The organism is Hyunsoonleella sp. J2K-J805, from assembly GCF_057167125.1.
In genome coordinates this window covers 3,632,689-3,748,031 of sequence record NZ_CM169901.1, presented here as the reverse complement: position 1 = coordinate 3,748,031, position 115,343 = coordinate 3,632,689, and the positions used below count along the sequence as shown (strand labels likewise).

Annotated in this window: 56 protein-coding genes (2 of these 56 only partly in view); 3 read left to right on the top strand and 53 right to left on the bottom strand. The window is 35.1% G+C overall.

Annotation, left to right across the window (positions count from 1 at the left end; all coding sequences use genetic code 11):
- From AC1B0Z_RS16225 to AC1B0Z_RS16155, 15 genes are all read right to left on the bottom strand, one after another.
- A protein-coding gene (locus tag AC1B0Z_RS16225) for a BNR-4 repeat-containing protein (protein WP_483793282.1) crosses the window boundary here: on the bottom strand, positions 1 to 1,034 show its 5' portion. Its footprint begins 388 nt before the window's first position; 1,034 of the gene's 1,422 nt are visible here — the first part of the coding sequence; its start codon is at positions 1,032 to 1,034; the stop codon falls past the left edge of the window.
- Entirely contained in the window at positions 1,027 to 4,524 is a 3,498-nt protein-coding gene (locus AC1B0Z_RS16220) for a glycosyl hydrolase (RefSeq protein WP_483793281.1), read from the bottom strand. The genes AC1B0Z_RS16225 and AC1B0Z_RS16220 overlap by 8 nt, the downstream gene beginning before the upstream one ends.
- Positions 4,525 to 4,527: 3 nt before the next feature.
- Positions 4,528 to 7,932 carry a glycosyl hydrolase gene (locus AC1B0Z_RS16215; RefSeq protein WP_483793279.1) on the bottom strand — a complete coding sequence of 1,135 codons (3,405 nt, stop codon included), beginning with the start codon at positions 7,930 to 7,932 and terminating at the stop codon, positions 4,528 to 4,530.
- A gap of 99 nt (positions 7,933 to 8,031) precedes the next feature.
- The gene (locus AC1B0Z_RS16210) at positions 8,032 to 11,064 is read right to left on the bottom strand and encodes a DUF4982 domain-containing protein (RefSeq protein ID WP_483793278.1); all 3,033 of its coding nucleotides are present in this window, start codon (positions 11,062 to 11,064) and stop codon (positions 8,032 to 8,034) included.
- Positions 11,065 to 11,174: 110 nt separating this feature from the next.
- Positions 11,175 to 15,215 carry a hybrid sensor histidine kinase/response regulator transcription factor gene (locus AC1B0Z_RS16205; protein WP_483793276.1) on the bottom strand — a complete coding sequence of 1,347 codons (4,041 nt, stop codon included), beginning with the start codon at positions 15,213 to 15,215 and terminating at the stop codon, positions 11,175 to 11,177.
- Positions 15,216 to 15,426: 211 nt separating this feature from the next.
- Positions 15,427 to 16,467 carry a GntR family transcriptional regulator gene (locus AC1B0Z_RS16200; RefSeq protein WP_483793275.1) on the bottom strand — a complete coding sequence of 347 codons (1,041 nt, stop codon included), beginning with the start codon at positions 16,465 to 16,467 and terminating at the stop codon, positions 15,427 to 15,429.
- Positions 16,468 to 16,602: 135 nt separating this feature from the next.
- The gene (locus tag AC1B0Z_RS16195; RefSeq protein ID WP_483793273.1) at positions 16,603 to 18,039 is read right to left on the bottom strand and encodes a sulfatase; all 1,437 of its coding nucleotides are present in this window, start codon (positions 18,037 to 18,039) and stop codon (positions 16,603 to 16,605) included.
- Between the two features lie 14 nt (positions 18,040 to 18,053).
- The gene (locus AC1B0Z_RS16190; RefSeq protein ID WP_483793271.1) at positions 18,054 to 20,804 is read right to left on the bottom strand and encodes a family 78 glycoside hydrolase catalytic domain; all 2,751 of its coding nucleotides are present in this window, start codon (positions 20,802 to 20,804) and stop codon (positions 18,054 to 18,056) included.
- Positions 20,797 to 23,607: an alpha-L-rhamnosidase gene (locus AC1B0Z_RS16185; protein ID WP_483793270.1), complete on the bottom strand. Its 2,811-nt coding sequence runs from the start codon at positions 23,605 to 23,607 to the stop codon at positions 20,797 to 20,799. The genes AC1B0Z_RS16190 and AC1B0Z_RS16185 overlap by 8 nt, the downstream gene beginning before the upstream one ends.
- Before the next feature lie 211 nt (positions 23,608 to 23,818).
- Positions 23,819 to 26,278, bottom strand: a complete 2,460-nt coding sequence (locus tag AC1B0Z_RS16180) for a T9SS type A sorting domain-containing protein (protein ID WP_483793268.1) — start codon at positions 26,276 to 26,278, stop codon at positions 23,819 to 23,821.
- 103 nt (positions 26,279 to 26,381) lie between these two features.
- Positions 26,382 to 26,696, bottom strand: a complete 315-nt coding sequence (gene rhaM, locus AC1B0Z_RS16175) for an L-rhamnose mutarotase (protein ID WP_483793267.1) — start codon at positions 26,694 to 26,696, stop codon at positions 26,382 to 26,384.
- 126 nt (positions 26,697 to 26,822) lie between these two features.
- A complete protein-coding gene (locus AC1B0Z_RS16170) occupies positions 26,823 to 27,698 on the bottom strand; it encodes a T9SS type A sorting domain-containing protein (protein WP_483793266.1) in 876 nt (291 codons plus the stop codon).
- Positions 27,699 to 27,886: 188 nt separating this feature from the next.
- Positions 27,887 to 30,061: a beta-xylosidase gene (locus tag AC1B0Z_RS16165; protein WP_483793264.1), complete on the bottom strand. Its 2,175-nt coding sequence runs from the start codon at positions 30,059 to 30,061 to the stop codon at positions 27,887 to 27,889.
- Positions 30,062 to 30,204: 143 nt separating this feature from the next.
- Complete coding sequence (locus tag AC1B0Z_RS16160; protein ID WP_483793263.1) at positions 30,205 to 31,788, bottom strand: RagB/SusD family nutrient uptake outer membrane protein; 1,584 nt, start codon at positions 31,786 to 31,788, stop codon at positions 30,205 to 30,207.
- A gap of 10 nt (positions 31,789 to 31,798) precedes the next feature.
- Positions 31,799 to 34,840: a SusC/RagA family TonB-linked outer membrane protein gene (locus AC1B0Z_RS16155; protein ID WP_483793261.1), complete on the bottom strand. Its 3,042-nt coding sequence runs from the start codon at positions 34,838 to 34,840 to the stop codon at positions 31,799 to 31,801.
- A gap of 222 nt (positions 34,841 to 35,062) precedes the next feature.
- Between AC1B0Z_RS16155 and AC1B0Z_RS16150 the strand changes: the two genes are divergently transcribed.
- Positions 35,063 to 35,938, top strand: a complete 876-nt coding sequence (locus AC1B0Z_RS16150; RefSeq protein ID WP_483793260.1) for a hypothetical protein — start codon at positions 35,063 to 35,065, stop codon at positions 35,936 to 35,938.
- 54 nt (positions 35,939 to 35,992) lie between these two features.
- Entirely contained in the window at positions 35,993 to 37,084 is a 1,092-nt protein-coding gene (locus AC1B0Z_RS16145; RefSeq protein ID WP_483793258.1) for a hypothetical protein, read from the top strand.
- 411 nt (positions 37,085 to 37,495) lie between these two features.
- Here AC1B0Z_RS16145 and AC1B0Z_RS16140 read toward each other — a convergent pair whose 3' ends face one another.
- The 17 genes from AC1B0Z_RS16140 to AC1B0Z_RS16060 form a co-directional block, all read right to left on the bottom strand.
- Complete coding sequence (locus tag AC1B0Z_RS16140; protein WP_483793257.1) at positions 37,496 to 38,923, bottom strand: cellulase family glycosylhydrolase; 1,428 nt, start codon at positions 38,921 to 38,923, stop codon at positions 37,496 to 37,498.
- Between the two features lie 12 nt (positions 38,924 to 38,935).
- Complete coding sequence (locus tag AC1B0Z_RS16135) at positions 38,936 to 40,633, bottom strand: GH39 family glycosyl hydrolase (protein WP_483793255.1); 1,698 nt, start codon at positions 40,631 to 40,633, stop codon at positions 38,936 to 38,938.
- A 91-nt stretch (positions 40,634 to 40,724) separates the two neighbouring features.
- Positions 40,725 to 41,504 carry a 3-keto-disaccharide hydrolase gene (locus AC1B0Z_RS16130; protein ID WP_483793253.1) on the bottom strand — a complete coding sequence of 260 codons (780 nt, stop codon included), beginning with the start codon at positions 41,502 to 41,504 and terminating at the stop codon, positions 40,725 to 40,727.
- Between the two features lie 10 nt (positions 41,505 to 41,514).
- On the bottom strand, positions 41,515 to 43,110 hold the full coding sequence (locus AC1B0Z_RS16125) for a sulfatase (RefSeq protein WP_483793252.1): 1,596 nt from the start codon (positions 43,108 to 43,110) through the stop codon (positions 41,515 to 41,517).
- A gap of 14 nt (positions 43,111 to 43,124) precedes the next feature.
- Positions 43,125 to 45,980 (bottom strand): alpha-L-rhamnosidase, encoded by a 2,856-nt coding sequence (locus AC1B0Z_RS16120; protein WP_483793251.1) that lies wholly within the window; start codon positions 45,978 to 45,980, stop codon positions 43,125 to 43,127.
- 98 nt (positions 45,981 to 46,078) lie between these two features.
- Positions 46,079 to 48,913 carry a glycosyl hydrolase gene (locus AC1B0Z_RS16115; protein ID WP_483793250.1) on the bottom strand — a complete coding sequence of 945 codons (2,835 nt, stop codon included), beginning with the start codon at positions 48,911 to 48,913 and terminating at the stop codon, positions 46,079 to 46,081.
- Between the two features lie 87 nt (positions 48,914 to 49,000).
- A complete protein-coding gene (rhaT, locus tag AC1B0Z_RS16110) occupies positions 49,001 to 50,053 on the bottom strand; it encodes an L-rhamnose/proton symporter RhaT (protein WP_483793249.1) in 1,053 nt (350 codons plus the stop codon).
- Between the two features lie 21 nt (positions 50,054 to 50,074).
- Entirely contained in the window at positions 50,075 to 51,463 is a 1,389-nt protein-coding gene (locus AC1B0Z_RS16105) for a sulfatase (protein ID WP_483793247.1), read from the bottom strand.
- Between the two features lie 108 nt (positions 51,464 to 51,571).
- Complete coding sequence (locus tag AC1B0Z_RS16100) at positions 51,572 to 55,084, bottom strand: glycosyl hydrolase (RefSeq protein WP_483793246.1); 3,513 nt, start codon at positions 55,082 to 55,084, stop codon at positions 51,572 to 51,574.
- Between the two features lie 18 nt (positions 55,085 to 55,102).
- Positions 55,103 to 56,530, bottom strand: coding sequence for an arylsulfatase (locus AC1B0Z_RS16095; protein ID WP_483793245.1), 1,428 nt, complete (start codon positions 56,528 to 56,530; stop codon positions 55,103 to 55,105).
- A gap of 99 nt (positions 56,531 to 56,629) precedes the next feature.
- Entirely contained in the window at positions 56,630 to 58,042 is a 1,413-nt protein-coding gene (locus tag AC1B0Z_RS16090; protein WP_483793243.1) for a hypothetical protein, read from the bottom strand.
- 272 nt (positions 58,043 to 58,314) lie between these two features.
- Positions 58,315 to 59,511, bottom strand: coding sequence for an enolase C-terminal domain-like protein (locus AC1B0Z_RS16085; RefSeq protein WP_483793242.1), 1,197 nt, complete (start codon positions 59,509 to 59,511; stop codon positions 58,315 to 58,317).
- 34 nt (positions 59,512 to 59,545) lie between these two features.
- A complete protein-coding gene (locus AC1B0Z_RS16080; protein ID WP_483793240.1) occupies positions 59,546 to 61,033 on the bottom strand; it encodes a sulfatase family protein in 1,488 nt (495 codons plus the stop codon).
- A 22-nt stretch (positions 61,034 to 61,055) separates the two neighbouring features.
- Complete coding sequence (locus AC1B0Z_RS16075; protein WP_483793238.1) at positions 61,056 to 64,325, bottom strand: glycosyl hydrolase; 3,270 nt, start codon at positions 64,323 to 64,325, stop codon at positions 61,056 to 61,058.
- Positions 64,315 to 67,575, bottom strand: coding sequence for a family 78 glycoside hydrolase catalytic domain (locus AC1B0Z_RS16070; protein WP_483793236.1), 3,261 nt, complete (start codon positions 67,573 to 67,575; stop codon positions 64,315 to 64,317). The genes AC1B0Z_RS16075 and AC1B0Z_RS16070 overlap by 11 nt, the downstream gene beginning before the upstream one ends.
- 19 nt (positions 67,576 to 67,594) lie before the next feature.
- The gene (locus AC1B0Z_RS16065; protein WP_483793235.1) at positions 67,595 to 70,114 is read right to left on the bottom strand and encodes a family 78 glycoside hydrolase catalytic domain; all 2,520 of its coding nucleotides are present in this window, start codon (positions 70,112 to 70,114) and stop codon (positions 67,595 to 67,597) included.
- Positions 70,115 to 70,143: 29 nt separating this feature from the next.
- A complete protein-coding gene (locus tag AC1B0Z_RS16060; RefSeq protein ID WP_483793234.1) occupies positions 70,144 to 73,401 on the bottom strand; it encodes a family 78 glycoside hydrolase catalytic domain in 3,258 nt (1,085 codons plus the stop codon).
- 175 nt (positions 73,402 to 73,576) lie between these two features.
- On the opposite strand from AC1B0Z_RS16060, the gene AC1B0Z_RS16055 reads away from it, so the two are divergent.
- Positions 73,577 to 74,455: an AraC family transcriptional regulator gene (locus AC1B0Z_RS16055; RefSeq protein ID WP_483793232.1), complete on the top strand. Its 879-nt coding sequence runs from the start codon at positions 73,577 to 73,579 to the stop codon at positions 74,453 to 74,455.
- Positions 74,456 to 74,513: 58 nt separating this feature from the next.
- On the opposite strand, the gene AC1B0Z_RS16050 is transcribed toward AC1B0Z_RS16055, so the two are convergent.
- The 21 genes from AC1B0Z_RS16050 to AC1B0Z_RS15950 all read right to left on the bottom strand — a co-directional run.
- Positions 74,514 to 75,383, bottom strand: coding sequence for an alpha/beta hydrolase (locus AC1B0Z_RS16050; protein ID WP_483793230.1), 870 nt, complete (start codon positions 75,381 to 75,383; stop codon positions 74,514 to 74,516).
- A gap of 269 nt (positions 75,384 to 75,652) precedes the next feature.
- On the bottom strand, positions 75,653 to 77,575 hold the full coding sequence (locus AC1B0Z_RS16045) for an ulvan lysase-like protein (RefSeq protein WP_483793228.1): 1,923 nt from the start codon (positions 77,573 to 77,575) through the stop codon (positions 75,653 to 75,655).
- Between the two features lie 144 nt (positions 77,576 to 77,719).
- Complete coding sequence (locus AC1B0Z_RS16040) at positions 77,720 to 79,729, bottom strand: T9SS type A sorting domain-containing protein (protein WP_483793227.1); 2,010 nt, start codon at positions 79,727 to 79,729, stop codon at positions 77,720 to 77,722.
- A 169-nt stretch (positions 79,730 to 79,898) separates the two neighbouring features.
- Positions 79,899 to 83,372 carry a glycosyl hydrolase gene (locus AC1B0Z_RS16035; protein ID WP_483793226.1) on the bottom strand — a complete coding sequence of 1,158 codons (3,474 nt, stop codon included), beginning with the start codon at positions 83,370 to 83,372 and terminating at the stop codon, positions 79,899 to 79,901.
- Between the two features lie 68 nt (positions 83,373 to 83,440).
- Entirely contained in the window at positions 83,441 to 85,750 is a 2,310-nt protein-coding gene (locus AC1B0Z_RS16030) for a glycoside hydrolase family 78 protein (RefSeq protein ID WP_483793224.1), read from the bottom strand.
- 59 nt (positions 85,751 to 85,809) lie between these two features.
- Positions 85,810 to 88,407, bottom strand: a complete 2,598-nt coding sequence (locus AC1B0Z_RS16025) for a glycoside hydrolase family 2 TIM barrel-domain containing protein (RefSeq protein ID WP_483793223.1) — start codon at positions 88,405 to 88,407, stop codon at positions 85,810 to 85,812.
- Positions 88,408 to 88,435: 28 nt separating this feature from the next.
- Positions 88,436 to 90,184 (bottom strand): sulfatase family protein, encoded by a 1,749-nt coding sequence (locus AC1B0Z_RS16020; RefSeq protein WP_483793222.1) that lies wholly within the window; start codon positions 90,182 to 90,184, stop codon positions 88,436 to 88,438.
- 157 nt (positions 90,185 to 90,341) lie between these two features.
- Entirely contained in the window at positions 90,342 to 91,469 is a 1,128-nt protein-coding gene (locus tag AC1B0Z_RS16015; RefSeq protein ID WP_483793221.1) for a glycoside hydrolase family 88/105 protein, read from the bottom strand.
- 6 nt (positions 91,470 to 91,475) lie between these two features.
- On the bottom strand, positions 91,476 to 93,740 hold the full coding sequence (locus tag AC1B0Z_RS16010) for a glycoside hydrolase family 3 N-terminal domain-containing protein (protein ID WP_483793219.1): 2,265 nt from the start codon (positions 93,738 to 93,740) through the stop codon (positions 91,476 to 91,478).
- Positions 93,741 to 93,760: 20 nt separating this feature from the next.
- Positions 93,761 to 95,104 carry a family 43 glycosylhydrolase gene (locus AC1B0Z_RS16005; protein ID WP_483793218.1) on the bottom strand — a complete coding sequence of 448 codons (1,344 nt, stop codon included), beginning with the start codon at positions 95,102 to 95,104 and terminating at the stop codon, positions 93,761 to 93,763.
- A gap of 170 nt (positions 95,105 to 95,274) precedes the next feature.
- Positions 95,275 to 97,371 carry a BNR-4 repeat-containing protein gene (locus AC1B0Z_RS16000; RefSeq protein WP_483793217.1) on the bottom strand — a complete coding sequence of 699 codons (2,097 nt, stop codon included), beginning with the start codon at positions 97,369 to 97,371 and terminating at the stop codon, positions 95,275 to 95,277.
- Positions 97,372 to 97,474: 103 nt separating this feature from the next.
- Positions 97,475 to 101,008, bottom strand: coding sequence for a sulfatase-like hydrolase/transferase (locus tag AC1B0Z_RS15995; RefSeq protein ID WP_483793216.1), 3,534 nt, complete (start codon positions 101,006 to 101,008; stop codon positions 97,475 to 97,477).
- A gap of 130 nt (positions 101,009 to 101,138) precedes the next feature.
- Positions 101,139 to 102,512 (bottom strand): sialate O-acetylesterase, encoded by a 1,374-nt coding sequence (locus AC1B0Z_RS15990; RefSeq protein ID WP_483793214.1) that lies wholly within the window; start codon positions 102,510 to 102,512, stop codon positions 101,139 to 101,141.
- A gap of 50 nt (positions 102,513 to 102,562) precedes the next feature.
- Entirely contained in the window at positions 102,563 to 103,756 is a 1,194-nt protein-coding gene (locus AC1B0Z_RS15985; RefSeq protein ID WP_483793213.1) for a Gfo/Idh/MocA family protein, read from the bottom strand.
- Positions 103,757 to 103,759: 3 nt separating this feature from the next.
- Positions 103,760 to 105,103 carry a Gfo/Idh/MocA family protein gene (locus AC1B0Z_RS15980; RefSeq protein WP_483793212.1) on the bottom strand — a complete coding sequence of 448 codons (1,344 nt, stop codon included), beginning with the start codon at positions 105,101 to 105,103 and terminating at the stop codon, positions 103,760 to 103,762.
- 1 nt (position 105,104) lies between these two features.
- Entirely contained in the window at positions 105,105 to 106,487 is a 1,383-nt protein-coding gene (locus AC1B0Z_RS15975) for a 3-keto-disaccharide hydrolase (RefSeq protein ID WP_483793210.1), read from the bottom strand.
- A gap of 374 nt (positions 106,488 to 106,861) precedes the next feature.
- A complete protein-coding gene (locus AC1B0Z_RS15970) occupies positions 106,862 to 108,031 on the bottom strand; it encodes a DUF5627 domain-containing protein (protein WP_483793209.1) in 1,170 nt (389 codons plus the stop codon).
- A 38-nt stretch (positions 108,032 to 108,069) separates the two neighbouring features.
- Positions 108,070 to 109,818: a RagB/SusD family nutrient uptake outer membrane protein gene (locus AC1B0Z_RS15965; RefSeq protein ID WP_483793207.1), complete on the bottom strand. Its 1,749-nt coding sequence runs from the start codon at positions 109,816 to 109,818 to the stop codon at positions 108,070 to 108,072.
- A gap of 27 nt (positions 109,819 to 109,845) precedes the next feature.
- Positions 109,846 to 112,923 carry a SusC/RagA family TonB-linked outer membrane protein gene (locus AC1B0Z_RS15960; protein WP_483793205.1) on the bottom strand — a complete coding sequence of 1,026 codons (3,078 nt, stop codon included), beginning with the start codon at positions 112,921 to 112,923 and terminating at the stop codon, positions 109,846 to 109,848.
- Between the two features lie 38 nt (positions 112,924 to 112,961).
- On the bottom strand, positions 112,962 to 114,863 hold the full coding sequence (locus AC1B0Z_RS15955; RefSeq protein ID WP_483793204.1) for a RagB/SusD family nutrient uptake outer membrane protein: 1,902 nt from the start codon (positions 114,861 to 114,863) through the stop codon (positions 112,962 to 112,964).
- A gap of 11 nt (positions 114,864 to 114,874) precedes the next feature.
- A protein-coding gene (locus tag AC1B0Z_RS15950) for a SusC/RagA family TonB-linked outer membrane protein (RefSeq protein ID WP_483793203.1) crosses the window boundary here: on the bottom strand, positions 114,875 to 115,343 show its final stretch. Its footprint extends 2,687 nt past the window's final position; 469 of the gene's 3,156 nt are visible here — the last part of the coding sequence; its start codon lies off the right edge, out of view — the gene reads right to left on this strand; its stop codon occupies positions 114,875 to 114,877.

The window sequence follows — 115,343 nt, the reverse complement described above, 5'->3', positions numbered from 1 at the left end:
TTAGGACCACTTCTTTTAGCACCTATGTCTGGACCAACCATTACACCTACTTGAGGATTCCCATTGGAATCTATATCCGCTATAGCTTGAAATGTCCAATCATTGGGTATTTGCTTAACCAAAGTTTTTTCGTCTGCCATTTCTTTGGTTAAAGGCATTGCTAAAGGTTCGTTTTTAGTATTTTTCCAGACACCTGTTTTTGTATCAAAAAGCATATAATATAGGTTGTGCCGTTCTGGAATATGCCCACGTGCATCTTGCGCATTTTTATTGTCTCTACAAATATGGTAATCAAATGCTACAATAATATCGTCCCCATTACCTTTGCTAACCCATGGATACCATGAATCTTCTGCTTCAATATCTGTTCTTCTTTTATGCTTTAAAAAGGAAACTGGCTCATCAAATGTTTTGCCATTATCAGTTGATTTTTGATACACCCAATTACTCCTATGTGCGCCATGGCGATAAAACAAATAGATATCACCATTATCCATTTTTATAAACTGACTGTAGGTTCCAAATAATGAAATATTATCAAGTGTTTCCCATTCAGAAATATCTAAAGGCTTTTTAGAAACCGCATGTAAATTTTTTCCATAATGATGATTTCCTAATGGGTTTTTACCATCATCGGGTGTTCCTCCATGCCCTCCAAAAGCTATATGAATATAGTCAGCATCATCAATAAGAATAGCTGGTTTCCCATGATTGTCTATTTTCTTTTTACGGTTTGGGTCTTTTCCCATTTCACTAACGCCCACTTTAAATGGGCCTTTCCACTCTTTGGTAGTATGATTGTATGAAGCCACATAAGGATCTTCCAAAGTGCCCTGGTAGGCAAGGTAAGTAATCCCTTTGTGATACACCCCTGATGGATGTTGCACAATAGCCACTGCATTTCCGAAACCATTGTCAGCAAAATAATCTACCATTTCGCTACCGGCGTCGATTGTCTTTTGTTCTTTGGCTTTATTGGCACAACCCAACAAACAAAAACAAATCATAAAATTTATAACTAAACATTTATTCATTATTACTTTCTAGTTTTACAGTATCAAAAAATATAATTTTTACAGGTCCTAGTAGACCAGACTTTAGCAAATCATCATTCTTGCTATAATGATTCCAACTGGCAAATGTTGTTCTTTTTGATGGCCGTTCAGTATTATTTAGTAACCAATCTGGAAGTGGTTTTGCGCGTTTACCTTGTCTTGGATAATCTAATTTTAGTTTTTCGTCACCAATCAACCGATTAGTCCATAAATTGGTCACCTTAACTTCTAAGGTATTCTTCCCTTCTTTCACAAACTCATCAATGTTTACTCTGAAAGGAGCCTTCCATAAAGTTACAACATTTTTACCGTTCACACTTACTTCTGCAATTACAGATACACTTCCTAAATCTAAGGTTAACCTTTTATTAGGTTGTATCATCTCTTCGGATAACACAAACTCTTTTTTATAAGATGCTGTTCCTGAAAAATGTTGAATCGCTTCGTCTTGCACATCGGTCCACGAAATCAAATTAGGAAATGTTTCTTCTTTTAAGTTTTCTGGTGTTAAAGAAAAAGTAACCTCCCAATTACTTGATAAGTCTATTGGTTGTGGAACAGATGTCACCTCTGCCGTTTTTGTTGCTCCTGATGCCATTCTGTAATTTATCTTTCCTGTATAAGGTGTTTTCCATTTTATGGCATCATTTTTAAATTCTAATTTTGGTTTTGCTACGTCTTTAGATAATTTTAAAAACTGTCCTTTTGGAATAAACATGGTGCGTTCTTGTCCATCAGTTTTGTAAGTGACTTTTAGAACGATTTTATCGCCTCTAGGAATTTTATTATCAATGAATCGATTTGACACCAAAATATCATAAGTTCCCGAGCTTACTATGTTTTGTATTTTATCAGTAACATCAAAAGTTTTATAATGTTGAGGAATACCAGTAGTTTCTCCTTTAAATTTTCCAAATACTGCCTTTAAAACTTTTAGCGATTTATTTCCTGCATCAATATGAATATGCTCCCGTTCTTCGGCATAAATCTGCTTTTTGGTATCACCTATTTGGTATTCCATTCGAAATTCTTTTTTATAGCCCATTGCAGGGTCGCAATCACAAAAAGCTCTGCTCATTTTAAAATCTAAAGTGCCATTTTTAATAGCCTTATTTACTTTATCTGTAATATCAATTAAGCCCTCTTGTAAAAACGTACCGTATTCTGCTTTTACAATTTCTAGATTTGAAAGAGGCTCTACTTGAGAAGGTTCTAATTCTGTTGAAACTTCTACTATATGATTCTGATTCACAGGCTTTTTGAAGATTACAAAAACTGATTCCTCCATTCCTAAAGATAACGGAACTGTTGTTGTTCCATCTTCGTTTTCTTTATAAACTACCACATCTTTTATAGTTCCCTTTTCTGAGTTCCATAGTTCTGGTTGCTTTCCTACAACTCTAAAACGAGCGGTAATTTCTCTGGCTTCTTTTCTAGCATTCGCTATAAAATAAATATCGGCATCTGCTGTTTTTCTGTGAATAAAACTCAAATCAGAATTATCACTACTTTCAATTTTAAAATCTGGTGTTGTATCGCTTAGGGCTTCTTCAATATTCATGTCTTTTACCAAATCACTTCCCCATAATTCATCAATATAAGTTGTAACGGCATCATCACAGTTTGGATAATTGGTTAAACTTGGCGATTGCATCGGTTTTTTTCCAATTACTTTTACGCCACCATCAACCAGTTCTTTTACTTTTTGAAGTGTTTCTGGTTTTATAAAGTTTGATTCTGGTAAGACTAAAAGCTTATATTTATTACCTACAGAAGAATAAATCGTTCCGTTTTTAACGGTTAGGTCCTTTACTTTATTCGCTCCAATCAAATCGTAATCAAAACCCATGGCTTTAATTTCAGGTTTAATGAAGCCTGTATTTGGCGATGATTCTCCTGTAAACACTAAAACATCGGCCACATTTTTACCTTGTTGTAATAAATATTGTGAGCGCGCTATGTAATCCATATACCCCTTACTTTGTTTCCACCAAGTGTTTAATCGGTTAAAATCAAAACCGTGATAACTTAAGGCCAAACCAGGTGCGATATCCCAAGGTTGATGCACATAGGTATGAAAAATGAATCGCGTAATGCCTTCTGCCCAAGCACGGTCTCCAATTGATTTTATATCTGCTGGGTGTTTGTCCCAACCACCAATGCCGGTAAAAGACTCTGCGCCAACAATAGCACTGCCATTTAAATGCGCTATAGATGACACAAATTTAGGCGAATCGAAAAACGGATAACCGCCACTCCAAAATTCACACATAACAATATCGCCTTGAGCACCAACTTGCATATTATCAAAAGGTCCCCAATAGGGTTCTACAGAAAATTTCAACTTGTTTTTATGACATAATTCTCCAAAATGCCCATAATAATTCTCTGCGATTAAGTCGCCAATAGTTCTTCTAAAATCCCAAAGAAATCGTTCTGAAACTTCTCCACTTTCCACATAATAGCCTGCTAAAGTTGGTAAATACGCTGTTAAATCATAACCTCTTAAACTTTCAAACTGCATATCGAAACCAGTGGTCCAATTGGTAGTTTCTACTTCGTAACTATCAATTAAACAATTGTTAACGGTTGTACCTACTAAATCTCCCAATTTATCAATAATGGGTTGTACACCAGCTTCCCAATAGGCATCTAGGGCTTTTTTACTCATTTTATCCACCTCTAAACCTTTGGCTTCTGGTGGTGCTGGCCTATTGGTTGTTCCAATTGGTGTATGCCCTAATCGTAAAATAACCCAATCGCCTTGAGGTACTTCCCAATTTAAAATCCCATCATCAGATAATTTTGAAGTTAGATTGATAATGGCTTCTTTTTGGATAATAGCTTCTTTTGAAATTGCTTTAGTATCAGGTAATAAATGATTTCGAATGCGTTCGGAAAGTATTTTATAATCTAAACCATCAATTTTTATAGATTGCTTAGGTTTTGGAAAAGCTAAAATGGCAATATCTTTATAATACTCAAATTTAGTTTTGGGTTTTGGTAATGTTTGATTTATTGTGTTTCCGCCTTCAACCTTAAGCTCACTAAACACCACCGTCTGCATCGCATGTTCTTCAGTAACCCAAGGCCCTCCAGAAGACGACCAACCTGCGCTGTTATGAAATGCCATTTCTAAGCCCAAACGTTGTGCTTCTTCCGCAGAAAATTTAAACAAGTCCAGCCATTCTTCACTTAAATACTTTACAGCGCCTTGAGGAAAACCTAAGTGTACGTTGAATAGTTGTGCTTCTTGAATACCCACTGCTTTCATCGCTTCTAAGTCTTTGGTAATTCCAGATTTAGAAACATTACCGCTTATCCAGTGCCACCAAGTTCTGGCTTTGGCTTGGTTTGGTGGATTCTTAAACCCTTCTTCTAAAGTTACGGTTTGTTTCTCTTTTTCTAAAGATTGATTACTACACCCAAAACATAAAAAGAGCATCACTAAAATGGCTAATTTTTTCATTGCTTATTTTCTTTTTATGATTTTTGATGTGGTAATAGTCACTGGTCCTAACAAACCTGATGGTAATAATTTATCGGTTGCTTTTTGAAAACCATAAACGCTAAATGTTTTGCGTGGTCCTTCTGGTAATGGTTTGTTATTTCTATACCACTCTGGCATTTTTTTAAACTTGCCTCTAAATTCGGAATCTCCAAAACCTGGACTTCCTCTTCTAACGTCATAACCCGTTTGATTTGGTAATTTTTCATCACCAATTAAACGATTTGTCCATTGGTTCGTCACTTGTATTTCTAATGAATTCTTGCCCTCTTCTAAAACGTATGTCACATTTAACGTATGAGGCGCTATCCAACTGACGCCAACATCTTTTCCGTTTACAAGTACTTTAGCAATCACATTTACTTTTCCTAAATTGAGTTGAAATTGCCTGTCGGATTGCAACATTCCTTTTTCAATAGTAAAGGTGGTTTTGTAAATCGCTGTACCAGAATAATGTTTGATTTGTTCTGTGTCGTGTGTTGTCCAATCAAACAATTTATCGGTTTGTATGGTGGCTTTATAAAAGTCTTGTTCCCTAAAATTGATATCCCAATTGCCTTTAATTTCTAAAGGATTAGGAATATCGTTTACTTCAATATTCCAATTTTCAGAATCATTTACTAAAGCTGTGTAGGTTCCATTTTTAAAAACCTCAGCTTGTAAATTATTATCGTCATCTAAACTAAATGCAGGTTTGGATACATTGTTAAATGGATTAAGCGTAATTCTTGGTTGTGCTGTTTCTGCCTCTTTAAAAACCACAAAAACAGATTCTTGAGGATGCATTTCAATGGAAATATCGGTTCTTCCATTTTTTGTAGTGTACTCCAACAACTTGATAATTTCTCCAGTTTCGGCATTCCATAATTCGGGTACTTTTCCTTCCACTAGAAAACTAAAATTTAGCGTTTCTGTTTCGGTTAGATTATGGTTATACACAAAATAAATATCTTCCTTTTCAGTGCGTCTGTGGTAGAAATTAAAATCGGGTTGGCCTTCTACAATCAAATCTTTCTGAATGTTATTTTCTTCAAAAATTTGCTCCCATTCGCCTGAACTATAGGTTCTTTTAATCGACCAAACTTCATTTACCAATGCATCAAACTCCTTTTGCATTGCTTCAGTTACAACAAAACCTCCCAATTTTTGAGGCTTTTTACCAACAATTAAAGCACCTTGTTGTGATAATTTATGAATACCTCTCAACGTTTCTAGATTAATCATATCGTTTCGTTGCAAAGACAAGGCATTGTACATAATACCATTAGGTAATTTCAGTTTCCCATCTTCAACTTTCAAACGATTGATAATCACATCAGCATTTACACAATCGTATTTGTACGATGCGGGTAATTTGGGTCGCATTTGTTTCGCATGTATCACATGACTCGGTGCTCTATCCCCAACAAAAACCAATACATCTAATACAGGATTCCCTTGACGTAACATGTATGAACCTCTAGCTAAATAATTGAGCCATTCTGGTCCTGCATTGTCCCACCAAGTTTGTGTACGGTCTATATGTGAGCCTACAAAACTCATACTCATACCTGGTTTTACATGGGTGTTGGATTGGTGTGCGAAACGATGAAACATGTATTCGTTAATCCCGTTTGTCCACTCATAATCGCCTTTTTGTTTGGCTAAAGCTGGATGGAAACTCCAATTTAATTTGGTACTCGTAAACGCTTCAGCAGAAATAACATTTTTGCCATAAATATGTGCTGAAGATACTGGTGCTCGTTTGTGATTATTAGGTTTCCCCAACCAAAATTCTCCCATGGGAATATCAGCACGTCGCCCCGCATCTAAACTGTTAAAAGGCCCCACAAATCCGTAAGGTTCCACATAAGATATTAAACCATCTTGATGACATAATTCTGTAAAATAATCGAAATAATTGGTTACCATTAAATCGCTTACCAACTGTTTCATATCCCAAAAAACGGATTCAATAGTAGCTTCATTTTCTATGTGTTTGCCTGCAAACAATGGTAAAAACGGAACAAAATCGTATTTAAAACGCTTTTCAAATAGTTGCTCCATATCGTCAGTCCAATTTTGTGGACCAACTTCGTAGCTATCAATTTCTACATACTGTAAAGCATTCGGTGCATCAATTTTGGCTTGCTTTACAAGTTTCCCAACAAAGGCATCATAATGTATTTTTAATGCTTTTTTACTGAATTTATCGACTTCAAGCCCTGTGCCTTCATCAGACGCTGGTTCGTTTGTCGCCCCTGAAGCCGTAAACCCAAAACGCATAATCGTCCAATTTCCTTTGGGTAGTGTTGCTCTCAGCACACCATCTGCATCCATTTGGTCACTTAACACAATGATGTCTTCTTTTTTAATATAAGCATTTGCATCTGCTTTTGTAATAGGGCGTCTATTTTTTCTGTATGACGTGTATTCCATTACATTTCCTAACACTGGACTTGCTAAAAGTTGCATCTCATAAATACCCGCATCCATTTCGGTTTTTATTCTAAAATAACGCGCTGTAATAGGTTTAAAACTTTCATAGAAATAACATTCGTCTTTCCCTATACGCTCTTCCTTAGGCTTGTGCGCTACTGTAAAATTAATACCATCATTTGATTTTAATAAGGTAAACCTTCCTTTTCGTTTATTGATAAAAACATTCATGGAACGTATAGTGTGTGGTTTCCTATAATCGTATTGCACCCATTGGTCCGCCTTTAAATCTGCATAAGTATTGGTTTGTTTATCTGTGGCTAAAGCTAAAGTAAACCCTTTATCTGAAGATGTGATTATGGGGTTTACACTGTCGTCAATCAGTTCCGTTTCTAAAGTGGGATACGCCACAACAGCAATATCCTTGTAAAAATTATGTCTTGCTGGTGGTTGTGGTAATTTTAAGTTAACCTGCTTACCTCCTTCTGCAATCACTTGACTATTAACAACAACTTTCATGGCATTTTCTGGGGTAACCCAAGGCCCGCCACTAGAGGTCCAACCATCACAATTATGAACCCCAAAACTCAAACCTAGCTTTTCACATTCTTTGGCCGCATGTGTTAAAATATCTCGATGTTCTTGAGAGTTGTATTTTACATCGCCTTCTGGTAAACCCATAGACACGTTAAACACTAAAACCCCACCAATACCAGCATCTTTTATGGCTTTTAAATCTTTAGTAAATCCTTCTTTTGATGCATTACCACTATTGATATGATACCATGTTCTGGGTTTGGTGTTTTGTGGTGGATTTTTAAAGCCTTTTTCAAGACTGACTTTGTTTTCTGAATTGCTGTTAACGTTCTGATTTTGGCAAGAAGTCAAAATTGAAATCAAACAGAATAATAACACCATCTGTTTTATGCTAAAATTGAAATTAACTTTCATTTATTTACTATTTCTATTACAACTAAACCTAAATAACAAAATATTTAGTACCAATAAAACTGCAATTACATATACAAACGTCATATCTATTACTTAAAATTAATCTATAAACAATTCATCAATATAAGGTCCACTTTCTCCTGTGGTTTCTAACTTTATATTATTTGCTCCAGCTTTTAACGTAATTATAGTTGGAACAAACTTCCATTCCTTTTCCCAACCACCCGTAGCCTTAAACTCTAGAGTTCTAATGTACTCGTCATTTACATACAATTTCATAGGGTGTAGTTTACCTGTGTTGTTATGCATGTATCTAAAACGTATACTATAATCCCCTTGTTCGCCATCGTTTTCTTGATACCAAGTAATTGCGCCCTCACCGCCTTTAAAATCTACAAAACCAGTGCCTTTAAAACGGCGTGCTTCTCGACTTGGTTTTGCGCTACCCTCAAGAACACCTTCCTCTGCTGAAATATTTACGCCACGACCAATCCACATATCAGCAGAATGCTCATCGCCCCAAAATAAGCCTTCGGTCTTGCCAAAAGTTTCTTCCATTTTTAAAACTACCTTACCGTTTTGTTTTACTATGGCTTTCACAGTTGTTCCGTCTGAAACTTCAAATGAAGACTTGTAAGGCAATCCGCTTACTTCTGGATTATCACCATTCGTGGTGTAAAAAATTTCTAAATCTGATTTCTTTAAATTGCCTAAAATTGAAATAACTTCAGCGTCAATTGTAATTTGGTTGGATAGAAATAATGCTTTATCACCTAGAATAGATGCCGTTATAATCGACGCTTCCTTAGCATTAGGCTGTGCTCTTAAAAACAATCTTGTTTTCCCAAAAAACAAAGCTCTAAAATCTGCCTTGGTTCTACTTGTAGGGTCTATTGGATTTCCGTTTTCCATAGACACTTTATTTACATCACCTTGAATATTATAGTAGATTTTATTTTCTCCGTAGGGGTATAAATTGTCGTTTTCATCTAAACTTTCTGATGTAATGATATAACTGGCTTCAAAACTATCTTCTGCATCAAGCCTTTCAATACTTGTTTTTAATTTTGATGGCTGCTTACTTGTACTAAAACTAGTGCGTTTTACTTCTTTTCCATCTATATATGCAACGGCTTCTAACTTACCTTCTTGATAAGGCACCATCCATTCGCATTGCATTTCGTTCCAAATAGTTTCTGGTTTATCTTTACCTAGAGATTTCCCGTTTAAAAACAATTCAACTTCATCGGCATTAGAATAGACCCAAACTGGTACTACCGTTCCTTTTTCCATTCTTGAATGCGTCCAATGTGGTAGCATGTGAATCATTGGCTCTTTTGTCCACTGACTTTTATAGAAATAGAACAAATCTTTTTTAAACCCTGCTACGTCTAGTGCGCCTCCCATAAATAAGTTAAAAGGTAGTCCGCCATGAACCAAACCGGCTTCACCATAATAATCGAAACCTGTCCAACGGAAATGTCCACTATGCCATGGCGTATCGCGCATGACTTCCCAATATTTTCTTGCAGAAACACGAACCGTTGCATTATCATAAGACGAATTGAAACGTTGTTTTCTGTTTCTCCAATTTTTTGGGTTAATGCCTTCGTAGAAGAAAATTTCTTTTTCGGTTAAATTAGGTAACTCATAAGTACCTGGTAATTCATTATCGCGCCACCAAGTTTGGGTTCGGTAATAACCTCTAGTCTGCCATGTGTGTGGCGCTTCGGTAGAAATAAAGGGCTTAGTTAATGTTTTACCCTCTATAAACGATTTAGTTTCAGAACCCCCATTCACCCCTTCGATATCCATATCTTCAGGATTTCCTGCACCTGAAGTAAACAATCGGGTTGGATCTAAACTTTTTCCAAATTTCACCATTTCTGGCGCCAAATCGCTATGAGTCTCATTCCCTAAACTCCAAACAAAAATACTTGCGTGATTTCTATCTCTTGTTATCCATTCTTCTACATCACGTTGCCACCACTCGTCAAAAGCTTGTTTGCCATAATCTTCGGGTGCTTTTTTATGCCAACCATCAAAAATTTCATCCATAACCAATAATCCAATTTCGTCACAGATATCATAAAACATAGGTGGTGTTGGATTATGTGAAGGACGAATGGCGTTAATACCCATATCCTTTAAACTCTGTAGTTTCCACCGTAACATAGGCTTAGTCCATGCGCCACCCACAGGACCTCCCTCCCAATGCTCGCAGGTACCTTTTAGCTTTACATTTTCTCCGTTTAGCCAAAAGCCTGTTTCAGTTTTCCATTCAACAGTTTTAAAACCGAAATTGGTTTCTACCTCATCTATTATTTTTTTACCATCTAAAATTTGAGTCACTGCTTTATATAAAACAGGAGTTTCTGGACTCCATAATTGTGGGTTTTTAACTTCTAATTGATAACTTGGATTTAAAACCGACAGTTTTTCACATTTACGCGTTAGTTCTTTTCCTTCTGGCGAAAATAATTTCACCTCATATTTTAGATTTTTGAAGTTACCATTAATTTCAGCATCAATATTTACAGTAGCATTTTGTTTTTCAATAATTGGTGTAGTTATAAAAATAGAATTTGGCTTAAAGTGTACCGGATTTACCTCGTTTAAGCTTACCGCCGCATAAATTCCACAAGGATGATACCAACGTGCTGAAGGCTCTAAGCTATTATCTACCCTAACGGCAACAGTATTCTCACCTTCCTTTAAGTGTTTTGAAATATCGTATCTAAAACTAATATAACCATACGGACGTTTGCCTAAATAATTACCATTTACCCAAACCTCACTATTCATATACACCCCATCAAAATTGATATAGGTAACTTTTGAAAGACTTCCTTTTGAAACCTGAAAACACTTTCTATACCAACCTATACCACCATCATGATAACCACCACCTTGACCTTGGTCGCCTCCTTTGCGCACCCCTTTTTCAAATGACCAATCGTGGGGAACATTTAGTATTTTCCATGAGCTGTCATCAATCTTTGTTTTAGAAAAATCAGTTTCATCAACATCTAAAATAAAACGCCAGTTGTTGTTAAAGTTAGTTGCAGTTCTTTGAGCATAACAAACGCCTATAGACAAGGAGAATACTATGAGTAACAGGGTATTTTTCATTAGTTTATTTCGAAATAATGTTTAGCTAAACAAACTTAACTTATACAAGGGGTAAAATAATCCTGTTCTATCCTGTTCTATTAATTATAAAATAAAGATTAGGCGAAAATTTAGGCTTCTTCATTTCTAAACTTTTTTGAAAATTCAGAAGGTGTTATTCCATATTTTTTTTGAAAACATTGACTAAAATATTTCGGTCTCTTAAAGCCAACTTGATAAGCTATTTCAGAAATATTTAATTTATTCAATTCTAGTAATTTTGAAGCATGATTAAGTCGTATTTCTTGAATAAAATCATTGGGCGTTGCATTTGCCCAAGCTTTAATTTTCGTAAAAAGCATGGAACGACTTACTCCTAATTCTTCAGAAAACTCGGCGATATTAAAATCTTGATTGGATATATTATTTTTTACAATTTTAAGAGCCTTCTCTAGCAATTGTTCGTCTAAAGATGTTAATGAAATATCTAATGCTTCAAAATTATCGTTTGAGGTAAACTTATCTTTTAAACGTTCCTTAAATTCTAATAAATTCTTAATTTTCAGATTAAACTCTTTAAGATTGAAAGGTTTACTTATATAATCGTCTGCGCCACTTTCCAAACCTTCAAATTTATATATAAGTGAAGAGCGAGATGTTAAGAGAATAACCGGAATATGACTTGTAGCAAGTGTTGTTTTTATTTTAGAACAAAGCTCTGTACCTACCATTTCTGGCATTATAACATCACTTACTATTAAATCTGGAAGATGCTTTATGGCTTTTTCTAGAGCTTCTTTTCCATTTCCTGCTTGTATAACATTATAATTTGGCTTTAGTATCTCTTTAATAAATGACCTTAAAACGGTATTATCTTCAACAACAAGAATCGTATATTTTTTTTGCTCTAGAATTAGATCTTCAGGGTTGTTATAAATATCAACACTAGGTATACTTATTTGAGTGGCATATTGAGATACGTCATCGCTCATCTTAAAATCTTTTAACAACTCACTTTCAGACAAGTGGTCGCTTCCTAATTTAAGTTTTACAGTAAAAACAGCCCCCTTTTCAGGTAAATTACGTACTGATATATTCCCATGATGTAGTTTGACTATATTATTAGCTATGGACAAACCTATGCCCGTACCTTGTCTAAACTCATCTTTTGTATTATGATTAGGTATCTCAAAAAAACGGTCGAAAATTTTATCTAAATATTGCTCAGGGATTCCTGGTCCAGAATCCTTAATTTCTATGATTACTTCATTGGTTTCTTTATAAACACAAACTTGAATTGAACCACCTTTTTCTGTATACTTAAATGCATTTGAAATTAAATTATAAAACACACGCTCCAATTTGTATCTATCATAAAACACATTGATTGTATCATTTGTGTTTATAAACTCGTACTTATATTTACCTGCTTTAGCGTGTTCAGAAAAAGACAAAAATATTTCTTGCAAAAACTTAACAATATTGCCCTCTGCAGCAGATAATTCTAGTTGATTGCTTTCTAATTTTCTAAAATCCATTAACCTATTAATAAGTCTTAATAGCCTATTTGTGCTACTTTCTATAACTTTAAGTTTCTTATAAGTTTTATTAGATCCAGAGTAATTTTCTATGATACTTTGAAGTGGTCCTAAAATTAAAGTTAACGGTGTTCTAAACTCGTGAGAGATATTAGTAAAAAACTGTAGTTTAGATGCGTTCAACTCTTCAATTCTTTTGCTTTCTATATACTCTAACTCTAACTTATTTTTTAATCTTGCCTTAGATTGTAACATCCAAGTAATACCATAAAAGAGCCCAAAAAGTAAAAGAAAATAAATAGCATAAGCCCACCAGGTTTTCCAAGGCGCTGGATGAATTGTTATATTAAGCTCAGTTATTTTATTATTCCAAACACCATCATAACCAGCAGCTTTGACTTGAAACGTATAAGTACCTGCATTTTGTAAGGTATAAAATGCTTCGGTTTGCTTTGTATACAACCAATTATTATCTAACCCTTTGAGCCTATATGCGTATTGATTATTCTTGGTATTGATATAATTAGGTAAAGCATAGTTTATAGAAAAACTAGCATTATTATGGGGTAAAACAATTTCCTTAGAATAACTTATATTTTTTAATATGCTTTCATTTTTATTTAAAGCATCTGTTTCATTGTTTTTTATTTTAAGGTAAGATAAAATTACCCTTGGCATGTTTTTTAATGTAACAATATTATCTGGCTCAAAAGTTATTACACCTTGCTTTGCTCCAAAATAAAATTTATTGTTTTCTTTAAGAGCGGCATTTACTCTAAAATCGTTATCCTGAGCTATGGTTTGTTGATTATAAATTATGCTCTCTTGTTTTAATGGATCATACTTAACAATACCCTTATCTGTACTTAGCCAAAGTAACCCCTTCTTGTTCTCTAAAATTGCATTGACTGTGAAAATTCTATTTTTAGCAGAAACAATTACACTTTCGTATTTCTTATCTTTTGTGAATTTATAAAGCCCTCTTGTTCTGGAACCTACCCAGACTACTCCTTTTTTATCTTTATGTATTGAAACAATATCTAACCTACTGGAGTCTACTATGGTTGGATAATTTGATATTTTAAAATTTCCTTTCTGTTTTGCCTCTAAAAAACTTAAATGATCTGAACCAACAACAATTAAGTTTTTTTTGTCTTTATAAATAACTTTAACGTAACTACTTTTTAACTGACGTGAATTGAAAACCCGCATTTTTTTCTGTTTGATTTCGTATTTAATCAAACCTCTGCCTATGGTTGCTATCCATACATTATTACCAAATCCTTTTTTAATATCTAAAACAGATACATCTTTTAAAAAATTTCTCAGCTTAGGGGAAAGATAGTTTTTAAGCTCTTTTTTTGATTGCAAATCATAAATCTTAATACCATTTTTCATTGCTCCAATCCAGAGTAAATTTCCATCTCTGTATAAAGTCTTAATAGGATAAACTGTTGTTTTTATTTGATTTTGAACATCAAAAACTTTTGTTACTATACCACTACTATCTATTTTATTTAAATCTCCTCCCTCTGTACCGTAGTAAATATTTTTTTCATTATCTGAAGCTATACAATTGGCAATGTTATTGAAGGTCCTGGAATTTTTAAATCTTTTAAAGTTCTGATTAAATTTGTGCCAAGTCATAACACCAATATCTTGGGTACCTATCCAAATTGAACCATTATTATCTTTATATATTTTTTTGAAATGGTTTTTTACACTTCCAATATCTTCGTAAACACTACTATTAACAGTAATTATTTCTTTTGAAGGTGTTACGATAAAAAGGCCAGTAGTTGTAGCTAACCAAAGATTTTTTTCCTCATCTTTATATAAATCTTTAATTTCTATATTTTTAAAAAAATTCAATTCTTCTGGACAACTGAATTTCTTTGTTTTTTTTTCGAATAATAAAAACCCGTGATACTTTGTTGCTAGTGCTAAGATACCTGGTTCTACCTCTAATATTTTGTATATAAAAAACCGCTTTTTCAAATTGTTTAAGCGGTATTCTTGATATTTAAATTTCCCTTCTTTACTCCTATCTACTTGTATAATTCCATTAAAAGTAGCCAACCAAACGGTGTTTTTCTTATCTACATATATATCTAAAAACAGTGTGCGTTTTTTTCTGTTTTTTAGAAACCTTATAAAACTGTCTTGTTTCTTTATATAAATAGAAATACCATCTTCTGTTCCAAACCATATATTTCCATTTTTCATTTCGAAACTGGTAAAAATCCTATCTCCACTTAATGAATTTTTATCAGATGTTTTGAAATATCTTTTAAATTTATCTTTTTGTGGTTCATATTTATTTAAACCGTTATAAGTTCCTATCCATAAATTCCCTTCCTTATCTTCTAGAATATTACGAACATCGTTGCTGCTTATTGTTGATTTATCTTCTGGAGTGTTTCTGTAGACAACAAACTCTTCTCCATTAAATTTATTTAGACCATTATTTGTAGCTAACCAGATTTGCCCCAGTTTATCCTGCTTTATATAATTTACAGTACTGCTTGATAAACCATCAGATAAATTAAAATTTTTGAAATTAAAATCACTAACCTGAGATTGTAAAAAACCAATCTGAAATAAAAAAAAACAATAAAATATACTGCGTTTCATTTGTAGCTTATATAACCTAAAGTACAATTTAAAAAATGTTTTAGAGTTCTCGGTAATTTATTCCCAAAATGAATAGACGAAGCATTATATTCTGAAAATACTCCCTTCATATTTTCCTTTTTATTATGGTTAAGATTTTATTCCTGTAGTAAAAGGGTTAAATAAGAAAGGGAAGCCAAGAGCTTCCCTTAAGTAATAAAATAACCATGTTTTAAACAGAGCCTCTATCCATAAAATAAAAAGGTGTTTTTACTTTTTCCTTTTTGTTTTCAGTAATCATTTTAGCTGCCTGAACTCCCATAGCTTTAAAATCGCTTGAGATAACAGTTACTCCAAGTATTTGTTTTAAAGGCGCATCATTATACGAAATAACCCCTATATCTGTTCCTAATTTAAAATTACTTGTTTTAACTTTATTCATTACACGAACTAAATCATTGTCTTCAATAGTAATATATAACGCTTTAGGCTCTAATTTAAATTCGTCAAAAACCTCTTCTAATATTTCAAATTCAAAATTATATTTTGCACAAAACTTTGTAAAACCATTTAAAATTTTTCTAGGATATGGGTAGAAAGCTGTTTTAGGATAAACAAGGGTTAATTTTTCGTATTTATTTATTTTTTCATAACCACTTTCTAAAGCTTCGAATATATCATTTTCAAAATCCTGATATACTTCTATAAAATCACCTTCAATTTGATGATTGTTATTATCCAATAAAATCAAACTCTCTTTAGGAATCATATTGATTACACTACTTACTTTATCTGTAAAGCTAGTATGCGATAAGCTTTCGGTTCTAAAATGAGGCATGATTATATAATAATCATAAGTCGATTTGTATTTCGACATCAATTCTAAAAACAAAGACTCATCACAATGATAACTATGAAGTTCAACATGACAATTATCACCCATTTCTTTTAAAAAAGAGTTATAAACCATCATTTTATATGGACTAAGTTTATTGACAAAAAACAAAATATTTAACTTTGATATCAAACTGGTTTGGGCGATAAAAGTTCCCTTACCATGCACAGAAACGATAACCTTGCGTTTCTTTAAAACCTTGTAAGCTCTTTCAACTGTATCACGAGAAAGGTAACACTCTTGACTTAACTTATTTATTGATGGAATTTGGTCTCCTTTTTTTGCATTTCCGTTTGAAATATTAAAGATTATCGAATCTATAATCTGCATATATTTGGGCACCATAGAATTCGCATCTAACTTTATCAAATCTATCATAGCTTAAATTGGTTTTTTTACTTACGTAAAATTATGAATCCACTTTAAACTAAAAGTCTGAATTAGGGTAATCAAAAATTTTCTTTGCAGCGTTTTCAATTATTTTAGACATAACTACTGCAAACAGATAGACACCTAGCGCTTCCTTGGCTGGTCATTTTGGAGAAAAGGTGCTGCATCCCTTGGAAATTGTTTTTCCAAAAGTGCTTTCATTTTCTTTTCTACTTTAGAATATTTTTTATTACCAGAAAGGTTAACAAAAGACAGTAAACTGTTTTTATGTTCGTATAATTCCGCTCCTAAAATTTCATGTGAATTAGAATCCCGCCATTCGGTATAGCGCCAATTGCCATCTGTAGCAGTGCAACCCATGATTTTTTTACCTCTTGCAAAAACACTTGTAGCGACCTCATCCCATTGAGTATTTGGGTCATCTAATACTGGAACTAAACTTTTTCCATCTGACTTTGGCGTCTCAAAACCACAAATATCTGTTAGTGTTGAGAAGATATCTACATTTTCCACCAATGCATTTGATACTTTGCCCTCATTTTTATTTTTATAATTTCCTTCTCTACTTATAATTAATGGAACCCTAGTGTCTATTTCCTTATTTGAATGCTTGCACCATGCACCGTATTCACCAATTTTATAACCATGATCGCTCATAAAAATAATCATGGTGTTTTTGCGTAAATCTAAATCTTCTAGAGTCTGCATTACTTTACCTACTTGGGCATCCATATAACTTACACAAGCGTGATATCCATGAATTAAGGTTCTTGTAAGATCATCGTTTAAAGGGTCTTCCTTTGGGATTCCATGATAGTTCTTAAGCTCTCCCCATTTACTTAAAGCCAACCTGTACATGTCTTGTGGTTTTTCCTTTGATGGAATTTCAAACTTGCTTTTATCATGCAAATCCCAATACTTTTTCGGGGCATTAAAAGGCAAATGCGGTTTCATTAAACCTACAAACATTAAAAATTTGTCGTCCTTATATTGATGCAACATTCTAATAGCATCGTTTGCAACAATGCCATCTTTATAGCCATCATCTGCTACGTCCGCATCTTCATAAGCAGGACCTTTGGCACGTTTTCCAGCCATAACCTCAAGACTCTCCGGTTTTAAGTATATATTAGAAGGTCTTTTTACAAGTTCTGTCCAACTTTCTTTATCATCCACAAAATGATGATATACTTTACCCGTGCTAATTGTTTTGTATCCATTTTGCTTAAACAATTGCGGAAGCGTTACGACATCTTTATGTACTTTACGTAAAGGTGTAAAAATACTATAGATACCCAAGGTTTCTGGCCTTAAGCCCGTTAGCGTACTCATTCTAGAAGGTGCACAAATGGCTTGTTGGGTATAAGCTTTATTAAACATTATACCTTCTGAAGCTAACTTATCAATATTTGGAGTAATTGCGGTTTCACTACCGTAGCATCCTAATTCTGCTCTTAAATCGTCTATATAAAAGACTAAAATATTAGGGGATTCTTCTTGGGAAAACAACGGACTAAAAGTCGTAATGCTTAAAGATAATAATAAAATAAAAGTCTTCATTGCCAATTTACTTTTTATAATGTTGATGTGAATGTATATGTACCTGGTTGCACTAAAAATTCTGAATTTTCTTTTGCTTCATTACGTTTTTCAACAAACTCATTATCATTAAAACTTTCTATAGTTCCAGGCACTATAACTTTTGCTGTTGTGTTTGGTGGAATGGTAACATCAAGCGTAAATTTACCTGCTTTAATCTCCCAAGAAGACACTGCTTTACCATAAGGCGTGTTTAATTCAGCTGAGGCTGATGTTAATGGATCTCTTGCTTTTGGGGCAATTCTGATAACTTTATAACCTGCCTCTAATGGTGCAATGGCTCCTATTCTTTCATACATCCACTCGCCTATAGCTCCATAAGCATAATGATTTAAACTGTTCATTCTCATTTTATTAAAACCTTCGGTTTTACTGTAACTATTCCAACGTTCCCATATGGTTGTTGCACCTTGGTTAATTGAATAAAACCAAGATGGATAGGTTTCATTAAATAATAATTGATACATTAAATCAATTTTGCCTGTTTCGTCTAGAACTTCTGATAGCAATGGTGTTCCTAAAAATCCTGTTCTTAAATGATTATCTGCTTCAGCAATCTTTTTTAGTAGTTGTTTTTCAGCTCCTTTTTGTTTTTGTTCAGGCAACAAATCAAAAGCCAAGGCTAATAAATATGTAGTTTGAGTTTCTGTAGCATTTTTAATAGTTCCATCTTCATTAAAGAAATGATTACTAAAGGTTTTTGCTACTTTTTTGTATAAACTGTTATAGGTGTTATATGCTTCTTCTTTCCCTAAAGTTTTTGCGGTTTTAGCGGTTAACATTGCGGAATGTGCAAAAAATGCAGTACCAATAACATTCAGTTTCGTATCTCCTCTATTATCACCGTTTTCTGGGTAAGGTTGCAACCAATCTGCAAAAAAGCCCATTTTAGAGATACCGTTTTTAGTATTGTTTTCATGATACGCCACCCAAGCCTTCATCATTTCAAAATTTTCCTCTAAAATTCTTATATCACCAGTTCTTAAATAAATTTTCCAAGGAATTATGGTACATACGTCTCCCCAACCAGCACTTACTTTATTATTAAACAAAACATCTGGCACTACCCAAGGAACCCCGCCATTTTCATATTGTGATTCACGCACACTTTGCATCCAGCTTGCCCAAAATTTGTACACATCAGCATTAAACATAGATGTTGGCCCAAAAACTTGTGCATCTCCAGTCCACCCCATACGTTCATCACGTTGTGGGCAATCTGTTGGAATATCAAAAAAGTTTCCTCGTAAGCCCCAAACAATATTACTTTGTAATTGATTTAATTTTTCGTGAGACGATGTAAATGTTCCGTTTTCTTCAAAATCTGAATATTGTACCAATCCTGTTACCCAATCTTTTGAAGGTTTTTTAGAATCATCAAACCCACTTAATTCAACATATTGAAAGCCGTGAAATGTAAATTTTGGCATATACTCAATAACGCCATCTTTACTGGCTGTATAATAATTTGTAGATAATGCGCCTCTGTAATTTTTTGTGTAGAACGTACCATCTGGAGCTAATTTTTCTGCAAATCTAACCTTTAAGGTTTCCCCTTTTTTCATAGGAACTTTTATCAATGGAACACCAACCATGTTCTGTTGAAAATCAAAAATTGCAGTCTTATCCTTTTCTATTACTTCTTTCACAGGTAACTCAATTTTAACTTTTACGGTGGTATGTCTTTTTGGTTCTAAACGTATAGAATCAGTAATAGGAAAAGTATTTACAGCCAACCAATTTTCATTATTAAAATCATTTGTATTCCAATTTGGCATTTCTAAATTAGCATCATAAGATTCACCATCATAAATTTCTGAAAGCCTTATCGGCCCGTTTGTAGTGCCTTTCCAAGATTCATCAGAAAGAATCATTTTTTTTGAACCATCCTTCATGGTTAACTCCAACTGACATATCATTTTAGGAGTTTCTGTATCAGTCCAATATGATTTTTCCCAACCCAATCGTCCTGAATGCCAACCAGCAGCAAGCTCAACACCAATGGTATTTTGCCCTGATTTTAATAAATCACTAACATCATAAGTAATGGTTTCTATTCTTTTTTTATAAGGTGTATATCCTGGAGGCATCACATCATCACTAACATCTTTTCCATTTATGGCAACATCAAAAACGCCTTTTGAAGTAATGTACAATCTCGCCGATTCTACTTCAGTAGATAATTCAAATCCTTTTCTTAGATATTGTGGCCTGTGAATTATATTATCTTCACTACCTAAAACGTTTTCTTTTTTAGTATCTAAACCAATCCATTTTGCTTTCCAATCGCTGTTATTCAGTAATCCCAATTCAAAATGGTTTACAGTACTCCATTGAGAAGCACTTTTATCCTGATTCCAATATTTTACCTGCCAATATACTTTTTGGCGAGACTGTAGAGGTTTACCCTCATATTTTACCCAAACAGATTGGTCAGTCATTTGCTTACCAGAATCCCATAAATCGGCATTATTGGGTAACAAATCTTCACTGGATGCCACTACGATATGGTATGCTGACTGATGTTTAATATGCTCAGCAACTGGTAATTTCCATGAAAATGTTGGTGTTGCATCGTAAAACCCAAGCGGATTTTTAAAACCTTCTGATACTGTTAAATCGTTTGCTTTTTCAATAGTACTTTTTTGCTCACATGAGATTAAAACTGAAAAAGCTATAAAAAAGCATACGATTAAGGTTATGTGATGTTTCAATAGTTTAATCATTTGAGTTTAGTTTAGTTTGTATGTTATATGTGCCTGCTAGAACCTCTAGTATTAATTTATCTTCTAACGCTTCTATACCTAGATTCACTATCTCATTTAGTGACTCACCATTTAACGTCACATCATCTTTTGATGCATTTATAATATGAATTTCTGCCGTTGTATTTGGCGGAATAACAACATCCAAATTGAACATAGTATTTTCTATTTTCCAAGATGATGAGGCATCTCCATAAGGTGTATTTACCTTAGCAGAAGCCGAAGTTAAGTACTTAGTATTTGGTACGGGAGCAATTTTTATTTTTTTATAACCTGGCGCTAAAGGTGCAATACCTGCAATACGCTCGTACACCCATTGCCCAATAGCACCATAAGCGTAATGGTTTAGGCTGTTCATCGGTTGTTTATTATAACCTTCTTCTATACTATAACTATTCCAACGTTCCCACATGGTTGTGGCACCTTGATTGATGGAATAAAACCAAGATGGATAGGTTTCCTTAAACAGAATTTCATACATCAAATCAATCTCTCCCATATCATCCAAAACTTTTGGTAAAATAGGAGTTCCTAAAAATCCCGTTCCTAAATGATTGTCTGCTTTTTTAATTTCGTCTAGCAAATAGCTCTTCGCATTTTTCGCTTTTTCAGGAGAAAGTAAATCAAAATAAATGGCTAATAGATAAATAGTTTGAGTTTGAGTTTCTCCCTTATACCTCCCATTTTCATCAAAAAACTCATTTTCAAAAGCATTAGCTATATTGTTATATAAGTTTTTATATGTGCTTTCGTCTTCCACATTTCCAAGTACTCCAGCAATTTTAGAAACCAAATGTGCCGAATGCGAAAAAAATGCTGTATTTATAAATACTTTAGGTGTATCGCCTCTATTCCCTATTTTTCCTGGCTTAGTAGGATAAGGTTGTAACCAATCTGCAAAGGAATGCATTATTGGGATATAATCTTTCTCTTTTACTTTAGATTGATAGTAGCCTACCCATTTTTTTGCAGAATCATAACTTTCTTTAAGTACGTTTATATCACCTGTAGCGTTGTATATATCCCATGGAATAATAACACTTGCATCTCCCCAACCAGAACTAGCACTTTTGTTTTGAAGCACATCAGGTACTACAAAAGGCACAGCTCCATTTTTGTGTTCAGATTGATTTTCTCTTAAACTTTGTAACCAAGCTGTCCAAAAGGCATGCGTATCATAATTAAACAATGCTGTTGGTGCAATTACTTGTGCATCACCAGTCCATCCCAAACGCTCATCACGTTGCGGACAATCTGTGGGAACATCAAAGAAATTATCGCGCAAACCCCAAGTAATGTTAGTTTGTAATTGATTGAGTTTGCCATGAGATGAGATAAAGGTTCCTTTCTGCTCAAAATTGGAATGTTGTGCTAAACCTTGCACCCAATTCGTCTCTGGCTTTACATTTTGATCAAATCCACTTAATTCTAAAAACTGGAAGCCATGAAAGGTAAATTTTGGCGTATATTCAATAACACCATCTTTAGATGCGATAAAATAATCTGTGGAATGTGCTGAACGGTAATTTTTCGTGTAGAACGTATTATCCTTTAATAACATTTCTGAAAACCTAATCATTAAAGTATCACCTTTTCTCATAGGGACTTTTACTTTTGGCACGCCTACTATGTTTTGTTTTAAATTGAAAACAGCACGATTCTCTTCAGCTAGAACTATTTCCACATCATCAATTAAAGTCTGTGTTTTTACTGTACTATGTCTTTTAGGTTTTAGTTTTACTTTGTTACCGATAGCCTTAACTTCAACGGATTGCCATGAACTGTCATTAAAGTCAGGATTCGCCCAATTGGGCATTTCTAAATTAGCATCATAGGTTTCGCCATCATAAACACCTGCTAATCTTATGGGACCGTTGGTAGTACCTTTCCAAGTTTCATCAGAAATTATAGTTTGCTTTTTACCATCTTCCATAATTATTTCTAACTGGCACAACACTTTGGGCGATGCAAAATTTTCATAAAGTGCTTTCCCTCTACTTATCCTTCCAGAATGCCAACCAGATGCCAATTCTACCGCTAATACATTTTCTTTTGAATTTAAAAAATTGGTAACATCATAAGTTAAAGTTTCAATACGATGGTTGTAGGGCGTCCAACCTGGAGGCATTACATCATCACTTACATCTTCACCATTTATGTGTACATCAAAAACGCCTTTTGCCGTAATGTATAATCTCGCTGATGACACCTCAGAATGAAGTTTAAATCTTTTTCTTAAGTATTGTGGCCTATGCATTAAAAACTTACGAACACCTTTAATGCTATCTTTTGCGGTGTCTAAACCCACCCATTTTGCTTTCCAATCTGAGTTGTTTAGCAATCCTAATTCTAAGGAATTGATTTCACTCCATTCTGATTGGACACCATCTTGATTCCAAAATCTAACCTGCCAATACACTTTTTGACGGGATTGCAAATCGGTTCCTTCATAGTTTACAAAAGTAGATTGTGAACTTTTTTGCTTTTGAGAATCCCACAAATCAGGATTGTTGGGCAATAAATCTTTTGAAGAAGCTACAACTATTTGGTAAGCCGATTGCGACTTAACATCTGTTGCTACTGGTAATTGCCATGAAAAAGTTGGATTTGCATTGTAAAAACCAATTGGATTTTTGAAACCTTCTGAAATTTTTAAAGATTGTGGTTTTTTTATTTCTTCCTCATCACAGGACACACAAACAAAAAATGCCAAAATACAGCAATAAGACAAAGTTAACCTTACTGTTTTTTTTGATAGTTTCATTTTAAATACGCTAGACAATAGTACTGTTCAATTTTTAAATTGAGACAAAAAAATTAATTAACAAATTCCATTTTTTTTCATAAAAAACTATCCTGTACTGTCTCGAAATTTAAATATTTAAACGAGACGTATTTATCATCTGAATTTTAAAAGAAAAAAGCTAGGGATTTTAAACTCTCTAGCCTTTTTAAAATAAAACATTTTTTATTCTTTATCTCACCATAAGTTTTGCGCGGAAAACCCTTTGATTGTCATCAATCACTTTTATGAGGTATAATCCTGATTTAAATCGGCCTTTATTCTCAATATCAATTCTATTGGAGTTTATTGCATTTTGATACACTGTTTTTCCAAGCATATCGTTTATAACAATACTAGCCTTGTTCACACCATTGAGCAGAACCGTAAACTCATTCTCAGCCGGATTTGGAAAAATCTTTGCTGAAAAAGCGTTAGCTTTTACTTCTGGAGTACTTAGCGTGGTAGATTCCACAATCCATTTAGACCTATCGTCTGTATTTCCAACATGCTCTATCGTTCCGTTAGCATTGTGATATATATAATTTGATAGGTTTCTTCTTTGAAATTGGTAAGTTCCGTCAGTATTGTTGTGTATCACAATAAATTGCTTATCTACATCCTCTCTTGGTGACCCAAAACCGGTATTTATAATATCATTTGGTGGATTTCCCGCACCTCTTAAAATACCTCTATCTGTTCTTTTGCTTTCGATATTATAAAAATTACCCGCCTTAACAAATTCCCATTCCTTATCACCGAAAACTACATTAGTACCATTATCACTTTCAATAACATCTGATCCTACAGAATGCAAGTATTTCCCGGTCACAAAATTTTTGATTCGATAAATATCGCCAGTTAAATCTGTAGGGTCAAATACTCTGATAGTTACAGTAACTTCGTTAGAGGATACTGTTTCGTTGCTGGCATTATACGCTACTGCCTGTAGTGTATAATCTGCTTCGGTAGTTGGTGTCCAATCTATGGAATAAGGCTCAGTAATATCTTCACCGAAATATGAACCATTAACCCAAAACTCTACTTTGGAAATACTGCCATTTTCATCAACAGCATCTGCAGAAATCTGTACAGTTTCTCCAGTGTTATAAATACTGCCATTAGTAGGTGATGTTAAAGACACCCTGAACGGATCTAAAACAATGCCTAAATCTATCACTTGAAGGTATAGCGGTTGTGCGTTTCCAGAGCTATCTTCCATTAAGTAGTAATAAGCTTTACCATTTTCTACATGGACCACTCCATGATCGAAAGTTCTACCACTGTTAGCTTCGTAAACTTTTTCAAAGTTATTGGTGCCGCCCTCCGCTTTTTCTACAAATACACGTCCATTTTTTAATCCGATCAGAAAAACATCATTACCAGAGGTATACAACGCTGAACCTCCTGTAAAATCCTCGGAAGTTATAAAGTCTGTAGCCCCTGATGGCTTATAAGTATGCAAAAATTTTGTGATATTGTTCTCATTATCTTTTACTCTACTTATAATATGAATATCTTCATTTGCTGTTACCGTCCAATCGAAATTACCAACTATGTGAACCTTGTCTTTTTGAGTGGTCGCCACATAATCTCCAGGCTCCATTACTTTTATAAAATCTGCATCAAGTAAAGGCAGAGAAAATTCTTCTCCTTTATGATTTTTCCATTGAGTAGCTCCACTTTGATCATCCGAATAGGCGTAATAAATACCATTTTGATATTGATATTTATCAGCATTGTTAGAGGACCTACGTTGAAAACCTATACGTATTTTTCCATTTACGTATTTAATATCTCCATACAATCCCCAATTGTAAGTGATACCTATTTGACTTTTTGCATTTAATCTATTAAAATCGGTAAAGTTATTCCAGGTTCCTGTATTTGCATCATACTTGCTAAACTTATACATGCCATTATTATTTCCTCCTTCTCTCATAAAAAACAGAAGATCTCCTTGGTCATTTAGAAAAAAGCTAGGATAGGTTAAAGCTACAAATTCTGATTGCGCTACGTTACCTGGTGTACGTAAGTGCTTGTAATCGCCAGTTACTCCATTATCTGTGACGAATTTATCTAATGTAAATTCACTATCTGCTACCGTGGCAGCATTTGGTATCGAATAAGAATATCTAAAATAATCGTTAGCCAAACTACCATCTGATGGTCTAGAAGCACTATAGGCATGCATATCGTACAACAAATGAATAGTTCCATCTAAAGGGCTGATGCCCACTGCAATTGTATTGTGAGACTCACCAATCCAATATCGATTTTGGTAGCCCGTGTGCCTATGCGGAAATTCTATGGTGGCAATAGTACCTGTAACTGTATTGTAACGCGATAGCATCATATGACGATCTGACTTTCCTCCCCGATACCAAGTCATAAAAACATAATCACCATAGGTTTTTACGGCATCACCATGTGCCGATATGTTTCTTCCAAAGAAAAAATCATAGGGCGCATTATCACCTGTATTTGAAGCAGCACTTGATACCTTACTACCGTCAAAATGCAAACCGAAGTCAGTAATCTTTACTTCTTGTTCTAAAACAACTTGCGCTTTTATAATACCAGAAGATATAAGGATTACCGCTATTACTACATAGCTAAATAAGCTCCTTTTTTGAGCAATTTTTTTTTTCATAATCTTTTTCTTCTTTTTAAACAATCCCTTGTAAAATTATGATTTTAATTTGACTAAAGAATCCTGCACTATACTGTACCATATTAGTAAACACTGAAATAATTTACTCCATATAAAACACTTCTTCTAAGGGAATCGAAACCGGCGAATTATCAGAATTGGTTTCCATAATGTCTGCCATAAAATCCCACCATTTTTTTACAATTAGATTGTTGGCTAAATCTTGAGAGCCGCCTTCTCCAGATACTTTTTGGAATGCAAAAAGTGTACTAGTTTCTTCATCCAGGAAAATGGAATATTCGCTAACGCCATTATCTTTTAATAATTGCTTAAGTTCTGGCCACAATTCATTATGGCGCTTTTTGTAGGCTTCTTTATGGCCTTTGTTAAGTTTCATTTTAAATGCTAATCTCTGCATAGTACAAAACGTTTTTATTTACAGCTTAAACTTTTTAAGCTAGGTTAGAGTTTTTTGTAAAAAAAAACATTCTATCCTTTATCAAGATAGAATGTTTTAAAAAAATTATTTTGAGTAAAGCCTATATTACTGCTTCACAATTTTCTTAGTGTATGATCCATTTTCACCTTCCATTTTAACAAGATACATACCGCTTGATAATGCACTTGCATCTAGGGTAAGTGATGCTTCACCATTAACCTCTCTAGTTAACACTTCCTTACCAATAAGCGAAAATACAGAAACAGAATTAACTTCAGCTGTTAATCCCTTAATGCTGATTTCATTATTTACAGGATTTGAAACAAATATAGAGCTTGTATCAAACTCTTCGTTGCTTAATACAGATACAAGAACCATACGCATCGCGCTAATTGTACCCCCATTTTGGAACAGTACTTGATCACCTGCTGCAGTTGGAGCATCTCTATATCTCATACCTCCTTGTCCTGGAGGTTTACAAAACAAAGCATTATTTCCAGGTCCTCCCCAACCACTCTCTCTTCTTCTTTGAAACTGGTCAAAACCGTATGCTTCAGGATCAGGAGCTACAACAGCTGTATCATCTTGCGGATCACCAGGTCTAACATTAATTCTAACTTCATCATCTGCTGGTGTTCCCCCATTATAAGTTGATTGGTCTACAATCATTGTAAAGGGTCCAGAACCAAGAGGAGTAAGGTCTGCTGTAATTTGAATGAAACCATTACCAGATGGATTTACATGATCCTGTATAGTCCAAAGTTGAGTTGCATCACCGGGTGATGTTGTTATTTCTTCAGCCCATTCTAACTGGCCTGTAGTGCCATTAATAGTCATATAAAGCTCTGGAGTTAGACCGCATGTTGAAATCTTATAAACACCGTCTACCGTGTATATTTCTGGACATGCTTGACCCTGTACTTGAAGCGCAAACATGGCCATTAATAAAAATGCACTAATTTTTAAAGTAATTTTTTTCATAAATATTTAGTTTTAATTAATAATTTCTTAAATGTACTAAAAAAAGAGATTTCATAGTATCATGCACTATCCTGTAAATTAGGTATTTTTTATAATTTTAACAAAAAAAACATTGTTTTCTTAATAAACCATCCGAAATTTTATTTAATACAGGTTATATTTTCACTCAAACTAGACTATACAAAAAGCTAATTTACGGTGAGAATTGCCTTTTTCAAATCTTTTTCTAATGATGAGGCTCCAACTGAAATTGTAAATGTTCCTGGCTCTACCACTTTTTTCATTTCTTGATTCAGGACATTTAATTCATCAAAGCCTAAATTAAAGGTTGCAGTTTTTGTTTCGCCTGGTTTTAGGGTAATACGTTCAAAGCCTTTCAATAGTTTCAAATATCTCCCCACAGATGCAAAATCGTCACGAACATACAGTTGCACAACTTCATCGCCCTTTCTGTCCCCAGTATTCGTTATGTCTACCGAAACAGTTGTGGAGCCATCTACTGGAATCGATTCATTTTCAAGCTTTGGGATACTATATTCAAAAGTTGTATAACTTAAACCATATCCAAATGGAAATAATGGCGATTTATCTGCATCTTTAAATAAGCCTTTGCCCGAACCTATAAAATCTGGACGCTCTAAATAGGTTACAGGAACCTGCCCTACAGATCTTGGAAAAGATACTGTAAGCTTACCTCCTGGATTAACATCACCAAAAATAGCATCTGCAATAGCATCTCCAGAACGCATACCTAAATACCACGTTTCTAGAATTGATGGAATATTTTCTGCAACATAGTTGATTGATAGTGGTCTACCATTAATTAAAACAGCAACAACAGGTTTACCTGTTTCATAGATTGCTTTTACCAACTCTTGCTGTACACCATATAAATTCAAATCGGCTCTATCTACACCTTCACCACCAGTTTTTCTAGAACCTCCAATAACCAATACAACAGCATCAGACTTTTTTGCTGCTGCAATTGCTGCTGGAAAACCTGCTTTAGAATTACTTAATAAATCACAACCTTTTGCATAATTAATTTTTACTTTATCGCCTACTTTAGCTTTTATTCCATCTAAAGCAGAAACATAAAACGGTGGTAAACCAGAATAGCCTCCTAATAAAGAATACGTTCCTTTTGCAGGTCTTTCTTCATGAGCATTAGGTCCAATAACCGCTAACGATTTTATGTTAGACATATCTAAAGGCAATACATTATTATCGTTCTTTAATAAAATAATGGCTTTTTTTGCCATTTCATATGCAAAATCTTGGTGTTCTTTACTACCAGCATATACCGTTTCTGTATCAATCTCTTTTGGTTCTGTATCAAATAATCCCAATTTATATTTTGCAGTTAAAATTCGAGCTGTTGCTTTATCGATATACTTCTCCAATTCAGGATTTTTCGTTATTGTATCCTTTAAAACATTGGAATTATATGCTGCTAACTTCTCATTCTTTCCAATGACTAAGTCCATATCAACGCCAGCTTTTAATCCTAAAATAGCTGACTTGGTTCTGGTTTCAGCAATAAAATGCATGGTGCCTAACCTAGCAATATCATTATTATCAGAAACAATAAAACCATCAAAACCTAGCTCATCTCGTAAAATATCCTTTAGTAACCAAGTATTCATGTGGTTTGGAACTCCATTATAATCTTGATGCCCTGGCATAACAGCACCTACCTTTGCTTCTTTTATAGCTGCCTCAAAAGGTGGTAAGTAAACCTCTCTTAATCTACGTTCTGACATATCACTAAATCCACCATTGATACCTCTTCTATTTTCTGGATATCCTATAAAATGTTTTGCAGTTGCTATTACGTGATTCTCATCAAATCTTTCATCACCCATACCTTGTAAACCCTGAATAAATGCAACACCCATTCTTGATACTAAATAAGGATCTTCACCATAAGACTCTTCTACTCTACCATATCTTGGATCTCCAGAAATAACATCTAAATTAGGCGAATAACAATGTGTAACACCTAAAGCACGTGCCTCTAATGCTGTTTGAGAAGCCATTTTTTTAACTAACTCGGGCTGCCAAGTTGAAGCTGCGGCAATAGCTTGCGGATAAACCGTTGTATTCCCATAATAATCAAGTACAAGCCATAATCCATGTAATGCTTCTCCATATTTCATATAAGGAATACCCAATCTGTCATTTGCTGGAGCATCCTGAGTCATTTCTGCTATTTTTTCGTCTAAGGTCATTTGACCTAATAGCGCTCCTACTTTTTCATTTATTTCTTGATCTTTTTCGCTTACTGCTGAATTTGATGTATTAGACTGACAACAAACGAACAATAAGCAAACTGTAATTAATAAGATGACGTAGTTTTTCATTTAATTTTATTTAATAAACTTTCGAGTACTAAACTAAAAGTTTTTTTTGCTTTACCTATCCTGAACTGTCTTGTATGAAAAAAGGCCAGAGAAGAATTTCCCTAGCCTTTTCAAAACTAAACAATTAAAAAACTTACTGCTAATTAATTTCTATATCCATTATTAGTTGGATCAGACTCTAACAAGGCTGGGTTATTCTCTAACTCCTGTAAAGGAATAGGCAATTTTACATGCCATGGTCTGATATTATCAGCTGGAGTCCAAAAACGATATTCTAAGTTTTGCACTACATCCAATAAAATACCCCATCGTATCAAATCGTATCGTCTGTGCATTTCTGCCGCCAATTCCCATTTACGCTCATCATAAATAGCTTGTCTAAACCCTTGTTGATCCAAACCTAAAATAGCTTCAGCTTCTGCTTGTGTTGCAAAGGCACGCTCTCTAATTTTTCTAATATATTCGAAAGCTGTATTGGGGTTTCCGCCAGGGCGCTCATTCTCACATTCTGCAGCCATTAAATGCACATCAGCTAAACGAAATACCATTCTGTTATCAGAGTGATTAAATCTTGGAGATCTATCTAATTCTAAATTCCAGAATTTTGCCATGTATGGGAAATTTAAGTCAAACCCTAAGTAGTTATCCACTATATTTAACTCTCTTCTTAAATCATTCATTGGGAACTTCTCAGCAAAATCCTTAGAAGCCACCTGTAATCCAGTACCATTAAACGCTTCACCTCTAGCAGCTAATGCATCTCCTAATGCAGCTCTTTCATCTGAATTTGCTGGCTCATCTCTTAGACGTGGATTAAACATACTTGGGCGCCAGTTATTGTTACCAGCAAATGATCTACCAGGGAATGCGGGGTCAAATTGACTGTTAATATCTCTAGCAAAATCTAAAGACCAAATAATTTCATCATTGTATTCATTAAATTGATCGAATACCTCATTATAAGTATCTAATAATCTGTGAGGAGATTGATTGATAATTTCCAAACATTTATCTAAACCTTGCTGCCATTGTTGCTGCTTCATATAAATTTTAGCCATAACTATGGCTGCGGCCCATTTTGAAGCTCTACCACTTTGGTCTCCGGTATATGCATCTTGTAAATTATCTTGGGCAAACTGTAAATCCTCTAGAACACCTTCTATGATAGTAGCTTCTGGAGTTCTACCTAAAGAACCGATTTCTTCCAAAGTTAAAACCTCTGTATAATATGGTGCATCTCCCCAAAGGTTAGTAATATGCCAATAGCACAAGCCTCTGATAAACCTAGTATCTGCCAGAATATCAGTTCTTACTTCTTGGGTACCTATGGCCTCATTATCTGTTACTCTATCTATAATAACATTAGTATTGAGTATAATTCGATAAAGGTCTTTCCAAGTATCTGAAACACTCATTTTTTGAACCGACACATCTGCCAATGCCTCATTCAATGTGTAGTTCCCTATTGGCTGAACAAAATTTGCAACACGATTAGGTTCTATAATATCAGCACCATTATCGTAAAAATGATCTAGCCCTACTTGACCGTATAAAGAGTTGTTCTTTAAAATGGCATACATCCCTTGCACCGCTTGTCTTGCATCATTTTCTGAAGCAAAAAATGTTTCAGGAGAAATAAGTGCTTTTGGATCTTCTTCTAAAAAGCTTTCGCAACTAAAACATGCGAAAACCATAAAGACGTATAAAATTATATTTCTTGTTTTCATATTATTTTTTTTAAAAAGTTACATTTAAACCAAGTGTTATAACTCTTGGGTTAGGATATTGCGCACTAATATAGCCTTGTAAAAGGTTATTACGACCAAAATTACTTGCCTCTGGATCTATTAACCTTGTATTAGAGAATAATAATAGATTGGTCCCAGATAGATAAACTGTAGCATTTTTAATACCATCTAATCCCATCTTGTCTGGTTGGAAATTATAAGCCAATCGTACCGTTTTTAATCGGATATGAGATCCATCTTCAACATACTCAGAGTTAGGTAGTGTATTCGTTACATTATCTGCTCCTGCTCTAGGTATATTAGATGTTGGGTTATCAACCGTCCAACGGTTACGTAAATCTCCAAATTTAACAGTCTCTCCACGGTTGAAATAATTGTTTCTCATTGACAGGTTGTATACTTCATTACCTTGAGTTCCTTGGAAGTAGAATGAAAAGTCCCAGTTCTTGTAAGAAAAATTGTTTTCTATACCAAAGATTAAATCTGGAAACGGGCTACCTAATACCACTGCATCTTCTGTTGATGCGATACCGTCTCCATTTATATCTTCAAAATGAGATCCACCAACTATTTGAGGGTCTGTTCTACCAGAAGCATCGATTTCTTCTTGGCTTTTCCAAGTACCTAAATATCTAACTCCAACAAAAGTAGGAACAGATTCTCCTACAATTAAACGGGTATTGCCTGAACCTAAAATAGGATCTGCAACAATATCAATAAAATCAACACCACCAAGATCAAGAATTTCATTTTTGTTGGCTGATAATGTTACGGTAGAATTCCAATTAAAATTACTAGTACTCACATTTGTAGAGTTTATAAGTAATTCCCATCCTGAATTTTTTAAGGCTCCTATATTTTGTAATTGGCTATTAAAACCAGTTTGCCTTGGAATAGTTCTTTCCAAAAGTAAATCTTCGGTTTCCTTATAGTAATAGTTAAATTCTGTAAATACTCTACCTCCAAATAATGACGCTTCAAGAGCGATATCAAAAGAACTTGTAGTTTCCCACTGTAAATTAGGGTTTGCAGGTCTACCAATAGTTACACCAGGTACTTCTACGCCATTAAGTGTTGTATTCGCTGGATCAAATAATGGCAAAGTACTATATGGGTCGATGGCTTGATTACCCGATTTACCCCAACTTGCTCTTAATTTTAAGTCTTGGAATATATCTTGATCTTGCATAAAATCTTCCTCCGTTATTTTCCAAGCAGCAGCTATTGAAGGGAAAAACGCATATTTGTTACCTTCTGCAAAACGAGAACTACCATCTGTTCTTCCTACTAAAGTTAAAAGGTATTTATCTTTATAAGAATAATTTAAACGTCCGAAAAAAGATGCGAATTGAACTCCTTCAAAGTCACTATCTACCACAGCACGAGTAGGGTTAGAGTTTCCTAAATCATTAAACCCTGTAGCATCGCTAGTAATACCAAAAGCATCAGCTTGTGCTATCTCTGTAGATATTTTTTGAAAAGAAGCACCTGCAAGGGCAGTAATACTATGATCTTCACCAAAATCTGTTTGGTATTGTATCGTATTTTCATTGTTCCACCCATTAGTATTTACAGTACGGACGCTGGCAGTTCCTTGTCCCGTATCTCCTACCGCAAGTAAGCCAGGTAATTGACTTGAACTAAATCTATTTTGCTTCGTATTATTAAATTCAGGACTAAACGTTGAACGGATAGTCCAATTTGGAGCTGGACTATACTCCAAATACACGGTTGCTAATAAGTTATTAGTAAAGGTTTCATTTGTATTTAAATCTATAGCGGCCAAAGGATTATTGAACGGCGAACCAACTACATCATCAAAACCGTTATATGAACCGTCATCATTAAAAACAGGTTGTGTACGAAGGATGCCAAAAGCTGCCTGACTAAAACTAGCCAGCGGATTATCTTGTTCTAGTCTAGAATAATTCAATCTAAATCCTGCTTTTACTTTGTCGCTCAATTTAAGATCTAAATTTGTTCTGAAAATATATTTTTCAATTCCAGAACTTTTTACAATACCTTCTTGATTAAAATAATTCATCGAGGTATAGTAGTTAACATTATCAGTAGCTCCAGAAATGGAAACATCTGCATTATAGATTGGAGCAGTTCCTAATACTAAGTCTACCCAATCATTGTCTGGATATGTAGAAGGGTCATCCGGAAAAGGAATAGCTACACCCCTAAAATTTGCGTGCTCATTCGTAAACTCTATTTGCTCTCTTTGGTTTAATCTGTCCGGTAGTTCAGGTAACATTTGTGAACTCGTGTAAAGATTTACACTTATTTGAGGTTTTCCTGTACCAGCACCCTTACCACTTTTAGTGGTAACCAATACTACTCCATTCGCGCCCCTAGCACCATAAATAGCGATAGAAGATGCATCTTTTAAAATCTCAATGGATTGGATATCATTACTATTAATGTTGTTTAAATTAAAGTTAGTACCTACAATAATACCGTCTATAACCCAAAGCGGTTCGTTACTTCCTGTAATGGAGTTACCACCCCGTACTCTAATAACAGTACCCGCACCTGGTGCACCATTTACCTGAGTTACTTGTACACCAGAGGCTCTACCCTGTAAGGCTTGATCTACTCTGGCAACTGGAAGGGCTGTAATATCTTCTGAGCTTACGGAAGATACAGAACCTGTTAAATCTGATTTTCGTTGTGTACCATAACCAATAACAACTACCTCATCAAGAGCGTTGTCTTGTTCTAAGGTTACATTAATTGTTGATTGATTTCCCACAACTACTTCTTTTGTAGAATAGCCTACATAAGAAAAAATAAGCGTGTTTTCTGCGCTTGCATTGATGGTGTAATTTCCATCAAAATCTGTACTTGTCCCTGTTGTAGTTCCTTTTACCACAACTGTGGCTCCCGGGAGAGGCTGTCCGTCTGCAGTAACTGTTCCTGTAACAGTTTGAGCAAAAGACATTGCTACACATGAAAACAAGAAAATGGTTAACAACCTAAATTTCTTAAAATTAGGTGGCGCATTTAGTTTAGTTTTTAGTTTCATAAATCTTAAGTTAATTTGTTTTTAGATTTCTAAAATATTTCTTAAAATTTTATGAAGTATCCTGTAGTAACCGTGATGGACTGTCCTGTATGATTTCAATTACTACAAAAATCTGTGCTTTTTTGAGCAAACAGGATACAACAGGTTACTAAATAACAGTATCTAGTCTATTTTTAGCTGTAAATTATAATCATATTCAATTTTCAAAAAACTTCACTCATCATGTGTCTTAGAATATCCATTATTGCATTCACCTTGCTAGCCATACTACCAAACTTTGCCCAAAACATAAACCCTCCTAACGGCCGTATAGCCATAGTGGCTGATGGCAACTCTCCAGATCCTGATGATTTAGGAGGAACCGCTATTTCCATTGCACTTTTAAGAGCATCTGGCTTAGAGGAGAGATTAGTACATTATTCCCATAGCTGTGATTTAGTAAGAGACGATCGCATTTCCAAAAAAGCTGAAAAGGAACGTCACCACCTAATGCAAATAGCTTGTGATATGACAGCAAGACGCTGGGGTGGTTTTGACAATTTGACATTTTACGATGCCATGTGGCAAAAAGAAGCAACCATTAACGATTTATGCTGGGCGATAAATGCATCAACTGCCAATGACCCGTTATGGATTATTGAAGCTGGGGAACCTGATATTATAGGGATGGCTTTACAAAAAACACCAAAGGATAAGCACAAATTTGTGAAAATAGTCACCCATCATCCTGCTAATGATAATGCAGGAGATTTTTACACATGGCAACAGATTTTAGATTTTGGCATTGAAGAAGTACGTATTCCTGATCAGAACATTAATTTGAAATTGAACCACGCAAAATGGGATTGGGCCAAAAATCATACCGACCCTCGCATAAGATTAATTTGGACTATTGGAAATATTGCTGAAATAGACAATGTTGTTAATTTTCAAAAAGGAAAATGGGACTGTTCTGATGCTGGCATGGTGTTATATTGGATTACTGGTGCCAATGTAAATGATGGTTTAAAAGCTGGTCCTGTAGATGTTGTAAAAACAATTTTAACGGATTATGTTTTTAACAATCCTGAACCAAAAAAAGAAAAAAAGAAAAAATAATTGTGCCTTTTTCTGAAATGTAAATATCCCTGTTTTTTAAATAAATTTAAATCCGTGAAGTACCAAAATCTATTATTTCTAGTCTCGACACTCTTTCTAACTAATCTCTTAAATGCTCAACTAAAAGAATTTTATGAAAAAGGACATATCACAACAAAAAATGGTGACATAAAACAAGGTTATATAAGAAACGATGATTTTAAACATAAAATAACTGAAGTTTGTTTTAAGTTATCTCTAACTGATGAAAAGTGTCGTTCTTACGATACATCAGAAATAATTTCTTTTGAAACTGAAAATGGTGAAATTTATGATCTAATTGAAACTAAACTTAACAATAATAAAATACCAACAACTCTATTTGCAAAAAAAATTTTAAATGGAAAAACGTCCCTATATAAAAGTTTGCATGAAAAATCAGTTTTTTACATCATATCAAAAAACGATAAAAACTATGTATTACAAAACGATAAATTTATATCTGGACAGACTAAAGTAAGTAGATATAATTATGTTGGCATATTAAATTTAGTAACCGACAATCTTCCTATAAGAACAAACACTTCGATAGAATTTAAGGAACAAATCTTTATTGAAATTATAAGTAAATACAACATTTCACAGGGGAACGATTTTGATATTATTAAAACAAAAGAAAAACCTGTACGTTTTTTAATTTTAAATGCTGGATTTGGATTTGGAGATAGTAGCGAATCTGAATACTTTGCACAATTTACAAATAGAATATATTTTCCAAAATTTAGCAAAAACACATCTCTAAACATTGGTTTAAATTACTATAACTATAAATTTATTATTCCCAGAGCGGTAAGCCTCGGTTCAGATTTTGAAGCTACACAATCCCTTATTTCTGTTCCATTTCAGCTTCAGCACAATTTTGCAAACAAAAACATTAGACCTTATGTATTTATGGGAATGAATGTTTCTTATGTATCTATAAATGATGACGAAGGTAATTCTCTTTTGGAAGACAGGGGATTCCAAAGCGAATTTGGTCTAAGCTTTTTATTTGGTGCAGGAATTGAAATCGACTTATATAAAGGACTAATGCTAAGAAGCGAATACAGGCATGAAACGTTTACACATTTAGTTCTTTTTGGAATAGGGTACAATTTTTCCATATAACAAATATTAAGAACGCCTTAGTAAGATAACAACCTTTTTACCACACCTTTATCTAAAATAGCGTGAGTTCGATATAAGGTTTCCTTATTAATATACTGAAAAAGAACAAGTTGTCATTTCGACAGAGCGAGGAACGAGCGACGAGAAATCTCAAAAGCGATGAGATTCCTCCTCATACTTCGTTCGGAATGACAGAATAAATCTTATTTTACAGATATTTAGCTGTTTAAATTGCAGTTTACGTCGAACTCACGTTAAAATATAAGCTTTTGGCATATCTAGAAATATCCACCAAAATTCTATTTCCCTTAGATATATTTCTTCTTACTATAGAATGGATTTACAAAAAGAAAGGTATTTGAAACGGATATTAAAGGTTTTGATAATCATTATAGTTTTGACGAAAAGAGCTTAGTCATTATTAAAATTTCGAATGCCCGGAACTATCCGTAAACTTATATCTTCTTGTGATTCTGGCCATTTTAGTATAAATAGCTTTTGTGTTTTATCATCCCATATATAGTTTGATATATCAAACTGATCTGTTGCTTTATAGACTTCAAGGCCTACATTTTTTATTGGGTTGTAATACAGAACTGTTTCGTTTCCTATTAAAACAGAAAATCCATCTGGGTAATGCCTATTGGCTCCAACAAATATTTTTGAAGCGCCCGCAATATTATTAGCTTTAAAATTTACATCTAAAGTTCTAGTAGCATGATTGAAAAAAAAGGATTTGATATCACCTGCTACAGTTTGCGGAAATGGCCTTGAGATGACGTCCGTAATATATTTACGCTCTACTGTTCCTGCATCGGTACTATCACTAAAAATTGCCCAAGTAGAAGGGCCTCCAGGTAAAAAGTTCTGCATACTTCTATTCCCTAAAAACCATGCTTTTATTGAGCCTACACCCATTCTATCAAAAACCTCGGCAGTTTTTATGTAAAGCTCCCTGTATTCCAATTGCCCTAACCTACCGCTTATTAAGGTATCCGTTTTAGCAAATGTTGGAAACCCCCATTCGCCTATTAGAATTGGTGCATTTAGTAAATCAGATTCCTTATCAAAGCGATCCATAACGGGTTTTATGAAATCGATTTTACTTTGATAAATATGTGGTGCAAACACAACATTTTTACGGTTTATAGGCGCAGTAATTTCCGCATACTGATTGTTGTCAATCCCCTCTCCTTTATTCATAAATATAGATTGAATCAAAATCTTCTTTTCGGCATTTATCTTCTGACTTTCATCAATAATTTTTTGATATAGCGGAATTAAATACTTTTTTGTTAACTGATTATAAGTGATATCCATGGTAAGCTTTCGTGGTTCGTTTACCACATCATATCCTACAACCGCTTTATTATTGGTGTATCGTTCCCAGATGACTTTCCATGCATCGATATACGTTTTGTATTCATTTTTTTTGTTAAGCCAAAAATCTTCCCATATAAACGCATCAACGCCGTACACGGTCATTTTAAAAACCGTTTTGATGTCGTGGCTTTTTCCTAAAGTGACAAGTGTATCCAACTTTTTTAAATAATTAGGCTCTAGTTTTCCTCCCGGAAATTCGCTTAGCTTCCCAAGTTCTAAACGGATGACTTGAAAATTGGCACCCATTCTAACCATACGGGCATAATCGTCACTATCAAAAAACACTTCTCCCTTATGATCGTTTGTGTTAACAACAAATCCACGTGGAATAACATGTCTGCCTAAATCATCTCTAAGCCCGTGCTTTATTTGACTAAAAAGCGTTAGTGTACATAAGCTAAAAAACAAAAAAAGGAAACCTTTTTCTATTTGAAATAACGTTTTTTGAGTTGTCATGAGTTCGTTTTTTTATTCTGGAATAAGTTCTATCAATTTAACACCATGCGGTTCTAAATCAACTTTGAGTATTAAGCTTCCTTCCCTTTTACCAACAAGTGAATCTGTCATAGTTTGAGGTAGTCTTGCTAAATCAGTGTATTTAGATAAATTAGCGTTGAGCACATCTTTCCAACCATCTTCAAATCTATCAGAAGGTCTGTTTCCATAAATTCGCCCATTACTTTTTTCGCCAACACCGGCATTTCTCACATCTTTATAAAGCTCGTGCATCATAACACCATGATCTTTATCCACCGTCCATTCATTCATTTTCCAAGTTGTTCCACTGGCAATCACACCGCCTTCCAATTTGGGATATATGGTACGTGTCGCCGTACTCGTTCTTGATGGATTGTGGTTGTAAACCAACAAATAAACGATGTCGCCTTTTACTACTGGTATAACCCCAGCGTAACCGTTTAAATTATCTACGGCATCCAGCCTATTACCATCCTCCATTTTTTGCAACATACGCATCACATTTTTTCTGCCTTGTGGCAAATCACTACTTTCTATTTCCATACCCCAGTCATAAACTTCACTAATTCTGTATTCATTAACCATATCTGCTACGGTTGCATACCAACTGGCGCCTAATTCTGTAGCGTCTGCTAAACTTAAACCTCTAATACGATTTTCGTCTCTTAGCATTCCAAATTCTTGGATATCCAATGGAATGTTTGAAAATTCAGAAATACTATTTAATTTATCGCGATAAAGCTGGATTTTCCCGGGCAACGCCACGGTGTTTTGATCTATTTTTTCATAATATGAAATACTAAAAAAATCCATTTTGGTTCCCGTCGCTCCAGTTGCATAATTAGTACCATTGGCACAATGATCAATTAACTCTGTTGTATATGTAGCAACACTAGCTTCGGTTAGCATATTACCAGGGCCAACAATTGCATCTGGAATCACTTTTAATACTTCATCAACAGTAATATCATAATGCTTAAAATACTCCTCCATGGTTCCATTCCAGTGGTTAGGCGTATAATTGGGTTCTGTGCTCACCCTGAATCTCCAAGTTTTTACTTCATTCATGCCAAATTCATTAACCAATGTGGTTAAAAAAGCATTTACATATTGTCTCCAGTGGTCGTAATTATCTGGAGGACCTGTATTACCGTAAGTATTTACCACTTTGTTTTCAACCATTTCCCAAGGCACTTTACTAAGTACAATTCTTGGCTTAAAACCAGTACTCATAAAGTCGCGCATATTGGTAAGTAAATCGCTAAAATCTGTGATAATATTACCCGAGGCATCCACACCCTGATAAAACATATTTCGGTTATCAGTTCTGCCCCCCATTGTCCTCACTAGATTATAGCTTTTCACATAATCTTTTATTGGAATTATTGAATTTCTAAAACCAGAGGCGCTAAAACGCGTTTGATTCACCATCGGGCGAGTAGACCAAAAATTATGAAACGGTGCTACAACTGCTCCAGTATTTATAGTTACCAATTGATTTGGATCAACATTACTTTCGTCAATACCACCTGGTTCTTGCGGGTTCTCTGGCTCTTCAGGTTCTTCAGGTTTTGGAATTTCTATCATTTCCTTTAGGATATCTGCATCTTTAGAACATGAATAAAAGATAGTAAATGATACTATAGGTATTATTAGGAAGAAGAATCTTAGAGCTTTTATTTTTTTCATTTTTTTTATTTTCATCCGTAATGTTATCAAAAATAATAACTTACTAACAGAAAACAGACCTGTAGTGTCATGATTAAAATAAATCTAATTTCTATAAATGTTTAAGAACAAGGTTTTTGTACTCAATTTTCATTGGTGGACCAACATGCACTTGTACCCCGATATAACCTTTTGATAAGCTATTTATCGTATCTACATCTGTAACTTCGCTCATCAATACGCCATTTACATAATGTTGCATTGTATTGCCGTTTACTTTTAAATGAACCTGATTCCAATCGTTAGATTTAATATGCAATTTTAATTGAGACCTAGTGGTCAAGGTATCCACAACATTTCTTGTTTGCCAGCAATTACGTTTTACATTTTTACGCAAATTATTTTTTGGAATGCTATCCGGCATTAGTGGGATATTTACTCTTTCTCCCATATATGCTAGTGTAGTACGCTTTTTTTCTTCGTAGTTCTGCCCTGTATATCTATTTTTACCATCAATATCATACTGATAACCTCTTAGAGCAAAAGGCATATCTTTAATAATTTCACTTCTGTAGTTTATACCACTATTTCCAGATTCTGAAATTCTATATTCAAGTTTTAATTCGAAGTTTTCTGGTTGTTCTTTTTTGTAAATTATGAATGAATTTCGTTTTAGAAGGGTTTCTGGTGTTACCTCTCCTGTTAAAATACCATTTTCAATACGCCAATATTTCGGGTCGCCTTCCCAACCTTCAAGGTTTTGCCCATTAAATATTGAAATAAAATCACTTTCATTTTTATCAGCAATCGCTTTTTCATTCTGTTTGCATGAAGTTGTTGCTACAGCCAGTAAAAGCAATAATTTGCAAAACTTCTTTGGAATGTAATTCATAATAAAAAAATTAATCTACTGTGATTTTACTTCCCCACCAAGTCGCGTTAGGTTGAAAGTCTTTTGATAAAACATCTTGTCTTTGTTTTTCTAGATTTGATAGCTTTTTACTCCTGTAATTTGCTAAAAGTTTTTTTCTCTCAGATGCATTAAACTCATCATCTCGTATAGGGTATTTTGCCCCAACACCGTTTAACCAAGTTATTAAATTATTACTTAACCTTTGAGCAATTTTCGGATATTTTGACCTAATATTTTGATAATCTTTTTCTTCTGAAGGTAATTTAAAAAGTTCTTCTCTCCCATCTTCCCAATAATGAATTAGTTTCCAACCCTCCTTTTGAATTATAGATGCAGGTTCGCCTCCTTGGTTGCCATAGTGTGGGTAATGCCAATATAAAGCTCTATCGTTTTCAATGGCTTTTCCTTCTAGTAAAGGTTTGAGACTGATTCCATCTTGATGCTGTTTTTTATTTGGCGGAATATTTGCCAAATCCAGAAGGGTTGGATAAAAATCTGTATTAATTACAGGAAAATCTGTTTTTATACCTTTTTGCTTTAACCATGGCACTTTAATAAAATAAGGTTCTCTAATACCGCCTTCCCATTGGTAGCCTTTGCCACCTCTTAATGGCAAATTACTCGTAGCATAATGGTCTCCCGATGCTACCCCTCCATTATCTGAGGTAAATACAACAATGGTATTATCGTCAAGACCGTTGTCTTTTAATGCTTTTAAAACTATGCCCACGGCATCATCCATGGTTTCAACTAGCCCACCATAGATAGGATTGTCTTGTACCGTGCGAATGGGCAGTACAAGTTCCATTTGGTATCCTGTTTTTGCAACACCTAAACTATCTGCTTTGTTTCTGTACTTTTTCCATTTGATTTCTGTAGTTTGAATGGGTGCATGCACCGCATAAAAGGACAAAAATGCAAAAAATGTAGTGTCTTTATGTTTTGAAATGAAATCTGCCGTTTCGTTTGCTAAACGCAAGGTTAAATTTTCTCCTTTTTTCTTGTTGAGTAATTTTGGATTATTCCAAGGTGAAAAGAAACCGCCTCTGGGCGACCCTGCATCTATCCCAGCGATATTTATATCGAAACCATGGTTTTCGGGATATGAACCCTTACCGCCTAAATGCCATTTTCCAGCAAAAAAGGTTTTGTATCCATTGTTTTTAAAAGCTTCCGCAATGGTTATGTCTTCTTCAGGTAATTGCATCACATAATCTGCAGGCAGCAGTTTATCATGGCGGTTTCTGGTACGCCAATCTTCGCCTGCTTTTGCGCCTATCCAATCGGTAATACCATGACGAGCCGTAAACTTGCCTGTCATAATACTGGCTCGTGATGGACTACATACTCTACTAGCTGCGTAACCGTTGGTAAACATTACGCCTTCGGTTGCTAATTTATCAACATTTGGGGTTTCATAAAATATACTTCCTGTAACCCCTAAATCGTGATAGCCTAAATCGTCTACTAAAATGAATAAGATATTTGGCTTTTCCGATTGTAAAACTACTTTAGAGTTATCGTTCTTACAGTTAAGCCCAATGATAACAACTAAGGAGAACAATAATGATTTTACAAATTTCATTCTCTAAAATTAAACTAACTTTTTAAATATTCTATTTGATAATTGCCTGAACCTAAAATCACAACCCCCTCCGTTATTTCAACAGTATTATTCTGTTCAAATTCTGAAATAGTTTTGCCATTTATTTTTAAGCTTTCAAACTCCGATGGGGTGAGTACAATTTTAGAGTTTGTATTAAACGGCACATTAAGTTTGATTTTTAAACTACCGTCTTTTGCCTCCCAAGCATTATTTATAGCGCCATAAGGTGTTGGCACAGAAACCTCAGTGCTTGTAATTTGACTTGGAAACTCTGGATTTACAGTAAACTCCTTAAACCCTGGTGCATCAGTAGATGACTGAACACCCCCCAAACTCTCATAAAAATAAGTTGCAAAACCTGTATGCATAGGGTGGTTTAATGAATTGGTTGGCCCTTCCATTTCCTCCCAAACAAATTGGCGTTCTGGCCATGTAGTGAATCCTGAATTCATTACATAAGTTTGACTTGGAAAATCTGGTGTTGTTAAAATTTGATGTGCTAAATCTGCTTTTCCGTATTTAGATAATACGGTATAGATGTATCTATTACCATGAATTCCAGTTGAATGATGCCCGCCTTTAACTTCGACAATATCATGTGCTAACCCATTCACAATACTTTCAATATCATTTTCTGGTGCTAAACCAAATTGTAAAGCTTGTACCGTAGCCGTCTGACTTTGATACCATTTGTGTTTTGTATTAGGTATTTCAACTAAAAATTCTTTGTTGAATGCGTCTTTCAATTCGCGTTGTTCTTGTTTCATTTTTACAACATAAGCCACATCATTATTCATTTCAGCAAAGGTTTCCATAATGCCCAAAACGTCATAAAAATAGGCGTTTGCCGAAATAATAGGATCACATTCCATAGCTGAAGGATTTTTACGTCTGTCCCATCGTGGTGGGCACCAATCGCCCATGCCATCTTGCATAATGCCGTTTTCACCTTTAAAATTGAGATAGAAATTGGTCAAATTTATCATATCTTCGTAATACTCTTTTACTATAGTATCATCTCCATAAAATTTGTAATTATACCAAGGTAAATACATGGTGGCTACACCCCAATCTATTTTTGCGTATGTAGATGTACGTTTTCCTGGAGCAATCATAGTTGGTACTTGAAATTTTATATCTGGGGTATTATGCCCTTTTGTTGGTCGCATTTGCGTACGGATGTCTTCCATATATTTTTTGTAGAAATCGTACATGTCGTAATTGTAAAGCGCATATTCACAAAATGCATGTGCATCGCCTAACCAGCCACATTTTTCGCGGTGCGGACAATCCTCTGGAATACCATGTACATTATCCACAATAGTCCATTTACTAATACTGTGCATTTTGTTTAGTAATTCGTCAGATGATGTAAAACTTCCTGTTTCTTGAATATCTGTAGCTACCAAAACCGCTTTAATCATATCAGCATCTGGCTTTGTAGAAATGCCTTCGATTTTTGCATATCGAAACCCATGATAACTAAATTTAGGTTCCCAAGATTCCACACCATCACCTTTACAAATGTATTTATAAATTTGCGCCATTCCATTTGCGCCACCTCCTGTTGAGCCTGGAAAAATATCTTTTCCGTTAGTTAATAATGCCTCTGTAGTTGTAATTTCAATTAATTGCCCTTCCTTTTCTTTTACGTTCAACTTTACCCAACCAGCAATGTTTTGTCCAAAATCAACAATCCAGTTACCATCTGGTGCTTTAAACACCTTGTGTGGTTCAAACTCTTTTAATTTTTTTATTGGTGGAATTTGACTCGCACTTATTTTTTTAACTTGTGGTGACGCCTCTTTTGCATTACCCCATTTAACATCATCATAGTCAACAGTATTCCAATTTCCTAATTCAAATCTTGCATCATAGGTATCACCGCCATAGATATTATTGAATACGATAGGGCCCGTAGATTCTTTCCAAGTGCCATCTGTATAAAAGTCTTCTTCAGATCCGTCATTATATTTAAGCTTTACCAAAAGCTTAACGGTTGGTGGCCCATAAGCCAAATCTTTATCCGACTCAGGGTCTCGCTTCCATGAAATGTTCTGCCCATAAAAACCGTTTCCTAAATTAATTCCGAAGGCATTTTTTCCTGACTTAATTTCATTGGTAACATCATAATTTACGTAATAGGCCTGTTTGTCATAGTTAGATGGCGCAGGATCTAAAACATGATCGCCCACTTTTTCACCATTTAGATACAGTTCATAATAACCTAAGCCACAGATATAGGCCTGAGCGTTTTCAATTTTTTTTCCAATCTCTACTTCTTTTCTAAAATAACTAGCAGGAAAGCCATCAACAGGTTCTGGCGTTTTCATTTTGCCTGTTTTATAATCTCTAAAACGGTATGGCGATGTTCTCGTGTCTTTATTTAAGGTAATCCATTTTGAATTCCCCCAATTATCACTGGTCATCAACCCCATTTCAAATGTTTGAACATCAGACCATTCAGAACCCGTCCCTTCTTCATCCCAAATCTTAACTTTCCAAAAATAAGTTTTTAAAGCTTCTAGTGCTTCACCTTGATACTTTACAAATGTAGATGTATCACTATTTACTTTATCTGAATTCCATAAATCCGCATCATCTTCATTCAATTTTTCTGGTGATGAAGCTACCAAAATATGATAAGCCGATTGTGATTTATTAAAGCCTTCAGCATCAGCAATCCATGAAAAAAGAGGTTGATCACTTTCAATAGTTGACGGGTTTTCTTTTGAATTTACAGTTAATTTTTCAAAAGACACTACAGTACTAGGTGTTGACACTTGATTACAGGATAAGCAGAAAATAGCTAAAACTAGTAACGGAAATAGTGCTTGTTTTTTTATCATCGAGATAGTCTTTTATTTTGAATTTTTGACAAAATTAAGTGTTGAAAGTATAGGAAATAACTGGAGATATTATCCTGCACCATCATGGATAGAGGTATTTAATACTTAAATAATTTTATTGGTCCTTGCAACCCTGTTGAAACCAAATCTTTATAGTGTCTTGTCCACACGTTTGTTAAAGGATTGTCAATAGATTTGCAATAGTTAGCCAACACCGTTGTGTAATGAATTTCTATTTCATTATCACCTTTATTTAAAAAATCAGCGACTGGATAAATGGCTTTCCCATACCAATTTGTTCCAATGTTTTCTCCATTAACATAAACTGTTATAACACCACCATTTGTTTCTCCTAAATCTATATGAGAATAACCCGCATCATTTAAAATGGTTGCTTTATAAATTATTTCTCCACCGAAAGTATTTTGTGAGGTATCGATTGATTTACTAAAATCAACCAATTCTGTCATATTCCAACTATATGTCTTGTTATCTATTCTTTTACCTACCACTCTCCAATTGGCGTCGATAACTTTAAAGTCCTTAATTAATTTATGATTTTCTTTTATCACTTCGGAAGGCTCTTCATCTTCAAAAACAATTAGCAAAGATTCTAATGGGTTTAAAGTGATACTTAAATCATTTGAACTAGATGCGTAATAATAAGGCTTTCTCTCGCCTGTTTCAGGATTCCATTGATAAGGATACTTTCCATCAACAGGGAACTTCGCTTCAAAACTGGCGGTTTCAAACTTATGCACATTAGTAAAGAAGTATATCTCTTTATCTTCTGTATATTGATGAATTTGATATACTTTTTTTGTTGGGTTATCGATAACTACATCTGGAGTAACTTCAGATTTTTTAAGTAAACTCTCTGTCCAAGAAAATAGTTGTGCTAATGATTTTGGTTGTTTTATTTTAATGATTGAATTTGGTTTTTCTACCAAAATCTTATCCATAATTTCTTTTACTTGACTATCGGTTTTGTTAGTATCTTTAAAGTGTAAGGATTGTTTAGGAAGTTCATCTACCACTGCAATTTTACCACCAGAGGTAATAAATTTTTGAATTGCAAGAGCTGTTTCTGGGTGAATAGATTGCAAACTAGCCAAAACCAACAATTTATAACTCATATTCCCAAAAGAAATTTCATCATTTTCTATTGTTGCTTCTGTTAAAACTTTTTGGTTAATATATTCGCAAGAATACCCTAATTGACTAATAGGCTCCCACAATTTATATAAGTACCTAGGCTCTAAATGAAAAGGTTCTCTTGCCAAACCTTTGTCTCCCCATAAATCGGCAGTAGGCCCAATAATAGCTATAGACTTATCTGCTTGCGAGTTTTGAAATACCGCCGATAATCTTGCGTTATAATCCACCCAAAGATTTAAGTATTTCCACCAGGTGTTTTGTTCGCTAAAATAAGCTCCATAACGTATCCATCCTGGAAATGGTTCTTCTTTTGGAGAGTAATTATAACCGTGCAAAATAGAATGATTAATACCTGTGATGAAATTCATATCATCATGTTGTTTTATTTCTTCTAGAGTTGTTTTAAAAACACCTCTAGTATTGGTCATAACTTCAGAACTTATAATCTTTTTACCTGTCAAATGTCCTCCAGCTGCAGCATACATATTCCAAGTCATATACCCATGACTTTGATTCCATTGCCAGATAGAATCTTTCATCTCTGCAGAATAAACCCAGTTGTTACTTTCTGGTATATCTGGTATCATATACCCATCCAGAATGCCCATTAAAAAAGGCGTTCCATAAGCTTGATATCTGCATAATACGCCGTTTTCTTCACAAAAATCCTTGTAGGTTTTTGTGAAATTCGTCAAAAATACTTCAACCAATAATTTATTATAATCATAACGAACGCGTTTTAATTGATCTTTAAATGCTTCTGCAAACCCTTCTGAATAATCGTCATTAAAATAATTACCTTTAGCTGAATAGAAAATAAAAGGCGTCCATTTGTCTAATTTATAACCATAGGTTTCAAAAAAAACAGCATCAAAATCATCAGTCCAATTAGCCCCAGACACTTCTATACTGTCACAAAATATGGCTCTTATCAATTGACTAAGAGGAATACCCGAACGTTCTGAAATTTTCTTCAAACGTGATAAATACGCTAGTGTTATTTCCTTTTTATAATGATCCATAACCGGACCTGCTCCTCCGGGAGCTCCAAGAGTTACATCTCTAAAATTTTGTTGAATGAGCTGATAACTTAAATAAAAATCGCCCTGTTGTTTTATGGTGTAATTAAGTTTTCCATCTGTATTAAGATGCTCATTAAAATCGATAATTTGTTCTATATCAGAACACTGTTTTGGTACCAACAAAAGGCTCGCCAATTTATATTGGGTTCTTTTACTTAAATGCCTCTGCGATCTTGTTTTATTAAATTTAGATTTGAAATGTTTTATCAATAAGGCTTCATTAACGGAAATTGTTTCTCCACTTTTAAAAGCTATTTTGTCTGTTACTATGCGCTGGCAGGTTTCTTCGTTTGTTAAAAACTCTCCACCAAAGGGCCAGCCAGTGCCTGCAATTATATCGGTTATCATGCCCAAATCTTTCGCTTTTTTTGCTGCATAAACTACCATATCTATCCATTCATCGCTCATCCAAACTAAAGACTTATCCTTTTTATTGAATGCAGCAGGCATTGCAATTGGGTTAATTTCTACACCACCAAAACCAACACTTTTTAAAGATTCTAGCTGTCTATCAAGTTCTTCTGGCTTTACTTTATTACCGTTCCACCACCAACGGACGAAAGGACGTGCTTCTGCAGGTGGGTTTTGGAATTTAGCATACAAGTTCTCATTATCAATAGTTCCTGTATTCTTTTTACATGAAAATATAAGTAATAGAAAAAGAATTATAACTGATAAAAAAGAAGTCTTCATTTTAATTTAACTATTTATAAATAATATCTCAAATTAAGATTTTTAAAATGCAGCGGTGTCCTGTCATTTCATGAAAAGCTATTTAATCTAAAGAGAGTTTCCAACTCCTACCAAAACTACTGAAAGAATAATTACAATGATTCCTGATGTTATTGTGAACTTTGTTTTTTGAGCAACGCCTTCCCATTCTTTTCTATAAATCCCCCAAAGATTAGCCGTTAAAATAATGGTTGACATATGTAAAATCCAAGAACTGGCACCATTACCCAATTTACTTTCACCCATACCATAAAAGAAAAACTGTAAAAACCAGATGGTTCCTGCCAATGCGGAAAACAGTAAGTTCTTAGAAATAGGTGTTTCCTTATTTGTAAAATCTTTATAGGCTTTATTTTTTAAACTCAAATAGGTAGTCCACACAAAATTAGTAGCCAAACCTCCCCATAGAATTACCACAAAGGTCACATTATTTGCAAACAAATGATCATAACCTGCGGCCACGGCAGCATCAGCTAATGGCTTTCCTGCTTCAATACCAAAACTAAAAAAGGAACTTAAAATACCTGAAAGTACAGCAACAATTAACCCTTTTACGAGATTGAATTCTGCAACACTTTTCTTTTTTTCTTCTTCTGAAAGTTCGCCCTCTTTTAACATTCCTGCTTTTCCACAAATTGCTATCCCAATCAAACACACTAAAACCCCAAACAAAACAACTTGCCCTCCAGTTGAGCTTATCATGTCTGTAAAAGAAACTTTCCCTTCTTCAGGATTAAAATTATAATAAATAGAAGGTACAACAGCGCCAAATGCCGCACAAAATCCTAGTACAACTGAATTCCCTAAAGACATCCCTAAATAGCGTACTCCAAGGCCATAAGACAAACCACCAACTCCCCAAAGTAGCCCCATTAAAAAGGTAAAACCTAAAATTGTGCTTGAACTTGATGTAATAATTTCCACAAATCCCGGAACAGTCAAATACGCTGCTATAGGCGGTACAATTAGCCAAGACATAACTCCTCCCACCATCCAATAGGTTTCCCATGCCCAACCTTTAACTTTATTGTAGGGCATGTAAAAACTTCCTGCCGCTACACCTCCTAAAGAATGAAATAAAACTCCTAAAATTGCTTGCATAGTTTTTGAATATAAAATTTATTATAATTTACTTATGTATTCTGGATTTTTAGTTGTTGGAATTGGCGCATTGGTATCTCCCCACCAAGCCTTTAAAAGCGTTAATAATTCATCTGCTTTTTTAGGATTTGTTTCTGCTAGATTATTTCTTTCTCCAATATCTTCGGATAAATTATATAACTCTACGCCTTTATCTTCAAAGTAATAATGTAATTTCCAATCTCCTTTTCTTACTACAGAACCCGGACGCGTTCTAAACAAGGGATCACGATTTTCGTTATCGTTTACATTATAGGCCTGTAAATAAATAGGGAAATGCCAAAATAAAGGACGTTCAAAAACTTCTACTTCTTTTTCTAAAACAGGTGATAAATTATTACCATCCAATTGAAGCGAGCTAGCATCAATACCTGCATATTGCAATACCGTTGGAAAAACATCTAAATTCGTTATCGGAATGTCACTCTTCGTATTCGGTTGAATCTTACTATTTAAAACAAAGAAAAAAGGCTCTCTAATACCGCCTTCGTAATAGCTTCCTTTTCCTGCTCTAAGTGGTTTTTGTTTTGTTATGCCATATAAACCACCATTGTCTGAAGTAAACACAATTAATGTATTCTCAAAAAGATTTCTTTCTTTTAATTTATTGATAAGTAACCCTATATTTCTATCCAAATTATCTACCATTGATGCGTACTCAGCATTACCTTGACCTTTCCAAGGTGATTTTTTTTCGTATTTAGGTACAATACTATCTACTGCCATTATAGGAACATGCACTGCATAAGGCGAATAGTTTAAATAAAATGGTTTTTGAACAGTATCCACAAACTTTAAGGCATTTTCCATCACCAAATCAGTCAAATATTGGCTATTGCCTTTTTCTATTTTTACATTTTTATACGGTGGATAATAACTTCTAGGTAACCCATTGTGTCCTCCAGCAATATTTACATCAAATCCATATTCTAGTGGATTATCACTTAAATGCCACTTTCCTGCATGACAGGTTATATAGCCATTTTCACTCAAAACCTCTGGTAAAATATGATGTTCTGGTGATAAAGTATGCGTGTTTTTAATAGGGATTATTTTTCTATCTTCAGATTTACCTCTAGTTGATGGACTCACGGTATAAACCCCATGACGTGGTGCCCATTGCCCTGTCATTAAGTTAGCTCTACTAGGCGCACAATTGGAAGCAGATGCATAGCCATTTGTAAATACCATTCCTAAACTAGATAGGTAATCTATATTAGGAGTTTCATAGTATTCGCTTCCCATAAAACCAACATCTTTCCATCCCATATCATCAACGTTTATGATAACGATATTGGGAGGTACAACATCTTTTCCCGTGTTACACGCAACACAAAGTAGCAGTAATATAAGCAAAGGAAATAGTCGCATTATTTTTTAGTTTTTAGTTTTTAGTTTTTAGTTTTTAGTTTTTACAAATTTGTTAAAGATTATTAAAAATAGTTTCAAAATCAAATTCAATTTATTTTATTTAAAATACTACAATACTTTCTTTATAGAAACCACAATTTTTACTGGTCCCAATAAACCCGATGGCAACAATTTTGAATCTTTATGCCAATGTTTAAAAGCTGCAAGTGTTTCACGCTCGGTTGGACGCTTAGTATTGTTTAAAAGCCACTCTGGCCATTCTTTTATGTGTGGTCCTCTACGCTTGTAATCCAAAGGTAATTGCTCATCTCCAATTAATCTATTTGGCCAAAGATTTGTAATTTTTACCTCAAGTGTATTGGTGCCTTTTACAAAAGCGTCATCAATATTTATCCTGTAAGGGGTTTTCCATAATATTCCTAGATTTTTTCCATTGAGAATCACTTCAGCAATTACCTTTACATTCCCTAAATCCAATTGTAACGAATTACTGTTTTTAAGCAGTTTTGAAGACATGTTGAATTCTTTTTTATAGCTTGCTGTACCTGAAAAATAACGAATTTCTTTTTCATTAGCATCTGACCAAGAAATCAACTTATGAAATGTTTTGCGTAAAGAATCTTTATTTTTAACAGGAAAACTTACTTGCCAATCATTTGAGAGATCAATTGGCTCAGGTATCGATTTTACTTTTAATGTTTTCGTTTTTCCTTTTGACGAACGATACGTTATTTCACCAGTATAAGGGGTAACCCAAGCAACCTCGTTGATGTCGTAAATTAATTTAGACTTAGGTCTTTCCTGTGTTAGTTTTAGAGTATCTCCTTCAGAAACAATAATGCTTTTCTTTTCGTTATTAATCGTATAGCTAACGCGTAAAGAGTTCTTAGTATCATTTTTTTCTTTTAAAAAACGATCGTTTACAGAAATTTCATAAGTGCCAGATTCTACGATTGATTTTACTTTTTCTGTAACATCGTAAATAGGTTTGTTAGGAGGAATGCTATTTATTCCTCTTGCAAATTTTCCGAAGATAGCTTTTACAACTACTAATTTTCCTTTGTTGTTAGCTTCTATATGCAGCCACTCTTTTTCCATGGTATTTTTTTCGTGTAGCGTTTCCCCAACTTTATATTGAACACGTAACTCTTTTTTATAACCAGGTGCTGGGTCTCCAGAACAAAGACTACGAGTTGCATGTATCGATAATTTATTATCAACAACACTTTTTGCCACTTTTTCTGTAACATCAACCAAGCCATCAGGTAAAAATGTTCCGTATTCAGCTTTTATGATTTTTAGAGTAGAAGGAGAAATTGATTTAGGTTTTTGAGTAGTGATGGCAGCACTTACAATGTGATCTTCTGAAGTTATAGGTTCTTTAAACACAATAAATACAGAGCCTTGAGGTTCAAAAGGAATTGATACTGTTGTGGTACCATCACCATTGTTTTTCCATACTGAAGCATTAGTAATTTCTCCCGTTTCTGCATTCCAAAGTTCTGGTTGTTTTCCTGTAACTCGAAAACGACAGTCTAATTCTCGACTTTCTTTCTTAGAATTTACTACAAAATAGATGTCGCTATTTTTAGTTTTTCGGTGAATAAAATCGATAGCGGCATTGGTATCGTTTTCAATTGAAAAATCTGGAAGCAATACCCAGTTTTTTAAAACATCTAAAACCGAGTTGTCTTTAACAATACCCGAATTCCATAAATTATCAGCTAACTCAACTACCTTTTCATCGCAAGTAGGATACTTTTCAAGACTTGAAGATTTTTTTGGTTTTGAGCCAATGATTTGTGCGCCCAAGTTAGCTAATTCTTTAATTTTAGTTAGTGTTTTTGGTGTCATCCATTCAATTGAAGGCAATACCAAAATTTTGTATTTTTCTCCTACAGAAGTTTGAATAAGACCGTCTTTTACTGTTAATGTATGTATTTTATTTGACCCAATCACATCATAATCATAGCCTAGTGCTTTTATTTCTGGCATTAAAAGCGCATCATTTGGAGATGATTCTCCTGTAAAAACCAAGACATCGGCTACCGAGGTGCCTTGTTGTAGTAAAAACTGACCTCTACTAATATAATTTACAAAAGGTTTGCTCTGATTCCACCATGTATTTAAACGGTTAAAATCTGTTCCAAAAACCTGTAAAGTCAATCCAGGTCCAACATTCCAAGGTTGGTGTACATAACAGTGAAAAACAAAACGATTGATACCTTGCGCCCATGCTAAATCGCCCATGGCTTTTAGTGTACCTGGGTGTTGGTTCCAGCCTCCCATACCAGTAAAAGATTCTGCTTCGGCAATGGGGCTTCCATTTAATTTGGCAATGGAAGCGACAAATTTAGGCGAGTCAAAAAAGGCCAAACTACCACTCCAAAATTCAGACATTACCACATCGGCAGTTGCTCCTACCTGCATGCTATCAAACGGCCCCCAATAGGGTTCTGTAGAAAATTGCATGCCGCTTTTACGACAAAGCGTACCGAAATGCCCATAGTAATTCCTAGCAATTAAATCTCCAACGGTACGTCTAAAATCCCAAAGAAACCGTTCTGTTTCTTCGCCACTTTCTACATAATACCCTGCTAAGGCAGGCAAATAGGCTTTACAGTTGTAAGCACGAAGGTTTTCGAATGCTTCAGCAAAGTTAGGGGTCCAATTTGTGGTGCCTACTTCGTAGCTATCTATATGACATCTTGTTACGGCTGTACCAATTAGTGTATCCAATTTTTTAATAATGGGTTGGATACCGCCTTCCCAAAAAACATCAACAGCCTTTTTGCTCATTTTATCACATTCTAAACCGCGTCCGCCTTCACTCGGAAAACGATTTTTTTCGCCCGTAGGCGTGTGTCCAATTCGTAAAATAACCCATTCGCCTTTAGGTGCTTTCCATTTTAAAACCCCATCTTTCGAAAGTTTTGTTGTCAAATCGATAATTTCTGATTTTTTAACTACGGCTAAATCAGAAATATTTTTGTTGTCTGGTGTTAAGTGGTTTCTAACTTTATGCGAAAGTATTTTTGTGTCTAATTCGGCAATGCGTTGGTCGTTTTTAGGTTTAGGAAAAGCAAGAATGGCGATATCTTTATAATAATTTAAGTGGGTTTTAGGTTGAGGCAGTTTAGCATTAAATGTGTTGTTACCAGTATACACTGTTTCAGAAAAAACCAGTTCTTGCATGGCGTATTCTGGGGTGATTGATGGCCCGCCCGTTGACGACCAACCAGCACCATTATGAAAACTCAACTCGAGTCCTAGTCGTTTGGTCTCTGAGGCTGCAAAATGGAATAAATCTAGCCATTCAGTACTTAAATAATCAGCAAAACCTTTCGGGTTTCCTAAATTCACATTAAAAATCAGAGCACCCTGAATACCTACGTTTTTCATAGCTTCTAGGTCGGCTGTTATACCTTCTTTTGTAACGTTTCCGTTTATCCAAAACCACATAGTACGTGGTTTCGCAGATGCTGGTGGATTTTTAAAGTTTTGTTGAAGAAATAGGCTTTCTGCGTTAGTAGAGCTTGAATTTTCCATACATGATGTAAAAAACATCATCACCGCAAAGCAAATACTTATCGCTAGTAAAATAACATATTTAGTTCTCATAAAAAACTTTAAATGTAATTATTTCTGTCTCTTCTTCACCAAAGGAAACTCTGGATGCTTTGTTCTAGAATTGTTGATAAGATTTAGTAACTCATTGGCCTTTTCAGGGTATTGTTCTGCAATATTTTTTTGCTCACTTATGTCCTGATTTAAATCGTAAAGTTCCACTGGTTTTTTATCGAACTTTACCGCTTTCCAATTGTCTTTTCTAACTGCTTGAATTGGCCCTTGTCTTTCATTAAACTCCCAATACAAATAGTTGTGTTTTTGTTGCTGATTTTCATTTCCTAAAAGTGTTGGTGCATAAGAAATACCATCAATTTTATCAGAAGGTTTTATACCTGCTAAATCACATGCTGTAGGTAAAAAATCCCAAAACGCAGAAATGTGATTAGATATTGAACCTGCTTTAATTGTATTTGGCCAATAAGCTACAAATGGGGTGTGAATACCACCTTCATATAAATCGCGTTTGTGCCCTTGAAAATCGCCATTACTATTAAAAAACTCATTTTTTAAATCGTCATATTCGTGTCCGTTATCACTAGTAAAAACGATTAAGGTATTATCAGCTACACCTAACTTTTCTAGTTGTTGTACTAGATTTCCAATATCTCTATCCATAGTAGACACCATTGCTGCATAGGTAATATGTCCATCTTCATCATGACGATAATGCCCTGGTATCATTTTACGCTTAGGCCATCCTAAATTTTTGTACTGCTTTTTTTCTTCTTCAAGTATAGTTAATTCAAAATGTGGAATGGTATAGGATAAATACAAAAAGAAAGGCTCTTTATGGTTTTTATCAATAAATTCAGTTGACTTTTTGGTTATTAAATAATGAATGTGTTGTCCTTCTTTGGTTTGAGGATTATTACCTTCCAAGGTAATTCTCTTCTCATTTTCAAAGATACTTTTGGGGTAATAATGATGTGCAGGAGAGTGTTGATTAAATCCGAAGAAATAATCAAACCCTTGCTTATTAGGTACACCATCTGTTAAGTTTTCTGCAAGTCCCCATTTCCCTATAATTCCTGTAGTATAACCTGCTCGTTTTAATTCTTCCGCAACAGTAACATCCTCAGCATTAATATCTACAGGTGTACCACTTGCAGTCCATCTAGGATTTCCTCTTACAGTACTATGCCCAGTATGTTTACCTGTCATTAACACAGCTCGCGAAGGTCCACAAACCGAAGAACCTGTATAATGATTGGTAAAAATCATCCCATTTTTAGCTAATTTATCAATATTTGGGGTTTTAATTTTATCTTGCCCATTAAAGCCTACATCGCCATAACCTAAATCGTCTGCTAGAATAAAAATGATATTTGGTTTTTTAGCAACTTCTGACGTTTTATTTGTCTTTTTTACTGTACAGCTTGACATCAATAACAGCAAGATCATTAAAGGAATTAGATAAATTATTTTAACTATTTTCATTCTAGATTTCTATTTTTCGGATAAGACCCATTACCAATAAAAGCCTAAAGTTAATTCTTTTTAGTCCTGATAGAATCCTGTTGAAGCATGCACTATATTTTAACAAACGCGAACTACTCTCAAGTTTAACACTTTCCCTAACTTATCAATTTTGTTTGCAATATGCCCTACGCCAATGGCACAATGATGAGATGGACCTTGTTTAGACCACTCATTCATAAAAGCTCTTGCTCCTATTGAAAACCGGTAACGACTATTTGTATTTCCTATTTGTAATATTGGCCCTTCCACTGATTCTCCTTCAGCAACCAATAAAAACACATCATCTTTACCTTCAACAACAGACAACAAAGTTACTGGGCCGTGTTTTACCGTCATTTGAATGGACAATCCTTTTCCTGGTTTTCCATGATACACAGGTAATGGCACTAATTGTACATTACCTTCTGCAATGGCAAAATGTGCTGGCCCATCGTGACCTAACATGACAATATTGTCATTAAAATCCATCGCATAAAACTCAGAAAATGAACCACCAACACCAAAAGCATCCATAATTTTCATGGCTTGGGCATTTTTCACTTCATATTCGCCTGCGACTGGCACATTTTTTCCTGTTAATAAGGTGTTTCCTGCTATAACAGAAGTTACAATATTTTCATATTCGTTTCCTGACTCCCCTTCATAATAATAGGCTAAAGAACCTAAATCGTGATTTTCAACCAATTTATCTAAAGCTATTGATGTTTTTGCTGCACGTACCAATTCTTCTTCTTCACAAGCATCAATCACTTCAAAGGTACTTTGGAATTCAGCTATTTTTTCATCAACCTCTTCATTTGTAACTGCATCTCTGTACTTTTTTACTTCACACATTTCTACAATTTCTATATGTGTTCCAAAAGCTGAAGATTGTTTTGTTAAATCGGAATATACGTCTAACATACCTGCGTAATAATGTCCTAAAACACCGAGTCTATTATTTTGCATTATCGAAGCGACTTTTGTAGCATCTATCCAATCCTGAATGTCATCCCAAACTACTTGCTCTCCTAAATAACCTGTTACAAATTCGTAATCTATGCCTGCACGATTAAACACATTCGCAAATTCTGGCACTGAACAGGCTTGACAATGCGCCAACCACTCCCCCGTCATTTTACCACGATCTCCCAATGCATTAAAACTTTCATAATCTATAGCTGCAACAGGCTGTATATTTAAAATAACTATTGGGCATTTTACTTTTTGTACTACAGGTAATACTGTAGATGATAAGGCATACGTAGATATGTATAAAAATAAGATATCTACATCTTCAGTTTTTAAAACTTGTGCTTTTTCTCTTGCAACTACTGGAGAATCTACTAAGCCAACATTAACAACTTCTGCTCCAAAACCTTCCATTTTGGTAGCTATTTGCTGTTGATACCCTTCTAAACGTTCTAATAAACCATCAAATTGTGGCCAGTAGGTATCTAATCCGATACCAAATAATCCTACTTTTATCATTGTCGTGTTCTTTTATTTTTTAGCGCCTAACATAGAAATAATCCATAAATTGCATTTTTTGATACATCTCACCATGCTCTTTTATCTGACTCCTCTCATGACGTATTCCGTAAATAAATTAGAATGCTTAAGACTAAAACTCTTGCATTGCGCTTAATTAAATGTAAAATACGTAATAAATGCACCAAGACACAATTGACGTTTTGATATATTTATTCCACAAAATGACATCGATTATTACAATGTGTTCTTCTAAATTGTCTTATTTAGATTTAGATTTCAATACACAATTCACTTACTTTTTTTAGATGATCTGTATCTAACTCTACACCAAAACCTGGTTCTGATTTATAAGAGTAATAACCATTCGCTTCTTTTTGGGTTGCAACACTTTGTAGACATTCTAAATATAGTTTAGAATCTTCTTTTTTCTCAATGGCTTCCACCCAAGTAGCATCGACACCTATTGCTATTTGTTGCCATGCAGAACAAGCTGGCCCTACCAAACTATCATCGCCTATCATCACTTTTGCTCCAATTTCTTTTACCTTTTTTGCTAGTTGAGCCATGTGCGTTAAACTTCCCATTGTTGATGGGTGCAAGTTGTAAATATGTCCCATACCTGGTTTCATTGTTTTGATTCCTTTCCAAGCTGGACGCATGGGAGCATCTGGAATTAAGGTTAAATCGCCAACCATCTTTTGTAATTCTATCCACTGTTTCGTTTTTAAATGCGCTGGATCTTCAATGGCATTTAATCCATTTTCCTTAAAACGGTCTAAAATAGATTTCAACTCATCTAATGATTCCCATTTTTTGTAACCCTTATTAACATCTGAAATCACGACTGCTTCATCGCCTAAAACATCTCTAATCGTATTGAGCAATTTCATATCCACCGTTTCATCTCCATACATTTTAAATTTCATGTGATGCCCTAGGTTCTGTTCAATGCTTTTTTCTGCCTCTTCTCTTACTTTTTTCTCGTCTTTGTCTAGTATACAATATAAACCTGGAACCGCATTTCGTCCGGTCAAACCTAATAACTCTATTGCTGATTTATTTTGAAGTCTTCCTGATAGATCTAAAAGTCCCATATCTAAAGATTCCAACATTTTCAAAGAACGTTTTGAACCTAAAACCTGTTCTGACGCTAATAATTTTTGAGCTTCGCCAATGGTTAGTCCTTTAAACTGCTTTAAATATGCAACCCAATCCGTCGGTTTATAATCTGGATTATTTTTTGAGGCTGGTGTTTCTGTCCACCCATAAAAATCTCCTGAAGAAATCTTGATAAATAAATGCTGACGGTTATGCCATGTGCCCCAAGAAAAATATCGAGGTATATTGATATCGTATCGAAATATCTCGATTTTTGTAATCTTTTCGTTTAAATATTCAGCCCCTTTTTTATCTGTACAAGCTGAAAATAAGGGATATGCAGCACCTACTAAACCGATTGCTGACATGCTTTTTATAAAGTCGCGTCTGTTTGTTTTCATTTTACCAAGGATCATTCATAGAAGTTAATAACTCCGTTAATTCGTTTTCCATTTGAGCATCTAAAGTTGGATTTTCTCCCCAAATGTTTTTCATCTGATAAGGGTCTTTAGCATCATTATAGAGATAATGAAACTTATCCCCACTTTCGTGTTTAACTACCGCGTATGTATAATCTTTTGTTCTAAAACCACGAGCATCACCTTTAGAGGCAAAGCTTTTTCCTCCAAAATACAATTGTTTTTCTGGACGATTTACGGGTTTATCAAAAAATAAATCTGCGTAATTTTTACCTTCAACTGCGTCAGGTATTTTATCTTCCATACCCATTAATCCTAACAGCGTTGGCATATAATCAGGCACACTTAACAAAATATCATCAGCTTTAGGTTTTACACTTTTTGGATAATGCACGATTAAAGGAATTTTAAAAGCTTCTTTAAACCATACATTTTTATGCATTAGGCCTTGACTTCCTAGCATTTCGCCATGGTCTGCAGAAAAAACGATGATGGTATTGTCGTATAATCCTGCTTCTTTTAATTTTGAAATAACACGCCCAATTTGGTCATCAACTCCATTTACAGACGCGAAATAATCGGCAGCTTGGTCCAATCGTTTTTCTACGCCGTGGTCTCCTCTCTTTAATTCATAATTGTCATTAAATTGAACATTTGGTCGGTTTAGCACCTCTTTATAACTCATACCTTCATAACGTTTTTGATAACGTTCTGGAACCTGTTTAAATGGCGTGTGTGGAGGGTTGATGGACCAAAACAAGACAAAAGGGTTTTCTTCTTTTCTTTGATTTTTAGAATTATCTAAATAATCAATAATGATATCGGCTTCATGTTCCGCTGACCATTTTTTGATGTATGTTTTTTCATCTTCTTTGGCATTGGTTGTCCAGTAGTAAGGTGCATTATGTCTATTATGCGTTCCGTAAGCATACCAAAACGAAAAACCATGTCTTCTATCTGGTGGACACCAGGTATCCCAAACTCTTTTTACATCTGGCGGTGTGGGTTCTGGACCATCTAAATGCCATTTCCCTACATATCCTGCGCTGTATCCATTTTCTACTAAAACATCAGAAAAACAGATTTCGTCCTTTTTTAAATAATTTCCTAAAGCTGTTCTTTGTGAGTTGCAATTTTCAACCACTCCAGTAGATAATGAATAACGCCCCGTCATTAACATTGCGCGATAAGGACTGCACAAAGGATTGTTGGCTACGGCTTCACTGAAAAACACACCTTCTTTTGCTAATTGGTCTAGATTTGGCGTATGTACAGGATCTTCTTTTAAAAAACCCAGTGAGGCTTGACGGTATTGGTCTGCAAAAATGAATAGTAAATTGGGTTTCGTTTTTACTGCTTCTTTATCTTGTTTTTGTTGATTTTTGCACGAATATATACTAGATAGAATTAATCCAAGAATTATCAAATGTCTAGAAATCGTCTTTTTTGTATATTGATTTAACATGTTCATTTTTAATGTAAAATTTGACTAACTAATAGTTTATAGATTCAATATTTACTGGACCTAATAATCCAGAGGGTTGTAATTTTGAATTTTGTTTGATATCATCAATAACTAACCAAGTATATTTTTCATTTTCTGGTCGTTTTTTGTCTTTTATCAATTGATTTCTCCAAAGATTAACCACCTCAATTTCTAATTGATTTTCTCCTTTTTTTAGTGCTTCTGAAATGTTTAAACGATAAGGCGCTATCCAAACACCGCCAACATATTTGCCGTTTAATTTTACTTTAGCCATTACTGAAACTTTTCCAAGATTCAAATAGATATCCTGATCTTTTGGAAGTTCGTCAATATTGAAATTAGTTTTGTAAAGGGCTGTTCCTGAATAGAATTGTATTTGCTCATCATCAGAGTTTCTCCAGTCTATTAATTCATTAAATGTTACAGGTTCTTTAGGGCTGATTTCTTTATTTGAAAAATCGACTTCGAATGGTGTGGTAATGGTTTTTAACTTTTTATATTCAGGAAAATTTGCAGTATATGCAGGCTTAACTCCTGTATTATCATCATCTTTCGCAAACACAACAAACCAACTTTGTGCAGCAGTCAATTTTAAGGGTACTTTTATACCTGTTTCTGTAATTTCATATTCAGGTAAAACTCTCATTTCTCCAGTTACAGCATCCCACAACTGTGGTTTCATCTTTTTATCTACACGAAAAACTGGGGACAAATCAATAGTTTCATCACTCTGATTGGTTATAAAATAAATATCCATATCTGGTATAGTTCTATGTATCCAAAGTATTGGTGCATCCTCTGAAACATCAACATCTTTAGTTAAATTTAAATCAGCAAATACTTCCGATAATTCATAACCATCTATCACTTTTCCTTTACCGTATTGAACTGCCATTTTACCTTCTTTATAATTCCCAGCCCATAACTTATTTGCGATGTTTTTAACGACTTCATCACTAGTTGGAAAATTTTGTAGACTTGGAGATTTTTCTGGTTTTGGTCCTAAAATAATCCCTCCTTGTTGCACTAATTCTTCAATTTTCTTTAATAATTCTGGACGCATGGTTGTAAATGAAGGTAAAACCATTACTTTATAAGACATACCATCTGGCAATACAAATCTGCCATCTTTAACGGACACACGATCCATAATCACTTCAGCGTTGATATAATCGTAGGAATAGCCTTTAGGAATTTCTGGCACTCTTCCCCCTGTCATTATTGGAGCATCTTCCCCAATAAAATAACACACATCAGCTACATATTTACCTTGTTGTAAAAGGTGTTGACAACGACGCAAATAATCGAAATACGTATCTGCCTGACTAAACCACGTATTATGTCTGTTAAATTCGGTACCAAACCAAGCATTCATTCCTGGTTTGCGGCTATCATCTGGTTGTTGAATGTACAAATGCAACACAAAATGATTAATACCTTCAGTTAATGCCCAATCACCACGTTTTTTTAACATAGCTGGATGTCTTAAATAGGCTCTTCTAGAAGATGTAAATGCTTCTGCAGAAGTAATGGGTTTTCCATAGGTATGTGATGTTGAAGAAGAGGCTTTACACTCAATATTCCCTAATGTGCCTTCGTTCCAAAACTCACCAGCAATTAAATCTGATTGCCCACCATACATCATAAATTCTCCCGGAAAGCCCCAGTGCCCGTAGTTTTCTAACCAGGTTTCTAAATTATGTTTGTTACTTGCTTTTCTTAATCCACCTACATACTCATAAGCTACGTCATCTGCAATAGATCTTCTCAAATCCCAAAGAAAACGTTCTGACTTTTCTACACTTCCTACAATTCTACCTGAAAGTACTGGTAAAAATGGTACTGGGTCGTATCCGTATTTTTCTTTAAACTTTATTTCATAACCATCTGTCCAGTTTTGAGAACCTTGTTCGTAACTATCGGCAATGACATACTTAAAAGCTGATTTACTTTCTTCTGGAATTCGTTTTAACAGTTCACCAACAAAATTATCAAAATGGTATTGTGCCAATTCACTATTCATTTTATCAATTTCATAACCTACACCTTGTGGAGCAGCTGGCGCATTTTTTGTACCTGTTGGGGTCATTCCCATTCTCATAATCGTCCATTTTCCTGCTGGTGCATTCCAATTTAACACTCCATTTTCATCCAACTTATTACTAACATCTATTACCTCATCAGGGTTTATAAATAAACTTTTGTCTTTATATGGTTCCTGCATTTTAAAAATGTAAGTATCCCAGTTTGGTTTGGGTGTAGAGTGCATTTTACCTAATTGTTTCTCTATATATTTATCTAAAACAGGTGCTTCTGATATATTAATTTCTGCAAAGCCATATTCCTTTTTTCTAGAATTAAAATTGGTGCATTTTAATATGAATTGTTGTGCTTTGGTATCAGGCAAAATGGTAGCAAAATCTCCTGTTTCTATTGACGCTACGTTTGGCGTAATACGAAAACGATCAAAATCAAATTCTTTTATTACTTTTTCTTGACCATCTATGATAGCAAATAATGTCATTTTACATTTAAAGGCTCTACTTGGAATTATGGTAATTGAACGTGCAGTTATTGGCTCAGAAAGTTGAAAATTTATCTCTAAAGCTTCTCCTTTTTTGGACTCAAAACTAGTGTCGTCCTCCTTATTTCCATCTGTTAAAATAGCTGTGTTTACATCGCTCCAATTGGCACTTACTTTTGTTGGAATAAATTGCGTACTTTTTTCTTCGACATCCGAAGATTTAAATGCAAAAGTATGCGTGTCTTGAAATTCTTTTTTAGGTTGTGGTAATTTAACAGTAAGCTGTTTTCCTCCTAGAACTTTTGTTTCACTATACGTTAAGTAACGCATTGCTTTTGTAGCATCTACCCAAGGCCCTCCACTTTGGCTCCAACCTGGACAATTAAATACTCCAATATCTACACCAATTCGTTTTCCTTCTTCTACAGCGTGCACCATATGACTCCACCAATCTTCGCTTAACATAGGTACTTTACCATCTTTATGTGCTGGATTTATATTTCCTATTAATGCGCCACCAATACCGGCTTTTTTCATAGCAATCAAATCCTTAGTAATTCCTTCTTTGGAAATATCATCATTAATCCAATACCAATAGCACCAAAGGTTATTCTCTTGTGTTGGATTCATAAAACCTGACTGGATTGCTCCATAGGATTTGAAAGCATCTTGACTAGAAGGATCAGAATTACAACCTAAAAAGAAGAATATAATGCCTATAAAAACTAAATTAATTTGACACTTATTTTTCATTATTAAAGATTTTAAGTTCCTTGATAGATGGTGCTTGTTTTGCTCCTTCAATAAATAGCCTACATTTTGTAGATTGAATCGCATCAAAACGGTGTGTTTTATCAGCACCACAACTCGTCCCCTTTATAATATCTTTCCAACCTCCATTTTCAAAATATTCTATAGTATATTTTGAAATATTTTGTCCGTATTCATCAATAAGCACTTTGTTAAATGTTTGTGGCTTTACCCATTCTACCTCTAAATATTGATTCGTTACATCATTGGCAAGCCATCGCGTTTCTTCATTGTCATCATTGGCTTTGAAGGCTTCAAATCCGGGTAATTTTTCGGTTTCAATAAACATCGAAGAAGCATTCACCCTACCAATGGTTGCTAAGTTGTTTGATGAAATTATTGGGTCTGGAAATTGAGTTTTTGGTAAAGTATTCACTTTAAAATCGTAAATTCCAGAGGCTACATTGTATATGATGTAATTACCAATAGCTTTGTTTTTTTCTGAACCGACATATTCGATGCCTTCAGATGTTTCAGCTAGTTGTTCACCTTCATAAATATCATTTTTATCATTCGCTGGTAAAAACACTTTAGCAGAGGTATTTGCTGGAATTTCAATATGAAACGAAGCACCGTTATCCTGTTTTTCCCAATTCACAATCACATTACCGTACATAGATTTGTATTCGGTATTTGCGAATTTTAAATCGCCAACAATTGCAGGTTTAATGAGCATATTTTGCATACCTGGTTGTTCTGGATTTGAACGAATACCACCAAATCCTTTTATAAAATAGCCTCCAATACCAGTGTAGCAGGTATGAATTTGACTATTACCAACGGCAGACCAACGCTCTGGCCATGTGGTATGCCCCTGCTCTAAAAAGTAACCATAGCTTGGGTGATGTTTGTCTTTTAACAACTCATAAATCAAATCCATACGTTCTCCCGATTCAATAAAATAACGCGTGTAAAGCGCCTGCCCTGAACTTCCTGTATCGTAGTACGGAAAATCATATAATACATTATTTTCCAGTTGGGAGGTCACTTTTTCAGTCTCTTCTTTGGGAGTTACACCAGTTAATAATGCAAACGCTTGATTCACCTGAATACCATCTAAATATTTTCCAGTATCTGTGTTATATGACAACCCATGTGTTGCTTTTTGTTGTACTTCTAATCGCTTTGCATATTCCTTTTCATCTTCCGTTTTACCCAAAGCTTTAGCTATTCCCTTGGCACATTGCATCATATAGGCATATAAACAATTATTAAAGTGGGCTGCTCCAGGAGAATTACTACTTGTCCAAAAATTACCACGTGGCGTGCACCAATCGCCTAACCCAGGCATTTCGCGTTTACCACGCTCACCTATTTTTAATGCACCTCCTTGACTAAAATTAGAATTTTCATATAACCAATGCATCCATTTTTTCATGGATTCATAATTATCTACCAGCACCTTTTTATCACCCAACATACGATAGGTTTCCCAAACGGTTAAAGGACTATTAGCCTTCCACATTAAAAATGGGCGGTCTTCCTCATTAATTACCGCACGTATTTGTCCATCGGCAAGTTGCGCATCTCTGGTATATTGTAAATATTGGTCCATATAAGCACCACTTTCAAAATTAGGTAAAGCATCGCCATACATTGCTGCTACCGTTACTTCTCCCCAACCACGACGCTCACGATGTGGGCAATCTACCAAAATACCATCCATAGTATTTGCGAGATACGTATCTAGATTTACTTTGTAAATTTGGTTTAATAAAGCATCTGAAGATTCAAATTTGCTAATTTGCTTTCTATCGTTAGTTACCACATAGCCTTTTACATCGTAAATTCTTAGTTCTGTTTTTAAACCATAAACGGTTATGTACCTTCCTCCAGCAACATTAAAACGGTAGGTGAATTTGCCTTTTCCAGATTTCCCGAAAATGTATTTGCTCTTTTGATTCCAATTCATTACCACATCTTTTTGGTCGCTTATTTCAAAAAGAATAGAATCGCCTTCAACACCATTTTTAAGGTTCATCTCAAAAAATCCGGTATAATTTCTCCCCATATCTATACTATAGGTTCCATCTATATTTCTTCTAATAGCGATAGGTTTTATTTCTTCAAATTTAACCTGGGGTTCTACGATTTGCGCGCTTAACTCAGCTCTAATTGGACTATACAATGCACGTACTTCCCTGTTTTTTCTGCTATTCAAAGCAAAACTAATATTATTCCCTTCTGGAATTTTAGCGTTCAGCTCTTCGTGATTATAAACGGTTGCATTTATCCAATCCGCATCGTCATACTCAGCAGTATTCCAATCATCTTCTCGTTTTCTATCATCAATAGTTTCTCCTCCAAATCGTAGAATATCCCAGTCTCCATAATATTCAGAATGACTTTTTTTGGTTTTCCAAGACGTATCCGATTTTAAAGTAATATTCTCGTCGCCTACAACAATTTCGGCCTGCGCTTTAAACACAAATGGAATGTTTCGGTATTCTCTGATGCGTCGCCATCTAGACCAACCTGCAGCATGCCATATAGCAATCACGTTATCGCCTTTTTTCAATTTATCGGATACATCATAGGTTAAATAAGGAATCCGCTTTTTCATATATGAAGAGACAGGGTTCATCACATTATCCGTGATTTTTTCTCCATTAACATATAATTCGTGATACCCAAAAGAACCTACAAACACAAATGCCGAAGAAGGATTTTCTTTTAATTCAAAATTCTTTCTATACCAGTTATGGTCTGTCTTTTTTTGGTCGGGTTTCATAATCCAATCGCCTTTCCAGTCTGATTGGTTTAACAAGCCCATTGAAAATGAAGCGGGCTTGCTCCAGTTTGAAGGGGTTTCGTCTTTATCCCAAATTTTTACTTTCCAATAATATGCCTTTGAAGAGGTTAAAGGTGCTCCTTGATAGGTATTATTCACCGATTGATTAGATTTTACTTTACCAGAATCCCAGAGGTCTCCGGTGTTGTTGTTTAGATTATCCAAATTACTGGCCACAAGTATTTGATAAGCGGTCTGCTTTTGTCCTCTAGTTGCCATTTCATCCACCAATTTCCAACTTAATCTTGGACTTGCATTGTCAATACCCAAAGGATTCAATTTATATTCACATTTAAGGTCTTTAACCGCTACAGTAGAGGGATGTATATTACAACTTATTATTAACAGATTAAAAATCAGCAACATGATAACCTCTACCCTAAAATTCCTTCGATAATTCATCTTAATATTTTTCTTTTATTTATTTTGAATTTGATATTCGAATAGTATGTTCACCTGACGACACAATAAATACGTTGGCATTTGCTGATGTATTGTTTAATGTGATTTGTTCTTTTTGATAATGTGGCAGCTGAATAATAGCTTCGGATTTATCAGGAACAACAATAGACCAAATGATTTCGGAATCCTCTTTTTTCCATGAACTTTCAATGGTACCCTGTGGCGATTTATGGGTTACTTCTACCCAATCTACACCTTCAAGAAACGTTGGCTTTAAATAGAATTTTTTTAATCCCGGAAAATCTGAATTTGGTCTAATGCCGCCTAAACTTTCATGAAAAGCCGCTGCAAAACCACTTTGCATTGGGTGGTTAAATGAATGTCGATAATACCGCTCCTTTTTATCCCAATTGCTAACACCCTCTGGCCATACGGTTAAATCGTGTTCCTCGGTCATAAATCCTAAACTCGGATAATCGGTAATGCTCCATAAGTGTTTTGTCACGGCATCATGCCCGTAATCATTTAGTATGGTGTATAATGGACGATGCCCAAAAATTCCCGTACTGTAATGCCCATTTTTATCTTTCATGATAAGGTTTGCCAAATTATCCACAACCAACTGCTCTAAACCGTCAGGAACCAAACCAGAATATATTGCAAATGCATTACCCGTTTGAGAACCATAGGACTTTGTTTTTGCATTAAAAAAGGTTTTATCAAAAGCAGTCTTTACCAATTTCGCTTTTTCAGCATAACTATTGGCAACTTCTTTCTTATCCAACACCAATGCCATTTTTCCCATAGATACTAAAGACTGATAATACAATGCAGTTGACGTTAATGCCGGTGGTGTATCCATTTCGGGATTACCTCCAGGGGGACACCAATCGCCAAATCCGCCATTAATAATCCCATCTTCTTGTACCTTTTCATCCAGATAAGCCATCCAACCTTCCATCATATCCCAAGCGCCTTCAATAATAGTCTTATCGCCATAATACACATACGAAAACCATGGTACCATAATAGTGGCAGCTCCCCAATCCGGTCGCGCTTGTAAACAGAGCCGTTTTCCAACGGAAATATTAGATGGCGCTCGCGAATCATAAGGAAAAGAGTCTTTAAAATGTGCCTTAGACACCCCTAAAACCGTTTCCATATCTGAAGATGTTTTTTGCCACAAGCGTTTTAAATCAAAATTAAAACTAGCTGCTTCAGCCACCACGTAAGCATCTCCCATCCAAGCACAACGTTCACGATGCGGACAATCACTCAACAACCCTTGAATATTATCTTCGATAGTCCATATAGACACATCGTAAAACTTATTTATTAGTGGGTTTGAACATTTAAAAGTTCCTATTCGTTCTGCATCTGTGCGAACCAGCCAACCCGTAAATTGACTTAAATCTGGTGCTTTATTTAGCCCTTCAATTTGAACATATCGAAAGGCATGATAGGTAAAACGGGGTTCCCAAGTTTCAGTCCCATTGCCCTTACAGATATATACATCGGTTTGCGTATTTCCAGTTACGTGAATACCAGTAGATGCAGGGTCTATATTTTGTTTATAGGGCATGAGATGTTCCGCAAAACGCATTTTTACAACAGTACCTTCTTTTTCTTTTACAGAAATTGCCAACCAACCCGTCATGTTTTGTCCCATGTCTAAAATCCACCCCTTTTCTGCTTTCCATAGAGCAATGGGTTTAACTGTTCTAATCTTTCGCATGGGCTCTAAATTCTGCTCTACCAATTTCTCGGTTGGATTATCCATAATTTCAGCCGCTTCCCAAGCTGCATCATCAAACTTAAAGGTACTCCAATCGCTCAACGCTTCTCGTGCATCATAAGTTTCACCTAAGTAAATATTGTCAAAAAGAATAGGGCTACTATGTGCCTTCCAACTTTCATCGGTAACAATTTGTTCTTTAGTCCCGTCTTTGTAGAGGATATTTAATACCAAAGTTGCTCTAGGTTTTCCATAAGCTAACCCTGGCCAAAACGCCATATTTTGGCCATAAAACCCATTCCCCAACATTAATCCCAAACTGTTGTTTTTACTAATCTCATCGGTAACATCATGACGCACATAAAAAGCCCGCTTGTTGTATGAAGTTTGGGCGGGGTCTAGTATACGGTCACCCACTTTTTTACCATTTAAATACAATTCATACAGTCCAAGGCCACAAACCGCAACTTGTGCAGATTCAATTTCTTTTGATAATGAAAACGATTTTCTTAAAAGCACGGATGGATATGTTTTCCGTCGGTTTACTTTCAAATCTTCCTCGGTAGGTTCCCAAGTATTAATATTAATAGGTGGCTGGTTACGTACCAAATCTCTAGCCGCCCATTCTTCTGGACGATTGTCTTTGGTGTAGCCAATCCATTTGGCGCTGTCCCATGGTATTGAAGCCGTTAAGTATTCATTTAAAGCAACCTCTTCCTCCTTGTCTGATTGCAAACAACCACTTAAAAGACAAGCGAATACCCCAAAAAGCATAGCTCCAATTATGTTTTTCTTTAAATACATTTTATTGCGCACTTCAATATTGAAAACTTTTAGTTTGAATGATATATTTCTAATTCTGAAATTTCAGGAATAGCATTAGTAGCTTCTATTAAAATTCTAAATTTTGAAGCCGTTATCTGTTGAAACTGATGCTTTCTACCAGAACCACAAGCTGTATCTTCGGCTAAATCCATCCATTGTTCATTTTTAAAATATTGAATTTTATAATTTGAAATGTGGCTACCCCTTTCATGAATCACGATTTCATTGAACGTTTGCGGTTTAAACCACTCCACTTCCAGCCATTCGTTCGATTTTGAACTCGCTTTCCAGTGTGTTTCTAACTTTTCATCATTTGCCCTAAATGCTTCAAAAAGTGGTAGTTTTTCAGAATCGATAGTCATTGAAGACGCATTCATTCGTCCTATTAATGCTAAATTCTCTGGTTTATTCAAAGGCTCTGGATAACTTACTTTTGGTAATTCAGATACTTCAAAATCATACAACCCTGATGTTACTTCAAAAATGATATAATTACCTACTGCATCGCTTTTCTCGAAACCTATATATTTAATACCCTCAGACTTTTCGATATTCATTCCTCCTTCAAAAACTGATTCTTTTTCATTTGCTGGAATGTAAATCTTAGCTGATGTATTTACAGGAATTTCAATATGAAACTTTGCCGTATCATCAGTAATTTTCCAATTTGAAACAACATCACCGTAAGGTGATTGATAACTTGCATTTACGAAGGTTAAATCGCCTACCAGAGCAGGCTTCACCATAAATCGTTGCATCCCTGGATGTTCTGGGTCTGGTCTGATACCCGCAAAACCTTTAATAAAATAGCCACCAATGCCTGTGTAACAAGTATGAATTTGACTGTTACCGATTGCCGACCAGCGTTCTGGCCACACGGTTTTACCTTGTTCTAAAAAGTAGCCATAGCTTGGGTGACGTTTATCTTTTAACAGTTCATAAATTAAATCCATGCGCTCCCCATGTTCTATAAAATACCGCGTGTAAAGGGCCTGACCCGAACTACCTGTATCGTAATACGGGAATTTATACAGTATTTGATCTACTAAATTATCGTAAACTTTTTGTTGTTCTGACTCAGGAGTAACGCCCGAGAGTAAAGCAAAAGCCTGATTTACTTGATGCCCTTCACCATATTTCCCAGTTTGGGCATCATATATCTTTTTATGCGTAGCGTTTCGTTGTACTTCTAAACGGTCTGAAAACAGTTTTACATCGTCCTCCTTATTGAGGGTTTTTGCAATTTCCAAAGCCGATTCTAACATAAAAGCATAGACACAATTATTGAAATGTTCTGATTCTGGAGAATTACTCGAGGTCCAAAAATTACCTCTTGGGGTACACCAATCACCTAAACCAGGGAATTCCAATGTGCCTCTCGTGCCTATCTTTAAAGCTCCTTCCGAATCAAAATTGGAATGCTCATACAACCACTGCATCCATTTTTTTAATGTTGGATAGTGGTTTTCTAACAACTGTTTATCTCCCAACATACGGTAAGTTTCCCATATAGTAATAGGGCTATTGGCCATCCACATTAAAAACTCGAAATCGTCTCCATTTATCACGGCTCGCATTTTTCCATCATCTGCCTGAGCATCTTGCATAAATTGCGCATATTGTATCATGTAAGCGCCACTTTCAAAATTAGGTAAGGCGTCACCGTACATGGCGGCCACGGTAACTTCTCCCCAACCTCGGCGTTCGCGATGAGGGCAATCTACCAAAATACCATCTATCGTATTGGCGATATAAGTATTAAGATTTACTTGATAAATATTGTTCAACAGTTCACTTGAGCTTTTAAATTGACTTATTTGTTTTCGGTTGTTGGTAATGACGTAGCCTTTAATATCTTTTAATTCAGGCTCATAATTAATACCATAAACCGTTACAAAACGCCCTCCTGCCAAATTGAATCGATTGGTAAAATGGCCTTTACCGGTTTCATCATAAATGTATTTACTGCGCTGTTCCCAAGATGTAGAAACCTCTTTATGATCTGCAATTTCAAAGGTAACGGTATCACCTGCTTTACCATTAAACAGGTTCATTTCGAAATATCCTGTGTAATTTTCACCCATATCAATAACATAGTTGCCTTCCTTGTTTTTAGTAACATCAATAGGTTTTACTTCCTTAAATTTCACCTGAGGTTCTACCATTTGTGCACTTAAGGTCGCTGTAATTTTACTTGTGGGTGGATTAGCATCCGTACTTGGTGCTCTAACCGCACCTTTTGGCCCCAAGTTAACATCAGCCATACCAACATCCTGCATTTCTGCTTCTTCAAAAACAACGGCGTTTGCCCAATTACTGTCATCATACTCAGCGTTATTCCAATCGTCTTCACGTAAACGTTCGTCAATAATTTCACCACCAAAATCCAGTATATCCCAAGAACTATGATACCAACTGTAGCTTTTTTTACATTTCCAAGATGCATCTGAAACTAAGGTAATAGTGTCTTCACCTAAATCAATATTAGCCTGAGCTTTAAATACAAAAGGCGGGTCGAAATAAGCTTTAACACGTCCCCATCTTGCCCAACCTGCGGCATGCCAAATACCAATAACATTATCACCTTTGCGCAAATAGTCTTTTATATCATAGGTAAGATAAGGTAAGCGCTTTTTGAAAAAGGAATTTACGGGATTCATAACCGCATCGCCTACTTTCTTCCCGTTGACGTACAATTCGTGATACCCAAAAGAAGCTACATGCATGAATGCAGATTCTGGGGTTTCTTCTAAAATAAAATTCTTTCTATACCAATTATGGTCTTTTTTATTTTGGTCTTTTTTGTAAATCCATGCTCCTTTCCAATCGCTTTCCTCTAACATGCCCATTGAAAAATGAGCAGGTTCACCACAATGTGAAACCCTATCGTCTTTATCCCAAACTTTTACCTTCCAGAAATACTGCTTTCCAGATTCTAAAGTAGTTCCTTCAAACTTCACATTAACTGATTGATTGGATGTTGTTTTTCCAGAATCCCAAATATTACCAATGTTATTTTTAAGATTATCAAGACTATTAGATACTATGATTTGATATGCGGTTTGCTCTTGCCCTCGGAATTTCTCAGCCTCAACCATAATCCAACTAAACCTAGGATTCAAATTATCAATTCCTAAAGGATTAGTTCGGTATTCGCACTTCAATTCTTCAATCGTAATTGAAGAAAGCTTACACGACACCAATGAAAAAAATGCAATAATTATGACGAGTGATGAAAACCTAGTGGTGATAGGTGTAATTTTCATTTTTAAGGAAGCTTAGTTTTGTTAGTATGATCGATAAATTAGAAAAATACATTTACAAATGCATCATGCTGAAACCTGTATGCCTACAATTATTCTAATCTACAATCATGTAAATTTCTTTTATTTTCTTGTCAAAAACAATTAACAAATTGATATATTAGTTGCACAAAATGATATGAAAAATAGCTATAAAAAATATCTTATCACCACACAATTTGATGATTATTGGGGATTTTACATAAATAACCTAGGACGAAATGTTATTGAAAAAAATTCTGAATACCCATCAAAAGACCATCCAGATCAATATAATTTCACATGGAAAGAAGGCCGTGTTTTAGATGAATTTCATTTAGTACTTATTACAAAAGGACAAGGTGTTTTTCAAAGTAACGCTACAGGAAAAATAAATGTTAATGATGGCGATGTGTTTTTGTTGTTCCCTGAGATGTGGCATAGTTACAAACCTAAAAAAAGCACCGGTTGGACGGAACGATGGGTTGGTTTTTCTGGAGAAATAGCTTCTCAATTTCTTTTGAATGGTTTTTTTAACAGTGAAAATCCAATTATTTCGAAATGCAATAGACCCTCTGTTTTAAATCACTTTAATACACTTTTTAAATTATTTGATGAAGAGCCTTATGGCTATCAAAGAATAGCATCGGGTATTTGTTTACAGCTTATGGCCGAACTTTATAATATCAAAACTGGCGGTAGCAATGCGAAACACCTTAGCTCAATAGTATCGAGAGCAAAACAAGTTATGTATAAAAACATAAATACAACTATAGATTTGGTTGTTTTAGCATCTAATCTAGGTATTAGTTACTCTAAATTTAGAATAGATTTTAAAAAGCAAACAGGTACTTCGCCTTTGCAATACTTTATATTATTGAAAATTGAAAAAGCTAAGGAACTCCTTTTACAGACTCATAAATCTCAAAAAGAAATTGCTTTTGAATTAGGTTTTGAATCGGACTATTATTTTAATAGGTTATTTAAACGAAAAACTGGGGTATCTCCTGGAAAATTTAGGATATTAAGTAAAATATAAAGCTACATGGCTTTATTAACTTTTTTTAATTCAAACTTTACTTAATCAAATAATGATTTTAGATTTCAGAAAGGCTCTTTTTTAAAAACATCAGCGCATCTGAAAAACTACTAACAACACATTTTTTACTGTGCTTACCATCTAAAACTCTGTACTCATGTTTTACCTTTTTGTTTCGAAATACAATATGAAGTTCTGCATTTGGACCAGAATGATAATCATTATCACAACATTGAATAAACCATTTAACTTTATTCAAGGTTTCTGAACTTAATTGCTGTGCCATATATATAGGTTGGTTTTGATAAAAGAATTCATTGATGTATGTGTCTTTTGTTTCTTTTTGTCCATATATATGCTCATGAAACTTTTGATAATCTGATTCTGGCATATTCTTGAATTGATAATCTGTATCAATTGCAGCTTGAAAGCCTAAGCAGATTCCAAAGGTATTTGGATACAACATTGAAAAACGCAATGCACCGAAACCTCCCATAGAATTTCCTGCTATGATTGTTTTCTTTGGATTATTAGTTAAGGAGTATTTCTTTTTAATAAACGGAACAAACTCGTTTATAAACATAGAACTATACTTGACCGTTCCATCGGCATAATCCATGTACCACGTTTTGTCTGTTTTTGGTGATACGACTATAAGTTTAGGGAAATTATTATTTTTTATTAATGAATCTATTACACTAGTAAACTTTGCTGAAGAAAAATGATTGCCTCCAAAACCATGCAAATAATAAAGCACTGGCAAGTCACTCATATAATCATGACCTGATGGCAAATAGACGTTGTACTTCACATTTTTTGAAAGCGTCTTACTCTTAAAAACTTGATTCTCGAAGGTTTTTCCGTTTTGACCATTTAACAAAATACCTACGAATAAGAAAACCACTGCTAGTGCCACGTTTTTTTTCATTTTTGAAATATTAGCATTTTTAGTTTTTCAATTGTTGTTAAATAAACACTAGTATTTAGTTTTTACCTTGCGCTAGCAGATACGCCCGCGTTAGTCCCGATAGCTATCGGGAGAAGCGGCATCCTTTATGCGAAGCATTAAATGGTTTAAGACTACACAAATGCTAGATACGTCTTAAACTGATGAGATCCCGAAACAAGTTCGGGACTGCTTCGCAGAAAGATATAGCGGAAAGCCCGACCCATTGTGGGTAACGCCCAAAATTAAAATTAACTTGGTTTTACCGTTATTGCTATTTGTAATGCTTTGTTTTCGCCTTCAAAGAACACTTCCAAGGGTAATGCTTCTACTCCAGGAACCATATTAAAGGTTCTTTTTCCAGAAATTTCTTTGGTTTTAACTGGTGCATTTGCTTTAATACTTACCAAACCTTCTGGTTTTTGAATAGTGATTTCGTTTTCGCTAACATGTGTTACCTCCTCGCTTGCTGGCGAAACAATTGGTAACACAAAAGCGGTTTGCGCTTTAATATCTTGCTTTGTACTTACATTAATTTCTGTTTTATCTGCTGTACAATTGTAAGCAATATTAAATGCAGATGCAGTTTCTGTAACCTCTTCTCTATCTATATTTTTTAATTTTACATCAGCTAGTAATTCTATGGTTCCATTTTGGTCTTTAGAAGCCACTGTTGCTGGTAAATCATATAAGTTTGTATACCAAACATCGTCTTTAAACACCTCAACTCTAGGTGTTAAACATATATCTTTATTTGGTTGTACTTGTTGGTTATTCTTTTCTACCAAAGCATATTCAGCCATACTTGCGGCACATAATAAACCTACTTTATTATGATACAAAAGCCCTAAAGCACCACCTGATGCCTGACGATAATCGTTTTTATAGTGATACTCTGCATCGTAAGCGCTTACAGTACCTCTCCAATCGCCTCTTGCAAAAAGGTATACATCTAAATCTTTAAAATGTTTTACGCCGTCTGCCGTTGATCTTGGTAAAGCTGCATTTGCATTTATTTCTGGTAAATGATTCCAATGATCTAATAACGCTGCTAAAGGCTTTGCATGCGTAAAGGTATGATGAACGCAAGGTGGAATGCCTGCTTCAATAAAACCAGGGCCTCCATGAATTAAACCATCTGCTGTACAACGTTGCAATAATTCTGTGTTTTTTACCGCTGCTGTTCCAAACGCAGGATTGATATGAGACATCATTCCAAATGCGGGTTGACTACCATCACAAGTTCTACTTCCCCAATAGCTCCACTTGTACATACGGTTACCCCAACTGTTATCCCAAGCACCGTCTGGTAACATAAATTCTAAATGACTATTTAACGATTTTGTTAATATTTGTAAAAGTTCTTCATCCTTTTCCTTAAGCGCATACATTACCAAGCTATTTAAGGTTTCCTCTACATTATATCCTAAATCTACACCATGCAACCCTTTTTCGCTTAGTTTACTGGAACTCTTTTTACATTCGCCAAATAACAACCCTTCATTTGCTGTAAAGTACGATTTTACTTGAGACGCTAATGTTTTACTTTTAGCTTTAAAATCGTCCCTGTTTAAAACACCTCCTATTAAATTTAATCCGTAAACTGCTGTCCCTGGATAGTTAATATTAGTAAAATCTATGGTGAATGTATCGTAAATGTATTGTCCTGCTTTATCGAGACGCTCTGTCCATGCTTTACGTGTTGCTTCATCTAAAACATGACCATGATAATGTAATGCTTCTGCCAAGGCAATGGCTCCAAAAACAGTAATACCTTTCCATGATTTTGGATTTCTGATAACAGTCCATGAACCATCTTCTTGAGACACATTATTTTCTGCCCAAAGCATTACTAATTTAGCGCCTTCTACATACTTTTTATCACCAGTTGTATCTGCCATATAGAGAAAAGGATAAACAGCATCCATACAACGGCCATGAATATGCGAACACGAAGGGCAACCTAACGCACCATGTTCGTCTAAATTTGACGGATTGTTAATTTGTACTTTTAACATGCCATCACTCCAATCTTTTAACAAACCTGTGATTAGATTTTTAAATTCGATTGAATGTTCTGGATGGCTTTCGCATGCGTTAAGCAATCCTGCCATAGGCAATGACAAACCAACACCTGCTAATGTTGATAGTTGAAGGAAGTTACGTCTTTTCATTTCGTAAATATTTAAACAGGTTGAATTTAAAAAGATAACCTTTATAAACCATCCTGTTTTGTCCTGTATATACCATCCTGTTTTTAAATTAAAAAGCCAGAAACAAATTTGTTCTGGCTTTTACTTTCTTAATTCTAAATATTATTATTTAATAACAAGTTTTTTATGATACACTTTATTATCATCTGCTATAGCTCTTACTAAGTAAACACCTGCTTTAAAATTAGTGCTTTCAATCTCCAAATCACTTCCGTTTGGTTCATTTTGATAAATACGTTTTCCTAAAATGCTGTAAATTTCTACACCCTTAATATTGTTTATATTTTTAAATGTAATTGTAAATCTTTCTTTTGCCGGATTAGGATATATTTTCATTGAAGGAGTCTTTAGTTCTGCTTCAGAAATACTTAAAGATTGACTAGTTGGAATGGCTTCCCATACACTTCTCGTATCTGATTCTGGAACTATACTATGTGTAACGGTGCCATCTAACTCTTGATACAAAAATCTACCAGCAGTTCTAGATTGAAATCTGTAGGTATCTTCAACATCATTATATTCAATCGTCCAAGTTTTATCCGTATCACTTGATGGTGCTGCTGTTCCTGTACTCACAATACGATAGGGGCCTCCAGAAAAACCAGCACCTGGTGCGCGTAATATACCGACAGTTTCGCTATCAATATTAAAATATGCTCCACTTTCTACAAAAGTCCAATGCGTGTTTAAAGCTTCACCGGAATCGGTCATTATAACCGGTTCAGCACTTGACCCTACAGCTGTTAGAAATTGCCCTGTGGCAACGTTTCGCAACCTAAAAACATCATCAGACGGCGGTGTACCAGAATTGTCTACAACCTCCTCTCTTTGATAGGTAGTATTTGCCCATCTTATTTGAGCACGACCTCCTCTTACTCTATATACTCCATACCTAATACCAGATTCTCTACCCCTTTCTGGATCAGGAATTTCATAATTAAAAGGGTCACCTCCAATTACTGCATCACAATAATGTATTTTTTTTGTAGGATCGTTTGGGTCGGCTCTAAAACCTACCTCTAGCTCAAAGCTAACTTCTTCATTTTTATTTACCTGCTTTAAAAAAACAACTTCCCTACCGCTACCTGATCCGCCACGTTCCAAGATACGTTCCGCATAAATATCAAACGCCACTTGCTTGTCTGCATTTATTCCTGTGCCATAAACAGGGTGTGCTCTGTATAAACAAATGGCCGGATCTGGCGGACCACCGCCGCCTGTGTGCTTTCCTTTGGCTTGTGCAATGTACGTTCCATCCTGACCAAAACTACCAGCATCACCTACCTCTAAAATCCTAAATGTTCCCGTGAATCTTGCATAACTACCCACCCCAGTTTCACCCGATCTTGGTAAAGAACGTTCTATTCTAGGTTGTAAGGTATTTGGTGCATCCCAGTGGTTAGACCCAGCAGTAATATTATAAACACCCCAAGTTGTTCCATTCACTTCACTTTCTGAGTAATCTGCATAACAACTTCTATCATCAGCAGTCCCTACATTAACTGAATTTGCTATATCTACATTTCTAGTACTGTTGTTTTCAAACTCGCCAGACGCTGGACAACTTAAATCTGTACTCGTATCTTCATCTGGTGCTACTACTACAGGAATATCTACAAAAGGAACTAGTTCCCAATTACTTCTATCGTCTGTATCTGGAACCACAGCATGAGTTACAGTTCCATTTGCGTCATGATACATAAATCTACCTGTTGTTCTGGATCCAAACCTGTAAGTATCATTTGTACTATTATAATCTATAGTCCAAGTTTTATCAGTATCACCTGCTGGTGCAGCCTTAGTTGTACTAACAACTACATAAGCCCCTCCTGGACCGCCAGCACCTGGAGCACGTAATATTCCTAAGATTTCGCTATCAATATTATAATATGCGCCACTCTCTACGAACTTAAAATGAGTGCTTTGATCAGCTTCATCTAAATTTGTCATGGTAACAGCTGTGGCACTAGCTCCTGCATCAGTTAAAAATTGCCCTGTTGCTACATTTTTCAATCTAAAAATGTCATCAGAAGGAAGTGCGCCTTGCGCTGTTATACAAACTGAGTATAACATTAATACGAAAAACACGATGGATTTAAAAGTAATTTTTTTCATAGCTTTTTTTTTGAATATTTAGTTTATTGATATAAACTATTTTTAAAATTCTTTAATATTATCGAACAAAGCATCCTGAACTATCCTGTTCTTAAGACGAATGAACTTATAATTCGCTAAAAAACAAAAACTTTAACAAACATTACTAAAAAAACGATAGATGAAACGTTTAATACGTTATTTGCTTCAAAACCAATGGCCCAATTAAACCGGAAGCCTCTAATTCAGTTTCATTTTTTTTTGGCGGATTTGTAGTCCAAGTTTTCTTTTGGGCTTTGGGTCTGGAGTTATCGTAAATGAGTTGATTCCGCCATGTATTGGTTACCTTAATCTTAAAAGTATTTTTACCTTTTTGAACAAACTCTGAAACATTGAATTCAAACGGTGGTGCCCATTTTACGCCAACTTTTTCACCGTTGCACCACAGTTCTGCAATGTTAGCTACCTCTCCTAAATCCAAAACTGTATGTGCTTCAATTTTTTCTAGGTTGATTGTTTTTGAATAAGTTATTGTACCTGAGTAATGCTTTACAGCTTCATTTTCAAGGGCTGTTAAGGATTTTAATTCTGAAAGTTCAATTGCCTTGGGCGTATCCCAACCCTCATTAAAAGACAATTGCCAATTGTTTTGAAGTGGTTTTTCTTCAACTGAAACTTCTTTTTTTATTACTTTTTCATTTTGATGAAATACATATTCACCAGACAAAGAAGCCATAAAATCATCATTTTTCCATGATAATTTTGGAATAGCTTCGCCTTCATAAATTTTAGACCACCCTATTTTAGCATTCAAAACTACCTCGCCCTCATGAGTTACTCCTGAAGCTAAAGGCTTTTTATCACTTTTGGAAAACACTACAATAGCACTTCCGTTTGATACTAAGGATAATGCAACATTGGTACGATTTTTAGAAGTTTTCCAAATTTTTGCGTCCCGTTGTTCCCCTGTTAAAGCATCCCAAATTTGGGGTGCAACATTATTTACCCTAAAACTTAGGGCTAAATTTATAGGCTTGTCTTCTTTAGATGCCACAAAATAAATATGCGCATCATTTATTTCGCGATGTATCCAATTGATTTCTACATCCTGAGGAACGATGACATCTGGCGTAATGCTTTCGGCGCTTAAAACTTCATCTAAAGTTTTACCCCAATATACTTTACCTTTTCCAACTTGTTTTACGCCACTTTCGGTTATTCCCCATAACTTATCAGAAATGGTTTTAAGCTCTTTTAAGTCGGCTTCATCATCTATTAAACTCGGTGAATCCAGCGGTTTATTACCTAAAATTACAGCTCCATTTTCAACCAATGTTTCTAATTTCTTTAAGGTAGAAAGTAGCATTTTTTCAGAATCCCTCAGCATAATTATGCGGTAATCTCCTGCATTTTCAACATGGATTTTACCGTCTTTCATACTTAATTTATCGTGTAAAATTTCAGCATTTAAATAATCAAAACGGTAGCCTTTTGGGAATTCATCTAGATCAAATGGCGGCCTGTCGTAATGATCTCCATAATACCAAAGTACATCGGCCACATATTCGCCTTGTTGTAATACATATTGATTTCTACTTAAATAATCTGTCCACTCTTTCATGTAAGGCCACCAAGTTTGTTGCCTTACTAATGGAAATCCAATATGCCCTCCAAAACTAGAACCGGGATACACATCGGTTTGTGGTGTATGTGAAAAAGTATGAAACACCAAATGATTAACCCCTTTGGCAAAATTATAATCGATTAAATATTTTACAGAAAATGGGTGTTCGTTCCATTTTACCCCTATCTGCGTACAAGCCTCTGCCGCAAGCATTGGTTTGTTATACAAGTGGGTTGCTGATGCGGCATTATAGATGGGTTTTGCGTATTCATTTTGAGCAGAGGGCGCTTTTGGATACCAAAACTCGGTCATTGGTACATCACTTACCCCATAATAACGCATGGGGTCAACGGGCAACACTTCGCCTCCAGCACCTTCAGTATAGACTTCGGCACCCATATCATGCGCTACAGTTGCAAAATGTTTGAAGAAATTATCAATAAAAACTTCATCCATGGTATGACGTAAATCCCTTAAAAACTTTGTGGTTACCTCTGTGCTTTCAACAATATAACCCATTGTTGCAGGCAAGTATGTTTTCATACTGTAACCTCGTCGGCTTTCAAATTCGGAAAACATATCTTCAGAATTAATCGTCCAAGTTGGCACATGACTTTCCCAACTATCAATCAATAAACCATGCAATTTCCCATCGCCTATAGGCCCGCCATCCTTAATTAAATTACCAATCATTCCATTTCGTAAATGATTTTCGATGGCCACTTTATCCAATTTACTCGCTTCCCAACCTGTAGCTTCAGGAACTGCGGGTTTATTGGTTAATCGCATGTTAATATGTCCAAATCGTATAATAGTCCAGTTGCCATCTGGTACATCCCAATTTAGTTTGCCTTCGGCAGACATTTTACCTGTTAGGTTGATGATAGATTCCATATTTATAATGGTATTATCAGCATAATCAATCTCTACATCTTTTTCCAAACGGCGTAACACTTTAGCGGCTTTAGCTTCGTGATTATGAAATTTTGGAGTTGAACTTAATCTGATGAACTCAGGAGCGATTGTATGTTCTCCCTCAAAAGTGAACATAAACTGGCTAGATGATGTTTCAGGAATAGCCAATGTGAGATGTTTTCGTCTATCGTTCCAATTGGCATCTGGCAAATTTATTGTTGTAATTTCCTTTAATTCACCATCAATTTGCGCTTCTACTTTGATATCCACATCCATGACTGGATATTCTGTACCCATAATGATATGTCGCAGTTGTGGAAACTTGATGGTACGCAAAGTCACTGGGCTATTAAAGGTTGTTTTAACCCAAGTATCTTGATTATTTACTTTTGAAATACCTGCTTTTCTGTATTCCACGAGAGGTTTATCAAGTCGTGTAGTTTTTCGGGTAACAATGATTTTTGAATTTGGATTAAAAATATCACTCCATGGTACCAACGTATTATTGGTCTCTATTTTAGAAGGGTTGAAGGGCTTGAAATCATCTCCGTCAGGTGTTGGAAACGCCAATACTTGAATGTCCTTGTAATCAAAATCAGGTGTGTGGTACAGTGAATCTACCTTAAGTATTTCATCAAATAGTTTTCCTCCTGAAACTCTATAAACTGTTTCCACAACTTCACGCTGCGCTTCTTCCGCGGGTACCCATGGCCCTCCCGTCATGGACCAACCCGGGCAATTTTGCATGGTGAATTTAAGGCCCAAGCGTTGGCATTCATCAGCCGCATGGCGAATCATATCCTCCCATTCGGGCGATAAAATTTTAATGGGTTCTACATTAGGATATAGTCGCCCCGCTTTATTAAATAAATGAATGCCTTGCAAACCTGCAGATTTTATGGCTTCTAAATCTAAGGTTAGACCTTCTTTAGAAATATTGTTTCCGTTAAGGTGAAACCAAGTTTCTGGTCGGTATTCTACCGATGGTGATTTAAAATTTTGAGACAATTCTTCAAAAGTTATTGTATTATAATTTTTTGATGATTTATTATTTGACGAATCACAACTAAACAATAGTATTTGCAGCACTATTATACTAAACCAAATATACTTTTGAATATTCATCTTTACCTTTTTTTAGTTTTTTCTTATGTAAATTGTATAATTTCGTAATAGATTATTATCCAATAATTTTACGGGGCAATTTTAAGATTATCAAATAAATTATTGTCATAAGAACTCCCCAGCATTACATAACCAGTTTTTACTTTATGTTTCACTTTAGTTATTGACCTGCCATCCACAAATGCATCTACTGAAGCATCTTCTAATTTAAGTTTTAAATGATGCCAAATATTACCATTAAACTCTGTAATACGCCCTTCTGAAATTGTTTCTTTATGAAATAACAATTTCCAAGCTCCATTTTTTGCCAACATAAAACGATAGCCTTTGATATAGCTACTGGTCACTCTACCTCCTAATTCTACATTTCCTCCATCAATAAAAACATCTACACTACAGGTATAATTCTTCCAATTCACATCGCCAATTAATGTATTTGGCTTTATGTTTGACCGGCGATACACGCGCATCCAATCGTATCCTTCCTCTGGGTTTAACTGCATTAAACAATTAGTGCCATCCTCTTTTTTTACGATAACAAAACTTCCTGTTTGGTCTGAATGGTACTTTGGTAAATCGTTCTCTTTTAAACCTTCATAATCTTCTGAATAAGGCAAAGGAAAAGGCGTTTCTTTTGGAATGTCATACGTCCCTTTTTGTTGCCCAGTAGTTGTTGTTAAAGAGTAAATACTTTTAGGGTCTAATTGTAATGTAAAACATCCATTCTTAGGCGTGATACTTTCTTGTTGAATAAATTGTTCGTTTTCATTAGATTTCCAAACGTGAACTACCTTTTTAGATAATCCTTTTTTAATTTCCACTTCAATAGTTTCAGCATCTTCAGTACACACAATCATACTCCAATTGGAACTATTTTTCTCTTTTAGTGCTACACAGCTTCCTTTGTAAGTTCCCTCATCAAATAAACCACAAGCATTATCTAGATATTGCCAAGTAAGCGGCTCTGTGAATTGTGTGGTATGCGCTGTAGCCCATATTGTTGGCCAAACCTCGTAGTAACCGCTCCAAGGACTATTGGCTTTCATTGCCCCAGCTTTGTCCCAGGTAACTGATTTATAAATTGAACCTATCGGAGCCCAAATTAAGGTTTTGGTAATTTTATCTCGAATGTAGAATTTATTATAAATCCGTGCTAAGTTTAGTGCGCCTGCACCTCCCCAATCTTTTCCAGTCCAACTCCAATCTTCACTTGCCCAAAGTGGTGTGCCTGATGCCTTGGCCTTTGCCGTTGTTGGGCGTCCTCTACCATCCACCATATTTTCGTTAAACTCTCTTCCCGTAACATAGTGATATCCCGCGGCTTTAATGACAGTATTAAATGCTGTATCTTTTTCTAATTCTTCAAATATTTGCCAGTCTCCGCTATTATCATCAGGTCCTTGAATTTTTACATTTTTATAACCTCTGGCATCTAGCAAAGGTCTTACGTCATTTACCAGCCAATCTCTGTCTGTATAATTCTCATTCTCTGCGGCAGCTACCCAGTCAATATCTAAATTCCAATCTCTTTTAGCAACATCTAAAAAAGACACAAAATATTCAGCAGATTCTTTTGTATAAATATTTTCCTTTAAATACCCGGGAAAGCTCCAAGGCAAGTACTCTAAAATCATTTTAGGATTCCTATTTTTGGCTTCTCGCATGAACCAAAACTCATAGCCTCTGGAAACTGGGTTTTTCAACTCCTCTCTAGTAATAGCATGAGACGGTTCCGAACCGCAAGTAGAATTTTCTCCACCACCTAATTCGACCTTTAAGTGCTGAAAAGCGGCACCGAACTTAGGTTTGAATAATATATCTAAAATATGACTTTGATATGGGTTTTCGTAATCGTATAACAAGTCGGTTGAAGCACCTGCACTTACGCCCCCAATACCCTCGAATACGCGCCCTTCGCCCTTAGTGTCAATGGTGATTTTTGTAATGCCATTTTTCTGTTTTAATACGGGAGGAGCAAATCGTTTCTCTGGGTTTTTAATGTCTCCCATAGTAAACAAAGCGGGCTCGCTATGTTTTACACCTCTATTGTTGCCCCAAACCGTAACGCGCCAATATACTTTTTGACCCGATTTTAAGGGTTCACCCAAATATTGATAGCTGCCTGTTTCCGATTTACTAGTTGGCCCCGTATCCCATAAATCAGGGTATTTTAGTTTTTCTATGCTTGTAGCCATCATAATACGAAACCCGCCTTGTTTTGTGCTTATACTATCACCAATAAAAGTCCAACTAAAATTTGGTCTTGCTTTAGTAATACCCGTTGGGTTTATTTTCGATTCACATTTTAAATTTACAATATCAATATTTTGTGCTGTTATATTTAGGCTAAAAAGCCAAAAAATTAGTATTCTTATCATAAGTTTTAGATGTTGCGATACAAACGTTTGATTGAAATTCGTTCTAAAAGATTCATATATTAATTAACTTTTCTAAGTTTAATACCACTTAATCGTGTCTGTCCTTTTTTAGCTTTAAAATTCACCGTAATACCATTCTCATCATCAACCGTAATTATATAACGTTTAGCGACTCCACGATCGCTCCCGTATGCTTCTTTTAAGTTTAAGTTACTCCAAACAAGTTTGTGGTTTACTGAAATGTCCATAACATTCTCATTCTTTGTTTTTAGTTCGGCTAAAAGTAAAGTTAATTCGTAGGTACCCCGTGGCACATCAAATTTATACCCCTCAATACCGATGCGTTGGGTTTGATATATGGGGTCGTTTTCCGTACCTTTTATACTTACATCTACACCAATATTGTTACGTCGTTTGCTTTTGAATCTTAAAAAATCTCCACCTACATATCCGAAGCCTCCTTTTTCATAAGCTTTATCGGGCATCCATAAATAATCCATATTATCAGATTCTATAAAATAGCAGTATGAACCTACGTTAATCGCTATTTCTTCAAATTTATTGGTTTCACTTTTCAAATTTTTAGGTTGAAGAGTGAAATCAATGATTGCCACATCCTTCAACATTTCACCATCTTTTTCAGAGACGACTTCAATTAAATTTTGCCCATCTATAAAAGGCACTTCAAAAGTGGCCGTAGAAAATTCGAACTCTTTTTTACCCAATGAAGTACCGTTTACAAACAACTCAACCGCCTTACTATTACCTACAACCGTTATGGGCTGTGTTGCAAAAGTTCCTGCTTCACTATCTGCAATACCCGATCTTTTATTCCAAGGCTTGGAAGCTATCGCTAAAAATGGTGATTTCTTTAATAAGGCTTGGTACAAATAATAAGCGTCCTTCTTTTCCCTTTCAGCGGAAACAATCCCCTTATTGTTAATGTGAGGTACAGCATCCTTTCTGTGTTCTACTTGAAAATCGGCGTAATTCCATACGTTTGCCCCAACAATTTCAGGTATATCCAAAATAGCTTTCATATAAGCTTTGTGCAATAAAAATTGATACTCTACACTAAAATCAAATCGGGTTGGGTTGTATGTTCTTAGTCTTGGATCTGCTCCACCACCGTATTCACTTAAAATAAAGGGTTTATCAGGATTTAAGGCCAGTGTTCGTTTCACTAAATCACGTAGGTTTTCGTCTATTTGCTCCAGTTCATCCCTATACCAACCATAGTATTTATTATAGCCCACCAGCTCGGTTACGCGAATACCTAGTTTATCCTGATACGCCGGTTCTCTGAAGAACACCGTGTATGAATAGCGTGTTTTATCTTCTTCCTTTATGGTCTTAGCTAATACCTTGTGCGTACTTATAAAATGTTTGGTATATGCTTCCCCTAATTTATCAGGCGCTTTCATGGTAGTTTCATTTCCTAAATTCCACGCCACTATTGATGGATGATTATAATTAAAACGAATAGCTTCCTTAAGCATTTTTATACTATTCTGTTTTCCCGCTTCGTTGGCCGCGGCTTTATCCACAAAAGGAATTTCTAACGTAGCCACAAACCCTAATTTGTTACACATTTCTAAAATGGCAGGATCTTGCGGGTAATGCGCTATCCTTAAGAAATTGGAGCCCATGTCTTTAAGTAATTTCATGTCGTTGCGGTGAATCTCATCACTTACCGCATTGGCTTTTCCCAAGAAATCTTGATGACGACAAGTACCAATTAACTTGGTTGGTTTGCCGTTAATTGAAAAGCCTTTCTTCGGATCAAAATTGAACCATCTAAAACCAACAGGGTTTTCAACTCTGTCGTACACATTTCCTTTTTTATCCACTATTTCTGAAACCAGCTTGTATAAATATGGAATTTCAGGCGACCATAAATTTGGATTCGCTATTGAAAACTCTCCAAAAACATCTTTTCCAAAAGAAGATTTTGATTTTACCGTTTTAACTAAGGTATGCTTAGTATCAAATAACGATTGCCTTACATAGAACGTCCCTTTTTTTGGTCGTACTATTTTAGATTGTACCGATATTGAAGCCGAAGCTTCAGAAACTTCTGGAGTTCTAATAAAAATAGCGTTTGCTCCCAGATTGGCGACTTCAAAATGAACTGGTTTTGTAATTATAAGTTGAATATCTCTGTAAATACCACCGTAAAATGAAAAATCGGCCGATTGTGGTACAATTTCATCATTATGGGCATTATCAACTTTTACAGTTATCTCATTCTTGCCATTTTTTAAGGCCGAAGTAATATCCCTTGCAAATGTGGTATAGCCACCAATATGGTCTTCTCCAACTTCCTTTCCGTTTACAAATAATGAGGTGACTTGATTAGCAGCCTCAAACAGTAAAAAGACCTGCTGATTTTCGTAAACCTTTGGAATATTTAGAGTCCTTTTATACCAACCCTCGCCACGGTAATAACCGTCCTCGTCATCCAAAATATCTTCGGTATTCCATGAATGCGGGATAGTTACATTTTCCCAAACAATATTCTCGTCAGTATTAAATGGTTCCTCTAAACTACCTTTATAAAAATGCCAAGCTTCATTTATGGTTTCAATATGTCTTACCTGTTGCGCATAATTCGACATAGAAGACAGCAATAATAGCAGTGATAGTAGTTTTTTCATTTAGTTTAGTCTATTTTGAAAAATGATATTAGTTAAATTCAACAACATCGCTTGGCACAAAACCTATACGATGTGCTTGAACCATTAATTTAGATCCCTCGGGCAGCTGAATTGGCTCCTGATACACCTCCCAAGATTGTGGTGTGTTGCCGTCTTGACCCATAATTTTATAACCAATAGAAGCGCCTTCAGTTGCACAAGCTACTTGCACTAAGCCATCTTTAGCAGTAATAATGGGTTGCTTTGTTGCGGGCTTTGTGTCTTTACCAGACCATAGTTTTTCAACTAATTTAGCCTCGTCAAGATTTGGTTCGTCCCCAATGTCACTCAACCATCGATCCATTTCAGCACTGAGTTCCTTAAGCTTTTCTTGATATTCTGGTTTGTCTGCCAGATTGTTCAGTTCGTAGGGGTCAACTGCACAGTCAAATAATTCTTCTTTTGGCTTTTGCTCCCTAAACCATTGCATCTGAATATCATTTAATTTACCTTCTGCCTTCAGTCTCAATAACTCCTGCATGGCTGGAATTTTTTCCCTGTAAGCCACAGGCAAATAGTAGCCTTGTTCGGGTCTGTAATTACGGATGTACTTGTAGCGTCCATCCCTTACGGCTCTTATGGCATCAGTAAACCCATCAAACCTATCGGCAGCGGCGTGGATGTATTTGCGTTCTTTAGCTTTATGTTTTCCTAAAAAGGCTTGCCCCTGCATATATGGTTTTGGCTGTTCTCCAGTTAAAGAAAGTAGTGTTGGCGCAAAATCCGTAAAACTGATTAATTGATTGTCTTTGGTTCCCGCTTTTAATTTATTTGGAAACCGAATGATCATCGGCGTATTTAAACCAGAATCATAAATTAAACGCTTTTCCCGAGGTAGCGGCCCACCGTGATCGCCATAGAAACAGATAATCGTATTTTCCAACAGGCCATCGGCTTCTAATTGCTTTAATACGGCACCAACTTGTTTATCCATTTCGGCTATATTGTTATAAAGTTTCCACATATCGCGTTGTGTCACTTCATTATCCACTAGATAAGGCGGAACGTTAAATTTTGTGTCTTTTGGTAAATGTATCGGTGTATCTGCTTCGTCCATTCTATTTTTAGCATGCGAGCCTCCAAAATTTCTCCATTTGTAATCTCTATCTCCAGCTTTGTAATGTCTCGTTTCAATTTCTCTAAACCCATAAGGTTCAAACAGACCAGATTCGTGCGTTTCTGTAAAATTAAACACAGCGAAAAAAGGTTGATTCCCTCCTCTATTCCTCCAATGTGCATAGGGGCTACTTTCATCCCATGCAGTCACTGGTGCTTTAAATTGATAATCGGTTTTGTAATTATTAGAACAGTAATACCCTTGTTTACGCAATAATTCACTTATCATTTTCACATCAGGAGGTGGTACTGCCTCATATTTCGGAACCCCTATTTCTTCGTTATATGAATTTACTCGCATGTGGTTAGCACCAATACTTGAAGGATACATGCCAGTAGCTATTGCTGCTCTACTTGGTGCACAAACACCTGATGTAGAATATAGGTTTGGGTATATCACACCTTCTTCGGCTAATCGACTTAAATTAGGGGTTGTTACTGTGTTATCGCCAAAGGGTGGAATATAAGCACCCATATCTTCTGTTACTAGCCACAGAATGTTAGGACGTTCTGGAAGTTTTGATACTACAACATTTTCTTCAATTTCACTTTTATTTTCTTTTTTTGTTTGGCAGCTTACTAAACATAAGTAAAACAGTAATAGTATATTTAATAATTTCATTTACTTTATTTATTTTAATGAATAAAATTAGTTTTTTAAAGGTTAAATAGTGTCCTGTAATACCCTGAAATTTCTAAACAAAAAACCCATTTTTCAACCTTAGGTTAAAGAATGGGTTTTAAATATTTAAAGGGTGTTTTACTTAAGAGATACTTTATTAATCTAACTTCAAAATCTCACTTCCTGCCATTAAAAAGGCGCCTGTCCCAAAGTTTTGCCAAGAATCAGCAGATGCTGGCTCAGGAAATGCACCAATATTTTGTACCCAACCTACACGACCATCTTCATGCTGGCATTTTGCAATAGCATTCCAAGCTTTTTTAACTGCTGACGTATGCTTTTTGTCCACTAAACCGTTATTAATACCCCAAGCTAAAGCAAAGGTATGGAACCCACTACCACTTACTTCTCCGTGATCGTATGTTTCTGGACATAATAAACTGGTGCGCCATAAGCCATCTTCAGGCTGAATTTTTAACATTTTATCTGCCATTTCTTTGTATAGTTTCTCGTAAAATGGACGATGCTTATAATCTGTTGGCATGTCATCCAAAATTAAAGCTAAACCAGCAATTACCCATCCGTTTCCTCTAGACCAAAATACTTTTTTGCCATTAGGCTCTTTGGTAGGGTTATCATTACCTTCCCATACAAAACGCATATCTCTTGCAAACAACTGCTCTTCCTCGTCATATAATTTATTATAAGTTTGCATATAAAATTTATGCATCTCTTCTAAATACTTAGGTTGATTTGTGTGTTTTGCATATAAATTTAATACTGGTGGTGCCATAAATAAGGCATCACACCACCACCATAAAATATCTTTTCCTTCTTTACCTGGATTTTTACCCGATTTCCAGTTGTCATCTTCATACAAATGTGCATCTAAGAACTTTTTAGTAGGCTCTAAGTCTACAAAATTTCTTCTTTTCTCATTCCTATCAATATATATGTAGCTGTATGAAATAGCTACATCATCAGCATGATGTAAACGTTTATAAGTTTGCCAGTTATTCCAATAGGCTTGATTTTTTAAGGCCGCCATGTACATCATATCTTTCGTAGCTTTATGTGCCCTTGCAACTCCTACATAATAGGCTCCTGCTGTCCAATCGGTTGGAGCAAGTGCAAAAATTGGGTGTACTTCTTGCCACTCTAAAGCTTTAATCATGGATGCTTTTACTTGAGATTTATCTATAGCTTGAACCTCTGCTACTTTTTGAGCCGTTGAACAATTGAATAGTAATACAACTGCGAAAAGTGATAAAATTGTTTTATTCATTATGACTTATTTTTTTAGTTTGAATGTTGTCTCTAAATAGTCTTTTGAAGATGTTCCTAGCATTACTGTATAATCTCCAGCTTCTAAAACCTTTTCCATCGTGATACCTGTAAAATCTAACATTTTTGGTGTTATTTTAAAAGACACTGTTTTACTTTCCCCAGCATTTAACTCAATTTTCTCAAAGCCTTTTAATTCTTTATCTGGTCGAGTTACAGAACCAATTTCGTCTTTAATATAGAGTTGCACTACTTCTTTAGCTTTCATGCTACCATTATTAGTAACTTTAACGCTAACCTCTAGCTCTGTATCTGGTGTGATTTCTCCGCTAGAAATTGAAATATCAGAATATTCAAAATCTCCATAACTTAATCCATGACCAAATGGATATAATGGCCCTTGACCTATGAATAAATATTCTTTCTTATAGTTTATTTCTTTCATACTGTAATGAAATGGTATTTGCCCAATGGATCTTGGAATAGTAACAGGCGATTTACCTGATGGCGATACTTCACCAAAAACGATTCTGGCCGTAGATTCATCACCAAATTCACTTAAATCCCAAACATCTAAAATAGCATCGGCTTGTTCTGCTATTACATTAATTGATAAGGTTCTTCTATGTTTTAAAACCACGATTACTGGCTTACCTAAAGCCTTAATTTTTTCTACAAGTTCGTCTTGAGGACCTACAGGGTCAATAGTTGCTCTATCACCTAAGGTACTATTACTAAAATAAGCTTCTTTTGCAGTATACTCATCACCTCCTAAAAACAGGATTGATACATCTGCAGACCTTGCTTTATTTACCAAACTTGCAATGGCTTTTGGATCTCTATCTAAAAGTTCTGGAGCGCCACCCTTTTGATTCGTTAAATTGAATCCTTTTTCTGCAATGAATTTTACATTTGAACCCGCAACAGATTCAAACATTTCTTTTGTGTTTTCTTTTAATAGAGGCCCTAATAAAGCTACTTTTAAAGATTTATCTTTTGAAAGAGGCAACGCTTTATCTTCATTTTTTAATAGAATGATAGATTCTAAATCTGATTCTTTTGCCAATTCTAAAGAAGAAGCTGCTCTATTGCCTTTCTCTACATCTTCAATATTGATGTAAGGATTATCAAAAAGTCCTAAAATGAATTTTGTTCTTAAAACACGTCTTACTGATCTGTCAATCAGTTTTTCAAGTTCAGGGTTTTTCTTTACCATTTCTGGTAAGTACGCATAAGAATCCTCAGCATATAAATCGATATCTATTCCTGCTTCTAAACCCATTTGCGCTGCAGCTTCAGGAGATTCCGCAACATTCATGAAATAAAATAAACGTGCAATATCATTAGAATCTGAAACCACATAACCTTCAAATCCCCATTGATCTCTAAGTACTCCTGTTAACAATTCTGGATTTCCATGACTCGCCACTCCATTTAAATCGCCGTGCGACGCCATAATTCCTAAAGTTTTTGCTTCTTTTACAGCAGCTTCAAACGGTGGGTAAATTTCGTCTATTAATGTGCGTTCAGAAATTTCGATAGCCGCAAAGTTAGAACCCCCTAATACTTGTCCGTAACCTGCAAAGTGTTTTGCAACAGCGCCAATATGAGTTCCATTTCCTAAACCTTCATAATTTCCTTGTACACCTTTTACAGCACTAGTTACCATTTGAGTTACCAAATAAGTATCTTCTCCAAAGGCCTCACTCATACGTCCAAAACGCGGGTCGCGCACCACATCAGCTTCTGGTGAATGGCACATGTGCATCCCACGTAATCGGGCTTCTCTACCTACAACATCCCATTGGCGTTGCACTAATTCTGGGTTAAACGAAGCCGCTGATGTCATTGGGCGTCCAAATCGCGTACAACCCTCTGCATCTACACCGTTGTAAGATTCTGTTACAAACAATGCTGGAATTCCCCAACGGTTATTTTCGATAATATACTTTTGAAGTTCATTATTCATTTTAGCCGCGGCTACGGCATCAATATGTTCTCCTGGGTTTTTAATCCCTGCAATACCAAGTTTTAATTTTTTAATAACTCGATCTGAAAGCTTTAAGTTTCCATTAGCATCGGGTTTAGTACCAATATTGGCATGAAAAATGCGCATTTGTGCTACTTTTTCTTCAAGGGATAATTTTGGTAATAATGCTTCTACGCGCTCATCAATGGATAATGATGCGTCTTTATAATCTTTTGAAACAGTCTCCCCACAAGACGTAACAGCAATACTGATTAATAAGCATAACGAAAATAATTTCTTCATTTTAGAGTTTTATTAGTTGTTTAATTTTTAAATTGAAATCTATTTAGTGCGAACGATTTATCTTTTATTCCTTTATACACAAAACAAATGGATTGTATGTTTTCTATATTTTCAATGTCGAATTCTCTCTTTTGAAGCGTATACATATCATTTTTAGGTACATTACAAGTAAATAATAATTTACCGTTGGTGCTATCTGCTCTAACTTCAACTTGGGCAGCTTCACGAGCTATCACTTGTAGCTCTAAACTTTTTTTATCATTCAAACCTTTTACATTTGGGTATATGCTATAACTGTTATCGTATTGAGGTTGTATCGAAAAACCTCCAATGGTATTTTCAATTTTAGTAATACCTTCGGATTTAAAATAATCTTCGGCTTCAATACTATTATTAGCGTTATAATTTCCAACGCCAACACCATCTACTCTTATGGTTGCCATTTCGCCATTGTCTTTATAATGTAAATAGCTTATAAAGCTATCTCTAAAATAACGATTTCCTGTTTGACTGATATCACAATATACGTAATACCATTGGTTATGCCATTCAAAAAAACTACCATGACGCCCCTGTAAAAAACCATTTGGCCATGTAGGAGCATCATAACCTTCAGCAAAACTCTCCTCTTTTATAACAGTATCTTTATATTCATAAGGTCCATATAAGTTATCAGACATGGCATAAAAACAACCCCAAGATAAATAATATTTTCCATTGTATTTATGAAGAAACGGTTTATCGTCAGTTGGCATTTTTTTGTTGTTTCCATCTGTATTATAAGGCCCTCTAACATTTGAAATCTCTATCTTTTTTGGTGATTCGGCTAAACTTATCATATCGTCATTCAGCTTTGCTATATAATAGTCCCAAACCCCAAAAATGATATAATGTGCGCCATTTTCTTCGAAAATAGCCATATCGTATTCGTCTGTTGGCGTTAAATCTGAAGTTAATAATGGTTTTCCTAGTGGTTCTGTCCAAGGACCTACAGGAAAATCTCCCATAACCACACCAGTTTGTTCATTACCTTCAGAAAAATACCAATAGTACTTACCATTTTTATACGCTGCATCTGTTGCCCAACATCTTGAGAACTCTTTTTCTATATAAGTATCTTTTGGGTTAAGCACACTTCGTTTTGTCCACTTGACTAAATCTGGAGAAGACCACACCCACCAATCTTCCATAATAAATTTTTTATTATCTATGGATTTATCGTGAGATGCATACACGTAAGCGGTATCGTTAAATATATGAATATGAGGATCGTTTAAACCTTTATTTGGTACTATTGGATTTTGAGCATTAAGGTAAAAGCCACAGATAAACACAAAGAAAACATATGAAAATTTAAAATTCATGAACCGTTTTTTTATTGCTGAATATCTTATGGAATTTAACGCAATAAAAATAGGGTTTGACCTTTATAAAGGCGTCCTGTCCTATCCTGCAAAACCGTTCCACTTTTATTGATATGTTAAGAAAATAGTAATTTAGAGCATCTTTACAATAGAACTATTGTAAAACAAAATTATTTAATGGCTATCCTTTTTACAGTTCTATTATTTTCATTGGATAATTCTAAAAAATAAATCCCTTGTGTGTGGTTTGAAAAATCTACTTTATTTTGAGAAACTCTACCGCTTTGTATAATTTGTCCTTGTATATTTAATAAGTTATACCTAAGATTTTGAATATTTGACTTAATATTGAAAATACCTTCACTAGGATTAGGGTAAACCAATACTTCTTGGATATTAAAGTCGTTTGTACTCAAAGCTGACTTCAACTCAAACTCAATTTTATCTGGTTCGCTTGATAATGATCTTCGTTGTGTGAGTCTTACTGTGTTTTGACCTTGATTTAAGGTAATATTTGGAATTCTTGTCTCTAAATATATATTCCAGTCAAAGGTCCTTGTAATTAAAACATCATCATATAAAGTTCCATTAATTTCTATATCCATGATAGAATCATCTCTATTTCTATTTGCTGCGAAAAGAATAAAATCATAATTACCAGCAGTGGTAACTTGAAATTTATGTTCTATAAACTGGTTTGAAGCAAAAGCGTCTATATATTCTCCTCCAGAAGCTGAAGTGCTAGAGCCCACATTAATATCATTGGAAGCTGTAGTGTAATCTTCTGCTTCTAATTCTATTAAAACTGGGGCATTAGTTTCAGATAATGTAAACTCTTGAAAATATAATGGGCGTTTATCTCCAACTCCTGGTGTATTGTTCCCTGTATCTTCCATGAGATAAACATATAATTTATCACCCGTAACAAAAGCATCAAAATGAGCGAAATTTATAGACTCTGTTCCGGTATAAACTATTTCCCAATCACTTGCACCTTCTAATGTTGTTTTTATGATGACTTTTCCACCTATAAGCTCTACCATAAACACATGATTTTTATAGCTATAAATTTCCCCACGAACTTGTGGGTTTGGGATAAGTCCGTCTACATTACTAGAAAAATTAGTATCGGTAGCCAACTTATAATAGTGTACATTTCTATTATCAACGCGTTGCACAAAATGAATCGCACCATTTTCAGTAACAGTCCAAGCGGGATCGGAAGATGACCTTGGTAATGACGCTGTACCATAATCATCACCTGGTTGTGCTATCTGAACTGGGTCAAGATTAGGGTCAATATTATTTCTGATTGGTAAAGCAATAGAAGCATCATCAACATCAAACCATGGTGTGGATGCATTTGCAGGAATTCCATTGGTATATGCATAATATAATCCGCTATTTAGCATATAGCCATTACTGGTATTGGTATCACTATTAGTGGAGTATCGTATAGAAAAACCAGAATAAAATTTACCGTTTAAAAAGCGCTCACCGCCATACATATTGTTTCTATTAGGTAACGCAAGCGTACCTTCATGAAACAACCAATTATCACTCCATACGCTACCATCATAATGCGCTAAAAGTATATCGCCATTACCAGAGCCACCTTGCCTATATCTAGCAATTAAACTTCCATTATCAGCTCTGTGGATCATCGGATACGTCATACGCTCATAGTCCTCTCCGGATTTTAAATAATTTCGCTTAGGATTGAAAATATCTAAAGTAAACTCATTATCAGGTACAAAAGCCATGTTTGCTTTTGAAACTGAATAATTAAAGAAATGATTGGGCAACGAGGATGACCTATAAGCATGCATGTCATATAATATATGAATGGTATTATCAATTGTACTTACGCCAATAGCAGCTGTATTATGAGAATCGCCACGTATACCTGTACCATTTAGAAGTTCACCGCCTTGCCCTACATGTTGGTGTGGAAACTCAATAGTAACCCAATTGGAGTTTGGAATATTTAAATTCTTTCTTGACAACATTAAATTGCGGGTATCCATACCCCCTTTGTACCAAGTAACAAAGGCATAACCGTTAACAACATCTACACAATCGCCATGTGGTGTTATTCTTGGAGAAAACCTATAATTTACATTCCTAGTTCCTGCAAAATACAAACCACCCTCACCATCACCAGACACTCTAGTTGAACTATCTAATGTAGCAACTAATTCATTTTGAGCTTCAACTAAAGAACAAAACACTAATAACAAACACAACACAAAGTAACTCTTTTTCATTTTCTAGTTTTTTTTAGTTTTGTCTTTATTTTTTTTTTATAAATTACAAAAAAGCCAGTAAAAAATAATCTTACTGGCTTTTTTATTATTTAATCATTTTCTTTTAAAATGAATTTATTTTAAGTTGAATGGTATGCATACCTGGAGCTAGTCTTATAGACTCAAACGCCGAAGGTACTTTTTCGCCATTATGGATTAAGTCTTTTCCACCTAAATCATTTAACGAAAATTCACCAACCATATTCCCAGGAATCTCAATTTCATAAGTTTGCAATCTAGCACCATTATAAGTGTATTTTCCTTTAATTTGCCCCCTTACAGTTGGTACAGTAATCTCACTTGATCTTAATGTACTCATTTGTGGTTTAATAGTAACAATGCCAAACCCTGGAGTTTTAGGTTTAATGCCCCATAGCCCTCTTGGTATCACATTAGCTGGTGCTGCACCCCAAGCATGGTTCCAATCTAAGTTTACTTTATATTCATAATCCCAGGCTTCTAAACTTATTGTGGAGCCAATACGAATCATATTGTACCAGCTTCTTTTGGCTTTACTGGCTAGTAACTCTAAAGCGTAATCTTCCTCACCAGCATTATATAAACCATCCATTAAAAATTGTGCGCCATAAACACTACAAGCCATTCCTCGAGATTTTACATAATCTACAACAGAACTAAAATGTTCTTCTGGCACTAAGCCAAATGCTAAAGGCATCATATTGGCATGCAAAGAGGCATGGTCTGTACCAATACCATCTACATAAACACCGCGTTCTTTGTCGAACATTTGTTCGTTTACTGCTTTTTTAGCTTTTGCGGCTCTATATTCAAAATCTAGAGCTTCTTGCGTTTTTCCTAATAAAGTCGCAAACTCAGCCATGATTTTCATATTCTCATAAAAGAACGCATTAATTACTGTACTGTAAGGTTTGAACACAAATCCATCGCGTTCTCCTTTTGTTTTACTTCCTGCAAAATTCTTTGACGGCCAGTCTACAATATCAGTTAATGGCTTTTTATAGCCTTTTTCGAATCCCAGCTTATACATAAACTCTTCGGTAACTTTGGTTGATGTTATCAACCCATCTTCATTAGAAAGTTCATAAAGCGTTTTATGTTTTAATGGCTCGTAATAACGCTCTATAAGTTCCGTATTTCCGGTATACATGTAATCTGCATAAATTAATAACGCCACATGTTGTTGCCATTCTGTTGGCCATGTTGGATTTTTCATGAAATACTCTATGGTACGTCTTGCTATGGCATACTCTCTATCAGTAGTGTAATGGCTCAACTGATTAAGGTATGCATCGGCTTCATAAGGAATGCGTTCTCTGTCACCATCTACATATAAACCAGCAAACGTGGTTGCTTTAATGGAGTATTTACAGAAATCCCAAACTTGGTTTAGAATATCGTCATTACTTTTAAAGCTACTTGCATTATCATCCCAATAGCTTGTGTATCGTAATTGTTCGAAATCTTCTGCTTTTAAATCTGTTTGAGCACCTTCGACTTCTGCATATCTAAACGGCTGTAAAACAGGCCACCCTTCTTGTAAAGGAATAGCTTTACTCGGGCCTTTCATTCGCTTGTCTGGAACTGGATTAATTTCTATTTGGTATTTTGTTTTTCCTGGAGTTACATTCACCTTAATCTCTTGATAACGAATATTACTTTTTGCCGGAGGCGTTCTGTTAACATTCCCTTTATCATCAAGCATTTCACCAATTCTAACCGTTAAGGTATGTGGTGCTTTAGCTTCGTAATTAAAATCGATGGTCGCAAAAGCTGCCTTACCAAAATCCATAAAATAGAAATCGCCTCTATTTTCGATTATAACTGGGTTTACTTTATCTATAAGGTATTTATTTTCTGTTGAAATGATATAGTCATCTGGCTTTCCTGTTGTAAATTTTTGTACTTCAGAATAATCTACCAATCTATTTTCCTGTTCCCAAATTCTGACTTTCCAATAGTATGTCTTTCCTATTTCTAAAGGATTTCCTCCATATTCAACATCTGTAGATTTTGTAGAAGCTACACGTCCACTATCCCAAACATCTCCATTGTTTTGATCAATATTCTTTTTATTTGATGCCACTAAAATTTGGTAAGCCCCTTGAAACTTAGAACCTAGTGGTACAGTCCAACCAAACTCAGGTTTTAAATCAAAAATTTCAACATCTGTAGAAGGTTCTCTAATTAATTCTACCGTTAAATCTGTTGGTGCTGCTCTGTATTCGTTACTGTTTTTCTTAATAAGTTCATCAAGCTTAGCTCTTAGCTTATTAGCTGTTTCTCTATATTTTTTCTTACCTATTAGATTTTTAGTTTCTAATGGGTCTTTTTCCAAATTATATAACTCCTCAATAGATTGATCATTTACATACCTGAAATACTTCCATTTTTTTGTACGCACACCCTCGCTTGGTGGGATTTCACTAAAATTCCAAATATGTTCTATGAGTATGGTATCTCTTGCTATGGTATTGGTTTCTTTTTTAACAATTGGCATTAAACTTTTACCTTGCCATGTATCTGGGGCTTTGACACCTGCTAAATCAGCGATAGTTTGTGGTACATCAATATTCAGTACCATATCATCAATGTCTTGATGTTGGTTTTCTCTTGGATCAAAAACAATTAGTGGTACACGGATAGAGTTATCATACATGAGCCATTTTCCTGCAAATTGACGTTCTCCTAGAAAGTAACCATTATCACCCATTACTATGATAACTGTATTTTTATCTTGCCCTTTCTCTTTTAATTTTTCACGTATTTTTTTGATTTCTAAATCTATCCCAGAAATCATTCTATAATATCCTTTTAAACTATGCTGATATTTTTCAGGCGTATCATAACGCCATGTCCAACGTAGTCTATTAAAACCATCTCTAACAATTTTTGGTTGTGCTAAAAAGTATTTATCATCTCCTAATTTTGGATCTGGAATTGTAGTACTTTCTAACATTTGATCCATTTCAGACTGCCAAAAATATTGCTTTGGAGCGCCATCGTGAGCGTGAGGCGCACTAAAACTTAGCGACAAACAGAACGGTTTTTCATTTGAAGCATTTTTGTCAATAAAATCTATAGCTTGTTGGCCTGTATATCGTGTTAAATGTACGGTATCATTATCTATAGTTTTGTAATAATACCCTCTTCTATCCTTGTAACGATTATTCCTATCGTAAGACTCATATTCATCAAATTGCTTGTCTAAATCGTTATAACGCACGCCATACTTCCCGAAAAAGCCAGTGTAATACCCATTGTCCTTTAACAATTTCGGATATGAATTCACCATATATTCTTCGCGCACATTACCCGTTTGAAAATTGTAATTGTGAGCACGTTCGTGTAAGCCTGTTAAAATACTAGCTCTACTGGCAGCACAAATTGGTGTTGTAACTATAGCAGAATTAAAATACGTTCCAGATTTTGCCAAATCATCCATTTGTGGAGTTTCAACAAACTTATTACCAGCATAACCAATGGCATCAAAGCGCTGGTCGTCGGTTAAAATAAAGATGATATTAGGTTTTTGGTTTGCATTTTTTTGCTGTGCATTTACAGGAGAAAAAACATATAAAATGCTGAAAATTAGGATTAAAAAACTGTTGTTGCGCATAAGAATTTATATTAAAATCTAATTTTTGTGTTCAATTAAATGAATTAGAATTGTAGCAAATAAAAATAAAACTTAGCAAGACAAATTCTGTCCTGCTGTGTCCTGAATCGGATTAAAAAAAACCACGAACTTACCAATTATCTGTGCGAAAAACAGATACTGGCAAACCTGATTTAGTTTTTAGATCGTTTTCAAAACAGTCTTTATAGCCATATCTAACAGCTTCAGGTTTGACGATGTTCTCGTTTCGCAGCACTAAAGTCTTTCCATCGCTATCAAAAACAACCTCTGCGTCGTAAAAAACTTGAGCTTCTCCGGCAATTGCAAAACCGCTTACCTTTTCAGTTAAAATAAAACTATCATCCTTGTCAAAATTAAAGGACAGTATTGCTGTATTTCCTTTAATTTCCATCGACTGAAATGCGGGACTTTTGTAATACAGCCCTTTTAAGATATATTGCTTTGTTAATGCCCAATTACTTAATCTTGTTGCTACTACTTCTTTTTTTGAAGGATGAATATCGTTACAATCGCCTGCATCAGTAGTAACAACTAAACCTGTATTCTTTATCTCTTGCGCTATCATTAGTTGTGCTTCGCGAAGCTGGTTTGCTTTAATTCCTTGAGATTGTCTATGTTTGGCATAGTCATAAGGAGCTATTTGTACAAAATAAAAAGGAAGATTTTCATTCTGCCATTGGCTTCTCCAGGATGCAATTAAATCTTTCATATAACCATAATAAGACTCTGGCTCTAATCTGTTTGACTCACCTTGATACCAAAGTATTCCTTTTATTTTGAAATTTTTGAAAGGATGAATCATGGCATTGTAAAGGAAGGTAGGCTTTTTTTGTTTATTCTGCTCCTTCGGCAAGCTATCTGAAAATTTTATACCATCATACTTTAGCAGATGATTCTTGGGAATCCAACTTTCTATTTTGGTACCACCCCAAGAAGATTCAATAATACCAATGGGAATATTTAATTTTTCAAAAAGTCTAGTGCCAAAAATGTAGCCAATAGCACTAAAGGAAAAAGCTGATTCCCTATTTGATTCTTGCCATTTTCCTTTGACATCAAAACTAGGTGAAACACTTGCTGTTCTAGCATTATTAAACAGCCTGATGTATTTATTATCAGATTTTTGAAGATATTTTTCTGCGTTTAATACTTTTGATTTCCTAAGCCCTTTTAAAGGCATTTCCATATTGGACTGCCCTGAACAAAACCAAACTTCACCAATCAGGACATTGCGAAATGTGATTGAAGTGCTTCCACTAACTTGTAATTCCTGTGGAGTAAATGACGCTTTTTCCGTTTTGATGGATGTTTTCCACAAACCGTCTGAATTAGCAGTAGTCTTTGCCCTTGTCCCCCAACTAGAACGTATTTCTATTGTGGCTCCAGGACTATCTTTTCCCCAAATTGAAATGTTCTCGTTTTGTTGCAACACCATATTATCTGCAAAGAATGCAGGTAACTTGATTTGACTTTGTATTGACAAAGTGCAAAGGATAGAAAACAGAAAAGCCTTTTTGATATTCGGTATCATCTTTAACCTAATACACTACTATTCCACCCTACAATTTTATTATTGTACATAGCATCTAATCCCATTTTAACACATATAGATGCTTTAGCTCCTGTAATTACATTTGATACGGGATTTGAATTATCTAAAATTGCCGTTTTGAAATCCAACAATGCTTGCTTGCTTGGATCTAAGTGCTCCAAATTAATCCGCATACCTTTTTCGGCATCCCATTGTGCGGTTGCACCACTAACGCCATCCACATCCTTAATTACCCTGTTTTTTCTCCTGCCTTCAGGATAAAACCATGCATGCTTTGTATCAATGATAATAGTACCTTTATCTCCAATTACCTTTATTTGATAACCATCTTTGGCGTTGCTAGTCAAACAGGTAAATGTTGCCTTTACACCACTGGTATAACTATAAATCAAGTGGATGTTGTCGTAGGTTTCCCTTCCATCTTTCCAGTAATCAACACCTCCAAAACCTGTTACTCTCTCTGGTGTTTCGTCCAATACCCAATTAGCGAAATCGATTTGATGTGAACACAATTCTGCAACAAGTCCGCCTGAAAACTCTCGATACATGCGCCAGTTGACAGCTTTTTCAAACTTTGGATCGGGAACGGGACGCCTCCAATTACCATGCCTATTCCATTGACATTCAAAGGCGGTAACCTTGCCAACCTTTCCATTCTTAATTAAATCTACTACGTGTGTGTATAACCTTGAACTGTGGTATTGATGCCCAGTTTGAAAAATGTGGCTTGAGTGTTCCGCTTTTTTTACCACAGCCCTAATAGCTTCATATCCTTTTGCCATTGTTTTTTCGCAATACACATGTTTACCCACGTCTAGCGCGTCAATAGCAATTTTTGAATGCAAATTGAAGGGGGTTGCTATTATTACGGCATCGATATCATTATTATCCAAAAGTTTACGATAATCCGCATATCCCTTTGAATTTGAATTCACTTTAGCCAACCCTTTTTCTAATCTGAAAGGCAAAACATCACATAAACCAATGACATTTATACCTTCAATGGTATTAATTATAGAACCAAGACCTCCACCTCTATCTCCTGAACCGATAATACCGATATTAATGGCGCTATTGGCTCCCAAAATAGATAATGGGCTGGCATACTGACAACTACCACTGGCAACACCTAAAGTTGCTAGCCCAGTTTTTGTTATAAAAGATCGTCGTTTCAATTGTCATAATTTAGGTTCCCAACCTGGTTCATAAGTTCTAGACCAAAGTTTCATGGCTTCTCTATCAAATATCCTTCCAGAATTTTCGTCAACATCAAAGCCTTTGTTTATGCGATAGGAAATATTTGCGTAATGTGTTAACATTTGAGACATGGCTCCAACGTCAATAGGTGAGGTAAGCGCTTCTTTACCTCTTATAGTATTGAAAAAGTTAACGGCATGTCGTGTTGATAAATTTCCGCCACCGCCTAGTGCAACTCCTCCTTCTTTACCACCAGATTTATTTTCTTTTATAAGTTTACCTTTAAGGTCATATAATTCATAACCTCCTCTATCTACCATTACAGAACCTTTAGAACCGTAAATAATTGTACCACGGCCACGGCCATATTTTGAGTATCCGTTTCTACTACTGCCATCCCATTGAATGACTTTATTACCACCAAATTTATACGTGGCTTCCATGGTATCATACATTTCCCAGCCGTCATTAACAAATTGGTGCTTTCCTGCAATAACGTCTACATATTCCGGATATTTAACATCTAATGCCCAACGTGCAATATCCAATTCGTGGGTGGCGTTGTTGCCCATTTCAGCGGTACCGTAATCCCATCCATACCAATGCCAATTGTAGTTCCAAGTATCGTGCATGTAACCCTTTCGTGGTGCTGGCCCTTGAAACAGCTCCCAATCTAAACCTTCTGGAGGCGCGGATTTAACCGGGTGTGGCACTTCTCCGCGACGATTGGTGTAAAAGGCAATAGCCTTGTAAGCATCACCGATAATACCGTTATGAATTTCATTAATAATTTCAATGCTTTGTGGGGAAGAACGCTGTTGATTTCCCATTTGCACCACTTTATTAAACTTTTTTTGCGCCGCAACCACCAACTCATTTTCTTGCGGATTATGACTACAAGGTTTTTCTAGATAAACATGTTTGCCCCCTTTCATTGCCATTATTGCACCTGGTGTATGCCAGTGGTCTGGTGTTGCCATAAAAATGGCATCGATATCTTTATCATCTATTATTTTCCTAATATCGGTTTCTAGTGCAATCTTATAATCAATTTTTTCGCCAACCGAAGTTACTGCCTTACTCATCTGGCTAGGAAGCACATCGCATAAATATTTCAAACGAACATTATTATCTTTTGATGCTATTGCAGGAATGAATGCCCCATATCGTCTTCCCAGTCCTTGTATTGCAACATTAATTCTATCATTAGCTCCAATAATATTATTATAGCTCTGGGCAGTTATAGCATTAACACTTCCTGCCAAACTTACACCAACACTCGCTAAGGTTGTTTTTTTAATAAAATCTCTTCTTTTATTTTTCATCTTAGTCTTTTTTCTTTGTCGGAACCTTAATTTTTATGTTTCTAAAAGCCACCCTGTCACCATGATCTTGCAATAGAATTTGTCCCTTTTCTAATAAGCCAAAATTTGGCCATTTTTCATATTTACTCTCTGAAACTAATTTTAAAAATGCATCGCTTCCACGTTCATACTCCAAAACTTTAACGTCGTTTATCCAATGTTCAACATGGTTATCAATAGATTTAATATATGCCGTATTCCACTCTCCCATCGGTTTAACCGGTTTGTTGGGATCTGCTTTTATTAAATCGTATAATGAGCATACAGTTCTGCTGCCCTCATGCGAACCTCTTTTAGCATCTTCATGTAATTCATCATCTAAAATTTGATATTCTAATCCAATTGATGATCCTGGACCTTTATTAATTTCAGTATCTACATAATATTTTATACCGCTGTTTGCACCTGGGGTTAATTTAAAATCTACTTTTAACTCAAAGTTACTATAGTCTTCTGTTGTTACAATATCCCCTCCAGCTTCAGATTCTCCACCACCCGAAGCTAAAACTATAAGTTCGCCATTTTCAATAACCCAACCAGACTCTGGGAATTTATCTAGTTTTGCCCCGCGCCAACCATTAGTTGTTTTACCATCCCATAACATTTTCCAGCCTGCACGTTTCTCATCAAATGTGAGATTGTTTTTCGTAATTACTGGTTCTAACGGTGTTGTCTGTGAATATTTTTCTAAATCTTTTGTCATAATTTTAGCATTTCGCCACATCACTTGTTTTCCTAATTTTTCTTTGTGCTTTCCAATGCCATGTACCTGTAGCCCGATAAAACCAGAAGCTGTTTTATCATCTATTAAGTAGGATGCAGGCACACCATTTATCCAAGTCTTGATAGTATCCGCAATGGCTTCAACACGATAATGATTCCATTGGTTTTGTTTAAAAGCTTGTTGTGCATTCACGTTGTTTACGAGAGGGTGAAGCCATCTACGCCGTTTCTCATCATAAATACCACCGCTCCAAGCACGTTTGGATGGATCTATTTCAACTTGATATCCGTGCACTATTCCATCTCTGTAATAAGGCAGGGAGTTACTTCTAATTTGAATACCTGAATTCATTGTGGAATCCACTTTAAAATCAATTTCAAAAATGAAATCGCCATACATTTCATTAGTCGTTAAAAATGTATTTGGTGTATTAGCTTTGGTGGTCCCAATTACAACTCCGTCTTTAACTTCATAAGTCGCTTCTCCACCCAAAATTGTCCAACCTTCTAATGAATCACCCTTAATCAGTTCTACCCAAGGAATTTCTTCTTTTTTTGTGTTACACGAAATCATAAAAAAGCAAGTAACGATCAATAATAGTTTAGTTGCAGTAGTATTCATAATATATATTCTAGGAGTTTGTAATAAATGTACAGATAAATAAAAAAATAACCTCCATTTTAAAACTTAATTTTAAGTGGAGGTTATATTTGACTAACTCAATTAACTACTTTATTTTAAGCGTATAAAAACTATCATGCTAAAACTGCTTACATATATAAGCGTATTCTTAATCATTAAGCAATTCGATAATTAATTATACAGTTCTTTTATAAAATAAAATTAAAGTTTTATAGATAAAAAACTATCCTGTTGTATCCTGAAAAACATTCTCAATTTATGAGTCTTCAGAAATAAAAAAATGGCAGGAATTTAATCCTACCATTTTTAACTTAAATAATTTTGACTTGTAATTTCTTAGAACTAAAGTGTTCCTAATTCAATTCTAGTATAAACTCCTCGAACTTAACATCTCTATCTCTAATTACTAAAGTATCTTTAACTGTATGCAATAAATCAAGTGTTGCTGTTGTTGTTGAAACTAATGTACCAAAGAAGCGGTTCTCAGTAACTTCAACTTCCAACTCTCTGTATTGATAATCTAGGTAAATTACGTCTCGGCTTTCTCCACCCCATTCATCTCCATCTTCTACAAATTTACCAGAGCCTGTTACTGTAACAGTACTATTAGGATCAGCATTAGACACAGTAACATCTTCATTATCATTAAATGTCAATAGCAACGACAATGTATTATTAGTCGCAAGATCTGGGTCTGATCTTCTAACATTAATAGTAGTAGTCGCTGAACTTCTTCCCGCAGTTGATAATGGCAGTAATTCATCACCTACAACAAACTCAGATCTATAAACTGTAGAACTATCAATTTCCCTTGTGTCTGTTTCTGTGGGATCTCCATTTGCAAAAACTGTTTCCAATCCGACAAATCCATCAACCGCATCCTCACCTCGTCTTAAATATATACCTTGATATTTATTCATAAACTTGATACCAAAAAGTGTGTAGTCTTTGGGTTGTATTTGCCAATCATCTGATTTAATCTTGATAGGATTTGTAACACCATCCGCTGGCACACCAGTTAAAAGCGAATCTAATTCTTCATAATCTGTGATTCTTAATGGAATTACATAATTTACTTCACCAAAGTCTGCAAACGATTGTGGATCATCAAAGAAGGTATCTGATAATTGAATTGGAATACGTCCCTTTATAGATCCAGCTGGAATAGTTACTGGACTTTCCTGTTCAATAGTATAGTAGGACGCAGGTAAGACTTGAACATTTACTCCATTAACCCCAGGTAATGCAATTGGATCTATCAATTCTGGAGCAAGTTCAAAAAATACTCTTCGGTCTATATTATTATTGTAAACACCTGTCATAGTGACACCTATTTCAAATCGTCCGTTATTATCATTGTCATTAAAGCCTAGATCGTACTTCCCTTGAATTAATGTTCTTACAGGGGTTTGAAATGGAAAATACACTGAAGTAGAGCCAAAGTCGTCAAACTCATTTTCCTGATTTTCGCAAGCCATAAAACTAAAGGCAATTGCGCATATTATTAAATATTTTATTTTCATGTCTAACATTTTTTATTCTATTAAATTACACAATTACCCTACCAGCCATTATTTTGCTCAAGTTCGGAAAATTTTAAAATCTCAGCATTAGGAATCGGCATATAAGTTGCAAATGACGGGAAATTTCTAATTTCTACAGACGGCAACTCAACATAATTATTACCATCAAAAAAGTAACCTTTAGCTGGTTCGTTTAAAGGTAACCCCCATCTTCTAATATCCCAGAACCTGTGTCCCTCAAAACTTAGCTCTATGCGGCGTTCATTTCTAATAAGCTCTCGCATATCCTCTTGAGATGTAATAGATGCTAGGTAATTATCTGGCTGTGTAATTCCTGCTCTATTGCGTATTGCTGCAATCACATCACGAGCTGTAATACCATCAACCTGAAAGTCTGGACCACCAATTTCATTAGCTGCTTCAGCTAATATTAAAAATAATTCTGTATATCTAAAATACACATCGGCATGCCTTCTACCTAGAGCAGTTCCATCATCATTAATTCTAACTTCAGGTTGCAATAATTTTTTAAGGTAATACCCAGTAGTTGTAGACAGTCCCGGGATAGAATCTAACCTATCATTTCCTCCTCCAAGACCAGTATTAATTATGCCTCCTCCAAATTCAGCACCATTAACAACAACATATTTCTCTAATCTTGGGTCTCTATCGGTATAAGGATCTTGAGGATCAAAACCATTAGCCTCGGTTGCAGGAAAGCCATCTTGCATTGGAAACGCCATAACAAAGTTGTGTGTTGGGTTAATCTCCCCGTTTCCATTCACTGAAGGTGGAAACATTCTTTCTTCATAGTTAAACGTATTACCTCCTATAGAACCACGCCAAAGCGATTCTATACTCTGTATATTATCATCTGATGTATAAAATTCATTACCATTTGGATCTAAACCAGCAACACCTCCAATAGTATTTAGAATTTGAGCTGCGTTTGTTGCCGCCATATTATAATAACTTTGACTATTTAAAAATGAAGGACTTGCTGCAAAAAGTGCCAAACGTGCTTTTAAAGCTCTTACTATTCTTCCTGAAATACGTAGATCAAAGAAATTATCATTTACTATTCCATATTTATCAAAGTCAAAATTTTCTAAATCTGAATACCATGGATCCACTTGTCCTGCGCTTAACCCATAATCTGTTGGTAATAAATTAAGTGCCGCATCAAAATCTGCCATAATAGCCTGAACAGTTGCTTCAAACGATAAACGGGGTACATTAAAGTTACCATCCGCTTCAATAAACTCAGTATAGTAAGGAATACCTAACAATTCTCCCGATGCATTTTCACCAGCATGTGCTTGAAGCACATAAAAGTGATGTAACCCTCTTAAGGCCAATGCTTCTCCTCTTAAACGCATTTCAAACATTGTGTTAGTTAATGTATCTCTACTCCATTGTGTTTCTCCTGCATCAATGATTTCTAGGAATCTGTTTACCCAGAATACACGTTCATAATTACTCCAACGGGCTGCAGGATTAAATTGTGCATTTAACTCACCAAGCGCCATTCGCTTATAATCATTATTTATAACATTATTAACACGATTTAAAAGATTATTAACGGCATCATCAGTAGCAGCTTCAGAAAATGAATATTGATCAACTAAACCCGTATATGCATTTAACAATACACCTTCTGCTGCATTTGGATCTGTAGTAACAAAATCAAAGCCTAACCTGTTTTCATCGACAGGTTCGAGGATATCACAGGATATTATGCCAGTAAATACTAACATAATCAATATATATTTTATTAAATTTTTCATTTTATTTATCTTAATTTTCTAATTATATTAAAATGACATTCTTAAACCAAGCGTGTAAGCTCTAGCTAGAGGCGCTCTTCCTATTCGCAACTGACGTACATCACTATTTTCGCCTATTTCAATCAAATTAGTTCCAGATAGATTTAAACTTAAATCCGAAATACCTATTTGATTACAAAAAGCATCCTCAAATTCATAGGTAACCTGAGCACGGTTAATTCTAAAGAAACTCGTGTCAAATAACCAGAACGTAGATGTTCTAAAATTATTTTGATTTGCTTGCGATGATAATCTAGGGAATGTTGCCGTATCTGCAGTTTCGGGAGTCCATCGTCCTAAAACAACTTCTGAGTATTTATCATTACCGTCAACTGAATAATATTCGTTAAAATTATCATTCAACTTATTACCGAGTGCTCCTGTTTGTCCAGTTCCCAAAACAAACAAACTAAATTGTTTGTATTTTAGGTTAAGGTTAATACCATATGTCCATGGACTAGCAGATTGCCCAAGCGCTACCCTATCATCTTGATTAATCGTACCATCACCATTTTGATCTGCATATTTTATATCTCCAGGCTGAACACTACCAAATTGAGATACAGGTAAACCAGCATTTAAATTACCATCTGTATCAAAATCTGATTCAGCATAAAAACCTTCATCAACTAATCCAAAAATTGTAGATATTTCTCTTCCCTGTGTTTGTAGATAGTCTTCGGTAAATATTTCAGATCTTAAACTTCTTTCGGTTTGGCTGTATAGCACGTTTGCTCCCAAGCTAATTGAAACATCTTCATACGTCTTGTTATAATTCATACCTATTTCAAAACCAGTGTATAAATTCTTATCGAAATTATTATATGGTCTGAATACATTATAAAAAGATGGGAATTGATCTTGTAAGAATGTTATTTGTCTGTCAAGTTCTGTCTTAAAGTAATTAGCTTCTATCCAGAATGAATTCATTAAATACGTTTCGAAACCAATATTTAAATCAATACGCTCTTCAAATGATAAATCAAGATTCTCTCCTTGTGTAATATCTATTCTGTTATTAGAGTTTCCATCACCCCAATTAATATTAGCTCCTCTAGAATAGTTTACGTCATATAAATAGTATGGGCTAGCATCTTCATCATCATCAATACTACCATTATTGTTAAGCGCTACAATACCTCGATCAGACTTAATGATACCCCCTGAAGCCTTTAACTTAAGGTAGTTAATAAATTTGCTATCCTTTAAAAAATCCTCTTCACTTATAATATAAGCTATACCAGAAGTTGGTGAAAACCCTCCTCTATTCCCTTCTGGTAGTTTTATAGAATTGGCATAGGTTCCTGTAAAATCGATAAACAATTTCTTTTTGTAGTCATAAGACATTTGAAACCCTAAGTGTGCGTCAATATCAGTTTGTCTAGCATTATTTTGCCTTTGTGAATTATAAAAACCTAATAAAGACGTGCTTAAGGAATGATCCTTAGCAAGAGTGGTATCATAATTTATCAGCCCATAAAAACCAAATCTAGATATGAAATTATTGGTTTCAAGCTCTTCTGTTTGATCTTTTAGGTCTACACCAAAAACTCCAAGACTTGTTATGCTATCACCCTCCCAGGTTGGTTCGTATGTTTTAAATTCATTCTCTATTATTGCATCATAAGAATCAAAAAAATCAAAACTTATATAAGTTTTAGCTGATAAACCTTTTGTTACCCTATCTAAATCAAAATTGATGGTGTTGTTAAGCTGTGTAGAACGAAACACTCTATTCCGAGAACCACCAGCAATAGCTAAAGCGATAGGTGCATCTGCCCCAAACTGTTGATTTGACCCTAAAAGTCTGCCATTAAAAGTGTTTGCAGCTTGTAATTGTCCTGCAATTGTGGGGTCACTAGTGTCTAGAAAATCTACAGGTAAAAATGGCGAATACGTATTAGGCCTCAAAGTAGTTGCAGCACTCAACAAATCAGCTCTAGACGACTTATTTGTACTTATAATCGCAATACCATCTAGACTACTGGTAATCCAATCGTTTATTTTAAAATCTAAGTTACCTCTTACATTAAAACGGTTAGTGCCAGCATTTACATCTTCATTAATATCAACCCATGCCCCTTCACTATTCCAACCCACATTAACATAATACTGATTTTTCTCATTACCACCAGAAAACTCGGTTATAATATTTGTGAAATTCACAAAAGGTTGCACGTATTCCGTTGAATACAAATCTAAATCTGGGTATTTAAATTCATTAGAACTTGAATTAAACTCTTGGATAGTCGATGCGTCAAAAAGATCAGGTAACCCGTCATTATTTCTTGCTTCATTAAAAAGTTGCATGTAGGGTACTGAGCCTAAATATCTAGGTAAAGAAATAGGTGTTCTGATACCAGAACGGATATTGACATTAACTTCTTTCTTATTAGCATTTCCACGTTTGGTATTAATAACAATTACACCATTTCGTCCTTGGCTTCCGTAGAGCGCAACAGAATTGGCATCTCTTAGCACTGTTATCTGTTCTACTTCTTCCATGTTTAGGATATCAGGATCACGGCCAATTACGCCATCAATAACAAAAACAACATCGCCTACACCACCTATACCCCTAATATTATCAGAGCCTCTTACCCCTAACATGAGTCCGTCAATATAATCTCTAATCCGTTGGGTATTGTCATAAGTTAATCTGTCTTTTGTGTTGATTGACGTTATTGCTCCAACAATAGAACGTCTATCTTTCGTGGTAACTCCCATATTTAGCACATCATTTTCCGACGCGAGGAAAAGAGATTTATTCATGGTAATATTACCAGTTAAGTCAGACATGTTAACAATTAATGATTCATAGCCTCTCTTTTCAATTACAACAGACTGGTCATCCTGTAATTTAATTTTAAACTGTCCATTAACATCCGAAGTTGCCTTATCTCCGTTAGGGCTAAAAACATTAACGCCGCTTATTGGTTTACCTTGTTCATCAACCACGGTTGCGGTTACCTGTACACTATCTGTTTGAGCCATTGTAACATTACAAAAGCAAAACAACATTAAGCTAACTAGGGTAAACAACCTATATAATTTATTTATCTTCATTTTTTTCTTTATATTAATTAAAGCGAATTTGTACAAGACTACCATCCTGGATTTTGAGGAAAGCCTTCGTAAATTTGTGTTTGCTCAACTGGAAATGGTAACCAATAATGCTGAGGAAACTCACAAATTCTTTCTACAAGAAGTGTTTCTGTAAAACTACTTCTGTTTTGTGGAAAATCTAAAGCTAATTTCCTTTTGTATTTATCTAAATGGGCTACTCCCCATCGTCTGATATCTACCCATCTGTGCGCTTCATAACTTAACTCAACAGCTCTTTCTCTTCTTAGTTCATCCATAAACTTGTTGTTATCTGCAACTATACTAGGATGTACATTAGGAATACCTGCTCTATCTCGGAATAAATTAATAGCCCCCTCAGCCGTTAAGCTATAAGAACTTGGTGCTGTAGTTGCTCCCTTAGATGCATGTAATGCTTCTGCATACATCAAATAGACATCTGAAAGTCTCATATGCATGCGCACTCCAACATAATTACCTATAATAGGATTCCATCTGGTATGAAACTTACCATCAACCTTAGGGAAAAATTTGGTCCACATATACCCTGTGTTATTTACTATTTTGATGTTTTCGGCACCAGTACTACGGTGGAAACCTTTGTTAGTTGGAGATTCAAACCAAAGTTGGGCTGCTACATGATTTGGATCTCCAGCTCCAGCATCTATAATTTGTCCGTCAATAATATGCCATCTATAAAAACGTGGGTCACGGTTATCAAAAGGTTTGGTAGGGTCGTACAATGTTGGTCCGTAAGCACCACTAAGATCATCCTCAATAGAAAGTCCATTAGCCATACCAAAGTTGTTATGGATAAAGTTATGTGTAGGACTAATAACTTCAAATCCACCAGAATTGGTATGAATTGCTCTATTTACTCCTGATGCCATAAATCTTTGAGCCTGTACAAGACTACCCCCGGTTGCAGCAAACATAAATTCTGTACCTCCTGGCCATGCACCAGGTGCCGGTGATCTCCAAAACACATCATCGTAATTTTCCCAAGTAGCTAATGCATAGCGTCCTTGGTCTACTAATCTAAGTACTCCTGCAAAAGCATCAACTGCCATATCACAAAGCTCAGTATCATAATCATATGTATTTACACTTACATTGTTACCTTTCATTAAGGGACTAGCTGCAAGAAGTAGATTTTTACCTTGAAAAGCGTATGCCGTTCCTTTGGTAAGCCTACCCTTATTTTCACCTAATGTTAATTGTCCGTAAGGCTCATTATCCCAATCTACAGGTAATAATTCAACTGCTTTTTTGTAATCTTCATTAGCTAGTAAAGCAACTTCTCTGTAAGTTTCTGGTCTTGGTATTTCAAAATCATCTATTAATACTCTATCAATATATGGATAGCGCCCCCAAAATTTCATGATCTCGTTATGGAAAAATGCTCTAAAAAAATAGGCTTGCCCTAGAATAACGTCTTTTTCGGCCTGGGTTGCATCCACCATTAAGTCAATATTCTTAATTACAATATTTGCTTTACGGATACCGCGTAAGCTACCATCATATACTCCTGGTCTTTGTCTGTTAAACGCATTTGTATTTTCTACATTGGCTGAATTGGTTCCTGTTGATCCATAAATCGCATTACGATGGTTATTTAAATAAACAAAATTATCTCTTATCACATCATTGAATCTTCCTGCATCAATATCACCACTTGCTTTTGTAGGCCTATCAACAAACCCGTCATCTCCTAAAAGAAAATCTTGAAAGGTGTGTGCTTGCTGTTCATAAGATACCACTAAGGCATACATTTCTTCAACGAAACCTTGGGCATTTCTAAAAGTAGAAAAAACATCCTCTTCCTCTATAAGTGCCTGTGGAGCTACATCTAGATAGTCCTCGCATGCAGATGAGAACATAAGTCCTAAGATTATTAATATTTTTATTTTATAGTTTTTCATTTTTCTTTTTTTTAAAAATTCATGTTAAAACCGAAGTTAAATCTTTTTAAGGTAGGATAATCACCTCTTGACTGCGAAGCGCTTATTTCTTCCTGAGTAGTTCCAGCATTAAACTCTCTATCATCTGGCATATCAGACCATAAGAACAGGTTATTTCCATTTGCAAAAAGCTGAAGACTTTTAAGCCCAAGTTTTTCACATGTCTTTTTGGGTATATCATAAGATAAGGTAACTGCTCTTAGCCTTGTTAAAGACCCATCCAACCAGTTATCTCTAGGATTAGTTGCACCTAGAACCCCAAATGATGGTTGGGTATCAATATTATCTGGCGTATCTACGGTCCAATAATCTAAATCTTGCGTAAAGATTAAAGGTGTAGAATTACTAAACGTTTGGTTACTAAACAATCTTGATGCATTTTGAGTACCATACAATTGCGCCGAAACACGAAAACCTTTGTATGCCGCACCTAGGGTAGCA

Excerpts from the sequence above, each read along its gene's own strand:
- AC1B0Z_RS15970 (WP_483793209.1), bottom strand. The coding sequence starts at position 108,031 with ATGAAAATAAAATATTTAATAATATGCGCAATTGCCTTTAGTTTTATG.
- AC1B0Z_RS15980 (WP_483793212.1), bottom strand. The coding sequence starts at position 105,103 with ATGAAAAATAAAAGAAGAGATTTTATTAAAAAAACAACCTTAGCGAGT.
- AC1B0Z_RS16195 (WP_483793273.1), bottom strand. The coding sequence starts at position 18,039 with ATGAAGACTTTTATTTTATTATTATCTTTAAGCATTACGACTTTTAGT.
- AC1B0Z_RS16060 (WP_483793234.1), bottom strand. The coding sequence starts at position 73,401 with ATGAAAATTACACCTATCACCACTAGGTTTTCATCACTCGTCATAATT.
- rhaM (WP_483793267.1), bottom strand. The coding sequence starts at position 26,696 with ATGCAGAGATTAGCATTTAAAATGAAACTTAACAAAGGCCATAAAGAA.
- AC1B0Z_RS16190 (WP_483793271.1), bottom strand. The coding sequence starts at position 20,804 with ATGATTAAACTATTGAAACATCACATAACCTTAATCGTATGCTTTTTT.
- AC1B0Z_RS16005 (WP_483793218.1), bottom strand. The coding sequence starts at position 95,104 with ATGAATTTTAAATTTTCATATGTTTTCTTTGTGTTTATCTGTGGCTTT.
- AC1B0Z_RS16125 (WP_483793252.1), bottom strand. The coding sequence starts at position 43,110 with ATGAAATTTGTAAAATCATTATTGTTCTCCTTAGTTGTTATCATTGGG.
- AC1B0Z_RS16010 (WP_483793219.1), bottom strand. The coding sequence starts at position 93,740 with ATGAAGAAATTATTTTCGTTATGCTTATTAATCAGTATTGCTGTTACG.
- AC1B0Z_RS16160 (WP_483793263.1), bottom strand. The coding sequence starts at position 31,788 with ATGAAAACAAGAAATATAATTTTATACGTCTTTATGGTTTTCGCATGT.
- AC1B0Z_RS16045 (WP_483793228.1), bottom strand. The coding sequence starts at position 77,575 with ATGAAAAGACGTAACTTCCTTCAACTATCAACATTAGCAGGTGTTGGT.
- AC1B0Z_RS16140 (WP_483793257.1), bottom strand. The coding sequence starts at position 38,923 with ATGACAACTCAAAAAACGTTATTTCAAATAGAAAAAGGTTTCCTTTTT.
- AC1B0Z_RS16130 (WP_483793253.1), bottom strand. The coding sequence starts at position 41,504 with ATGAATTACATTCCAAAGAAGTTTTGCAAATTATTGCTTTTACTGGCT.
- AC1B0Z_RS15975 (WP_483793210.1), bottom strand. The coding sequence starts at position 106,487 with ATGAATACTACTGCAACTAAACTATTATTGATCGTTACTTGCTTTTTT.
- AC1B0Z_RS16025 (WP_483793223.1), bottom strand. The coding sequence starts at position 88,407 with ATGAAAAAACTACTATCACTGCTATTATTGCTGTCTTCTATGTCGAAT.
- AC1B0Z_RS16075 (WP_483793238.1), bottom strand. The coding sequence starts at position 64,325 with ATGAAAAATAAGTGTCAAATTAATTTAGTTTTTATAGGCATTATATTC.
- AC1B0Z_RS15960 (WP_483793205.1), bottom strand. The coding sequence starts at position 112,923 with ATGAAGATAAATAAATTATATAGGTTGTTTACCCTAGTTAGCTTAATG.
- AC1B0Z_RS16070 (WP_483793236.1), bottom strand. The coding sequence starts at position 67,575 with ATGAATTATCGAAGGAATTTTAGGGTAGAGGTTATCATGTTGCTGATT.
- AC1B0Z_RS16200 (WP_483793275.1), bottom strand. The coding sequence starts at position 16,467 with ATGATAGATTTGATAAAGTTAGATGCGAATTCTATGGTGCCCAAATAT.
- AC1B0Z_RS16050 (WP_483793230.1), bottom strand. The coding sequence starts at position 75,383 with ATGAAAAAAAACGTGGCACTAGCAGTGGTTTTCTTATTCGTAGGTATT.
- AC1B0Z_RS16065 (WP_483793235.1), bottom strand. The coding sequence starts at position 70,114 with ATGTATTTAAAGAAAAACATAATTGGAGCTATGCTTTTTGGGGTATTC.
- AC1B0Z_RS16210 (WP_483793278.1), bottom strand. The coding sequence starts at position 11,064 with ATGAAAAATACCCTGTTACTCATAGTATTCTCCTTGTCTATAGGCGTT.
- AC1B0Z_RS15965 (WP_483793207.1), bottom strand. The coding sequence starts at position 109,818 with ATGAAAAATTTAATAAAATATATATTGATTATGTTAGTATTTACTGGC.
- AC1B0Z_RS16150 (WP_483793260.1), top strand. The coding sequence starts at position 35,063 with ATGTGTCTTAGAATATCCATTATTGCATTCACCTTGCTAGCCATACTA.
- AC1B0Z_RS16215 (WP_483793279.1), bottom strand. The coding sequence starts at position 7,932 with ATGAAAGTTAATTTCAATTTTAGCATAAAACAGATGGTGTTATTATTC.
- AC1B0Z_RS16165 (WP_483793264.1), bottom strand. The coding sequence starts at position 30,061 with ATGAAAAACTACGTCATCTTATTAATTACAGTTTGCTTATTGTTCGTT.
- AC1B0Z_RS16135 (WP_483793255.1), bottom strand. The coding sequence starts at position 40,633 with ATGAAAAAAATAAAAGCTCTAAGATTCTTCTTCCTAATAATACCTATA.
- AC1B0Z_RS16035 (WP_483793226.1), bottom strand. The coding sequence starts at position 83,372 with ATGAATATTCAAAAGTATATTTGGTTTAGTATAATAGTGCTGCAAATA.
- AC1B0Z_RS16090 (WP_483793243.1), bottom strand. The coding sequence starts at position 58,042 with ATGATAAAAGTAGGATTATTTGGTATCGGATTAGATACCTACTGGCCA.
- AC1B0Z_RS16000 (WP_483793217.1), bottom strand. The coding sequence starts at position 97,371 with ATGAAAAAGAGTTACTTTGTGTTGTGTTTGTTATTAGTGTTTTGTTCT.
- rhaT (WP_483793249.1), bottom strand. The coding sequence starts at position 50,053 with ATGCAAGCAATTTTAGGAGTTTTATTTCATTCTTTAGGAGGTGTAGCG.
- AC1B0Z_RS16120 (WP_483793251.1), bottom strand. The coding sequence starts at position 45,980 with ATGATAAAAAAACAAGCACTATTTCCGTTACTAGTTTTAGCTATTTTC.
- AC1B0Z_RS16100 (WP_483793246.1), bottom strand. The coding sequence starts at position 55,084 with ATGAGAACTAAATATGTTATTTTACTAGCGATAAGTATTTGCTTTGCG.
- AC1B0Z_RS16080 (WP_483793240.1), bottom strand. The coding sequence starts at position 61,033 with ATGAACATGTTAAATCAATATACAAAAAAGACGATTTCTAGACATTTG.
- AC1B0Z_RS16030 (WP_483793224.1), bottom strand. The coding sequence starts at position 85,750 with ATGATAAGAATACTAATTTTTTGGCTTTTTAGCCTAAATATAACAGCA.
- AC1B0Z_RS16205 (WP_483793276.1), bottom strand. The coding sequence starts at position 15,215 with ATGAAACGCAGTATATTTTATTGTTTTTTTTTATTTCAGATTGGTTTT.
- AC1B0Z_RS15995 (WP_483793216.1), bottom strand. The coding sequence starts at position 101,008 with ATGCGCAACAACAGTTTTTTAATCCTAATTTTCAGCATTTTATATGTT.
- AC1B0Z_RS15955 (WP_483793204.1), bottom strand. The coding sequence starts at position 114,863 with ATGAAAAACTATAAAATAAAAATATTAATAATCTTAGGACTTATGTTC.
- AC1B0Z_RS16095 (WP_483793245.1), bottom strand. The coding sequence starts at position 56,530 with ATGAAAATAGTTAAAATAATTTATCTAATTCCTTTAATGATCTTGCTG.
- AC1B0Z_RS16185 (WP_483793270.1), bottom strand. The coding sequence starts at position 23,607 with ATGAAACTATCAAAAAAAACAGTAAGGTTAACTTTGTCTTATTGCTGT.
- AC1B0Z_RS16155 (WP_483793261.1), bottom strand. The coding sequence starts at position 34,840 with ATGAAACTAAAAACTAAACTAAATGCGCCACCTAATTTTAAGAAATTT.
- AC1B0Z_RS16170 (WP_483793266.1), bottom strand. The coding sequence starts at position 27,698 with ATGAAAAAAATTACTTTAAAAATTAGTGCATTTTTATTAATGGCCATG.
- AC1B0Z_RS16085 (WP_483793242.1), bottom strand. The coding sequence starts at position 59,511 with ATGTCAGCAATCGGTTTAGTAGGTGCTGCATATCCCTTATTTTCAGCT.
- AC1B0Z_RS16055 (WP_483793232.1), top strand. The coding sequence starts at position 73,577 with ATGAAAAATAGCTATAAAAAATATCTTATCACCACACAATTTGATGAT.
- AC1B0Z_RS16180 (WP_483793268.1), bottom strand. The coding sequence starts at position 26,278 with ATGAAAAAAAAAATTGCTCAAAAAAGGAGCTTATTTAGCTATGTAGTA.
- AC1B0Z_RS16015 (WP_483793221.1), bottom strand. The coding sequence starts at position 91,469 with ATGAATAAAACAATTTTATCACTTTTCGCAGTTGTATTACTATTCAAT.
- AC1B0Z_RS16040 (WP_483793227.1), bottom strand. The coding sequence starts at position 79,729 with ATGAAAAAAATTACTTTTAAATCCATCGTGTTTTTCGTATTAATGTTA.
- AC1B0Z_RS16020 (WP_483793222.1), bottom strand. The coding sequence starts at position 90,184 with ATGAAATTATTAAATATACTATTACTGTTTTACTTATGTTTAGTAAGC.
- AC1B0Z_RS16220 (WP_483793281.1), bottom strand. The coding sequence starts at position 4,524 with ATGAAAAAATTAGCCATTTTAGTGATGCTCTTTTTATGTTTTGGGTGT.
- AC1B0Z_RS16105 (WP_483793247.1), bottom strand. The coding sequence starts at position 51,463 with ATGCGACTATTTCCTTTGCTTATATTACTGCTACTTTGTGTTGCGTGT.
- AC1B0Z_RS16115 (WP_483793250.1), bottom strand. The coding sequence starts at position 48,913 with ATGAAGACTTCTTTTTTATCAGTTATAATTCTTTTTCTATTACTTATA.